Annotated in this window: 108 protein-coding genes, 4 tRNA genes and 4 pseudogenes (1 of these 116 only partly in view); 54 read left to right on the forward strand and 62 right to left on the reverse strand. The window is 69.2% G+C overall.

Annotated features, from left to right (window positions below):
* Nucleotides 1-235: 235 nt before the first annotated feature.
* Nucleotides 236-634 (forward strand): annotated as a pseudogene (locus AB0H84_RS14860) (winged helix-turn-helix domain-containing protein); the annotation flags it as partial.
* A 335-nt stretch (nt 635-969) separates the two neighbouring features.
* Here the strand turns inward: AB0H84_RS14860 and AB0H84_RS14865 are convergent.
* From AB0H84_RS14865 to AB0H84_RS14875, 3 genes are all read right to left on the reverse strand, one after another.
* Nucleotides 970-1,128, reverse strand: a complete 159-nt coding sequence (locus AB0H84_RS14865) for a hypothetical protein (protein ID WP_357603511.1) — start codon at nt 1,126-1,128, stop codon at nt 970-972.
* Between the two features lie 167 nt (nt 1,129-1,295).
* Nucleotides 1,296-2,480: a cytochrome P450 gene (locus AB0H84_RS14870; protein ID WP_357603513.1), complete on the reverse strand. Its 1,185-nt coding sequence runs from the start codon at nt 2,478-2,480 to the stop codon at nt 1,296-1,298.
* Nucleotides 2,481-2,485: 5 nt separating this feature from the next.
* Nucleotides 2,486-3,898, reverse strand: a complete 1,413-nt coding sequence (locus AB0H84_RS14875; RefSeq protein WP_357603515.1) for a glutamate decarboxylase — start codon at nt 3,896-3,898, stop codon at nt 2,486-2,488.
* Nucleotides 3,899-4,473: 575 nt separating this feature from the next.
* Between AB0H84_RS14875 and AB0H84_RS14880 the strand changes: the two genes are divergently transcribed.
* The 3 genes from AB0H84_RS14880 to AB0H84_RS14890 all read left to right on the forward strand — a co-directional run bounded on the left by AB0H84_RS14880 (nt 4,474) and on the right by AB0H84_RS14890 (nt 6,251).
* A complete protein-coding gene (locus AB0H84_RS14880; RefSeq protein WP_357603517.1) occupies nt 4,474-4,623 on the forward strand; it encodes a hypothetical protein in 150 nt (49 codons plus the stop codon).
* 71 nt (nt 4,624-4,694) lie between these two features.
* The gene (locus AB0H84_RS14885) at nt 4,695-5,045 is read left to right on the forward strand and encodes an integrase core domain-containing protein (protein ID WP_357603519.1); all 351 of its coding nucleotides are present in this window, start codon (nt 4,695-4,697) and stop codon (nt 5,043-5,045) included.
* Between the two features lie 342 nt (nt 5,046-5,387).
* Nucleotides 5,388-6,251 carry a HAMP domain-containing sensor histidine kinase gene (locus AB0H84_RS14890; protein WP_357603521.1) on the forward strand — a complete coding sequence of 288 codons (864 nt, stop codon included), beginning with the start codon at nt 5,388-5,390 and terminating at the stop codon, nt 6,249-6,251.
* A gap of 64 nt (nt 6,252-6,315) precedes the next feature.
* On the opposite strand, the gene AB0H84_RS14895 is transcribed toward AB0H84_RS14890, so the two are convergent.
* On the reverse strand, nt 6,316-7,638 hold the full coding sequence (locus AB0H84_RS14895; protein ID WP_357603523.1) for a DUF5994 family protein: 1,323 nt from the start codon (nt 7,636-7,638) through the stop codon (nt 6,316-6,318).
* 298 nt (nt 7,639-7,936) lie between these two features.
* Between AB0H84_RS14895 and AB0H84_RS14900 the strand changes: the two genes are divergently transcribed.
* Nucleotides 7,937-8,842, forward strand: coding sequence for an STAS domain-containing protein (locus AB0H84_RS14900; RefSeq protein WP_357603525.1), 906 nt, complete (start codon nt 7,937-7,939; stop codon nt 8,840-8,842).
* 97 nt (nt 8,843-8,939) lie between these two features.
* Here AB0H84_RS14900 and AB0H84_RS14905 read toward each other — a convergent pair whose 3' ends face one another.
* From AB0H84_RS14905 to AB0H84_RS14915, 3 genes are all read right to left on the reverse strand, one after another.
* Nucleotides 8,940-9,818: a universal stress protein gene (locus tag AB0H84_RS14905; protein WP_357603527.1), complete on the reverse strand. Its 879-nt coding sequence runs from the start codon at nt 9,816-9,818 to the stop codon at nt 8,940-8,942.
* A 111-nt stretch (nt 9,819-9,929) separates the two neighbouring features.
* Nucleotides 9,930-10,190 carry a hypothetical protein gene (locus AB0H84_RS14910; protein WP_319707569.1) on the reverse strand — a complete coding sequence of 87 codons (261 nt, stop codon included), beginning with the start codon at nt 10,188-10,190 and terminating at the stop codon, nt 9,930-9,932.
* A 180-nt stretch (nt 10,191-10,370) separates the two neighbouring features.
* On the reverse strand, nt 10,371-11,375 hold the full coding sequence (locus AB0H84_RS14915) for a tyrosine-type recombinase/integrase (protein ID WP_357603529.1): 1,005 nt from the start codon (nt 11,373-11,375) through the stop codon (nt 10,371-10,373).
* A 206-nt stretch (nt 11,376-11,581) separates the two neighbouring features.
* Here AB0H84_RS14915 and AB0H84_RS14920 point away from each other — a divergent pair, with 206 nt between their 5' ends.
* From AB0H84_RS14920 to AB0H84_RS14935, 4 genes and pseudogenes are all read left to right on the forward strand, one after another.
* Nucleotides 11,582-12,037 (forward strand): DUF5994 family protein, encoded by a 456-nt coding sequence (locus tag AB0H84_RS14920; protein WP_357603531.1) that lies wholly within the window; start codon nt 11,582-11,584, stop codon nt 12,035-12,037.
* A 209-nt stretch (nt 12,038-12,246) separates the two neighbouring features.
* Nucleotides 12,247-12,585 carry an STAS domain-containing protein gene (locus AB0H84_RS14925; protein WP_357603533.1) on the forward strand — a complete coding sequence of 113 codons (339 nt, stop codon included), beginning with the start codon at nt 12,247-12,249 and terminating at the stop codon, nt 12,583-12,585.
* The gene (locus AB0H84_RS14930; RefSeq protein ID WP_357603535.1) at nt 12,582-13,610 is read left to right on the forward strand and encodes an acyl-CoA desaturase; all 1,029 of its coding nucleotides are present in this window, start codon (nt 12,582-12,584) and stop codon (nt 13,608-13,610) included. The genes AB0H84_RS14925 and AB0H84_RS14930 overlap by 4 nt, the downstream gene beginning before the upstream one ends.
* A 490-nt stretch (nt 13,611-14,100) precedes the next feature.
* Nucleotides 14,101-14,994: pseudogene (locus AB0H84_RS14935) on the forward strand (IS5 family transposase).
* On the opposite strand, the gene AB0H84_RS14940 reads toward AB0H84_RS14935, so the two are convergent.
* Nucleotides 14,980-15,678 (reverse strand): hypothetical protein, encoded by a 699-nt coding sequence (locus AB0H84_RS14940; protein ID WP_357603537.1) that lies wholly within the window; start codon nt 15,676-15,678, stop codon nt 14,980-14,982. The pseudogene AB0H84_RS14935 and the gene AB0H84_RS14940 overlap by 15 nt on opposite strands.
* Nucleotides 15,679-16,146: 468 nt before the next feature.
* Here AB0H84_RS14940 and AB0H84_RS14945 point away from each other — a divergent pair, with 468 nt between their 5' ends.
* The 3 genes from AB0H84_RS14945 (at nt 16,147) to AB0H84_RS14955 (ending at nt 23,210) form a co-directional block, all read left to right on the forward strand.
* The gene (locus AB0H84_RS14945) at nt 16,147-16,419 is read left to right on the forward strand and encodes a hypothetical protein (RefSeq protein ID WP_357603539.1); all 273 of its coding nucleotides are present in this window, start codon (nt 16,147-16,149) and stop codon (nt 16,417-16,419) included.
* A gap of 355 nt (nt 16,420-16,774) precedes the next feature.
* Entirely contained in the window at nt 16,775-18,973 is a 2,199-nt protein-coding gene (locus tag AB0H84_RS14950; protein ID WP_357603541.1) for a hypothetical protein, read from the forward strand.
* Nucleotides 18,974-19,070: 97 nt separating this feature from the next.
* Entirely contained in the window at nt 19,071-23,210 is a 4,140-nt protein-coding gene (locus tag AB0H84_RS14955; RefSeq protein WP_357603745.1) for a PKD domain-containing protein, read from the forward strand.
* Nucleotides 23,211-23,507: 297 nt separating this feature from the next.
* Here the strand turns inward: AB0H84_RS14955 and AB0H84_RS14960 are convergent.
* Nucleotides 23,508-23,759 (reverse strand): annotated as a pseudogene (locus AB0H84_RS14960) (SulP family inorganic anion transporter); the annotation flags it as partial.
* Between the two features lie 62 nt (nt 23,760-23,821).
* On the opposite strand from AB0H84_RS14960, the gene AB0H84_RS14965 reads away from it, so the two are divergent.
* Nucleotides 23,822-24,181, forward strand: coding sequence for a hypothetical protein (locus AB0H84_RS14965; protein ID WP_357603542.1), 360 nt, complete (start codon nt 23,822-23,824; stop codon nt 24,179-24,181).
* Nucleotides 24,182-24,198: 17 nt separating this feature from the next.
* Here AB0H84_RS14965 and AB0H84_RS14970 read toward each other — a convergent pair whose 3' ends face one another.
* The gene (locus AB0H84_RS14970) at nt 24,199-25,374 is read right to left on the reverse strand and encodes a HEAT repeat domain-containing protein (RefSeq protein WP_357603544.1); all 1,176 of its coding nucleotides are present in this window, start codon (nt 25,372-25,374) and stop codon (nt 24,199-24,201) included.
* A gap of 154 nt (nt 25,375-25,528) precedes the next feature.
* Between AB0H84_RS14970 and AB0H84_RS14975 the strand changes: the two genes are divergently transcribed.
* Together AB0H84_RS14975 and AB0H84_RS14980 are read left to right on the forward strand one after the other, a co-directional pair.
* Nucleotides 25,529-26,008 carry a hypothetical protein gene (locus AB0H84_RS14975; protein ID WP_357603546.1) on the forward strand — a complete coding sequence of 160 codons (480 nt, stop codon included), beginning with the start codon at nt 25,529-25,531 and terminating at the stop codon, nt 26,006-26,008.
* Complete coding sequence (locus AB0H84_RS14980; RefSeq protein WP_357603548.1) at nt 25,995-26,306, forward strand: hypothetical protein; 312 nt, start codon at nt 25,995-25,997, stop codon at nt 26,304-26,306. The genes AB0H84_RS14975 and AB0H84_RS14980 overlap by 14 nt, the downstream gene beginning before the upstream one ends.
* A gap of 127 nt (nt 26,307-26,433) precedes the next feature.
* On the opposite strand, the gene AB0H84_RS14985 is transcribed toward AB0H84_RS14980, so the two are convergent.
* Nucleotides 26,434-27,390: a helix-turn-helix domain-containing protein gene (locus AB0H84_RS14985; RefSeq protein WP_357603550.1), complete on the reverse strand. Its 957-nt coding sequence runs from the start codon at nt 27,388-27,390 to the stop codon at nt 26,434-26,436.
* An 82-nt stretch (nt 27,391-27,472) separates the two neighbouring features.
* Here AB0H84_RS14985 and AB0H84_RS14990 point away from each other — a divergent pair, with 82 nt between their 5' ends.
* The 8 genes from AB0H84_RS14990 (at nt 27,473) to AB0H84_RS15025 (ending at nt 35,282) form a co-directional block, all read left to right on the forward strand.
* Complete coding sequence (locus AB0H84_RS14990) at nt 27,473-27,913, forward strand: hypothetical protein (protein WP_357603552.1); 441 nt, start codon at nt 27,473-27,475, stop codon at nt 27,911-27,913.
* A gap of 328 nt (nt 27,914-28,241) precedes the next feature.
* Entirely contained in the window at nt 28,242-28,439 is a 198-nt protein-coding gene (locus AB0H84_RS14995; RefSeq protein WP_357603554.1) for a hypothetical protein, read from the forward strand.
* A gap of 80 nt (nt 28,440-28,519) precedes the next feature.
* Nucleotides 28,520-29,515: an MvdC/MvdD family ATP grasp protein gene (locus tag AB0H84_RS15000; protein ID WP_357603556.1), complete on the forward strand. Its 996-nt coding sequence runs from the start codon at nt 28,520-28,522 to the stop codon at nt 29,513-29,515.
* On the forward strand, nt 29,505-30,536 hold the full coding sequence (locus tag AB0H84_RS15005; RefSeq protein ID WP_357603558.1) for a TIGR04500 family putative peptide maturation system protein: 1,032 nt from the start codon (nt 29,505-29,507) through the stop codon (nt 30,534-30,536). The genes AB0H84_RS15000 and AB0H84_RS15005 overlap by 11 nt, the downstream gene beginning before the upstream one ends.
* Before the next feature lie 314 nt (nt 30,537-30,850).
* Nucleotides 30,851-31,045 carry a hypothetical protein gene (locus AB0H84_RS15010; RefSeq protein ID WP_357603560.1) on the forward strand — a complete coding sequence of 65 codons (195 nt, stop codon included), beginning with the start codon at nt 30,851-30,853 and terminating at the stop codon, nt 31,043-31,045.
* A 76-nt stretch (nt 31,046-31,121) separates the two neighbouring features.
* Nucleotides 31,122-32,114, forward strand: a complete 993-nt coding sequence (locus AB0H84_RS15015; RefSeq protein WP_357603562.1) for an MvdC/MvdD family ATP grasp protein — start codon at nt 31,122-31,124, stop codon at nt 32,112-32,114.
* A complete protein-coding gene (locus AB0H84_RS15020) occupies nt 32,104-33,138 on the forward strand; it encodes a TIGR04500 family putative peptide maturation system protein (protein WP_357603564.1) in 1,035 nt (344 codons plus the stop codon). Before AB0H84_RS15015 ends, AB0H84_RS15020 begins: the two co-directional genes overlap by 11 nt.
* Nucleotides 33,135-35,282 carry a peptidase domain-containing ABC transporter gene (locus tag AB0H84_RS15025; protein ID WP_357603566.1) on the forward strand — a complete coding sequence of 716 codons (2,148 nt, stop codon included), beginning with the start codon at nt 33,135-33,137 and terminating at the stop codon, nt 35,280-35,282. Before AB0H84_RS15020 ends, AB0H84_RS15025 begins: the two co-directional genes overlap by 4 nt.
* A gap of 9 nt (nt 35,283-35,291) precedes the next feature.
* On the opposite strand, the gene AB0H84_RS15030 is transcribed toward AB0H84_RS15025, so the two are convergent.
* The 6 genes from AB0H84_RS15030 to AB0H84_RS15055 all read right to left on the reverse strand — a co-directional run bounded on the left by AB0H84_RS15030 (nt 35,292) and on the right by AB0H84_RS15055 (nt 41,225).
* Complete coding sequence (locus AB0H84_RS15030) at nt 35,292-38,645, reverse strand: BTAD domain-containing putative transcriptional regulator (RefSeq protein ID WP_357603568.1); 3,354 nt, start codon at nt 38,643-38,645, stop codon at nt 35,292-35,294.
* A 263-nt stretch (nt 38,646-38,908) separates the two neighbouring features.
* Nucleotides 38,909-39,070 carry a hypothetical protein gene (locus AB0H84_RS15035; RefSeq protein WP_357603570.1) on the reverse strand — a complete coding sequence of 54 codons (162 nt, stop codon included), beginning with the start codon at nt 39,068-39,070 and terminating at the stop codon, nt 38,909-38,911.
* A gap of 94 nt (nt 39,071-39,164) precedes the next feature.
* Nucleotides 39,165-39,836 carry a hypothetical protein gene (locus AB0H84_RS15040; protein WP_357603572.1) on the reverse strand — a complete coding sequence of 224 codons (672 nt, stop codon included), beginning with the start codon at nt 39,834-39,836 and terminating at the stop codon, nt 39,165-39,167.
* A gap of 163 nt (nt 39,837-39,999) precedes the next feature.
* On the reverse strand, nt 40,000-40,701 hold the full coding sequence (locus AB0H84_RS15045; protein WP_357603574.1) for an NUDIX domain-containing protein: 702 nt from the start codon (nt 40,699-40,701) through the stop codon (nt 40,000-40,002).
* Complete coding sequence (locus AB0H84_RS15050) at nt 40,698-40,874, reverse strand: hypothetical protein (protein WP_357603576.1); 177 nt, start codon at nt 40,872-40,874, stop codon at nt 40,698-40,700. The genes AB0H84_RS15045 and AB0H84_RS15050 overlap by 4 nt, the downstream gene beginning before the upstream one ends.
* Before the next feature lie 45 nt (nt 40,875-40,919).
* On the reverse strand, nt 40,920-41,225 hold the full coding sequence (locus AB0H84_RS15055) for a hypothetical protein (protein WP_357603578.1): 306 nt from the start codon (nt 41,223-41,225) through the stop codon (nt 40,920-40,922).
* A 107-nt stretch (nt 41,226-41,332) separates the two neighbouring features.
* Here AB0H84_RS15055 and AB0H84_RS15060 point away from each other — a divergent pair, with 107 nt between their 5' ends.
* Nucleotides 41,333-42,079 carry a DeoR/GlpR family DNA-binding transcription regulator gene (locus AB0H84_RS15060; protein WP_357603580.1) on the forward strand — a complete coding sequence of 249 codons (747 nt, stop codon included), beginning with the start codon at nt 41,333-41,335 and terminating at the stop codon, nt 42,077-42,079.
* Between the two features lie 230 nt (nt 42,080-42,309).
* On the opposite strand, the gene AB0H84_RS15065 is transcribed toward AB0H84_RS15060, so the two are convergent.
* A complete protein-coding gene (locus AB0H84_RS15065) occupies nt 42,310-43,329 on the reverse strand; it encodes a nitrilase family protein (protein ID WP_357603582.1) in 1,020 nt (339 codons plus the stop codon).
* 95 nt (nt 43,330-43,424) lie between these two features.
* On the opposite strand from AB0H84_RS15065, the gene AB0H84_RS15070 reads away from it, so the two are divergent.
* The 6 genes and pseudogenes from AB0H84_RS15070 (at nt 43,425) to AB0H84_RS15095 (ending at nt 48,578) form a co-directional block, all read left to right on the forward strand.
* A complete protein-coding gene (locus AB0H84_RS15070) occupies nt 43,425-44,321 on the forward strand; it encodes a LysR family transcriptional regulator (protein ID WP_357603584.1) in 897 nt (298 codons plus the stop codon).
* A 54-nt stretch (nt 44,322-44,375) separates the two neighbouring features.
* A complete protein-coding gene (locus AB0H84_RS15075; protein ID WP_357603586.1) occupies nt 44,376-44,741 on the forward strand; it encodes a hypothetical protein in 366 nt (121 codons plus the stop codon).
* A gap of 148 nt (nt 44,742-44,889) precedes the next feature.
* Nucleotides 44,890-46,233: an NAD(P)-binding domain-containing protein gene (locus AB0H84_RS15080; protein ID WP_357603588.1), complete on the forward strand. Its 1,344-nt coding sequence runs from the start codon at nt 44,890-44,892 to the stop codon at nt 46,231-46,233.
* A 99-nt stretch (nt 46,234-46,332) separates the two neighbouring features.
* Nucleotides 46,333-47,075, forward strand: a pseudogene (locus AB0H84_RS15085) (polyketide synthase).
* A gap of 168 nt (nt 47,076-47,243) precedes the next feature.
* Nucleotides 47,244-48,026 (forward strand): GNAT family N-acetyltransferase, encoded by a 783-nt coding sequence (locus tag AB0H84_RS15090; protein WP_357603590.1) that lies wholly within the window; start codon nt 47,244-47,246, stop codon nt 48,024-48,026.
* 303 nt (nt 48,027-48,329) lie between these two features.
* Complete coding sequence (locus AB0H84_RS15095) at nt 48,330-48,578, forward strand: hypothetical protein (protein ID WP_357603747.1); 249 nt, start codon at nt 48,330-48,332, stop codon at nt 48,576-48,578.
* Nucleotides 48,579-49,003: 425 nt separating this feature from the next.
* On the opposite strand, the gene AB0H84_RS15100 is transcribed toward AB0H84_RS15095, so the two are convergent.
* The 4 genes from AB0H84_RS15100 to AB0H84_RS15115 form a co-directional block, all read right to left on the reverse strand.
* The gene (locus tag AB0H84_RS15100; protein ID WP_357603591.1) at nt 49,004-49,357 is read right to left on the reverse strand and encodes a hypothetical protein; all 354 of its coding nucleotides are present in this window, start codon (nt 49,355-49,357) and stop codon (nt 49,004-49,006) included.
* A 314-nt stretch (nt 49,358-49,671) separates the two neighbouring features.
* Complete coding sequence (locus AB0H84_RS15105; protein WP_357603593.1) at nt 49,672-50,343, reverse strand: hypothetical protein; 672 nt, start codon at nt 50,341-50,343, stop codon at nt 49,672-49,674.
* A 498-nt stretch (nt 50,344-50,841) separates the two neighbouring features.
* Complete coding sequence (locus tag AB0H84_RS15110) at nt 50,842-51,015, reverse strand: hypothetical protein (protein WP_357603595.1); 174 nt, start codon at nt 51,013-51,015, stop codon at nt 50,842-50,844.
* Nucleotides 51,016-51,575: 560 nt separating this feature from the next.
* Nucleotides 51,576-52,496, reverse strand: a complete 921-nt coding sequence (locus AB0H84_RS15115) for an EamA family transporter (protein ID WP_357603597.1) — start codon at nt 52,494-52,496, stop codon at nt 51,576-51,578.
* Between the two features lie 354 nt (nt 52,497-52,850).
* Here AB0H84_RS15115 and AB0H84_RS15120 point away from each other — a divergent pair, with 354 nt between their 5' ends.
* A complete protein-coding gene (locus AB0H84_RS15120) occupies nt 52,851-53,084 on the forward strand; it encodes a hypothetical protein (RefSeq protein ID WP_357603599.1) in 234 nt (77 codons plus the stop codon).
* Between the two features lie 173 nt (nt 53,085-53,257).
* On the opposite strand, the gene AB0H84_RS15125 is transcribed toward AB0H84_RS15120, so the two are convergent.
* Nucleotides 53,258-54,148, reverse strand: coding sequence for an NAD-dependent epimerase/dehydratase family protein (locus tag AB0H84_RS15125; RefSeq protein WP_357603601.1), 891 nt, complete (start codon nt 54,146-54,148; stop codon nt 53,258-53,260).
* A gap of 141 nt (nt 54,149-54,289) precedes the next feature.
* Here AB0H84_RS15125 and AB0H84_RS15130 point away from each other — a divergent pair, with 141 nt between their 5' ends.
* Nucleotides 54,290-55,183, forward strand: coding sequence for a LysR substrate-binding domain-containing protein (locus tag AB0H84_RS15130; protein ID WP_357603603.1), 894 nt, complete (start codon nt 54,290-54,292; stop codon nt 55,181-55,183).
* Nucleotides 55,184-55,216: 33 nt separating this feature from the next.
* On the opposite strand, the gene AB0H84_RS15135 is transcribed toward AB0H84_RS15130, so the two are convergent.
* A complete protein-coding gene (locus AB0H84_RS15135) occupies nt 55,217-55,399 on the reverse strand; it encodes a helix-turn-helix transcriptional regulator (protein WP_357603749.1) in 183 nt (60 codons plus the stop codon).
* A 318-nt stretch (nt 55,400-55,717) separates the two neighbouring features.
* On the opposite strand from AB0H84_RS15135, the gene AB0H84_RS15140 reads away from it, so the two are divergent.
* A complete protein-coding gene (locus tag AB0H84_RS15140; RefSeq protein ID WP_357603605.1) occupies nt 55,718-56,779 on the forward strand; it encodes an integrase core domain-containing protein in 1,062 nt (353 codons plus the stop codon).
* A 557-nt stretch (nt 56,780-57,336) separates the two neighbouring features.
* On the opposite strand, the gene AB0H84_RS15145 is transcribed toward AB0H84_RS15140, so the two are convergent.
* Nucleotides 57,337-57,409 (reverse strand) — tRNA-Lys (locus AB0H84_RS15145).
* A gap of 49 nt (nt 57,410-57,458) precedes the next feature.
* Entirely contained in the window at nt 57,459-58,613 is a 1,155-nt protein-coding gene (locus AB0H84_RS15150) for an acyl-CoA dehydrogenase family protein (RefSeq protein WP_357603606.1), read from the reverse strand.
* A 91-nt stretch (nt 58,614-58,704) separates the two neighbouring features.
* Here AB0H84_RS15150 and AB0H84_RS15155 point away from each other — a divergent pair, with 91 nt between their 5' ends.
* Entirely contained in the window at nt 58,705-58,998 is a 294-nt protein-coding gene (locus AB0H84_RS15155; protein WP_357603608.1) for a PspC domain-containing protein, read from the forward strand.
* Here the strand turns inward: AB0H84_RS15155 and AB0H84_RS15160 are convergent, their stop codons facing one another.
* Nucleotides 58,999-60,261 (reverse strand): MFS transporter, encoded by a 1,263-nt coding sequence (locus AB0H84_RS15160; protein WP_357603610.1) that lies wholly within the window; start codon nt 60,259-60,261, stop codon nt 58,999-59,001.
* A gap of 110 nt (nt 60,262-60,371) precedes the next feature.
* On the reverse strand, nt 60,372-60,713 hold the full coding sequence (locus AB0H84_RS15165; protein WP_357603612.1) for a metallopeptidase family protein: 342 nt from the start codon (nt 60,711-60,713) through the stop codon (nt 60,372-60,374).
* A gap of 42 nt (nt 60,714-60,755) precedes the next feature.
* Here AB0H84_RS15165 and AB0H84_RS15170 point away from each other — a divergent pair, with 42 nt between their 5' ends.
* The 5 genes from AB0H84_RS15170 to AB0H84_RS15190 all read left to right on the forward strand — a co-directional run bounded on the left by AB0H84_RS15170 (nt 60,756) and on the right by AB0H84_RS15190 (nt 64,233).
* Entirely contained in the window at nt 60,756-62,315 is a 1,560-nt protein-coding gene (locus tag AB0H84_RS15170) for a metallophosphoesterase (protein ID WP_357603614.1), read from the forward strand.
* A tRNA-Glu gene (locus AB0H84_RS15175) sits at nt 62,316-62,388 on the forward strand.
* Nucleotides 62,389-62,487: 99 nt separating this feature from the next.
* Nucleotides 62,488-62,562, forward strand: a tRNA-Asp gene (locus AB0H84_RS15180).
* 5 nt (nt 62,563-62,567) lie between these two features.
* Nucleotides 62,568-62,644, forward strand: a tRNA-Phe gene (locus AB0H84_RS15185).
* Nucleotides 62,645-63,348: 704 nt separating this feature from the next.
* Nucleotides 63,349-64,233 carry an aminoglycoside phosphotransferase family protein gene (locus tag AB0H84_RS15190; protein WP_357603616.1) on the forward strand — a complete coding sequence of 295 codons (885 nt, stop codon included), beginning with the start codon at nt 63,349-63,351 and terminating at the stop codon, nt 64,231-64,233.
* 62 nt (nt 64,234-64,295) lie between these two features.
* On the opposite strand, the gene AB0H84_RS15195 is transcribed toward AB0H84_RS15190, so the two are convergent.
* On the reverse strand, nt 64,296-67,181 hold the full coding sequence (locus AB0H84_RS15195; protein WP_357603618.1) for an RICIN domain-containing protein: 2,886 nt from the start codon (nt 67,179-67,181) through the stop codon (nt 64,296-64,298).
* Between the two features lie 152 nt (nt 67,182-67,333).
* Nucleotides 67,334-68,791, reverse strand: coding sequence for an arabinofuranosidase catalytic domain-containing protein (locus AB0H84_RS15200; protein ID WP_357603620.1), 1,458 nt, complete (start codon nt 68,789-68,791; stop codon nt 67,334-67,336).
* A 434-nt stretch (nt 68,792-69,225) separates the two neighbouring features.
* Between AB0H84_RS15200 and AB0H84_RS15205 the strand changes: the two genes are divergently transcribed.
* Nucleotides 69,226-69,867 carry a GNAT family N-acetyltransferase gene (locus AB0H84_RS15205; RefSeq protein ID WP_357603622.1) on the forward strand — a complete coding sequence of 214 codons (642 nt, stop codon included), beginning with the start codon at nt 69,226-69,228 and terminating at the stop codon, nt 69,865-69,867.
* A gap of 108 nt (nt 69,868-69,975) precedes the next feature.
* Here AB0H84_RS15205 and AB0H84_RS15210 read toward each other — a convergent pair whose 3' ends face one another.
* From AB0H84_RS15210 to AB0H84_RS15220, 3 genes are all read right to left on the reverse strand, one after another.
* Nucleotides 69,976-70,950 carry an ankyrin repeat domain-containing protein gene (locus AB0H84_RS15210; RefSeq protein WP_357603624.1) on the reverse strand — a complete coding sequence of 325 codons (975 nt, stop codon included), beginning with the start codon at nt 70,948-70,950 and terminating at the stop codon, nt 69,976-69,978.
* Nucleotides 70,951-71,049: 99 nt separating this feature from the next.
* The gene (locus AB0H84_RS15215) at nt 71,050-72,318 is read right to left on the reverse strand and encodes a hypothetical protein (RefSeq protein WP_357603626.1); all 1,269 of its coding nucleotides are present in this window, start codon (nt 72,316-72,318) and stop codon (nt 71,050-71,052) included.
* A complete protein-coding gene (locus AB0H84_RS15220; protein ID WP_357603628.1) occupies nt 72,315-73,427 on the reverse strand; it encodes a TOMM precursor leader peptide-binding protein in 1,113 nt (370 codons plus the stop codon). The genes AB0H84_RS15215 and AB0H84_RS15220 overlap by 4 nt, the downstream gene beginning before the upstream one ends.
* Nucleotides 73,428-73,775: 348 nt before the next feature.
* Between AB0H84_RS15220 and AB0H84_RS15225 the strand changes: the two genes are divergently transcribed.
* Nucleotides 73,776-74,630 carry a hypothetical protein gene (locus AB0H84_RS15225; protein ID WP_357603630.1) on the forward strand — a complete coding sequence of 285 codons (855 nt, stop codon included), beginning with the start codon at nt 73,776-73,778 and terminating at the stop codon, nt 74,628-74,630.
* On the opposite strand, the gene AB0H84_RS15230 is transcribed toward AB0H84_RS15225, so the two are convergent.
* The 3 genes from AB0H84_RS15230 to AB0H84_RS15240 form a co-directional block, all read right to left on the reverse strand.
* Nucleotides 74,606-74,863, reverse strand: a complete 258-nt coding sequence (locus AB0H84_RS15230) for a hypothetical protein (protein WP_357603632.1) — start codon at nt 74,861-74,863, stop codon at nt 74,606-74,608. The two genes, AB0H84_RS15225 and AB0H84_RS15230, sit on opposite strands and share 25 nt — an antisense overlap.
* A gap of 26 nt (nt 74,864-74,889) precedes the next feature.
* Nucleotides 74,890-75,219 carry a hypothetical protein gene (locus AB0H84_RS15235; protein WP_357603634.1) on the reverse strand — a complete coding sequence of 110 codons (330 nt, stop codon included), beginning with the start codon at nt 75,217-75,219 and terminating at the stop codon, nt 74,890-74,892.
* A 171-nt stretch (nt 75,220-75,390) separates the two neighbouring features.
* Nucleotides 75,391-76,212, reverse strand: coding sequence for an isocitrate lyase/phosphoenolpyruvate mutase family protein (locus AB0H84_RS15240; protein WP_357603636.1), 822 nt, complete (start codon nt 76,210-76,212; stop codon nt 75,391-75,393).
* A 171-nt stretch (nt 76,213-76,383) separates the two neighbouring features.
* On the opposite strand from AB0H84_RS15240, the gene AB0H84_RS15245 reads away from it, so the two are divergent.
* Nucleotides 76,384-77,373 carry a DUF5937 family protein gene (locus AB0H84_RS15245; protein WP_357603638.1) on the forward strand — a complete coding sequence of 330 codons (990 nt, stop codon included), beginning with the start codon at nt 76,384-76,386 and terminating at the stop codon, nt 77,371-77,373.
* 85 nt (nt 77,374-77,458) lie between these two features.
* On the opposite strand, the gene AB0H84_RS15250 is transcribed toward AB0H84_RS15245, so the two are convergent.
* From AB0H84_RS15250 to AB0H84_RS15290, 9 genes are all read right to left on the reverse strand, one after another.
* Nucleotides 77,459-78,679, reverse strand: coding sequence for a cytochrome P450 (locus AB0H84_RS15250; RefSeq protein WP_357603640.1), 1,221 nt, complete (start codon nt 78,677-78,679; stop codon nt 77,459-77,461).
* Complete coding sequence (locus AB0H84_RS15255) at nt 78,583-79,908, reverse strand: cytochrome P450 (RefSeq protein ID WP_357603642.1); 1,326 nt, start codon at nt 79,906-79,908, stop codon at nt 78,583-78,585. The genes AB0H84_RS15250 and AB0H84_RS15255 overlap by 97 nt, the downstream gene beginning before the upstream one ends.
* Nucleotides 79,905-80,483: an ATP/GTP-binding protein gene (locus tag AB0H84_RS15260; RefSeq protein WP_357603644.1), complete on the reverse strand. Its 579-nt coding sequence runs from the start codon at nt 80,481-80,483 to the stop codon at nt 79,905-79,907. The genes AB0H84_RS15255 and AB0H84_RS15260 overlap by 4 nt, the downstream gene beginning before the upstream one ends.
* Complete coding sequence (locus AB0H84_RS15265) at nt 80,464-80,814, reverse strand: DUF742 domain-containing protein (RefSeq protein ID WP_357603646.1); 351 nt, start codon at nt 80,812-80,814, stop codon at nt 80,464-80,466. Before AB0H84_RS15265 ends, AB0H84_RS15260 begins: the two co-directional genes overlap by 20 nt.
* Complete coding sequence (locus AB0H84_RS15270) at nt 80,811-81,266, reverse strand: roadblock/LC7 domain-containing protein (RefSeq protein WP_357603648.1); 456 nt, start codon at nt 81,264-81,266, stop codon at nt 80,811-80,813. The genes AB0H84_RS15265 and AB0H84_RS15270 overlap by 4 nt, the downstream gene beginning before the upstream one ends.
* A gap of 7 nt (nt 81,267-81,273) precedes the next feature.
* A complete protein-coding gene (locus AB0H84_RS15275) occupies nt 81,274-82,800 on the reverse strand; it encodes a hypothetical protein (protein WP_357603650.1) in 1,527 nt (508 codons plus the stop codon).
* A 257-nt stretch (nt 82,801-83,057) separates the two neighbouring features.
* On the reverse strand, nt 83,058-85,097 hold the full coding sequence (locus AB0H84_RS15280) for a cellulose binding domain-containing protein (RefSeq protein WP_357603652.1): 2,040 nt from the start codon (nt 85,095-85,097) through the stop codon (nt 83,058-83,060).
* Between the two features lie 115 nt (nt 85,098-85,212).
* The gene (locus tag AB0H84_RS15285; protein ID WP_357603654.1) at nt 85,213-85,929 is read right to left on the reverse strand and encodes a hypothetical protein; all 717 of its coding nucleotides are present in this window, start codon (nt 85,927-85,929) and stop codon (nt 85,213-85,215) included.
* Nucleotides 85,930-86,064: 135 nt separating this feature from the next.
* Nucleotides 86,065-86,544: a hypothetical protein gene (locus tag AB0H84_RS15290; RefSeq protein ID WP_357603656.1), complete on the reverse strand. Its 480-nt coding sequence runs from the start codon at nt 86,542-86,544 to the stop codon at nt 86,065-86,067.
* 280 nt (nt 86,545-86,824) lie between these two features.
* Between AB0H84_RS15290 and AB0H84_RS15295 the strand changes: the two genes are divergently transcribed.
* The gene (locus AB0H84_RS15295; RefSeq protein ID WP_357603658.1) at nt 86,825-87,289 is read left to right on the forward strand and encodes an anthrone oxygenase family protein; all 465 of its coding nucleotides are present in this window, start codon (nt 86,825-86,827) and stop codon (nt 87,287-87,289) included.
* A gap of 33 nt (nt 87,290-87,322) precedes the next feature.
* Here AB0H84_RS15295 and lpdA read toward each other — a convergent pair whose 3' ends face one another.
* Complete coding sequence (gene lpdA, locus AB0H84_RS15300; protein ID WP_357603659.1) at nt 87,323-88,702, reverse strand: dihydrolipoyl dehydrogenase; 1,380 nt, start codon at nt 88,700-88,702, stop codon at nt 87,323-87,325.
* Between the two features lie 20 nt (nt 88,703-88,722).
* Nucleotides 88,723-89,097 (reverse strand): tautomerase family protein, encoded by a 375-nt coding sequence (locus tag AB0H84_RS15305; protein WP_357603661.1) that lies wholly within the window; start codon nt 89,095-89,097, stop codon nt 88,723-88,725.
* A gap of 18 nt (nt 89,098-89,115) precedes the next feature.
* Here AB0H84_RS15305 and AB0H84_RS15310 point away from each other — a divergent pair, with 18 nt between their 5' ends.
* From AB0H84_RS15310 to AB0H84_RS15320, 3 genes are read left to right on the forward strand one after another with little or no spacing between them, the layout of a single operon-like run.
* A complete protein-coding gene (locus tag AB0H84_RS15310; protein ID WP_357603663.1) occupies nt 89,116-89,766 on the forward strand; it encodes a response regulator transcription factor in 651 nt (216 codons plus the stop codon).
* Between the two features lie 6 nt (nt 89,767-89,772).
* Nucleotides 89,773-90,825 (forward strand): quinone-dependent dihydroorotate dehydrogenase, encoded by a 1,053-nt coding sequence (locus AB0H84_RS15315; protein WP_357603665.1) that lies wholly within the window; start codon nt 89,773-89,775, stop codon nt 90,823-90,825.
* A gap of 10 nt (nt 90,826-90,835) precedes the next feature.
* Nucleotides 90,836-91,390 carry a GNAT family N-acetyltransferase gene (locus AB0H84_RS15320; RefSeq protein WP_357603667.1) on the forward strand — a complete coding sequence of 185 codons (555 nt, stop codon included), beginning with the start codon at nt 90,836-90,838 and terminating at the stop codon, nt 91,388-91,390.
* 1 nt (nt 91,391) lies between these two features.
* Here AB0H84_RS15320 and AB0H84_RS15325 read toward each other — a convergent pair whose 3' ends face one another.
* The 4 genes from AB0H84_RS15325 to AB0H84_RS15340 form a co-directional block, all read right to left on the reverse strand.
* The gene (locus AB0H84_RS15325) at nt 91,392-92,984 is read right to left on the reverse strand and encodes a beta-N-acetylhexosaminidase (protein WP_357603669.1); all 1,593 of its coding nucleotides are present in this window, start codon (nt 92,982-92,984) and stop codon (nt 91,392-91,394) included.
* A complete protein-coding gene (locus AB0H84_RS15330; protein ID WP_357603671.1) occupies nt 92,981-93,823 on the reverse strand; it encodes an N-acetylmuramoyl-L-alanine amidase in 843 nt (280 codons plus the stop codon). The genes AB0H84_RS15325 and AB0H84_RS15330 overlap by 4 nt, the downstream gene beginning before the upstream one ends.
* 92 nt (nt 93,824-93,915) lie before the next feature.
* Entirely contained in the window at nt 93,916-94,164 is a 249-nt protein-coding gene (locus AB0H84_RS15335; protein WP_357603673.1) for a hypothetical protein, read from the reverse strand.
* Nucleotides 94,165-94,284: 120 nt separating this feature from the next.
* Nucleotides 94,285-95,334: a LacI family DNA-binding transcriptional regulator gene (locus AB0H84_RS15340; RefSeq protein WP_357603674.1), complete on the reverse strand. Its 1,050-nt coding sequence runs from the start codon at nt 95,332-95,334 to the stop codon at nt 94,285-94,287.
* Nucleotides 95,335-95,489: 155 nt separating this feature from the next.
* Here AB0H84_RS15340 and AB0H84_RS15345 point away from each other — a divergent pair, with 155 nt between their 5' ends.
* On the forward strand, nt 95,490-96,140 hold the full coding sequence (locus AB0H84_RS15345; protein WP_357603675.1) for a TetR/AcrR family transcriptional regulator: 651 nt from the start codon (nt 95,490-95,492) through the stop codon (nt 96,138-96,140).
* A 122-nt stretch (nt 96,141-96,262) separates the two neighbouring features.
* Here AB0H84_RS15345 and bldC read toward each other — a convergent pair whose 3' ends face one another.
* Nucleotides 96,263-96,466 (reverse strand): developmental transcriptional regulator BldC, encoded by a 204-nt coding sequence (gene bldC, locus AB0H84_RS15350; protein WP_013133571.1) that lies wholly within the window; start codon nt 96,464-96,466, stop codon nt 96,263-96,265.
* A gap of 322 nt (nt 96,467-96,788) precedes the next feature.
* Nucleotides 96,789-97,652, reverse strand: coding sequence for a hypothetical protein (locus AB0H84_RS15355; RefSeq protein ID WP_357603677.1), 864 nt, complete (start codon nt 97,650-97,652; stop codon nt 96,789-96,791).
* Nucleotides 97,653-97,758: 106 nt separating this feature from the next.
* Between AB0H84_RS15355 and AB0H84_RS15360 the strand changes: the two genes are divergently transcribed.
* Together AB0H84_RS15360 and AB0H84_RS15365 are read left to right on the forward strand one after the other, a co-directional pair.
* Entirely contained in the window at nt 97,759-98,838 is a 1,080-nt protein-coding gene (locus AB0H84_RS15360; RefSeq protein WP_357603678.1) for a Glu/Leu/Phe/Val dehydrogenase dimerization domain-containing protein, read from the forward strand.
* 150 nt (nt 98,839-98,988) lie between these two features.
* Nucleotides 98,989-99,216 carry a DUF3073 domain-containing protein gene (locus AB0H84_RS15365; RefSeq protein WP_345001228.1) on the forward strand — a complete coding sequence of 76 codons (228 nt, stop codon included), beginning with the start codon at nt 98,989-98,991 and terminating at the stop codon, nt 99,214-99,216.
* A gap of 164 nt (nt 99,217-99,380) precedes the next feature.
* On the opposite strand, the gene purM is transcribed toward AB0H84_RS15365, so the two are convergent.
* Both purM and purF read right to left on the reverse strand, forming a co-directional pair.
* Nucleotides 99,381-100,406, reverse strand: a complete 1,026-nt coding sequence (purM, locus tag AB0H84_RS15370; protein WP_357603680.1) for a phosphoribosylformylglycinamidine cyclo-ligase — start codon at nt 100,404-100,406, stop codon at nt 99,381-99,383.
* A complete protein-coding gene (gene purF, locus AB0H84_RS15375; RefSeq protein WP_357603682.1) occupies nt 100,403-101,839 on the reverse strand; it encodes an amidophosphoribosyltransferase in 1,437 nt (478 codons plus the stop codon). The genes purM and purF overlap by 4 nt, the downstream gene beginning before the upstream one ends.
* 227 nt (nt 101,840-102,066) lie before the next feature.
* Between purF and AB0H84_RS15380 the strand changes: the two genes are divergently transcribed.
* Complete coding sequence (locus tag AB0H84_RS15380; protein ID WP_357603684.1) at nt 102,067-103,146, forward strand: DUF4190 domain-containing protein; 1,080 nt, start codon at nt 102,067-102,069, stop codon at nt 103,144-103,146.
* Here the strand turns inward: AB0H84_RS15380 and AB0H84_RS15385 are convergent.
* Nucleotides 103,143-103,580 carry a sterol carrier family protein gene (locus AB0H84_RS15385; RefSeq protein WP_357603686.1) on the reverse strand — a complete coding sequence of 146 codons (438 nt, stop codon included), beginning with the start codon at nt 103,578-103,580 and terminating at the stop codon, nt 103,143-103,145. The two genes, AB0H84_RS15380 and AB0H84_RS15385, sit on opposite strands and share 4 nt — an antisense overlap.
* Before the next feature lie 115 nt (nt 103,581-103,695).
* On the opposite strand from AB0H84_RS15385, the gene AB0H84_RS15390 reads away from it, so the two are divergent.
* A complete protein-coding gene (locus AB0H84_RS15390) occupies nt 103,696-105,759 on the forward strand; it encodes a PhoX family phosphatase (protein ID WP_357603688.1) in 2,064 nt (687 codons plus the stop codon).
* A gap of 35 nt (nt 105,760-105,794) precedes the next feature.
* Nucleotides 105,795-107,669, forward strand: a complete 1,875-nt coding sequence (locus tag AB0H84_RS15395; protein ID WP_357603690.1) for an ABC transporter ATP-binding protein — start codon at nt 105,795-105,797, stop codon at nt 107,667-107,669.
* Here the strand turns inward: AB0H84_RS15395 and AB0H84_RS15400 are convergent.
* Nucleotides 107,636-109,063: an MFS transporter gene (locus tag AB0H84_RS15400; protein WP_357603691.1), complete on the reverse strand. Its 1,428-nt coding sequence runs from the start codon at nt 109,061-109,063 to the stop codon at nt 107,636-107,638. The two genes, AB0H84_RS15395 and AB0H84_RS15400, sit on opposite strands and share 34 nt — an antisense overlap.
* 72 nt (nt 109,064-109,135) lie before the next feature.
* Between AB0H84_RS15400 and AB0H84_RS15405 the strand changes: the two genes are divergently transcribed.
* Together AB0H84_RS15405 and AB0H84_RS15410 are read left to right on the forward strand one after the other, a co-directional pair.
* Nucleotides 109,136-109,774: a TetR family transcriptional regulator gene (locus AB0H84_RS15405; RefSeq protein WP_357603751.1), complete on the forward strand. Its 639-nt coding sequence runs from the start codon at nt 109,136-109,138 to the stop codon at nt 109,772-109,774.
* A gap of 10 nt (nt 109,775-109,784) precedes the next feature.
* Nucleotides 109,785-110,534 (forward strand): methylenetetrahydrofolate reductase, encoded by a 750-nt coding sequence (locus tag AB0H84_RS15410; RefSeq protein ID WP_357603692.1) that lies wholly within the window; start codon nt 109,785-109,787, stop codon nt 110,532-110,534.
* Here the strand turns inward: AB0H84_RS15410 and AB0H84_RS15415 are convergent.
* The 5 genes in view from AB0H84_RS15415 to AB0H84_RS15435 are tightly spaced (at most 34 nt apart) and all read right to left on the reverse strand, a layout consistent with a single transcriptional unit that may run on beyond the window.
* Nucleotides 110,527-110,847, reverse strand: coding sequence for a type II toxin-antitoxin system PemK/MazF family toxin (locus AB0H84_RS15415; RefSeq protein WP_357603693.1), 321 nt, complete (start codon nt 110,845-110,847; stop codon nt 110,527-110,529). The two genes, AB0H84_RS15410 and AB0H84_RS15415, sit on opposite strands and share 8 nt — an antisense overlap.
* Nucleotides 110,844-111,068, reverse strand: coding sequence for a hypothetical protein (locus AB0H84_RS15420; protein WP_357603695.1), 225 nt, complete (start codon nt 111,066-111,068; stop codon nt 110,844-110,846). Before AB0H84_RS15420 ends, AB0H84_RS15415 begins: the two co-directional genes overlap by 4 nt.
* A gap of 29 nt (nt 111,069-111,097) precedes the next feature.
* Nucleotides 111,098-112,531, reverse strand: a complete 1,434-nt coding sequence (locus AB0H84_RS15425) for an MFS transporter (protein ID WP_357603697.1) — start codon at nt 112,529-112,531, stop codon at nt 111,098-111,100.
* A 34-nt stretch (nt 112,532-112,565) separates the two neighbouring features.
* Nucleotides 112,566-113,228 (reverse strand): Crp/Fnr family transcriptional regulator, encoded by a 663-nt coding sequence (locus AB0H84_RS15430; RefSeq protein ID WP_357603699.1) that lies wholly within the window; start codon nt 113,226-113,228, stop codon nt 112,566-112,568.
* Between the two features lie 33 nt (nt 113,229-113,261).
* Nucleotides 113,262-113,285: the final stretch of an adenylate/guanylate cyclase domain-containing protein gene (locus AB0H84_RS15435; RefSeq protein ID WP_357603701.1), read on the reverse strand. The gene runs 1,989 nt beyond the window's last position; the window shows 24 of its 2,013 coding nt (coding positions 1,990-2,013); its start codon lies off the right edge, out of view; its stop codon occupies nt 113,262-113,264.

Here is a 113,285-nt window from a genome sequence, read left to right on the forward strand (position 1 = left end):
CATGCGCTTCGGCGAGTGACTCCACCTACGAACTCGGCGTCACTCCCGAGGCATACGAGTCCGCCTGGACATGCGGGGCGTCGCTTCGCCGGAGCGGCGGAGTGAGGCGGGTCGCCGCCGAGCCGGTGGCCCAGGCCTCGCTGGAAGGGGTGTTGCGCCAGGTGCAGTCCACCTTCGGGATGAGCTCGGTGGCACTGCTGGAGCATCATGGCCAGGCCGAGCGTGAGCTGGCACGGGCGCCGACGACTACCTCACCGCACCCTTCGGCATGGACGAGCTGCTGGCCCGCGTCCGCGCGGCACTGCGTCGCGCCACCCCCGCCATCGGCGACCCAACCATCCACACCGACGCCTTCACCGTCGACCTGGCCGCCAAGAAGGTCACCGTCACCGTCCACCGGGAGATCCGGCTCACGCCCACCGAATGGCACATCCTGGAGATCCTGGTCCGCAACGCCGGCAAGCTCGTCGACCAGCGGCGGCTCCTGCAGGAAGTCTGGGGACCGGCCTACCGGACCGAAACCAACTACCTGCGCGTCTACCTCGCCCAGCTACGCCGCAAACTCGAACCGGACCCCGCCTACCCGCGCTACCTGATCATCGAACCCGGCCTGGGCTACAGATTCGAACCCTGACGACGCTGGACGGAGGCGACTCACCCGTCGCAGCCCTCGGGGGCCGCGCAACGGCCTTCATACCGCCACCAGTCCATCCACCAGCTGCCCAGCCAGCACGACAGCGGGTCCCGGTGCCGGTAGCAATGGCGATGCCGCCTGCGAGCAGCGGCTACGGCCCGAGGCTGAGAAGAAGCAGCTGCTCGGCCGCCGCGTCAAAGGCCTGTACGCACCCGCTGACCCGTTCCGGCTGCGGCTGCACGACCTGCCGCTGTGTCTGGCCTTCTTCGCGCTGGTTGGCCGGCTGCTGCAGCGCCGCCCACAGCTGAAAGCCTGAAACCCGCCGCTGCGCCCGCTTAGGGCGTCGACCCCAGCTCGCGCACTTGCGCGGGCCGCAGCAGCCGCCATCCGCTCTGCGCGGCCTGGAGCATGACCTGGATGACGGTGTTCTGGCTGGTGAACAAGACGGTCCAGGCGTCGTCGCGCAGACGGTCGTGCTCGCGGCGGCTCGCCACTACCGACCGGACCGCTGATCCGGAAAGCCAAGAACTGATCCCGCACACACTTTGATGTAGACCTCAACGCCATGTGACCCTGTCGGCGTACTTGATGTCCCGGCTCACCACATCACGGACCGCTAACAAGCGAAGAAGTCGCAGGTCGCTACCGCCGATTTCGGCACTCAGCTTCCACGAGCCGGATCGCCGATGCGGACATGCAGGTTCGTCAGCACGCGGAATTTCCAGCCGTGCAGGTTGTGCGGCTGTTCGGGGTCCAGGGAGAGCCGTGGGTGTTGCTCGAGTAGCACGTCCAGCAGGGCCGTGATGATGGCACCGACGACTGGAGCGGCGAGGCATGCGTGGCGGGAGTATCCCAGGCCCAGGTTGGGGAAGGGGTCACGGTTGATGTCGAAGGTGTCTGGGTCGGTGAAGATGCTCTCGTCCCGGCCTGCCGAGGCGATGGCCGCCATGACGGTCGCTCCGGCGGGGATGATCTGTCCGGCGAGGAGCACGTCTTTGGCCGCGCGGCGGCTGAGCGCGCCGTTTGGTGATAGCCAGCGCAGCGTTTCGTGGACGGCCTTGCGGATGAGGCGCGGGTCATCGCGGATGGCCTGCATTTGCGTGGGGTGCTGGAGCAGCGCGAGCAGCGTGAGCCCGGCGCCGGCCGCCGGTTCCAGGAACGCCGAGAGGATCTCGATGAAGGTGGGCATGATGTTCTCGGCGGATCGGACGGTGTCGGCCGGGCAGCCGCTGTGGAGCAGCTGTGACAGGACCGAGTTGTCGGGTTGGTCTGTGGTTTGCCGGGCGAAGGGCTCGATCGCCTGGCGGATCTCGGTGGCGGTGGCCATCGCCTGATCGTGTACGGCCGGGTCCGCCGTGAAGTTGCTCATTCCGGCGCTGAGGTTGCGGGCCCAGCGTATGAGCGTGTCGGTGTCCACGTCCGGCAGGCCGATGAAATGGGCGAGGGCGGTGCTCGCGGCGGGTTCGAAGTAGCTGGACATCAGGTCGTCCTGGCTACTGAGCTTGGTGGCGTACGGTCGTGCGGCCTCGCGGGTGACTGTGGTGGCCCGTTCGATGCGTTCGTGGGCGAATCGCGTGTCAACGGCGGCTCGCAGATCGGCGTGGGCGTCGCCCTCGACCTTGAGTACGGACCGTTCGCCGAATATCTGCGTGGCCAGCGAGGGGAAAGCGCTGGTGTACGACTCGTAGGCACTGAGGACCTGACGCACGTCATCCCAGCGGGTGACCATCCACAGGTCGAGCTTCGGCAGCAGGACGACCGGCGCTTCGCGGCGGAGCCTGGCGAAGATCGGATAGGGGTCCCTGCCGAGCTGGTCGAAGGTGATGGACGCGGCGAAGTCGTTCATCGACGTCACGCTCCCATCGGCACACCCGGCTGCTCGGCGGCCGCATCGTCGCCGCCGCGGCGAGGGCGCGGAACCGGATTGTCGCGCAGGTACTCGACCTCGGTGCGCACGTTCGCCAGCAGTTTGGCGGCGATGTCCTGGCTGAAGCCGTTGCGGATGACGAAGCGGATGACGGCTATGTGCTCCAGGCCGGGCGGCAGGTAGTACGTCGGGGCCTGCCAGCCGTGCATCTTCAGCCGGGCGGCCAGGTCGAAGACGGTGAAACCGTCGTAGCCGGGGGCGGTCCGCACGGCGAGCACCGGCAGTTCCGAGCCGTCGGCGATGAGCGAGAGCTCGGGGAGTTTCGCGATCTCCTCACCGAGGTAGGTCGCCACGTCCCGGCAGGTCTGCTGGACGGCCCGGTAGCCCTCGAAGCCGAGCCGAAGGAAGTTGTAGTACTGCGCGACGACCGGGGCGCCGGAGCGGGAGAAGTTGAGCGTAAAGGTGTCGATGTTGCCGCCGAGCAGGTCGCAGGAGAGCACCAGGTCCTGCGGCAGTGCGTCCGGCTCCTGCCAGACGATCCAGCCGACGCCGGGGTACACCAGACCGAACTTGTGCCCCGAGGTGTTGATCGACTGCACCCGGGGAAGCCGGAAATCCCACACCCTGTCGGGTTCCAGGAACGGGGTGATGAAGCCGCCCACGGCCGCGTCCACGTGCAGCGGTATTCTCAGCCCGCGCTCGGCCTCCAGCCGGTCCAGCTCGGCCGACATCTGCTCGATCGGGTCGTACTTGCCGCATTGCGTGGAGCCGAGCACACCGATGACCCCGATGGTGTTCTCGTCACAGAACTCGCCGAGCCGGGCCGGGTTCAAGGTGAAGGCCGGCTCCTCGATCGGTATCCAGCGCGGCTCCACGTCCCAGTACTGGCAGAACTTCGGCCAGCAGGTGTGGACGGCAGTGCCCATCACGAGGTTGGGGTTGGCGGTGGACAGTCCGGCCGCCCGGCGCCGCTCGCGCCACTGGAACTTCATCGCCAGCGCCCCGAGCATGGCCGCCTCACTGGAGCCGCCTGTGGAACAGCCGACGCTGGAACCGTTCGGGTCGCCCCACAGATGATCGAGCATGTTGACGCAGCGCGCCTCGATGTCGGCCGTCTGCGGGTACTGGTCGTGGTCGACGAGGTTGCGGTCGAGGGTTTCGGCGATGAGTTCGCGGGCCTGGGGCTCCATCCAGGTCGTGCAGAAGGTGGCCAGGTTGAGCCGGGCGTTGCCGTCGAGCAGGAGTTCGTCGCGGATGAGCGCCTGGGCCGCTGTGGGATTCATCGGGCTGGTCGGCATCTTGAACCGGGGCACGCCGCCTTCCGGAACCAGCCCGTTGTAAAGGGGATTGACATCGAGTGATTCTTGCCACCGGTCGGATTCGACTCGTCTGAGCATGAGCTTGCCCCCTCGAAAGAGCTTTACGCCACGTCAAACACCCACGGTAGGCAATTGTTTACTATGAGTCAATATTGCGGCCGCGCTGACGTCCCCCGTTGGGTGGTGTTGCTGGCTCGCTCGCAGAGGTCGAAGGACGTGGAGATCCTTGTCTTGCGTCACCGGCTCGCGGTGTCGCGTCGGCAGGTGGCAAGGTCGCGGCCGGTGTGGGCGGATCGTGCGGTGATCAGCGCGCTGGCGCGTCTACGGTCTCCAGCGGGTCGTCGGCGGTTGTCCGTGACGCCGGGCACGCTGTTGCGTCGGCACACGGATTTGGTACGGCGGCGCTGGACGTTCAAGCGTCGTAGCCAGGGTCGGTCTCCCACCCGCGCCACCATCTGGACCTTGGCCCTTCGTCTGGCTCGGGAGAATCCGCTGTGGGGTTACCGGCGGACCGCCGGGGAACTCGGCGCCCTGGGCTGCCGGGTGGGGCTTCCGCTGTGTGGCTGATCTTGAGCAAGGCCGGCCTTGACCCAGCGCCGCGACGCGCGGTACCAACCTGGGGTCAGTTCCTGCGCGCTCAAGATGCGGGGATCTTGGCGTGCGACTTCTTCCACTGCGACACCATGCTGGTCAAACGCCTGTATTGCCTGGTCGTCATGGAGATCAGCACCCGCGGGGTGCACCTCCTCGGCGTCACCGGCATCCGACCGGGCCGTGGGTTGCACAGCAGGCCGGGGACCTGATGATCGAGTTGGGGGACAGGGCGGAGGGGTTCAGATTCCTCATCCGCGTTCGGGATACGAAGTTCACCGCCATGTTCGACGAAGTCTTCACGGCCGCAGACATCCGCGTCCTCAAGACGCCACCTCGGGTTCCGCGGGCCAACGCGTTCGCCGAACGCTGGATCGGCGGCCTGCGCCGAGAACTCCTCGATCGGATCCTCATCGTTAACGCCCGCCATTTACAGCGTGTGCTGGCTGCGTACGAGGCCCACTTCAATGAGCATCGCGCGTATCGCTTCCTGGGCCAGGCCGCTCCGCTGGGAGCCCTTCCCGACTCGGTCGAGGACGATATCGAGGTCATCCGGCGTGACCGCCTCGGCGGCCTGATCCACGAATACGCGCAGGCCGCATGGGGCGGCCGAGTTCTTGGCACCCACAGGTAGGCGCGCCTGGGGCTCGAACTCGGAACCTACGGATTAAAGTCCGAAGTTTTTATATCGAACCCTGTCTCAACGTATCCGATTGTGTCGCTCAGCGCGCTGATGTCGGTTTCAAAATATCCCAGGATATCGCATGGTGTTATGCCGTATCAGATGCCGACGAGCATCCAACGAGCAACCAGGGCTGCGGGCCATCACCCCGTCTCCACGCTACGAGGGGGCGCGTAGCACCGCAGCTAGACTGGTTGTCGGGGGCTTGCTCGGGGGGAACAAGCGATGGGTACGTCAACGCTGCGTTGGGGGCTGGACCGGGCGGGTTCTTGGGCCGGTGGTCTTGGGAAGCGCTTGCGCAACCGGGTGGGGTTGCTGGCTGCCATGGTGGCTGGCCGGATAACGGTCCGGATGCTGCGGCGGGTGGGCAGTATCTCCGGTGATCTCGCTAAGATCAACATCAGCGATGAGTACGGCCAGATCGTCCAGCAGCGTGACCTGGCGCAGGTGACGCAACTGGTCGAGAACATCAACGTGAGTTTGGACATGCTGGACCGTGAGCGGCGGTTCGCCTCCACCATTGCCCACGAGATCCGCTCCCCACTGGCCGGGATACGCGTCGCGGCGGAAGAGGCGCTTGCCGATCCTGACCGGGTCGACTACTCCGGGGTGTTCGAAGGGGTGCTACGCGGGGTGGATCGGGTGGAGGCGCTGGCCACTGATCTGCTGTTGATCGCTCGCAGTCGCGCCGCCGAAATAGAGTGGGAACAGATCGACCTGTGCGAGCTGGTCAGGCGGGAAGTCGCTGCCCGGACCGACCCCGTCCCGGTTGAAGTGATCTGCACTTCCGGTGTGCTGGTAAAGGCGATGCCCACTCAGATCTGCGAGATCGTTACCAACCTGCTGGACAACGCCCAGCGCTACGCCAGAAACCAGGTGCAGGTCCACGTCGACCGCAGCGACCGCATGGCGCGACTGACGGTCTGCGATGACGGCCCCGGCGTGCCGGAGAAAGACAGGAAACGCGTCTTCGACCGGATGTACCGGCTCAAGGCCATCTCTCAGCGTGGCAGTACCAGCACCGGCCTCGGCCTGGCCATCACCTGGGAAATCGTCAGAGCCCACCACGGGACCGTATGGGTCGAGCCGGCCACTATCGGCGGGGCTTGCTTCACCGTTCAACTGCCCCTCGCGGTCCCCTCGGGACCCGAAAGCTGAGGCAGCTGGTGGCTGTCCCAAGGGAACCGGCGCGCCATGTCCGAGCGGGCGGCGGCGTCCAGTATCAGTGCCCCTGATCAGCGCTTCGCCGGGCGACGGGTCGGCCGGCCAGCGGGGACGTTCGTCGGGTGTAAGAGACGAGATGGTCGATTTCGGTGAAGCCGGCGTCGAACGGTGCCCAGGTCGGTTCCGGATCGCCCGCCGCGTACAGGGTGATCTCCGACGCTCCATGTTTGCGCAGGAGGCCGTCGGCCTCCTGGAGGAGCGCCCGTTCGAGCGTCTCGTCGGCGTGGCCGGCGTCCGCCCCGAACCACCACAGGACGCCGAGGCCGTCCGTCGGCTCTTGGGCGACGAGTTGGGCGGAGCAGTCGTCATTTCGTGCCTTGAGCCACCATCCCGGCGGACCTTTGCTGCAGACCACCTCGACCAACGAGCATGCCGTGGCATCGAGGTCACGTGGTGTGGTGCGGCGTAGGTATCGCCAGGAGTTTCGTCCGGCGAACCCGGCGCGCTCGAGTGCTTTCGTGGTGACGGGTCGGCGGCCTGTCGGCAGGGCGGCGAGCCCGAGGCCGAGCGCGGCAGTGAAGGCGTGGATGATGTCTCTGCCGCCGAGCTCGCGCAGGGCGTGGGAGACGAGGGCCTCGACGACGTCCAGGATCTCCCGTCCGTGCAACCACAGGATCTGCCCAGCGCCGTCGTTGTGATGCACCGCGCAGGACACTGCGCCTATGACCCGGTCGTCCTGATCCACCAGCACGTCGGTTCTCGAGTGTTCGAGATCGGCCCAAAGGGCCGGGTCGCGCTGAGACAACCCGGACACGGCTTCGTCGAGCTTCTCGGGCGTGCACGCAGGCTGGCCGGGCAGGCGGTCGGCGTCGATCAGCGCGAGCACGGCGTCTGCGTCGGAGTCGCGGTAGCGGCGCATCCTCGTGCTCGGTATGCCGCCGTGGGCGGCCGAGCGGCAGTGGGCGAGGATCCCGTTCGCGGACAACGTGTTGCCTGTACGTGCGGCGGTTCTCATCGCGGCGGTGGCGATGGGTCCGGTGGTGTCGGGTGGGATGACCAGGAGCAGGAAGCCGTCCTGGTTGCCGCGGATCACTCTGATCGTGTTGGGTACCGCCGGGATGCCGCTGACGCGCAGGAACCGGCCGTCGACAAGCAGGTGGGCAGGGATGCCGTCCCATGCGGCCGTGTCGAGCCGGACCCGGAGGATGGGACCGAGCCGGTCCTGGAGGACGCGGATGAGGGCGGGCAGTTCGCGCTGGAGGTCGGTGGAGTGGGGCCACCAGGCGCCGTCGAGCGTTCCGTCCCGGGTCAGCGTCGGCTCCAGGAACACCCGGGCCGGCTGGAGAGCGAGGGGCGTGACTGGTGGATGGTGGTTCGGCATCTGGCGTGCCGCCTGTCTCCGGCGTGAAAGGCCGGCTGTGCCTGAGGTGACGTCGACGCGGCTGCCGACATGCGGAATGTCCCAGGTGAGTCCACCATACGCCGCCCAATCCATATCTCACGTATCGCGGTACCCGTGCAGCCTGAGCGACAGGCTTTTGCATTAAGCATGAAGTAATTTCGAGATCTGGCGGTACAATAAAAGTACCGAGGATTTTTTGAGCGTTGGCATTCAGGTCGGCGTCGCCCCCGGCGATAGACGATCAGCCCTTCGAGAGGGCCCGGACAGGCCAACGATCATGAACCTCGCACTGCTTACAAATCCCGCACCGCTGAACGCTGTTGCCGACACGCGCCCCGCTATCGACTCCGCGGTCCGGCTCCGGCTTGATCCCATCTCTTACCGGCGGGACACCACAGCTGGAGTGTGGTGGCCCCACTCCCGCGACGCCGCCGCCGAACTGCCCGATCTCATTGCCTCGGTCGACCAGCGACTGAGCCGGATCACGCAGTGCGTCGGCCTGCGCGCCGATGCCTGGGACGACATCCCTTACCGTATCCCCGCCCGTGGCCGGGAGGTCAGGGTGGACTGCTTGCGTGGGGCCGATCCGCACCTGATCGTCCTGACCGTCACGGGGACCGAACCCGTCACGCTGTTGGTTGTTCCGCCCGACGCGGGACCCCACCAGGCGGCGCACTTGCTCAGCGCGTACCGGCCCGCCGAGCCCGTCGCTGGCACGCCGGAGGCCGACGCCTCGGCCGGCTGGGAGAACGAGGGCGGATTCGTCATCGAACAGGATCCACAAGACGTACCCCGCGGGCAGCGAACCGGTCAAGCCGACCGGAAGCCACGCGCGCCTCTCCTCCGATCGGAGGATGGCGTGACCGTCACCGACGCCTTCCCGCTCGGCAGAGCCGACCCAACGGCGCCGACCACTGTCCGCCTCACCGGCGAGATCGACATCTGCACCAGCCCGGCGCTGCGCTCGCGTCTGCTGGGCACCCTGAAGTGCAGCACGAGCCTGCTCATCCTCGATCTGTCCGCGGTGTCATTCTGCGATGCCGCCGGCCTGGCCGTCCTGGTCGGCACCCAGCGCAGCGCCCGAACCATGGGCATCACCCTGGCCCTGGCCGCGCCCCGCCCAGCCATGTCCAAACTGCTGCACATCACCGGCCTGGACCGCAGCCTGCCGATGATGGTGTGAAGCGTGGCTTCTCTGCCATCGGGTGAAGAGGCCCGGCACTCAGAGGTTCGGAAGGCGGTCCGGAGGCCGGCGTGACCTCTGGCAGAGTCAGGACGGATCAGTTCGGGAACGGGATCACGGCCACCGGGCAGTGAACTTCGGATAGCGCAGCCTGGGTAACCACTCCCAACAGGGCGCCAGACCTCACACCGGGCCCGTGTCCTCCCAGCACGAGCAATGACGCGCCCTTGGCGGCTTCGACGATCGCCCGCGGGGGACGCTCGTCCACAAAGTCGGTCGTCACCGGCACATCTGGGTACTGGGAGGTCGCTACCGACATCACCTGCTGAAAGCGGGCCTCGGCTCCAGCGCGCATCGTCGCGGCGTCCACAAAGGGAAGTTGATCAGGCCCTGGCAGAGCTCCGGGATCCCACCAGCCGCAAATGGCCCTCACTGTCCCGCCACGCAATGCGGCCTCCTCCAGGGCGAAAGCGAACGCCGCCTGGCTGGCGGGCGAGCCGTCGATGCCGACCACGACCCGTACGCTGCCCTGAGGTGCCGGTTCCTCCGGCCGTACCACAATGACGGGCCTGACGCTGTAAGCGGGGACCTGCACGGCTGCTGACCCCACCCGCAGGTCCTCGAAGCCTCCCACCCCTCGGGAACCCAACACCACGAGCGCGGCCTCGTGTGCCGCATCCAACAACACCGCCGAGACCGGACCCTTGGCCAGCAACGGCCGGACCTCGACACGGGCGTCGAATCCGCGCGCGTGGTCGACACCGTTGTGCACCACGTTGGCGGCGATATTCTCGAGGTGCGCCAGCACCTGCTTGCTGCTGGGGCGCAAAGGGTATGGCCACTGCCAGGCGTGACAGACCAGCAGGGGAAGTCGACGCAGCCGCGCCTCTTCGACCGCCCAGCGCAACGCCTGCTCGCTTCCCGGCGATTCATCGTAGCCGACCAGGATGGACCGCCTGTTGCCCTGATCGCTCATCCTGCCTCCCACAAGGGAACCTCAGCCGGACGACGCTCGGGCTCCGGTGAGAGGTTCGCCGAGGACACCGTCCGGCTGGCCAATGTCAGGGCGTGTCGTGGCAGCCCACCGCTACAGGTACTGGCCCGCCTCGGCGCTGGCTGTCTTCGACACACGCGCCGACACCACGTTGGCGAGGTTGACGACTACGCCGTTCACGTCGGTCTCACGGCCATACCTCGCCCGCATCAACACCAGGCTGCGCCGCTCGTCCATAGCACGAGCGATCGCCGCCACCGCCTCCGGCTCTCCGTCGAAGTCCCCACTCATCACGGAGACGTCTTCGCCGCTCATCAGGTGGAATCGAATGATCAGTGCGACATTCTCAGGCACAGCCGGCTCCTTTCGCCAGAATCTGCAAGGGACCCCTGCCCAGCGTCGAACGCTGTAGGCGGCTGCCCTCCACATTCGCCTGCTGTGAGGCGGACGCGGTGCCCTCCGATCAAGCTGGGATACGGAGTGACGATCACGTCACCCGCTCCGAACCGGTTTGTTGCTCTGGGGTGGCTCCGGTCAGTGGTCGGTGATGAGAGCGTCCAGGGCGGCGGCCTTGTCAGCTTCGGTGGGCAGCGCGTAGCGGCGGGTGGTGTCCAACGAGCTGTGCCCCAGCAACTCGGCGACCAGAATGGGGTCCTTGCCGTCGCGGATGAGCTGGGTGGCGAAGGTGTGGCGCAGGACGTGCGGGCTGAAGGGCTCGGTGGGGTCGTCGCCCAGGCCGATGGCGTCGCCGAGGCCGGTGATGATCTCGCGGGCTGCGCGGTCGCTCAGGCGCCCGCCGCGGTGGTTGAGGAACACCGCGGTGTGGGTGCCGGCTCCCTTCCAGCCGGTGCGAGTTGCCAGCCAGTCGGCCAGGGCCTGGCGCAGGTCGGGGTGGACGGGCAGCAGGCGGATCTTGCCGGCGTCGCGGCCTTTTCCGCGGATGCGCAGTTCGCCTTTGCGGGCTGAGAGGCGTACGTCGGTCAGGTCGAGGCCGACGACTTCGGAGATGCGCAAGCCCGCGTAGTAAGGCAGCAGGGCGATGGCCTTGTCGCGCAGGGTTGCGGTGAGCTGGACGTGGCGGAGGTAGCGGCGGGCGCGCCGGGCGTCCAGGGCGCGCGGTGCGGTGCGGCGGGGGTCGCGTTCGCGGCGGGCCTTGGGCTTGACGAGGCCGCGACGGGCGTAGAAGTCGTCGATGGCTGACAGGTAGGTGTCGATGGTGTTGGGGGCGCGGCGGCCGTTTTTGAGGTGGCGGCGGAAGTCGCGTACCGCGCCCGTGGCTGCGACCGGGTCGCTGAGCGGGTCGCCGTCCAGCGCTCCGGCGTCGGCCTGGTCGGCCAGCCAGGCCAGGTAGCCGCGCAGCCGGGAGGCGTACTTGGTCCTGGTGGAGTCGGCCAGCGGGGCGCGCTCGAGCGCGGCGGTGTAGTCGGCCAGGACGGCGGCATGGGGGACGGGAAGCGGGACGGCCCGCGACCGGCTTGCGTCTCCGGAAGCTGCTCCGGCCGGTTGCGTGAGCTCTGAGGGCGAGTTTCCAGAAGTCACCCGCCCAGTCTACTTCCGGAATTATGGAATTCCGGAGGTAGGAGGTAGAGTGAAGGTACCGAGGTCTTTTCGAGCGTTGGCATTCAGGTCGGCGTCGCCCCCGGCGAACCACCACCGGCTCCTTCGAAGGGGCCCGGACAGGTCAGGCGACCATGACGCCGACACTTCTTTCTCAACCCGCACCGCTCAGCTCCACCTCGTCCGCGATGCCTCGGGTCGATTCCGCGCTACGGCTCGGTCTCCACCCGGTGCTGGATCGGCGAGCCGTGGTTGACGGGGCCTGGTGGCCCCACTCCCGCGACGCGGCCGCCGAACTACCCGGCCTCATCGCCGCCGTGGACCGGCTGCTTGATCGAGTCACGCTCCGCATCGGCCTGCATCGCGACGCGTGGCAGAGCATCCCGCACCGCATCCCGGCATGCGGGCGTCAGGTACGCATCGGCTGGTTCCGCCACACCGACCCGCGCCTGATCACTCTCATCTTCGCGACCGGCGAGCCGGTCGTCCTGCTGGTCGTCCCGCCGGACACCGCCGCCGGAGCTGCCGAGGCCACGCTCAAGCTCACCGCGCAGGACAGCGCCGGCTTGAGCATCGACGACATTCTCACCGTCGCGCGCTTGCCGCCCAACCCCGCTGCGCCCCTGCGCGCGGACGGCCGCTGACGGCACGGGCTGCTGCGAGAAGGAGGGTGGGTCGGTCATCGGCCAAGAGGTGCCCTCCTCCACCAGACGGCCCTCAGCACCGGCGTGACCCGCGTGCCGCCTGCCGACCGGATCGAACGGTTCCAGGACCGCCCGTTCTGGCGGCGGACCGGCTCTCCGGTCGGCAGGCATCTCATCCCATTTCAGCTTCTTCAAAAGGGAGACCTTCCATGACCGTCATCGACACCGCGCCACTCGGCATCGCGCCCCTCGGCGTGGCCAGCCCGTCGAAGCCGACCACCGTTCATCTGTCCGGTGAGATCGACATCTTCACCAGCGCAGCGCTTCGCCGGCGCCTGCTGAACACGCTGCACTACAGCACGAGCCTGCTCATCATCGACCTGTCGCAGGTGTCCTTCTGTGACGCCGGCGGCTTGGCCGTCCTGGTAGGCATCCAACGCCGCGCCCGGACGATGGGCATCACCTTGGCCCTGAGGGCGCCCCGCCCGTTCATGTCCCGGCTCCTGCACGTCACCGGCCTGGACCGCGGCCTGCCGATGGTGGCGTGAGCGAGGTGCGCGCCCAGGCCTCAGCTGCACCATACGACGGGCGATCTCCGTTCCCGCACGCCCAGCAGCGCCTCGGTGTCCATGCCGGGCAGGTGGCGCTGACCGCCACGATCGTCATCGCGCCGTTCATCGCGCTGGGCGCCGGAATCTGGCTGGCGTGGGGACGTGGGGTCACCCTCACCGACCTGCTGCTGGCCGCCGTCTTCTACGTCGCGACCGGGCTGGGGGTGACGGTCGGCTTCCACCGGCTGCTGACCCACCGCTCCTTCACCGCCCGCCCCTGGCTACGCGTTATCCTGGCCGTGGCCGGGTCGATGAGCTTCCAGGGCAAGCTGATCGACTGGGTGGCCATCCACCGCCGCCACCACGCCTTCACCGACCAGCCGGGCGACCCGCACTCCCCCTACCGCTACGGCACCGGTCCCGGCGGACAACTGCGCGGCCTTGCCCATGCCCACCTGGGCTGGCTGTTTTCCAGCGAACCCACCTCGGCCACACGGTATGCCCCCGACCTGCTGCGCAACGATCCGGCCATGCTGCGTATCTCGCGCGCCTTCCCCGCCTTGTGCGCCGCCTCCCTGCTCCTGCCGTTCGCGGCGGGCTGGGCGATCAGCGGCAGCCTCTACGGTGGGCTGACCGCGTTCATCTGGGCCGGCCTGGTCCGCATCGCGCTGCTGCAGCACGTGACCTGGAGCGTCAACTCCCTGTGCCATGTGATCGGCGAGCGGCCGCACAAAACCCGCCGCCACGACCGCTCCACCGACCTGTGGCCGCTGGCCCTGCTGTCCTTCGGGGAAAGCTGGCACAACGGCCACCACAGCCAGCCCAACTGCGCCCGGCACGGCCGCAGCGGACGCCAGATCGACCCCTCAGCCGCACTCATCAGCCTGTTCGAACGCCTGAACTGGGCCACCGACGTGCACTGGCAACCCCCCGACGTCCTCGGCCACCATCGCACGGTGGCCGGCAAACACACGCTGCGCACCAGCACCCCGCGCCCTGGCGAGACCAGCGACCTCGCATAATCACTTGCACGATCAACGGTCGTGTAGTGAGGTGCGCCGTTCAGCTGTTCCGGTGCGATGATCGGTTGGGGGAGCGGGCGCGCAAGATCTCGACGCCTTGTTGGTGTCGCTCATCGGCAGCAGCCGTACGACGGCGAACAGGCTCGTGAGCGCCAGGTAGGGCAGTCGCAGCAGCAGGTCGGATGGGGTGGGAGGTAGTAGGGCGCCCGGGGCTCGAACCCGGAACCTACGGATTAAAAGTCGACAGACATTATGCCAGCCCATGCCGAATTGTTTCTCAATGTATCATGCTGTCCCCAAATGTCGTCGCTAAAAATGTCCAAGAATTCCGTCCGGCGGTATGCCGTATCAGGTACCGAAGAGCATCCGACGAGCAACCGTGGGGTAGTTGGCATTCCTAGACTGTTTCTATTTTGCGTTCGATTTGCGAGCTGACGCCTAGGGAGTGTCTGACAAATGATCATCGCTCACGCTTGAATGGTTGATCGTGGTGCGACGTGGCGAGTTGACCGATAAGGCGTGGGCGCGGATTGAGCCGCTGCTGCCGGTAACCGACGGGCGGGGGCGTCCCTGGCGCGGTCATCGGGAAGTGATCAATGGAATCCTGTGGCGGCTGCGCACCGGCGCGCCGTGGCGGGACGTCCCCCGAGCGGTACGGGCCCTGGCAGACGTGCTACGAACGGTTCAAACGCTGGGACGAAGACGGCACCTGGGCCCGGCTGCTGGAGGAGATGCAGGTCAAGGACGACTCCATCGGGCAGGTCGAGTTCACCGTGAGCATCGACTCCACCATCGCCCGTGCCCACCAGCACGCGGCGGGAGCGCGTAAAAGGGGGACGACGGCAGGACGATCGATACGAAGCAATCGCAAAACCGGCAGGCGCTCGGACGATCCCGCGGTGGATTGACCACCAAGCTGCATCTGCTCGTCGAGGCCCGCGGGCTGCCACTGGTCCTACACCTGACCGGCGGCAACATCGTCGACTGCACCGCGTTCGCAGCCGTGCTGGCTAAGTTCCGGCTGCGCCGCTCGGCTGGCGGCCGACCCCGCACTCGCCCGGCCATCTTGATCGGCGATAAGGGGTACTCCACCCGCACGATCCGGCTCGACCTGCGCCGACGTGGCATCAAGGCGGTGATCCCCGAACGCCGCGACCAGATCGCCAACCGCAAACGCAAGGGCAGCTCCCGTGGCCGCCCACACGCCTTCGACACCCTCACCTACAAGCAGCGCAACCTGGTCGAGCGGTGCATCGGCAAGCTGAAGCAATGGCGCGCCATCGCCACCCGCTTCGACAAGCTTGCCAATCGCTACCTGGCCGGTGTCACCATCGCCTCGCTCATGCTCTGGCTCGGGCACGCCGAATTGTCAGACACTCCCTAGGGGCATCGGTGCTGATGGTGTCAAGGGAGTCGCCCGTCGCGCCGAACCGGTGATTGCCCCGTAGCCGGGAACGCTGCGGCCTCGAGCCAGACGGCCCGTTGCTACACGCCATTTGCAGGTCATTAGCTGACGTTGCGCTGTCCGCCGGCCCGCAGCGGGGTGACGGTGCCAGCGGTAGCCCGGGCTATGCGCACCCGGCGCCAAGCCGTGGGTCCAGGTGATCAGATCGTCCTCACTGCCGCCGCATCCATGAATGAAGGCCATGACCACCTTGAGGGTGGGCAGGCGTGGCGGCTTATTGGCGTCGAGGGCCTCGCACAAGGTGCTGGCCCCGACGGTCTTGCCCGCGTTGCGGGCGATCTCGCGGAAGGACGGCTCGCCCGCCCATACGTGGAATTCTCGCATCACCGCGAGGAACTCCTCCTTTGAGGAGGCGCGCATCTGGTCCGGCTGGAGGTCATATCCAGGGAGATCTGCCCGCAGCCGGTGCACTCGATTGTTTTCGAACCAGGGCTGTATACCGGATTCCCCGTGGCGCCACATCTCCCAATAGCGACGGGCCTGCTGTGTGATCGAACGGTCAGTTTCGAGAGCCTTGAAGATGCGCTCGTAGAACTGCCAAGGGCTTCTCTTCCCCTCTCCGCTCAGGGTCGGGGGATAGAAGGTCCATGGGTGCAGTGGCACGCTCGGCCAGAATTTCGAGAGACATATTCTGGCGCTTCACTGCGCAGTGATAAGTTTGCCGAGTTCAACGCTCGGATAGATCGAGCGGGCCATCAGCGGGCCTTGTGCGGCTGAAGCTTGCGGGAACCGAAGCGCCGCTCCGGTGATCGCTGGCCGTCCTGCGATGAGCAAGGAAGTCCGGGAGCTGGTTCTACGCCTGGCACGCGAGAACCCGAGGTGGGTATCGGCGGGTCCACAGCGAACTGGTCAGCCTCGGCGTGCAGGTCAGTGAGGCGACCGTGCGACGAATCCTGCGTTCACGCCGACACCGGCCGGCGCCACGAAACTTCGACACCACTTGGCGGACGTTTCTACGGCTGCCAGCGAAAGGGCTGCTCGCCTGCGACTTCTTCCACGTTGACACGATCTTCCTGAAGCGCCTGTACGTGTTGTTCGTGATGGAGGTGGCCCTACAGCGGTTACATCGCGGTGAGCTCCGCCGTGGCCACGCTGGGGCCCGTCGCCTTCTTCCTGGCCCGGCTCGCCTCGGCCGTGGGCGACAACGACGCCGCCACGGGGCACCTCACCACGCTGGCCGGCCTCACGGCCCAGAACGAGCTCACCTGGTGGTGCGAGCGCGCCGCGGTCATGGCGGGAGCGCTGCCCGCGCAATCGGACGATCCCGCCCCGGGACGTGTCGTCCCGGGACCCAAGGGAGGGCCGAAGACCTCGTTCCTGTGCGAGCCCCCGATGACGTCCTGATACAAGCCGGACCGAGTCTTCCCAAGCGGATCAGGCGGTCCACAAGGACACTGCGCCACTCTTACGGACATTGCAGCCAATCACGTGCTAAGGGGTGAGCAACCTCAGAAGGGTGGCTGAACCCTGCACCCTAAGTCCGTGCGGGTGCCATGTGGAAGCGGAGACGCTCCACCGCCCTGCGGGCCTCATTCCGGCCGGGAGTGAACCGCCTGGCCGGAGACCGCGGTTCCCGAGGAGGGGCTCGTCCTTCTCCCGGAGAACCGGCCGGTCGTGGCGCACTCTGCCCCAGGGATGTGCGCACCCTCCTCGTCCCGTGCCGCGCCCGGTGCGTGGCAGCAGCTTCGGAGAGTCTTCCTTGACCTGGTCACTCGGCCGCGCACTCGCAAGGCGGATAACGTTTGCCGCACTTGCCGCGCTGCTCGGTTCCCTCGCCCTGCCCCCGTCCGCGCTCGCCGCGCCCGCGTCGTCACCATCCCCGACGGGTGAAGCGGCACCCACCGCGTCCAAAGCCAGGATCATCGATCTCGGCCCCCTCAACACCAACATGGGCTACGTCACAGCGATAAACAACAAGAGCGAGGTCGCGGCGGCCGTCTGGGGGCCCACCGACGGGCCCGCCGGAGTCGGCGGCAGAGCCGTCCTGTTCAGCGGAGGATCCGTCGTCGACATCCACGCGAGCCTCGGCGCCGGCGTCCCCAACAGCCACGCCACGGACGTCAACGACGACGGCACCGTGGTCGGCACCATCGACGGCAACGCGTCCTTCCTCTTCAAGGATGGCAAGGCCACCCGCATCGAGCCGGCCCTGGCCAAGGCCGTCAACAACAAGGGGCAGGTGGTGGGCTCCAACTGGATCCGCGACTCCGACGGCTCCGTCCTGAGACTCTCGGCGTTCAAAGATCAGGTGGTGGAAGCCACCTCGCTGAACGAGCGCGGGCAGGTGGTCGGCGGCGCGGACATGAACCCCGACAAGAATGACAAAATGTACCGCGCCTTTCGCACCAGGCCCGGCCAGCCCATCGACGTCACCCGGGACCGCCTGGAGTACAAGGACTCCACCGTGGCCTTCGACATCAACGACCGCGGTCAGGTCGCCGGCTACGGGACGGAAGAGAACGGCGGTTACGTCCCCCTCATCTGGGATGAGAACGGCAGAGTTCAGCCGATCGACACGCCTCACGGCGGCATGGTGAACGCGATCAACAACGCCGGCACCGGCGTGGGACGGATGTACGACAAGCAAGGCTGGCTCCGTGCCGGCCTATTCGAGAACGGCGTTGGAATCTACCTGCACACCCTGGTGCCGGAGGCGGGCTGGAACCTGAAGTGGGCCATTGACATCAACGACCTCGGCCAGATCGCCGGCATCGGCGTACCCCCGGGGGAGACCCTCGACCACGCCTTCCTGCTCGACCTGGGGGACGCCGATCCCGTCATCCACTCGCTCACCTTCGCGACGCAGATCTACCCGTCCGAGGAGTGGGTCGAGGTGCCGGAGCAGGAGACGATCGACGGCAACCGGGTCCGCGTCTCCATCTCGATCTTCAACCCCGGCGACCGCCCCGCGTCCACCCGGCTTCGCCTGGTCGAGGAGGTGTCCGGAAAGACTTTGCCCGGCGGGGAGATCGACGAAATCCTCGCCCCTCGAGAAACCATCACAGAAGAGGTGATCTGGGACACCGCGGGCTTCGCCTGGCACAAGGGTGAGGTCCATTCGACGCGTAAAGTGACCGCGACGCTCGTCGCCGGTACCTTCGTCCACAGCAAACGCACCGAATCCTACGAGGTCCGGCCCAAACCCGTGGCCCTGGTGCACGGCTACATGAGTGACGCACAGAAGGCATGGGGCACGTATCCGGCGCTCATGAAGAGAGTGAGCCCGCTGCTGGAGGGGTACGCGGTCGGCGACGGGAGAATCCCCGGCGAACTCCACACCGGTAACACGTCGAACCCCTTCCAACGCACCGGGACCCTCAGGGATAACGCTGTCCAGGAGGCGGTCTACATCGAGGCCCTGCGCCGGGGGACGGGCGCGTTCCACGTCGACGTCGTCGCCCACTCCATGGGCGGATTGATCACCCGGCAGTACATCCAGACCGAGATGCCCGACTCGCCGGACGGCAAGCCGGTGGTGAGCCGGATGATCCAGCTCGGCACCCCCCAACAGGGGGTCGCCCTGCGCGGACAGGCTCTTGGACCTGGCGTTGTTCAACCTTCGCATCCCCGGTATGCCGGCCACGCGGCAGCTGAGCGTGCCGTACGTGGACGAGGTCTTCAACAGCAAGGTCACCGACCTCAAGGGCGTCACGGCCTCCAACCTCGTGGGCGTGGGCCGACCCGTGCCCTGCTACCTCCCCTGGCAGGACGGCGAGGACGGCGACCGGGTCGTCCCGGAATCGAGCGCCCAGTTCACCTACACCGACATCCCCTACACCCGGACCGCTCACACGGACATGACGGAATCGTGGGAGGACTTCCGCGGCTACGTCGTCCCGCGGCTCTCGTCGACGCTGGTGAACACCGGCAATCCGGGTGGTGTGGAGTCGCTGCGTGAGACCGCCGCCGCGCGGTCCGGGAAGGAGGCCGCGGCCGGTGCCGACGCGGCTTCGACGTTCGCCGCGCCCTCGGTCACGGTGGAGGCCGGCAAGACGATGAGCGTGCCGCTGGAGGTTCCGGCGGGCACGTGGTTCGGGGTCACCGGAGCGCTGCCGCCGACCGTCGGGCTGCTGCTGCGCGACCCGTCCGGGAAGCCGGCCGCACAGTACGCAGCCGGCAGCGAGGACGCCAGGCAGCCCATCCAGGGGCTGAGCGTTTCCAGACCGACCGCGGGCCAGTGGAAGCTGGAAATCACGAACACGGCCGCCGGGCCGGCCGAGGTGGCCCTGGGCGCCTGGGTCGTCGGCAACCCCGTGACGGTGACGGCGAAGGCCGAGCAGGTTTCCGACGACGGCCGTGCGCGGGTGACGGCCACCATCACCGACGACGGGAAGCCGGTTACCGGGGCGGACGTGCGGGTCGTGCTGATCGCCGATGACGCCGGCAGCCACGAGGTGACCTTGAAGGACGACGGCGCAAGCGGTGACGGACAGAGCGGTGACGGTGTGTACGGCGCCACGACCGACCCGCTCTCGGACGGCGTCTATAGCGTCGGCGTCAGAGCCGGCACCCCCGCGGGCACGCGCACCGCACAGGACGCCGTCAACATCCAGAAGGTCGACACGCGCGAGTTCGAGCTGGAGCTGTCGGCGCAGCCGGGCGGCTCGGTGACCGCGTCGCCGGCGCAGGACACCTACCGGGCCGGGACTGTGGTGACGGTGACCGCCACCGCCGACGCCGGGCGCATCCCACTGGGATGGATCGTCGACGGGCGGGAGCAGCCCGCCGGGGCGCTGAAGGTGACCATGGACCGCGCGCACACGGTGGTGGCCAAGTTCGGCTCCTACACGGCGACCGAGATCGGGGCGCTGCCCGGCGGCGACCCCGCCACAACCGAGGCGGTAGCGCTCAACGACCGCGGCCAGGTCGCCGCCACGGCCAAGGACAAGGACAAGCGGAGCCGGGCCGTGCTCTGGCAGGCCGGCGCTGTCACCGACCTGGGAGGCCTGCCCTGCACTGACAGTCCCGGTCTGCCATGCGAGGCCGGCGCAACGGGCATCAACGAGGCCGGTGACGTCTCAGGCTGGTCTTTCACGTCGGTGGACGGCGCAAACAAGCGGCACGCGGTGGTCTTCCGGGAAGGTTCGGCCACGGACCTGCACCCGGCGTCCAGTCCCTCGGCCAACAGCGGTGCCTCGGACCTGAACGACAACGGGCAGGTGTTCGGCCAGGTGGAAGGAGCGCAGGGGATCAGTTTCCACGTGATGTGGGACCGGGGCAGCATGAAGCGGCTGCCCGCCACGCCGGAGTATTCGACGTACGTTCCCGACCCCCAAGGCGATCGCATCAACAACAAGGGCGCCGTAGCCGGTGCCTACACCAGGGAGTGGGACGGCCTGGGCAAGCCCAAGATTTGGGGGCCGGCCGTCTACCAGAACGGGGTGACCACGCCGCTTGAGCTCCCGGCGTGCAAGCTCACTGGCGGTGCCGCCCACGACGTCAACTCCACCGGCATGGTCGTCGGCGAGGGGGTGTGCAACACGGGCGAGGAGGTCACCAGGCACGCCTACGCCTGGAAGGACGGCCGGCGCACGGACCTCGGCGAGGGCAGAGCCCTGGCCGTCAACGACCACGGCCTGGTCGCCGGTTTCGTCGGCCGGGCGACCACCGACACATCCCTCAGCGACAGGCCGGCCCTGTGGCTGGAGGGCCGGGCGTACAAGCTGGAGGACCTGCTTCCCCGGCCGAGGTGCGACGTGAAGCCCGTGCCCTGCATGGCCGTGACGTCGCTGCTGGACGTCAACTCCTCCGGCCAGATCCTGGCGCGCGGCTTCGTCGACGATGGAGCCGGTCGGCAGGAGCGGTCCTTCCTGCTGACCCCGTCCACCGCCCGCGCGGACCTTGAGGTGACGCACACGGTCTCGTCGGCCGAGCCCGGCCCGGGTGCGACCGTCACATGGACCAGCACCGTGACCAACAAGGGTCCTGGCACCGCGACCGGCGTCCGGCTGGACGTGCTCGTCCCTTCGGCCGCGGGAACGGCGGCGTGCGAGACCTCGCGGGGCCTGTGCACCGCGCTCAAGGGCGGGGGCGGGTTCCGCAACACCGTCAAGGTCCTGGAGCGGGGCTGGAGCGCCACCGTCACGGTGACCGCCACCATCCCCTCCGGCACCGCCGAAGGGACGGAACTCGCGACGCGGGCCGCCGCCTCCAGCCTCGCGGTCACCGACCCCGAGCCCGGCAATGACCAGGCCGAGGCCACGGCCACGGTCCGGCACGCGCTGAACCGCTCTGGAATCGACTTCGCCGATCCCGTCCGGGTGGGCGCGACCAGCTACCCGGTGGAGGTGACGTTGACCAACCGCGGCAGCGAGTCCATGCCCGTCACGGCCGTCGCCACCGAGGGCCCCTTCGGGCAGACGAACGACTGCCCGGTGCGGCTTGAGCCGGGGCACAAGTGCACGATGCGGGTGACCTTCGCCCCGACCCAAGTGGGAGCGGCGAGCGGGAAGCTCACCGTCACCACGGACGGCGACCAGCCGGCGTATGTGGTGTCCCTGTCCGGCATCGGCATCGAGTCCAACAATGTTCCCGTCGTCCAGACCCCGGACACCACGACCCCGCTGCGGGGTGAGGTGGGCAAGCCGTTCACCCTGAGCGTGCCGTTCACCGACGCAGACACCACCGACACTCATACCGCGGTGGTGGAGTGGGGCGACGGATCCGTCGTCGAGGCCCAGGTGACCCCGAAGGCCGGTGGGGGCGGCGGCACCGTCACCGCGACCAAGACCTTCGACGAACCGTTCGTGGGCATCGCGGTGATCGGAGTCATCGACAGTAAGGGAGACAGAACCGACAGCGGCGGTATCGACTACGTCATCGAGGACAAGCCGGCCGCCAACACCGCGCCGGTGGTGACGGCGGGCGGAGATGTGGAGCTGACGGTGGACGAGAAGCTCCACCGGGTGGTGTCCTTCTCCGACCCCGATTCCACCTCCTGGACGGCGACGGTGGACTACGGCGACGGCGCGGGCCCGGTGCCGGTGACCCCGGCCGGGCAGAACATCACCCTGGAGCACCAGTGGGCCACGGCCGGGACTTACCCGGTCACGGTGACGGTGCGCGACGACGGCGGCCTGCAGACCTCGGCGGCCTTGACCGCCACGGTCGTCCCGGCGCAGACGCCGAACCAGGCGCCTGAGGTGAAACTGCCCGAGTCCGGCCAGATCACGGAGGGGGCCACCTGGAAGGCGTCGGGGTCGCTCACCGATCCCGACTCTGAGGCGTGGTCGGCGACCGTGGACTACGGCGACGGCGCCGGACCGCAGGCTCTGCCCTTGGACGGCAAGCGGCTCAAGCTGGAGCACGTGTTCGCCGACGACGGCGAGCGCACGGTCACGGTGACGGTCACCGACGACAAGGGCGCCACCGGCACCGCGAGGCTGAAGGTCAAGGCCGCCAACGCCGCCCCCGAGATGCGACTGGAGGAACCGGCCGCAGGAACCGTGGTCGCGGTGGGCGCCCCGCTCGCGCTGAAGGCGTCCTTCACCGACCTGGGCATCGACGACACCCACACGGCCACCTGGACCATCGGCGGCCAGACGGTGGACGCGGCGGTGGCCGAGCACGAGGGCAAGGGCACGGTCACCCGCACGCACACCTTCACCAAGGCCGGGCGTTACCCGGTCACGGTGACGGTCACCGACGACGACGGCGGCACCACCACGGTGGACACCGTCGGGGGTGAGAAGGCGTACGTGATCGTGTACGACCCGGCCGGCTCGCTGGTGGGCGCCGGGGTGGTGGCCTCACCGAGCGGCTCCTGCACGCTGAGCTCCGCCTGTGGCAAGGCGGGCGCGGCGGCGTTCGCCGTCGCGGCCGGCTACCCGCGCAAGGGCACCGCACCCATCGGCGAGCTGAGCTACCAGGCCCCGGGGTTCCATCTGCGTGACACCGCCTACACGGTGCTCGCGGCCGCGGACGGCAAAGCGACCCTGCGCGGCAACGGCCGGGTCAACGGCGCCACGGATGTCACGTTCGAGATCACGGCCGTCGACTCGGGCAGGCCGTTCGACCGCACCGACCAGCTCAGGCTGAGGGTGTGGCGCAAGAACGGCGAACTGGTCTACGACAACCAGCGCATCGGCCCGCCGCCGACCGTGACCGGTATCATCCGGATCAGCGGCCGGAACTGACAGTCCCGCGGGCTTCCGCCCATCCGGTGGAAGCCCGCGGACACCCGTCCCGTCCGCCATCGCGGCCTCCGGCCCGCGAAACCACGAAGACCCCGACGGTCAACCGCCGGGGTCTTCGTGATGTGGCGAGGGTCGCGTACGGCGCCGTCGCCCATGCGAGAAACGGACGGTAACGGGGCCGATGGTGGCGCTGTGGTCGCGGTCGACGGCGGGCCGCTTGAGTCCGATCAGGGGTTGCGGGTGGCGACGTCGTGCGCGAGCAGGAAGCCGTACCAGGAGGACAGGGTGGCCAGCTTGCGGGATCTGCGACACCCAGGGGCCGAAGACGATGCACAAGACCATGAGCATGACGCCGGCGGTGAAGGTGGACAGCCGGGTGCGGGCGCCGTTCTTGACGTTGATCATGGTCTGGCCGATCATGGCGCAGCCGCCCATGCCGCCGAAGAAGCCGGTGACGATGTTGGCGATGCCCTGGCCGATGGACTCGCGGGTCTTGGAGGAGCGGGTGTCGGTGAGGTCGTCGACCAGTTTGGCGGTCATCAGCGACTTGTGGGTGCCGAAACTCGGCCGTTGGGGTTGACCTGGGGTCCGGCGTTTCTGTTCTGGCGGGCATGACGCTGTTCATGTTGCGGTTGCTTTATCTGATCTTCGTTCGGCTCGCGGGTTGGCTGGTGCTGTTGGGGCGCTCGCAGAGGTCGAAGGAGACGGAGATTCTGGCCTTGCGTCATCAGCTCGCGATGTTGCGTCGGCAGGTGGCCAGGCCTCAGCTGGCGTGGGCGGATCGAGCGATGATCAGCGCGCTGGCGCGGCTGCTGTCTCTGGAAGGTCGTCGGCGGTTGTTCGTGACGCCGGGCACGCTGCTGCGCTGGCACGCCGATCTGGTGCGGCGGCGCTGGATCTTCAAGCGGCGAAGCCAGGGTCGGCCCCGCACCCGCGGCACCATCCGGGCCTTGGTACTTCGTGCGGCCTGAAAGAATCCGCTGTGGGGTTACCAGTCCCAGGGATGCCGGTTCCTGATGGTGGTCTTCAGGTCATAGAGGTATTTCCGGCGCTGTTCCGGGTCCCAGCCCTCCCGGTCGAGCAGCCCTGTCCAGTCGCCCTCGTGCAGCAACCTGCAAAGCACGTCGTACGTCTCCTCCCACAGGGCGCCCGGCCACGCGCCGGCGTCCAGATAGGCGCGATCGACGTGCGGGTCGGCCAGTTCGGCGCGCAGCAGCCGCAGTGCCTCCTCGTCGAGCACGCCGGCTCCCGTGCACAGGGCCATGGCCCGCAGGTCGGGGTGGGAATCGGCGTAGTGGGCGCGCACGACGTCAAGGGCGCCTTCCAGCGGGACGAGCGTCGTGACTCCGGCCAGCCCGGCCCGCCGGATCCCCGGGTCGGAGTCGCTGGCGGCCTCGGTGAACAGCGTGAGGAGCAGCTGGCCGTTCTCCCGCGCCCAGTCGTCCTCGGTGATCGGCCGCGTGATGCTCTTCAAGGTCGGTGAACGCCAGTCGTACCGGGCGGCCAGCAGGTCCAGGGCGGTGGATCGCACCTGCTCGTCCGGGTCGGCGTGGGCCGCCTTGAGCAGGACCTCCCGATAGCGGGACAGGAGTTCGCCGATGATGACGAACCCCGCCTCTTCCACCGCGGTCTGCCGGACCTGCGGGTCGGGGTCATCGACGGCCAGGGCGAGCAGGTCCTCGATCCCTCGCGGCTGCGTGCTTGCGTGGTTCAGCTGCCTGATTCCCCGGACGGCGGCGGATCGTACGGCGGGGTCCTCGTGCCGCAGCATGCCGGCCAGCAGCGGGAGCCGTTCCAGGTCGGCGCTGTAGAGGCCGAGCCCGCGCAGGGCCGCGGCCAGGATCCGAGGGTCCTGGCCTTCCGCGGCGCACAGCCGTTCCAGCACTTCCCCGGTGGCGAGACGGTCCTCGTACGGCATGTGCAGGTTGCAGTGGGCCATCATGCCCAAGCCCAGCAGCACCTCCTCCGGGTCGTCTTCGCCGCACAACCGGAGCATGTGCCCGTAGGCGACCGCGTACGCCTCCGGGAAGCCACTGCTCGGCAGTTCCTTCAACACCTGAACCCGCTCCGGGCTGCCGTGCGGGTGCCGCCGGGCCCGCTGGAGCACCTCCACGGCCTCGGGCTCGTACACCGCGATCCAGCGCGCCCGATACTTTCCGTCCATGTACTCACCTCCGCTCCTTGAATACCGGGGCGAGCTTGATGAGATCTTGCAGCCATCTACATGGCGGCGCTCTCGACACCGGCATCTTGACGCAACCGCTACACAAGACCAAGTACATCCGGCCCGGCCACGCTGGAGAAATAGCATTCCGTTCGTGAGGGATGGGTTCAACGAGGTCTACACGAACCCGAGGCGCGTCAGACCCTCGAACCTGGTGGGCGTGGGTGAACTCGTGCCCTGCATCTCCCCGGTGAGGGCCCGGAGCTACGACGGCGATCTGATCGTCCCGGCGTGGAGCGCGCGATACTATCCCGATTCCCCCACGACCGGCACGGTCCACATGTCGATGACCGACTCGGAGTCCGACTTCAAGATCTACGTCAAGCCGCGGCTGGCCGACCCCGGTTACTGGGATGCGCCCGAGCCCGTCGCCCCTGGGAACGTGGCTGCGGACGCCGCAACCTCGAAAACCACCGCAACAGATGACGGTGTGGACGCAAGTTCGATGTTCGCCACGCCGTCGGCCGATGGAGAGCCGGGGAAGACCGCGAGCGTGCCGGTGGACGTCTCGGAGGGCACCGCGTTCGGTGTCACAGGGGTGCTGCCGCCGACGGTGGGGGTTGCTGCTGCGTAATCCGGCCGGGCAGCCTGCCGCGCAGTACGCGCCGAACAGCGAGGAAGCCAAGCAGTCGTCGGTCCAGGGGTTGAGCGTTATCAACGCGCAGGCCTGCCAGTGGAAGCTGGAGATCACCAACGCCGGCGCCGAGCCCGTTACGGCCGAGCTGGCGCCTGGCATCGCCGGCAACCCGGTGACGGTGGTGGCCAAGGCAGAGCAGCCGTCGGAGCACGGCCGGATCGAGGTGACGGGCACTGTCACCGACGGCGGCCAGCCGATCGGCGGAGTGCCGGTGCGTCACCATATTTCTGGATAGATCGCCTTAAGGTGCCGGTTGGGTGGGGCGTCGAGATTTCGCCGGTGTGGGCGGCGGAATGTCTTGGGACGGAAAACAACGTACCGGCTCGCCGCGCAGGACCGGCGCGACCGCTCCTGGCGCGGGATCACGGGGTGCGGCGGAAAGCGCGGCGGTACAGCACGGGCGGGATGCCGCGGCGGGCTGTGAAGTGGTGGCGCAGGGTGTCGGCGGCGCCGAACCCGGCCCTGACGGCTATGGCGTCCACGCCCAGATCGGTGGTCTCCAGCAGTTCCTCGGCGAGCCGGAGCCTGCGGTCGAGCAACCAGCGGTGCGGGGTGGTGCCCGTCAGTGCCTTGAACCGCCTGGCGAACGTGCGCGGCGACATGGCCGCCCGCGCCGCGAGCGCCTCCACGGTCAGTGGCTGGTCGAGGTGCTCCTGGATCCAGTCGAGCAGCTCCGACAGCTCGTACGGCGTACGTGGCGACGGCATGGGCGCCTCCACGTACTGGGCCTGCCCGCCGGCCCGATGGGCGGGTACGACGAGCCGCCTGGCCAGGGCGTTGGCCGTGGCGGCGCCGTGCTCCAGCCGGACAAGGTGCAGGCAGGCGTCAATCCCCGCCGCGGCGCCGGCGCTGCTGAGCACCGGGCCGTCCTCGACGTACAGGATGCCGGGTTCGACGCTGATTTTGGGGTGGCGGTGGGCCAGCAGTTCGGTGAACTGCCAGTGGGTGGTGGCCCGGCGGCCGTCGAGCAGCCCGGCGGCGGCCGGTAGGAACGCGCCCGTGCAGATCGTGAGTACGCGGGCGCCGCGCCCGACAGCCTCCCGCAGGGCCGACAGCAGGGGTGCGGGGACGGGGCCGTCCAGCTGCGGCCAGGCGGGGACGGCCACGAGGTCGGCGTCGGCCAGGCGCTCCAGCCCGTGCTCGACCTGGACGGCGAATCCGGAGGTGGTCCGGATCGTGCCCGGTCGCGCCGCACAGACCGCGAAGTCGTAGCCGGGCAGGCCGTCCTCGGCGCGGTCCAGGCCGAACACCTGGCAGACGATCCCGAGCTCGAACGCGGCGGCCATGTCGCCGACCACGGCCACGACCTTGCGCATCATGAGCACAGTTTGGCAGGAAATTCCCGCACCATGACAATGCTGCCACTGTTGCCGCAGGCCGGGCCCTGGCGAGACTGGAACCATGACATCCGCCATGCATTCCCGCCTTCCGACGGGACAGTCCTTCGCCGAGGAGTTGAAGGAGGACTTCGCCGGCTGGGCGCGAGCGACCGGCATAGACGTGGAGCTCTGGGCGTTGCCGGACGAACCCCTGCCGCCTGACGTCCAGAAACTGCTCAGGGAGACGATCGACGTGGTGTTTGCCGCGATCGCGGAACACGCGCGCGCACGGACCGTGTCCATCGCCCTCATCGTGGCCAGGAGCGGTGTGCGCCTGACCATCGGTGACGACGGCCCCGGTATGCCGGTCGGGGACTTGCGGCACCGGCTGTCACCCGTGCGTGCAGCGATGGCCGCGCTCGGCGGCGGGCTGACCGTCACCAACGTGGTGCGCCGCGGCACGACGGTGACCGGCGGCATCCCGTGCCGGCCCGGCTCCTGCTCGCGCGGGGCCTCGCGGTGACCCGGGAGACGTGCTCGCCGCCCTGCGGCAGGCTCACGGCCACGGTGGCCAGGCTCCGTGCGTGGTAGGCGCCGGCCACCGCAGTTCCGGCAGGTGGCGGGCACGATCGCGACGGCCGGCCCTCAACGTCGACGACCGCCCGTACGCACCCGGGTACGCCGAAGCGTACGACCGGGTCACCCGGGCCTGCCGGTGACCGTCTGCCGGCGCATCGGCTGAACCGGCCGCACAAGGGAATTCAAGGGGCTAAAGAGAAGCCCAAACGGCGGACGCGAGACTGAGTGCGGGCCGTAAGGCGCGGCCTGTGTAACCACTAGGGGGAAATGTCGTGCGTGGCATTCTCAAGATCGAAGACCTTCCCGCAGGTGTTTCCGAGCTCTCAGGCCCGGCCCTCGACACCGTCGCGGGGATCGACATCGTGCTCGACGACGGCTCCGTGATCCAGGCGTCCATGGAGCCGGGGTCGGGCTGGTGGTCCTCCTCCATCAACAACGGCAAGAAGACGGACATCATCGACGGCAAGTGAGGTCATGACCACACAGGGGAGCCGGCGTCCACGGACGCCGGCTCCCCTGCTTGCCGGTTTAGGAGCGCACATCCGTGTTGATGATCATCAGTAGCCGTCACGACGCCTCGGTCGCCGCCATCCTGCCCAAGCTGCGGGATCGCGGCGTGCCGCTGTTGTGGTGGGACGAGGCGGACTACCCGCAGAACAGCGTCCTGACCACCGGCTATCACGACGGCCGGTGGCGGCAGACATTGACTTACCAGGGCGAGCAGCACGACCTGTCGAAGGTCACCGTCGCCTGGTACCGCCGTCCCGGCAGGCCGTCCGCGCCCGCCGTACAGGATCCCTCGCAGCGGACGTTCGCCGAGTACGTGGCCGGGATCGCGCTGACCGGCGCGTACGACCTCATGACAGGCGCGCTGTGGATGCCGGCCCGGCCCGCGCATGTCCTGGCGGTCGACAACAAACTGCTGCACCTGCACCACGCCGTCCGGCTCGGGCTCACCGTGACCGACACCGTGGTCACGAACGATCCCGGCGAACTCGTCCCGGCCTGGCACCGGGCGGGCGGCCGGCTCGTCACCAAGTCACTCGAGTACCGGACCTTCACCGTCGACGGTGAGTACGGTCACCTCTACACGACCACGGTGCCGCGGCGGCGGCTGTCCGGCCGGCACCGGTTGCGCCACGCGCCATCGATGTTGCAGCCCAACGTGCCCAAGGCGTACGAGCTGCGGGTGACCGTGGTCGGCGAGCAGGTGTTCGCCGCGCGCATCGACTCGCAGGCGTCCCGGCTGACCGCCGTCGACTGGCGACACTACGACGACCCCAACGTCGGCTACTCGGCCTACGACCTGCCAGTGCCGGTCGGGGAGCGCTGTGTCCGCCTGGTCGCGGAACTCGGGCTGAGCTTCGGTGCCCTGGACTTCATTGTGACGCCGGACGGCCAGTACGTCTTCCTGGAACTCAACGTCAACGGGCAGTGGGCCTTCGTCGAGACGCTCACCGGCCTGCCGATCGGCGACGCGATCGCCGACTGGCTCACCGACGCCACCGCCCGAACAGCCCATGAGGAACCCATCGATGTCCACTGACCGGACGACCTCCCCTCCCGCCTTCGCGACCGATCTCGCGGAGGCGGTGGAAATGCTGCGCCGCCTGCCTAAGGACCTGGCCGACGAGGCGCGGCGAACCGTACGGGGCTGGGGAGAGCAGCGGCCCTGGCTGTGCGCCGAGCTTGTGGTCGACGAGCCGCCGGGCACGACCAGGGCCGGCTATGACCTGCTCCTGGAACATCCGGAGGGCGGCACGGTCGCACTGTCGGCCGACGTAGACGACGGCATGCCCTGGCTGATCGACCACTCCACCCACTGGGCGGCGGGAAACGTGCTCCGGGTCAATGGGCACGACCTGCCGATCACCGCCGCGCTGTCCACCATCCGCGCTCTCGGCGCTCGTGACCAGCGGGTGCACGAACAGCTGGTGAACCACTGCCTCCTGCTCGCCGAGGTGGCGGACGACGACGAGCCCCTGACCGCCGATGAGACGCAGCGGACGGCCGACGAGTTCCGCCGGCGCCGCGGGCTCGGCACCCGGGAACAGACCCTGGACTGGCTCGCCGCGGCCGGCATGACCGAGGAGGTGTTCCGCGGGCACATCGAGTCGCAGGCACGCATCGGGCGGGTCCGCGAACGCTTCGCGGGCGAACCCGCCCGGCGTTACCTCGCCGAGCACCCCGAGGAGTTCACGCTGCGGCGGGCCGCATGGGTGACCGGGGCGCGCCCGGACGTGCTGCGCGTTCTCGCCGACGGCCCGGTGACCGGGTTCGTGGAGCGGGTGGCCGCGGCGATGCGCTTCACCGAGGGCGCGCGGCTCCGCCTGGAGGCATGTACGGTGCTCTCCTCGCAGCTGCCCCCACATCTGCGGGCCCTGCCCGCCCAGACGGCCGTCGGGCCGGTCCCCGTGGAGGGTGCTCATCTGACCGGCGTGGTCTACGAGGTCGTCCCGCCGGATCCGGACGATCCGGAGGTGCTCGACGCGGCGCGGGACGCCGCGTTCCAGGCGTGGCTGGATGAGCGGCGCCGCTCGGCGGAGATCAGGTGGTTTTGGCTGTGAGCAGGCGGGTGTCGCTGCGGATGCAACTGACCCGCAGCGAGTGCGGCGCGGCCTGCCTGGCCGTACAACCACGTCAACGTCGCCTTCCATGACCGGGGCGGGCATTTCATCTTGTGGGAGATCCCCGGGGAGTGGGTGGATGATTTGCGCCGCACGTTCAAGGGCCGGCGTTGGCTGCTCACACCGTCAGGTGGAGCAGGTCGTTCAAGCGGGTTCAAGGGGCTCCAAGGTGCTCAAGAGAAGCCCAAGCGGCGCACGCGAGACTGCGTGTGGGCCGTAAGGCGTGGCCTGTGCAACTAGAAGGGGGTAATGCCGTGAGTGGCATTCTCAAGATCGAAGACCTTCCCGCGGGTGTTTCCGAGCTCTCGGGCGCGGACCTTGACACCGTCGCGGGGATCGACATCGTGCTCGACGACGGCTCCGTGATCACGGCGGGCATGGAGCCGGGGACGGGCACCTGCACGTCGTCGTACAACAACGGCAAGAACCTGGACGTCTGGCAGAGCTGACCGTCGTGACAGTGGCGGGAAGCCGGCGTCCGTGGACGCCGGCTTCCCCGCGTGACGGCGAAGGAGCACCAAGACTGTGTTATTGATCATTAGCAGCCATCGCGACGATTCGGTCCACGCCGTCCTGCCCAAGCTGCGCGAGCGCGGCGTGCCGGCGCTGTGGTGGGACGAGGCGGACTACCCGGAAGCCTCGACCCTGACCACCAGCTACCTCGACGGCCGTTGGCGGCAGACGCTGACGTACCGGGGCGAGGAACACGATCTGTCACAAGTGACGGCGGTCTGGCACCGCCGCCCCGACCGGCCGTCGGCCCCGGCCGTACGGGACCCATCGCAGCGCGAGTTCGCCGAGCACGTGTCCGGGCACGCGCTCGCTGGCGCGTACGACCTGATGACGCGAGCGCGGTGGATGCCGGCCCGCCCGGCGCACCTCCAGGCGATCGACAACAAGCTGCTGCACCTGTACCGAGCCGTTCAGCTCGGCTTCACCGTGGTGGACACGGTGGTGACGAACGACCCGGCCGAGCTCGCCCCGGCCTGGACCAGGGCCGGCGGCCGGCTCATCACCAAGGCTCTGAGCTTCCGGACGTTCACTCTCGACGGAGAGTACGGCCACCTCTACACCGCGCCGGTGCCGCGCCGGCGGCTGTCCGGCCGGCACCGGATGCGTCACTCGGCGTCGATGTTGCAGCCCTACGTGCCCAAGGCGTACGAGCTGCGCGTCACCGTCGTCGGCAAGCATGTCTTCGCCGCGCGCATCAACTCCCAGGCCTCGCGGCTGACCGCCGTCGACTGGCGGCACTACGGTGATCCCAAGGTGGGTTACTCGGCCTACGATCTCCCGGCGGAGGTCGAGGAGCGGTGCGTCCACCTGGTCGCGGGGCTCGGCCTGAGTTTCGGCGCTCTGGACTTCATCGTGACGCCGGACGGCCGGTACGTCTTCCTGGAGCTCAACGTCGACGGGCAGTGGGCCTTCATCGAGACGCTGACCGGCCTGCCCATCGCTGACGCCATCGCCGGCTGGCTCACCACCCCGACCGGTTATGAGGAACCCATCGATGTCCACTGAGCAGATCACGCCCTCCTCCGGAACCCGCGCCGCCTTCGCGACGGAACTCGCCGAAGCGGTGGCGCTGTTGCGTCAGCTGCCGAAGGACCTGCCCGACGAGGCGGAGCGACGCGTACGGGACTGGTCGGAGGAGCGGCCGTGGCTGAGCACCCAGCTCGTGATCGACCAGCCGCCGGGGTCCACCAGAGCCGGCTACGACCTGCTCCTGGAGCACCCCACCGGCGGCACGGTCGCGCTGTCGGCCGAGGTGGACGACGGCATCCCCTGGCTGGTCGACCACTCCACGCACTGGGCGGCAGGGCAGGTCCTCCGCGTCGACGGGCACGACCTGTCGATCGCCACCGCGTTGTCCACCATCCGCGCCTTCGGCGCCCGCGACCGGCAGGTCCACGAGCGGCTGGTGGACCACTGCATCCTGCTCGGGGAGATGGAAAGCGGTGCCGAGCCGCTCACCGCCGAGGAGACGCAGCGGGCGGCCGACGAGTTCCGCCGACGTCGCGGGCTCGACACACGGGAGCGGACATTGACCTGGCTGGCCGAGGCCGGCCTGTCGGAGGAGGCGTTCTCGCATCACGTCAGGGCGCAGGCTTACGTCGCACGGGTCCGCGATCGATTCGCGGGCGAGCCCGCCCGGCGTCGTCTGGCCGAGCACCCCGAGGAGTTCACGCTGCGGAGTGCCGCGTGGACGACCGGGGCGCGGCCGGATGTGGTGGGCGAGCTCGCCGACGGCCCGGTGGACGGATTCCTGGATCGGGCCGCCGCGGCGGTGCGCTCCGGGCAGGTGCGTCTGGAGGCGCGCACGGCCCTCACCCCGCGGCTGCCCCAGCCGATGCGCGCGGTGCCGGCCGGGCAGGCGGTGGGGCCGGTTCCGGTCGAGGGCGGATACCTGGCCGGCGTCGTGTACGAGGTGCTCCCGCCGGATCCGGACGACCCGGAGGTGCTCGACGCGGCGCGGGACGCCGCGTTCCAGGCGTGGCTGGACGAGCGGCGCCGCTCGGCGGACATCAGGTGGTTCTGGCTGTGACCAGGCGGGTGCCGCTGCGGATGCAACTGACCCGCAGCGAGTGCGGCGCGGCCTGCCTGGCCATGGTGCTCAGCGCGCTGGGCCGTCGCACCGGTCTCACCGAGATGCGCGAGCACCTCGCCGAGGGTGTGGACGGGGTCAGCCTGCGGGAGATGATCCAGGCCGGCTCCCGGCTCGGGCTGAGGCTGCGCGCCTGCCACGCCCCGCTGGACACCGTCGCGCAGCTGCCCGCACCGTTCATCGCGCTCTGGAATGACAACCATTTCGTGGTGGTCGAGCGCGTGACGGCCCGCGGCATCACCGTGCTCGACCCGGCCCGTGGCCGGCGCCGGCTGCCGCACCAGCAGTTCGATGCCGGATACTCCGGCACGGTGCTGCTCGCCGACGCTCCCGCCGGGCTCGCGCCCGCCGTCGCACCCGCGCGGGCCTGGCCCGTGCTGCGCCCGCTGCTGACCCCGGTGCTGACGAACCGCAAGCTGATCGCCGCCGTGCTGCTGGCCTCGCTGGCGGCGCAGGCCCTCGGCCTGGCTGTGCCGGCGTTCACCAAGCTCGTGGTGGACCGGCCGTTGCAGATCGACGTGACGGCACTCGCGGCGGCGGCCTGCTGCGTCGTCGTCACGCACGCGCTGATCGCGTGGGTACGCGCCCGGATACTGATCGCGTTGCAGACGTCGGTGGCCGCGGAGGTCATGCGCGGGCTCGTCGGTCACACGCTGGCCCTGCCGTACCACTTCTTCCAGAGCAGGTCCAAAGGCGACCTGCTGAGCCGGCTGGGCGGCGTGGCGGTGCTGCGCGACCTGCTCACCGAGCAGTCGCTGGCCTTCCTGTTCGACCTGCTGACCGCGGTGTCGTACCTCACGCTGCTGTTCGTGGCCGCGCCCTGGCTCGCGCTGCTGACGCTCGCGACGGCTCTCGCCCAGGCCGCCGTCGTGCTGGGCACGGCGCGTCGCGGGCGGCATCTGGCCCTGGCCGCCGTGCACAGCGGTGCTGCCACCCAGGCCGCTCTGGTGGACACCCTCGCGGGCATCGAGGCGATCAAGGCCACCGGAGGGGAACCCGCCGCAGTCAGCCGCTGGCGTGAACAGCACGACGAGGAGCTGACCACGGGTGCGGCCCGCAACCGGCACGTGGCCGGGGTGCAGGCCGTGAGCAACGCGCTGGGGATGGCGCTCGACCTGGGGCTGCTCGTGGCCGTGTTCGCGACCGCCGGGCAGGGTGCGTCGCTGGGCGACCAGCTTGCCCTCGTGACGCTGGCGACCGCCGCGATCTCGCCGCTGACCTCGTTGCTCGGCATCGCCTACCAGCTCCAGCTCGCCGGCGCCCACGTCGGGCGGATCGCCGACCTGATGAGCGCGACGCCGGAACGCGCGGGCGGGACCCGGCCGGCGGGCGGGCTGCGCGGCGGCGTCTCCGTCTCCGGCCTGACCTCCGGCTACGACTCCCGCGCCCCGGTGCTGCGCGACATCTCGCTGCACATCCCGCCGGGCGCGCGGGTCGCGATCGTCGGCGCGTCGGGGTCCGGCAAGACGACGCTCGGCCGGGCGCTGGTCGGGCTGGTGGAGCCCGCGGCCGGACAGATCCGGTTCGACGGGATCCCGCTGGAGGAGATCGACCTGCGCTGGCTGCGCGGGCAGGTGGGAGTCGTCACCCAGCAGCCGCACCTGTTCGCCGGCACGATCCGGGAAAATATCGCCGGTTTCGCCCCGATGAGCGGACAGGCCGTCGAGGAGGCCGCCCGCTTGGCCGAGATCCACGACGAGATCGTCCGGTTGCCGCAGGGCTACGACACCGACGTCGGCGAGGGCGGGGGACGCCTGTCCGGCGGGCAGCGCCAGCGGATCGCGCTGGCCCGCGCGATGGCCCGCCGGCCCAGGATCCTGCTGCTCGACGAGCCGACCGCCAGCCTGGACGGCGTCACGGAGGAACGCATCCGCCGCAACCTCCTGCACCTGGGACAGACCCAGATCGTCATCGCGCACCGGCTGTCGACGATCCGGGACGCCGACCTGATCGTTGTCTTGGACAGAGGCCGCCTGGTCGAGGCCGGCACCCACGACCGGCTCATGACGTACGGCGGCCACTACGCCGGCCTGGTGCGCTACCAGCACAGCACGGCGGGGGAGGTCCACTCATCAGCCGGGTGAGGACCGCTGTCAGGATGCCGCCGACGGCACCGGGACCGGCTCGTCGAGCAGGAGGCACGTCTCTCTCGCCCGCTTGCTCCACCAGGTGAGCCCATTCTGAGCCGTGAGCCCGGCCAGCGTGGTGAGGTGCCCCATGGCGGCGTCGTAGTCGCCCACGGCCGAGGCGAGCCGGGCCAGGAAGTAGTCCACGGGCCCCAGCGTGACCACGGCGGAGCCGACCGCGATGGTGCCGCTGTAGGGCAGCAGCTCGGTGTAGGTCTCGCGGCAGGCGCGGACGTCCCCGACCGCCGCCTGGGCCGCGCCCTGGAGGCAGGTCATGGTGAGCCACGACCAGTCCCGCACCCGCTCGGGCCAGCCGCCCGCCACCAGCCTGCGCGCCTCGGCGGCCCGGCCCTGCCGGCACAGCAGCAGGACCCGCATGTCGTGGCCGGCGGAGGGATGGATGCCCGCGATCTCCTCGACGAGTGGCCCGGCCTCGGCCAGGGTGCCCCGGTGGTAGTGCAGGATGAGCCGCCCGGCGGTCACCACCGCTTCGCCGTGCCACACGCCCAGCCGGCCGGCCTGCCGCGCGGCCTCGCGGTACCGGGCCTCGGCGTCGTCGAACGCGCCGGCCAGGACGAGCCGGTTAGCCCGCCAGAGCGTGTGCTGGAAGCGCGGCCAGGGCAGCGGCAGCCGCTCCAGCAGAGCGTCGCAGTGGGCGGCGGCGCGGTCCGCGCCCGCCACATCGAACGCCTCCAGCCGGTGGTGGCTGAAGATCATGTGCGCGAGCAGCTCGAAGCCCGGTTCCCCGGCCCGTACGGCCGCGTCGAGCATCTCGGCGGCGATCTCGAGCGGTTCGGGAGCGTGGGCGGGCAGCGCGGGCAGCGACAGGTAACGCGCGTTGAGCATCCGCACCAGCAGGCGGGGATCGCCCAGCCGGCGGGCCATCTCGACCGCTTCGAGGGCCATGGCGTCGCGTCGCGGGTCGTCGGTCGCATTGTACAGCTCCTCGGCCAGGCCGCCGAGCAGGCGGGCCCGCTCGGGCCGATCGCCTGGGGGCACTGCGCGCAGGGCGGCCTCGAAGCGGTGCACGAGCCGCAGGTCCACCGCCTCGTACGGGTCGCGCAGCGTCCAGATGGCGGGTGCGTCGAGCGCTGTCAGTGCCCGCGCGGTGGCCTCGGGGCCGGCGTCGGCGCGGTCGGCGGCGCGGATGGCTTGGGTCCTGGCGTGCCGGGCGCCGATCGCGTCGCCGGAGTCCAGCAGCGCCCTGATCTGTTTGAGCACTAGTTCCAGGTGGTTGAGCGGGTCGCCGGTGGAGGCGCCGTGGGCGTTGATCGCCCGGCTCCACCACATAGCGGCTTCCTCGTAGGCCAGGCGCAGACCGGCCTGTTCGGCGGCCGCCCGTGCCCAGCGCACCGTCTCGCGGTAGGCGGCGGGGCCGGCCTCGACCGCGTGGTGGGCGATGGCGGCGACGTCGATACCGGGCCGGGTGGACAGGCAAGCAGCCGCGCGGCGGTGCACGGCCGCCTTGCGCAGGGGTGGGAGGTCGTGCACGAGGGTTTCGCGGACGAGGTCGTGCGCGAAGGCCATCCGGCCGTCGCGCGGGACGACCAGCCCGGCCCGGACCGCCTGGTCCAGCAGGTTACAGACCTCCTGTTCGCCAGAGACCTCGGCTCTCCCGCGACGGGGAGCGGCTTCTGCGCGGCAGATCTCGGCTACCACCGTGGGGTCGAAGTCGAGGCCGAGCACCGCCGCGACACCGAGCACCTCGCCCGGCCGCCGCCCAAGCGCGCCGACCCGCTGACGGACCGCGGTGGCGACCGCGTCGGGCACAGCGTCTAGCGGGCGGCCCTGGGCGAGCAGCCGGACGCTTTCCCGGACGAAGAACGGGTTCCCGCCGGTACGGTCCGCCAGCCGCCTGGCGGTGACCTCATCCACCGTCGTGTTCATGCCCGCCGCGACGGCCCGCACGGCGTCCGCGTCGAGACCGTCCAGATGGACGCGCCGCAGATCGTAGCGGACGAGGCGGGTCAGCAGTTCGTCCACGGGCAGCCCGGTGCCATCGGCACATGAATCGTCCCGGTCGCGGAAGGCCGCCACGATTTTGAGAGGCGCCTTCGCCACCGGCCTCCTCGTCAGCATGATCAGCTCTTTGAGCAGTTCGAGCGAGGCCGGGTCGGCCCAGTGCAGGTCGTCCAGAACGACGATCACGGGCTGGGTCCGCGCCGCCGCCAGCAGCCAGTCAGCGATGACCTGGTTACGGCGCAGCAGCGCGGCGTCGGTCGGGCCCGCGGGCTGCTCGTCGTCAAGGAGACCGGCCAGTGCCGCCCGGTCGGCGGGCGGGTGATGGCGGACGAGTGTGTTCAGCACCTGTAGCCACGGCCACAGCGGGGGCGCCTCCCGCAGATCGAGGCAGCCGCCCCACAACACAAGGTGGCCGAGGTCGGTGCAGTGCTCGCGGAACGCCTCCAGCAGGAAGGTCTTGCCGATGCCCGGCTCACCGGTCACCGCGGCGACGGCCACACCGCCCTCGTCGAGCAGCTCCCGCAGAGCCGCGAACTGCCGCTTCCTGCCGGGCACGGCCCGTCGCCGCTCGGACGGGGCCGCCGCAGACAGCACCGCGGCGGCGCGTACGGGGTCCAGGGAATCCACCTGCCGGAGGATGTCCTCTTCCAAGGCCCGTAGCTCCGGACCGGGGTCGAGCCCGAGCTGCTCAGCGAGCCGCTCCTTCACCCGGCGGAGCACGGCCAGCGCGTCGGCCTGCCGCCCGGTGCGGTAGAGCGCCAGGGCCAGCAGGCACGACAGCCGCTCGCGCAGCGGGTGCTCAAGTGTCTCCGCCTCCAACCCTCCGATCACGAGCTGGGGACGGCCCAGGTCGAGCAGCGCCTCGGCCCGGCGCTCAACGGCGATCAGCCGCAGCTCGCACAACCGGTTGACCTCGGCGATCGCCCACGTCCGGTCGGCGAACTCCTCGTAGGGGATGCCGCGCCACAACCGCAGCGCCCTGTCCAGGTAGTCGAGCCTGTCCTCGGACGGCTGCATCTCGGCCCGCTCCACCAGCCCGGCGAACTCGATCGCGTCCACGTCCCCGGTGGCGAGCAGATAGCCGGGCTGCCGCGCGACGAGCAGCCGTGGCGGCACGCCGCGAGGCCGCCCGGGCTCCATGACGCGGCGCAGATTACTGATGTACGACTGCAGCGTGGGAAGGGCGGCGGCCGGTGGCGATCCGTCGTACACATCCTCGATGAGCGCGTCCGTGGAGACCACGGCGCCCCGTGCCAGCAGGAGCCGGGCCAGCACCGCACGCTGGCGCCGTCCGCGCAGCTCCACCCGCCCCCGACCATCGTCGTACGCCTCCAGCCCTCCGAGCACCCGAAACCTCACAGACGGCGCTCCCATTGCCGATCTTCCCCCTTGATGTCAGTTCAGGCGCGGCGCCAGGAGGGACGTGACCGGCCGGCTGTTCCGCCCTGTACACTTCCTGCCCCGTCGTCCCGCTTTGCGTAGGTCGCGACCTGTCGTCCTGGTGCCGATATATGCATGATCAGCATGCTGCCGCTCATATCCTGAGTAGAGGCAGGCTCAACGACCTGCAGGTCGTGCGAGACATGTTCCGGACTTCTACTCACCGATACCCGTACGAACGATCAGGCAAATTCAAGATGATCGGCGAGGCGGCGGAGGATGACTGCGCACCGGCCGCGGAGGCGGGCAAGAACCCGCCGGCGCGAGCGCGGCCGGATCATGCGGAACCGTGCGGCCTCGGCTCGCCGCTCCGCCTGGTCCGCGTCGGCGATCTTCTCATACATGTAATCCACGGAGGGCTCCTCAAGGTCTTTCGGGAAATGCGTGCTAGAAGAGGAAGGTGGGCGGGTTGAATCGCTTGGCGCTGCGGCGCAGGAGTCAGCGTTCGGGAGCCTTCTCGTCTGCCTGTGACGTCCGGCGCAGCAACCTCCTGTCGACAACTCCGCGCAGACTGGTCGGCACGGGGCTGTAGTTCTCAGGTGTGTGTTCGAACGCCTGCGGAGGCAGGGAGGCGCTGACGGTGACGCCCTCGCCGAGCACGCTGTTGACGCCGAGACCGCCGCCCAGCCCGTCGAGTTCGCCCCGGCTCGTCAGCAGGCGCGTCTCCAGCGCCTCGCGAGCTTTCACCGTCATGCCACCGCCGTCATCACTGATCACCAAGCGCAGCCCGGTGTGGGACGTGGTAAGAGCAACGCTGACGGTACGGGCCTGCGCGTGACGTTCGATCTCCAGCAGGACCTCGGTAATCACACGATGGACGATGGTGCTAAGACGACCGGCGAGGTGCATTTTCGGCAGCGCCCATACCTCCACCGTGATCCCGGTCCGCCCCGACCATTCCGCCAGGTGCTCCTCCAGCACTTGTGAGTAGGAGGACGGGACGTCCGAGCCAGGCTGATATCGGGACACGTCTTTCTTCTTTCTGACTACGTACGGCGGACAGACGTGCGCGGCCGGCAGATCAGAAGATTCGATGAGGACAGGGTGGCTCAGCACCGGCTCGCCCTCGGCCACGTTGACCTGGCTGCCGGCGGCGAGATACCGGCCCACCGCGGCTCTCTGCCACCGCCCGTACTCGGGCGGTGGCAGAGATGATTCCGATTCTGTGGCGGAGGCTCCGTGACACGAACCAGAGGCCCGGGCAGATCCCGTTGATCCGGCTGGGCCGCGGCCGCGCACGCCGCCCCGACTGCTGGTGATAATGCGTGATCTTTCACGGTCTTTCAAGAAGTGAACGAGCGCTGGCCCCGCCGGCCGATGCCGGGGCGAAGGGGCCGTCCAGGGCGGCCCACTGCAGCAGCATGATCGTTTTGGCGTCGGCGATCCCGCCGGTGCGGACCAGGTCGAGGGCATCATTGAAGGGCAACTCGACGACCTCGATGTCCTCGTCCTCGGCCGCCACCCCGCCACCGGCGCCCTGCCGAGTGTGCACGCTGTACGGCGCGGCGTAGAAGTGCACGCGTTCGGTGACGGAGCCCGGGCTCATGTAGACGTCGAAGACGTGCCGTACCGGTCCGATGACGTGGCCCGTCTCCTCGGCGGCCTCGCGGCGAATGGCCTCCTCCGGGCTCTCGTCGTCGAGCAGCCCCGCCGCCGTCTCCAGCAACATGCCGTCCGGGTGCCCGTTGACGTAAGCCGGGTAGCGGAACTGGCGGGTCAGCAGGACAGTCCCCCGGCCGACGTCGTACAGCAGCACCGTGGCGCCGTTGCCGCGGTCGTAGGTCTCCCGCTGCTGCGTGCTCCGGCGGCCGTCGGCGTGCTGGTAGTCGAGGGTCGTCCTCCGCAGCACTGCCCAGTCGCACGACAACACCCGCACCTCGCGGATGCGTACGCGCGGATTCCCCATGAGGTCCAGGCCGGCGAGGTTTAAGCCGGTACGTCCGCGGGCGTCCGGCTCGTCGATGCCCGCGGTCATGACCGGACCGGTTCCGGGCGGAGGGTGTGCGGCAGCGACCAGCGGCCGGTCACCGCGCACGTCGGCGTGCCCGCGCCGAGCCCTGGTCCGCCCGCCGTGTGGACAGTACGGGTGAGCGACGCGGCGCCGATCATGTGGGACCTGGCCGGTTGGTCGATGATGGGTGAGCTCATGATCTCCTCGTTGCCGTGTGCTCAGGGTGTCGAAGAGAGAAAGCGCTAGGCGGCCTGGTAGCCGGGGATGTCCTCGACCCGGTGGTAGACGGGCAGGCCACGCTCGGTGGCGATCCGTACGTCCTCATCGGCGCCGGTGGACTCGCCCGGCAGCCGCAGGACCGCGTCGCAGTGCCGCAGCAGGCGCTCCGCGGTGGGATACATGATCTGCTCGGCCACCGGGTCGGCCGGCCCTTGACCACCCGCGCCCCGTAGCACGGGCAGGGCCACCCATTCCCCGATCATGGGCACGTGCCCGCTGCGGAAAATCGGCCATGCGGCCTCCTCCAGCCTGGCCAGGTTGTCCGCCATCAGCTGGGGATCATCGTTTGTGCCTGAACGATAGGGTCCAGCGATAAGAATCATCACGTTGTGGAACTATAATAGGAAATAACCGGAAAGAACAAGGGGAAACGTGCATGCTGGCCGCCCAACGCCGTGACCTGCTCCTGGAACGCCTCAACCGGGACGGCCGGATCATCGCCAAGGATCTCGCCGTCGAACTCGGCATGTCCGAGGACAGCATCCGCCGCGACCTGCGCGAACTCGCTGCGGCGGGCCTGTGTCAGCGGGTGTACGGCGGCGCGCTGCCCGTCTCTCCCGCGATCGCCGACTACGCCACCCGTGAGCACGTGGAGGTGACCGGCAAACAGCGCGTGGCCGCTGCCGCGGCGGCGCTGATCGAACCGGGCAGCACCGTGATCCTCGACGGCGGCACCACCGCCCTCGCGGTCGTCCGCGCGCTCCCGCTCGACCTGCGCGCCGCCGTCATCACCCACAGCCCTACCGTGGCCAGCGCGCTGGGCGAGCACCAGGACGTGGAGGTCTACCTCATCGGCGGGCGGCTGTTCAAGCACTCCATGGTCGCCTGCGGCGCGGCCGCGGTCGAGGCCGCCCGCGGCCTGCACGCCGACCTCTTCCTGCTCGGCGTGACCGGCGTGCATCCCGAGGTGGGGCTGACCACGGATGACGTGGATGAGGCCGCGATGAAGCGCGCCCTGGCCCGCCAGGCGGCTGACACCTACGTGCTGGCCAGCACGGAGAAGATCGGCGCAGCCTCTCGTTTCACTGTTCTGCCCTTGGCGGACGTCGCCGGGATCGTCACCGACGCGGGTGGCGAGAACGCCACCATACGCTCGCTCAGCACGCCCATCATCCATGCCTGATGGTGTAACCTCGTGCACGATTATGCGTGTTTGCCTGTGTGGCCACGATCAGCGACCGTTGGGTCCTGCCGCCGCCGATCAGCGCAGAGGCTCCAAGTCGTCCTCATCCTCGTCGTTGTCCACCGCGTTGAGGGCCTTTTCACGGCCCTAGAGACATCCCAGAACGGGTGCACTCCGAAACGGGTGCGAGGCGAAGCGGCTCACCGTCGAGGTCTGAAGGTTCGGGCGCGTCAATCATCGAGGGGACGGCGAAGCGGCACCGGGTCGGTGGCGAAGCGCGCGGCACGCGGCGCGCGTTCGTCCCCGAAGCGACGGGTGAGGATGTCGTACAACTCCGGGCGCCGTCCCTGCATCCAGCGCCGGCCCGTCGACAGCGGCAGCAGGGTGAGGTCGAGGTCGGCGACGACCAGGTCGTCGCCCGCCTTCCAGGTCTCGGCGAGGATGCGGCCGTAAGGGTCGATGATCATGGCGTTCCCGGTGCGGATCTCGCCGTCGTCCTCCCCGACGCCGTTGCTGAACACGACGAACAGCCCGTTGTCGTGTGCCCGGGCGGGCAGCCAGCGCATCAGCCACTCGCGCCCGCTGGGGCCGCGCAGCGCGGCCTCGATCGCCTGCGGGTCCTGGTGCCGGCCGCGCCAGAGCGGCACGGGGATCGGCCGCATCCCGTGCGGGCTGCGGGAGTCGGTGCCGCCGGTCTGGTGGGGCGCGAGCAGCACCGAGGCACCCATCAGCGCCGTGGCTCTGACGTTCTCGACCAGGTTGTTGTCCCAGCAGATGAGGACACCCATGCGCACGCCCCAGGGCGTGTCGAAGACGGTGTAGGCATCGCCGCTGTCGATGGCCGGATGCTCGAAGGCGTGCAGCTTGCGGTGCCGGTGCACCCGCCCGTCCGGCATGCAGACGGCGTAGCTGTTGAACAGCCGGCCCTCTTCGCCGATCTCCAGGAAGCCCACGCCCGCGGCAACCCCCCGCGCGAGTGCCAGTTCGCGGACCGCGGCGACGGACGGGCCGTCCACCGGCTCGGCCAGCGTCCGCAGCCGCTCAGCCGGATGCCTGCGCAGATGCCAGTACCCGAGCAGGCACATCTCAGGAAAGGCCACCACCTGCGCCCCCTGCTCCGCCGCGGCCCGCAGATGCTGCTCAACCTGGGCCAGGTTGTACGCCTTGTCGTCAGGCCGAGGCTCGAACTGCACGCTCGCGCAGCGCAAGGCCGCCGCGGAACCGCCGCTCACGTCGTCGCTCTGTCTCATGATGACCTCCCATGCTTGCTCTCGGGGCACCAGCAGACCGCACGCGCCATCCATGCGTCCAATGAATCATTTGCCGTATTCGATAGATTCAATGAATGGATCTCGGCCGGCTCCGCGCCTTCCTCGCCGTCAGCGAGTGCCGTCACTACGGCCGCGCCGCCAGCCGGCTCAACATCACCCAGCCGACGCTCACCAAGCAGATCCAGACCCTGGAGGCGCAGGTGGGCGGCCGGCTGTTCGACCGTGGACGGCATGGCGCCACGCCGACCCGGCTGGGCGCCGTGCTGCTGCCCGAGGCGCAGTCCCTCGTCCGGCACGCCGACGCGCTCACCCAGCGAATGACGAGGATGGCACACGGAGAGATCGGCACCCTGGCGGTCGGCTTCGGACTGTCGAGCATCGACCTCGCTCCCCGCCTGGTCGCCGCTTTCCGGCAGCGCCGCCCCGGCGCGCACGTCACCCTCGATGACATGTCCTCCCAGCGGCAGCTCGACGAGATCAAGGCGGGCCGGCTCGATGTCGGTTTCGTCCGCCCGCCCCTCGAAGCCGGCTGGGAGCATCTGCCCGTGGGCACCGACCGCCTCGCCCTCGCCCATACCGACGAGCCTCCGCCACGGCCCGCAGACCTTCCCGGATGGGCCGCCCGCCATGACTTCCTGCAACTGGCGCAGGCGAAAGGGCCCGGGCTGGCAGGGCAGATCCGCCGCTTCCGCGACGCCACCGGGATCCGTCCCACCGTCGTCCAGGAGGCGCACGACCTGCAGACCGTCCTGGCGCTGGTGGCGGCGGGGGCGGGCGCCGCGTTCGTGCCGGCCAGCGCCGCCCGCATAGCGCCGTCACCGGTCACGATCACGCCGATCGGGCATCCGGCCGCGGCGTGGCAGATCTCGGCAGTGTGGAACCGTGAGCAACTGCACGCTCTGATGGCCGGGTTTCTCATGCTGATCCGCGAACAGCGGCCGGCGAACAGCCGTGACGCATGGATGGAATAGCACGCCGGCGCTGAGCGCCGCCCGGCCGGCCCCATCCAGCGCAGCCCGGAGACCGTGACGACGCCGGCACCGAGCGCCGAGCCGACCGCGTGGACCAGCAGGAACGCGGCCACGTTGACCGTGACCGCCAGGGCCGGGGCGTCACCCGCCCGCTGCAGGAACAGGGCCTGCCAGCCCACCGCCATAGACGACGTCGGCGCGTTCGCCGCCCTGGCCTTCGCCGGCCCGGGGACGTATATGGGCGAGGCGGTGGAGATCACCGGCGACTGGCGGACCTCCTCGCAGATCGCCGAGGCGCTGAGCGCGGCGGCCGGACGCCCTGCCGGCCTCACCCCGCACGCCCTTCCCGGAATCGGCCGGCCGGCTTCCGCCATTTCTGCACCAGATTTCCCAAGCGCTCCAAGCGATTCAACAGCGTGACCGCTCAGTCTGGCAGCGCCCGGACCGATCGCCCCACGCACACGGCACGCGCACGCACGGCCGACCCTTCACCCCGGCGCCACGCGCGATTGCATCCCGGACGTGCCGCTGTCCTTCACCGCACGGACTCCTGGACGGAAGTGGCATCATGCCGATCGGAAATCAGCAGCTAGACTCCCCGCCGCGGGGCCCGGACGTCGCGATCATCGGCGCCGGGATCGGCGGCCTGGCGGTGGCGAAGGCTCTCGACGACGCGGGCGTCGCCTGGGAGTGCTTCGAACGCCGGAGCGCGGTCGGTGGCCTGTGGTCGCAGAACCCTGAGCTGGAGGATGGGCCCGCCTACTGGGCGCTGCACGTCAACTCCTCCGCCGCGTTCATGGCGATGTCCAGCCTCCCGATCCCGCCGGACTTTCCCGAGTTCCCCTCACGCGAGCAGATTGGCCACTACCTGGCTCATTACGCCGACCACTTCAGCCTGTCGCCGCGCGTGCGCCTGGACACCGAGGTCACCAGGGTGACGCAGGAGCCGTCCGGCGGCTGGATCGTGGAGACCTCCGGCGGCGGGCGCGGGCGCTACGGGTCGGTCGTGGTCGCGACCGGCCACTTCAGCCAGCCGATCATGCCTGACATTCCTGATTTCTTCGGAGGCGAGGTGCTCCACGCGCACGACTACGTCTCCCCGGAGCGCTTCGCCGGGCGCGACGTGCTCGTCGTCGGCCTCGGCGCGAGCGGCGCGGACATCGCCTGCGAGGTGTCCAGGACCGCCGCCCGCACCGCCGTCTCGGTGCGCGGCGGCGTCCACATCGTGCCCAAGCACCTGTTCGGCCGCCCCTTCGACACCTTTCCTGTGCGCGCCCGCCCGCGATGGCTGCGCTGGCAGGTGATGCGGCTCGCGGTGCACCTGTCCCGGGGGCCGCAGGAACGGTACGGCATCGCCAGGCCCACGCGGCCCCTCGGCAACGCCGCCGTCACGGTCACCAGCGACCTGCTCACCCGCCTCGCCCACGGCGACCTCGCGGTACGGCCGGCGCTGAAAGGCTTCAAGGAGGACGCGGTCGTGTTCGCGGACGGATCGGTCGAGCCATACGACACCATCATCCTCTGCACCGGATACCGCCCGTCGTTCTCCTTCCTCGATCCGGCGATCACGCCGCCGAGCGACGGGCTGGACCTGTTCCGGCGGGTGTTCCATCCGGCCGCGACGGACCTGGCGTTCGTCGGACTGGTCCAGATCCTCGGGGCCGCGCCCGCCACCCTCGAACGGCAGGCGCGGCTCGTCGCCGCCAAGCTGTCCGGCCGCTACGCCCTGCCCGGCGCGGACGGCATCGCCCGCGAGCTCGTACGGGACCGGGCACGGGCCGCCCGCATGTTCGGCGACGACCGACGGGCCGGGATGCTGCTCGACCCCGTGACGTACCGCTCGCTCATCGAGCGCGAGTTGCGCGCCGGCCTGCGCAGGGCCCGCAGGAACGGCTCGGTGGGCCGTGCGTGAAAGTGCCCGTGATCAGCACTGAGCAGCGACAGATCCGCATCAGGCAACGACCGAGAGGCCTTCCGGCATGACACCGTCCGAGCCATCGCGGTGATCGGCATGGCCTGCCGCCTGCCCGGCGCCCCCTCGCCCCAGGAGCTGTGGGAACTGCTCAGGCGTGGCGGCAACGCGATCATCGAGGTTCCCGCCGACCGGTTCCCCGTCGAGGAGGTCTACCACCCGGTCCCCGGCCCCCAGGGCAAGCTGTCCTCCAGGTACGGCGGTTTCATCACCGGGATCGACGAGTTCGACGCGGAGTTCTTCGGCACCTCGCCCCGCGAGGCCGCCGCCATGGACCCGCAGCACCGCATGATGATGGAGGCGTTCGAGGACGCCGGCCTCACGCTCGACCAGATGCCCGGCCTGACCGGTGCGGTTTCACCGGCGTCATCACCAGCGACTACTGGGACCGGCAGTCGGGCGCCCCCGGCGGGCTGGACGTCCACACGGTCACGGGCAGCACCCGAGGCGGCAACGCCGGCCGCATCTCCTACGCGCTCAACCTGTCGGGAATGAGCGCGGCCCTCGACGCGGCCTGCTCCTCGTCGCTGGTCGCCATCCACCTCGCGGTGCAGTCGTTGCGGGCCGGTTCCTGCGACCTGGCCTTCGCTGGCGGCGCCAACCTCATCCTCGCGCCCGACCACGCCATCGGGTTCTCGCAAGGCTCGATGATGGCTCCCGACGGCCAGTGCAAGGCCTTCGACGCCCGCGCCGACGGCTACGTGCGCAGCGAGGGCGCGGGGGTCGTCGTACTGAAGACGATCACGCAGGCGCTGGCCGAGGCGTCCCGACCGCATGCCTAGGCTTGCGGTCTATTGGGCGAGGCTCCGCGGGGTGGCGGCGCAGGTGACTCGAATTCCCAGAAGCCCGCTCCTGACATGTCCGCGCCGGTCTCCGGCCGGCGCGGCGCATTCGCGCATACGTTGGCCCAGCGCTGAAGCGTAATGGGAAGCCCCTGTACGCTCGGCGAGATGAAGATCGTGTCGCTTGGGTTTCGCACGGATGTGATGTTGCTGAAGTTGGGTGGATCAGTAGTCACCGACCACGGAACACACCTCGTGGTGCGGACCCCGGCGAACCCCGGCTTTTACTGGGGGAACTTCCTCCTCTTCGACTCACCGCCCCGGACAGGTGACGCGGCCCGGTGGTCGGCGTTGTTCACCGCAGAGTTCCCGGCGGCGAAGCACCGGGCATTCGGGGTGGACGGTGTCATCGGCCTGGCGGGGGACACCGCGGAGCACGAAGCCCTCGGGGTGACCGTCGAACTCAGTACCGTACTGACAGCCGACAGGCTCGTGCCACCTGCCGCAACCCCTCAAGCCGACATCCGCGCCCTGTCCAGTGACGATGACTGGCACCAAGCCGTGGAGTTGGATCTCGCCTGCTACGACCGGTTGGACGATGACATCCGACGCTTCGCCGAGCGGCGGGTCACGGGCTACCGTCATCTGTGCGAGGCCGGTCATGGAAGCTGGATCGGCGCCTACGTGGAAGGACGCCTGCGTGCCGGAGCCGGCTTGTTCGCCGTCGGCGCGGGACTGGCACGGTTCCAGAACGTCGAGACCCACCCCGGCTTCCGCCGCCGGGGTCTCGCTTCCGCCGTCCTTTACCATGCCGCCCAGCACGCAGTACCCGACCGGGGCATCCACACACTCGTCATCGCCGCAGACCCCGACGACCACGCCATCCGCCTCTACCGTGCGCTCGGCTTCGCCGACACCGAGCAACAGGCCCAGCTCTACAGGGCAGGCTGACCGGAAACTCGCAACCGCATGTTCGTCAGGTGATCCCTCAGCGCACACGGGTGATCTTGGTCCAGTCAAGAGCATGAACAGCTCTGGCGTCGTCTCATATAGGGTGTCCGTGATCTGTACGGTCAGCGGGGGCTATCCGTACCCTCCGAGGGCTGTGACCGGACTGCTCACGGGCTACGTCGGCTGCTCGACCGACGCCCAGGACCTCACCGCCCAGGAGGAGATCCTGATCGGCTTCGGCGTCCACGAACAAGGATCTACCTCGACCACGGACTCACCGGCACCCACCGCAACCGGCCCGGCCTGGACCAGGCCCTCCCATCCGTCCGCAGTGGCGACACCCTCGTCGTTCCCAAGCTCGACCGCCTCGACCGCTCCGCGACGCCGCGACATCGGCGACTCCCGAGGTCGAGCGCGAGGCGGTTGCGCAACTGGACCGCCATCAGGGAGTCGAGGCCCAGCCGGTGCGGGCACTGCGCGGGATCAACCTGGTCGCGGGGGAACTGGACGAGGTCGACGACCTGGGCGCACAGATGGCCCGCGACCAGGTAGGCGGCTATCTCGTCGTCCTGCCCGCCGAGCAGGTCCCGCGTCAGGAGCGCCGTGTCGGCCTCCCGCGCGGAGTCCGCCACGAGGTCGCGGAACAGGGAGGACGAGCGCAGGGCCGGGAAGCAGTGCGTCCATCTGACGGGGTCGAAGGACATGACGCCGGCCTGAGCGGGGGTTCGAGAGTCAGCAGGGCGTCGGGCAGCGCGGACCCGGTGAGACCGCGTTCGTCCAGGGTGCTTTTCGGATAGCGGCTGATCACCGTGGCGATCAGATACCGGCGCGCCTCACCCTCGTAGCCGGCGGCGTCGTGGGCGTGCGCGCCGTTGTGTACCACTTGACCGACGACGCGGTCACCGAACTACGGCCGCAGATCATTCACCAGCGCCACAACGTCGCCGTGATCGACCACGTTCGTCCACACCAGCCCGTCACCACCCGGCCAGGGCGCACAGCGCTTCGCAGGCGACCACCGAGCCGAGCGAGTGCACCACCACCTGCGTGTCCGGTCCGAGCAGCGCCGTCACCCGATCCCGGGCCGCCTGCCGCAGCTGCGCGTCGGCCCGATACCGGCGCACTTGCTTCAAGTCGAACACCAGTGTCCGTAAGGCCAGGTCAGGGAAGAACCGCGACGCCGACAACGCCCGCAGCGTCGCCTGCATCGACTGCGGCGTTCGCGCCAGTGTGTCCCCGTCCAGTAGCGCCACCTGCCGTTCGACCTCCGCCGCCGCTTGCCACCAGGCCAGCAGTTCGCGGGCGATCTGCGTGATGGGTCGGTCGCGCACGGCGGGGCCGGGCGGCGGCGCGCACGCCGTCGGTCACGGCGACCGGCCCGCCGACCGTGCGGCCCTGGGCGCGCGGCCTTCAGGCCCTCCAGGGGGCGCTCGATGGGGTCCCTTCAGGTCTTTGGACCCGTGGTCGACCTCCATGTCCAGCGCATGCATGGCACGAGGCAACACTTCCGTGGCCTCCGTGGAGGCAGCCTGGACTCTTTCGTCCAGCACCCGTCCGACCCAGGTGAACAGTTGGATCGAGGGTCGGTGAGAACGCGACGGTCCTCGGCTCCAGTGGTATGTGGACCGTCGCCTTCGAAGATCTTCTAGCGGCCGTTGACCTTGGTAACCGTTGTCGCCGTCAGGTGCTGCCTGTAAAACATCGCGGTCGCATCGCCGGTCCCGACGCTGCTTCCCCGGACGTAGCATTTCAAGTACACCGAACCAGGGCTCTTGAAGGTGAGCGTCCTGGTAAAGGCCCCATTCCACTGCTGGCCTGCGGCCAACTCAGCGTATGGCCCAGGCACGCCGAGTGGGACATCAGGAAGGGTGGTCACCAGGCAATCCACATCGAACGGCACCGGGTCTCCCAATCGCTGCTTGACCTGCAGGTCCGCATTGACGACGTAGGAGCCCACAGGCAGGTTGTTGAGCACCGCGATCGTCTTCCGCGTGATGTCGTGCTCGGTGATCGGGTATTCGACGGAGTCGCCCCAGGCATCGTAGGCCTCGGCCCCGGGGCCAGGCGGACCCGCGGGGCCCTGTGGCCCGACGGCGTTCCACGCAACGGTCTTTTCTCCTTCACCGCAGATGGCAGAGGGGGACGGGGAGGGTGAAGGGGTCGGAGCGAGACGCAGGACGTTGTCCTTGTCGGCGCAGGCGACGATTTCCCCATCCTCCACCGCGGCGGCCACAGCCGCGACCCCTCCGCTGCCGACAAGCAATCCAGCCACCACTCCCGCCGACAGCAAGGCACTGCTTCTCGCTCTGCCGATCATATGTATGTCTCCTCATCTTGAGCATGACCAGCACGGTCCTGCTTCCTGTTTCGGATTCACTGGTCCCGAATTCCGCCACCGATTCAGCAGGGACTTGTGACGTGCTTGAGGTCTTGTCGTCAACTGTTGAGACCTTGAGCGTGTAGATCGTGGCGTAAGCGGTGCCGGCTGACGGATCCAGTTCGGCGCCCGCTGTGATGAGCCGCGGGACCGACAACCTCTCGAGACACTCACGCAGGATGAGGGCTGCGGAACCAGCAGCACCTTGAGCTGGTTGATCGTCTGCGTGCGTGCCTTGACGGTGGAGTCCTTGACCAGCTTGAACACGCGCAGTATCTCTGCTGGGTCATCGGCGCTCTTGAGGATGGTGGTCGCATACTCGGGAAAGGGCCCGTGCTGCATTCTCGGCATCAAGGACGTCGCTCGTGCCACAGCGGCGCCGCACCGCACGGTCTGGCTGTACACCTCGAACAGAGGGAGAAGAGGGTGGCCCGCTGTTTATGGGGTGAGCGGGGACGGCGGCTGAGGGCGGTGGGTGTGGGGCTGGTCGCGGCCGGCGGTACGCCGCGCGAGGTAGGCCGTCCGCAGTGCGAGTGTGACGAAGCCGATCTGCAGGGTCGCGAGCAGGGCCAGGGATATCGGCTTGACCACTGTGGCCGGGGCAGGCAACACGAAGGCGTTCCGTTCCGGGGAAAGGCAGCTTCGGGGGAAGCTGCCATGGCTTGGTAAAACCCGGACAGACGTGCCTGCCCATGCCTCGCGTTTGGCGTTCATTTATGGGCTGAGAGGCAAACGAGGGCCGCAGAAGGGCGGAAACTCCGGTTATGCGCCCAACGCGGCTGAAGAGCGACTAGTGGGTGTCGCAACCTCGATCCAGGGCGGAACTCTGGGTCGGAACCTATGGACCAACAGTTCCCGACTTCACGCCGACGTCTGTCCAGTCGGTTGTGTCTGTTGGGGTGTCCGTACGGTCAGGTTGCAGAAGGCGTTGCGGACGTCAGCGAGGGCTTGGCGGTCGCGGCCGAAGGTAGAGCTTATTGGCGAGGAGGATCGCCCAGCGGTTGTGTGGGGGGCGATCCAGAGGGCGGTGCCGTTATAGCCGAAATGGGTAAATGCGCTCGGCGTCCCGCCCACCTGTCGCCGAGCCCTCCGCCGCACGACGGAGAGATCCCCATCCCCGCGGGCATGCGGCGGCTTTTGTGCTCTGACGACCTTTCTGAAGATCTCAAACGTCAGTCGCGCCTGGCCGTCCGGGTCGAGCCCAGGGATGCCACCACGATGCAGACGATCGCCGTCCACTGCTGCAGGTGCAGTACCTCACCGAGCAGCAGCACGCCGACCACCGCCGCCGCCGCGGGCTCCAGGCTCATCAGGATGCCGAACACGTGCTTGGGCATGCGCCGCAGCGCCCGCAGCTCCAGCGAGTACGGGATCACCGACGACAGCAGCCCCACCCCCAGCCCGATCAGCAACAACTGCGGCTGCGCCAGGTCCGTGCCGCCGGTCGTGATCCCCACGGGCGCGATCACCACGGCCGACACCATCATCGCGAACGACAATCCGGTCGTCCCGGGGAAGCGCCGTCCGGCCGCGGCCGACAGAAGGATGTACGCCGCCCAGCACGCCCCCGCCACCAGGGCGAACCCGATGCCGATCCACCAGCCCGCAGACGCGGGCTGCCCCCAGGGCGCGAACAGTGCGACGCCCAGACCGGCCAGCACGACCCACACCAGGTCCAGCCTGCGCCGCGAGGCCGCGACGGCCACCCCGAGCGGCCCGAGGAACTCGATCGCCACCGCGACGCCCATCGGCAGCCGCGACAGCGCCTCATAGAACGACAGGTTCATCAGGGCAAGGGTCACGCCGAAACCGAGCCCTACCGCCCAGTCGCCCCACGACAGCCCCTTCAGCTTGGGCCTGGCCACCGCGGCCAGGATCAGCGCGCCCGCCGCGATGCGCAGGAACACCACCGCGCTCGGCGGCAGTGCCGTGAACAGCTCCTTGGCGAAACCGGCGCCGAGCTGCACGGAGAGAATACCGAGCACGACGAGCATCGAGGGCGGGATCGAGTCGGCGGCCTGTCGCAGCAGGCGTCCGGGCGCGGGCATAGCCCTGCCGCGATCACAAGGCTCATCCAGAGCGAAGTCGGTCATGAGGCTCCTCCGTCAAGACAATCGACCGAGCGTACGGGGCTCGGATGACATTTCCGGATTTGGGGTGGTATTACTGGATGCTTGATCAGCTAATCGGATCATGGGATCAATGACCTCGCTCGCCCCATCCGTGAACCTCGTCCGGCCGCCACTCGCGGTCTCCGTGGCCTCGTTCGTGAGCAGCTTCGACCGGTTCGCCCTCAGCCCCATGCTCGTGCTGATCAGCGTCGGCCTCCGGGGTCCCGCTCGCGGCGGCCAGCACCAGGAACGGACCCAGCGGCAGCGCGGCGCCGCCGGCCAGCACTGTGCGCAGCCCGCCGGTCAGCGCCGCTGTTTTGGGACTACCCGTCGAACGTGGATCTCTATCCGAAGGCGCGCGCGAGCTACTTCCGGGGCGGCCAAGTGTCGCTGCTGGCCGTCTGGGGCGCCAACGACGGCATCTTCGGCCCTGGCGGCGCCAGGGCGTTCCCGCGGGATCTGCCGGAGGCGGAGGTGCGTCTGCTGGACTGCGGGTATTTCGCGCTGAAGAGCCACCTGGACGTGATCGCCGGGTACAAGCGCGGCTTCCTCGGCAAGGTACTCGGTTGACGCGCGAACGTTCCTCCCGGCACGCTCGCCGGCAGGTAGCGGCGTGGCGGGCGTCCCTCCCGGGTGACGGGCGACAGCCGCTTGGACGCCCGATGGAACTCTCCTCTGATGCCGGCCCCGAGGGCTCCTCGCTCCATGCGACGAGCCCGCGGTGAGAACCGGGATGTGATGCGTCAGGAGGTCGCGGCGAGCCGGTTCGCGACCAGGTCCTCGAGGATCGTCGGCTGCTCCGGGGTCCAGCCGAGGATCCGCCGTGCGGCGTCCCCGCCGGCCTGCTGGTCGAGCAGCAGCGCCTCGCCGAGCAGCCCGAGGCGCTCGAGCGTCCGGGCCACCGGCTCGGGAGCGACCCGGCCGGACAGGCCGATCGCCCGGCTCACGGCTTCGGTGATCTCGCGGACGGTGGGGTTCACGCCACTGGCCCCGATGAAGTACGAGCCGGCGGGCGCGCTCTCCAGCGCCCGTACGTAGAGCGCGGCGAGGTCGTCCACGTGCACCGTGCCCCAGTGCTGCTCCCCATGGCCGATCATGGTGAGGGCCGGCGCGTCTCCCTGGGTCCTCGGCCCCGAGGCCACCAGGTTCAGCAGCCCGCCGCCACGGCCGTAGACCACGGCGGGAGCCACCACCGCGCCGCGCACACCCGGGGTGGAGAGCACGCGCTCAACGATCGGCACCCGCCAGGCCGTCAGGCGGGGCGGGTTCATCGGGGTCGACTCGGTGATCGCGGCGCCGCTTCCGTGCACCCAGAGTCCGCTGGTGTGGACGTAGGGCCGGTCGGTGCCCTTGAGAGCGGCGAGGATATGCGTGGCCGCGGCGTCGTCGATCCGCGCACTGCTGTCGTCACCCGGAGCGGCCAGGTGGATCACGCCATCAGCGGCGTCGGCGAGCCGGTGCACCGCATCGGCGTCGGCCAGGTCGCCGAGGACGGGGACCGCCCCTCTGGCTCGTACGGCCTCCGCCTTGCCTTGGTCGCGGATCAGGGCGGTGACCTGGTGCCCCTCGGCCACCAGCCGATCGAGAACCGCCGAGCCTAGGTAGCCGGTCCCGCCGGTGAGAAATACGCGCATGAGTCGTCCTTCGTCGAGGAGTTGTGGATGGCGGCCTGGAAGCCGGTGGCCGCGTTGGCCACTGTCACCGATGGCCGCTTATCGTGTCCAACGAAGAATCTCGATGCTCATATCGCTGACACCGATAGATGGAGGAGGCGCATGGACCAGCGCAGGCTGGAGTACTTCATCGCGGTGGCGGAGGAGATGAACTTCACCCGTGCCTCCCAGCGGCTCCACGTGACGCAGTCAACGCTGTCCGCGGGGATCAAGGCGCTGGAGAGCGAGTTGAGGGTCGAGCTGGTGACCCGCTCGACCCGATCGGTGCAGCTCACCGAGGCAGGGTCGGCGTTCCTCCCCGAGGCCAGAGCGGCCTTGGAGGCGCTCGATCGCGCCCGCGCCACCGTCGAGCCGGTCTCCGCCGGCCTGCGCGGCAGTCTCACGGTCGGCATGCTCACCAGCATGACCATCGTGGACGTTCCCGCATTGGCGGGTGACTTCCATCGCCGGCACCCAGGAGTGCGGCTCCGCGTCGCGATGTCCCAGCGCGGCACGGCGGGGCTGGTCGAGGACATCAAGGAGAGCCGTACAGACGTGGCCTTCGTCGGCAAACACCTCCTGGACGAGCACCTCAACGTCACGCCGATCAAGGATTACGAGCTCCAGCTGCTCGTCGCCGAGGACCACCCACTGGCCCGGCGTGACGCCGTGCGCCTCTCCGACCTCGCGGGTGAGCCGTTCATCGAGATGCCGATCGGCTTCTGCCAGCGGGAGCTGGTGGACGAAGCGTTCGCCCGCGCGGAGCTGACGCGGCAGGTGCTGGTCGAGGTCTCTGACATCACCACGATTCCCCAGTACGTGACCCGTGGGCTCGGCGTGGCGTTCCAGCCCAAGGCGTTCCCCGTACACCCCGGTGTGCGGGCGGTGGCACTGGAGGGGACGGAACTGTCCTGGACGCTCTGCGTGATCAGATCGGCGAGGCGCAAACCGACCAGGGCTCTGCACGCCTTCATGGACCTGCTCCCGCGGCACATCCATCACGAGCGTGCCTTCTGATGAGGAATTGATCCGCGATGGCGACGGAAACGGTCAGCCGTCGTGTGCGAGGACCAGCCGGGTCAGCTCCACGCGCGAGTTGACGTCCAGCTTGGAGTAGGCGTGGCGCAGGGGGGTGTTGACGGTGTGCGGGGACAGGAACAACTGCTCGGCCGCCTGCCGGTTGGTAGCGCCCTGCGCGAGCAGTCGGACCACCTGCAGTTCCGAAGCCGTCAGGCTCTCCCAGCCACGGGCGGCGCTGGTCGCCCGCCCGCACCATGACTCGCCTGACCTGTATCGCCTGAAGCTGGACTGGGCCGATCGGGCCGTTCTCGCGGCGCTGGCCCGATGGTTGCCGGCGGTGCTGCGCGCTCATCGTCTGGTCACCCCGGCGACGTTGCTGCGAAGGCAGCGATCGAGGAGCTCGCGGCGGCAGGACTGCACCCATCGCCCCATGATCGAGTTCATAGATGCCTGTACCGCTTCATAACTCATCGCGTGGTGCTTGGTCTGCGGCTTTGACCTCCAGAGGCCCCACGGGCAAGATCGCGGTCCGTGTCGGTTCGTCTGCTGTATCTGACCTTGATTCGGGTGTTCGGCTGGTTGGCGTTGCTGGGGCGTGGTCAGGCGTCCAAGGATGTCGAGATCATGGTGCTCCGGCATGAGGTTGCCGTGTTGAAGCGTCAGGTCGTTCGGCCGAGGCCGGACTGGGCCGATCGGGCGTTCTTGGCGGCGTTGGCCCGCTTCCTGCCGTCGCTGCTGCGAACACGTCGGCTCGTAACCCCCGGCACCCTCCTGGCCTGGCATCGTCGTTTGATCAAACGCTCGTGGACCTACCCACACCGCGCCGGCCGTCCCGGAACAAGCAAAGAGGTTCGGGATCTGGTTCTCCGCCTGGCGCGCGAGAACCCGAGGTGGGGGTACCGGCGGGTACATGGTGAGCTGGTTCGGCTCGGCGTGCAGGTGGGTGAAGCGACCGTGCGGCGGATCCTACGTTCACGCCGGCACCGGCCGGTGCCACGAAGCTTCGACACCTCTTGGCGGACGTTTCTGCGGCTGCAAGCGAAAGGATTGCTCGCCTGCGACTTCTTCCACGTCGACACGGTCTTCTTGAAGCGCCTGTACGTGTTGTTCGTGATGGAGGTGGAAACGCGACGCGTGCACATCCTGGGCGTTACCGCTCACCCAACAGGCGCCTGGACGGCTCAGCAGGCGAGAAATCTGTTCATGGATCTCGGGCACCGAGCCAGGTCATTTCGGTTCCTCATCCGTGACCGGGACGCCAAGTTCACCGTCGCCTTCGACGAGATCTTCACCAGCCTGGGCGTCACGGTGATCACGACTCCGCCACGGACGCCTCGAGCCAACTGCTACGCCGAACGCTGGGTCCGAACCGTACGTGCCGAGTGCACCGACCGGATGCTGATCTACGACGAATGTCATCTGCGATCGGTTCTGGGCGAGTACGCCGAGCACTATAACGCGCATCGCCCGCACCAGTCCCGTCAACAACGCCCACCTGAACAAGGCGAGGACGTCGTGGTGCCGCTGGAGGGCCGGGTTCAGCGGCGAAAGGTGCTCAGCGGTGCCATCAACGAGTACCACCGTGCCGCCTGACCAACCCGAAGAAACACCAGCTCAGACCACGTGCACGAGTTTTGAAGCGGTACACGGTGAGGGCGATGGCCGCCAATGCGATACGAGGGAACACGTGCGATCCGTTCCGGTGAGGAGATCAGAACGGAGCCACTGTGGAGGCAAGGGGCCTGTACATCCCGCAGGACAGCGCCCCTCATGACGTGCCTTGATCAACATTTGCCCTGCAGCTCACCACGACGCCCGGCGTCCCTCTTGCCGCGCTGCTGCTTGACGAGAATCCGTTAGCCAGAGGGAACCCTGAAGCGCCCCGGCTTCGATGGAGAGCTCGGTGACCAGCGTTTTGCGCGGCTTGCCAAAAGGGGGATGCTCGGCCGGATGAAGTCTTCCGCCTTGGTCTTCTCTTGACCTTCCGAGTGGTCTGCCCAGACGTTGGGTGCCTGAACGATCTACCGGCCCCGGTCACATGTGCCCAATCCGTGCCCGCGAGCAGCCGACGAGCAACCATCCGCGCGTCTCGGCCTCGCGCAAGGCACCTCGGGACCGCGAAATTGCAGGTCAGATGGGGTGTAGGGTAGTAGGGCGCCCGGGGCTCGAACCCGGAACCTACGGATTAAAAGTCCGCAGCTCTGCCAATTGAGCTAACGCCCCTCGCACCAGCAAGGGTACAGAGATTACCGCCCTGTCCGCGACGCCTACATCACCGGTAAGCGGCCAGACCCGTCAGCGCCTCCCCAAGCACCAGCGTATGAATCTCTTGAGTGCCCTCGTACGTCAGCACAGACTCCAAGTTGTTCATGTGCCTGATCACAGGGTACTCCAGCGTGATCCCGTTCCCGCCCAGGATGGAGCGGGCCTGGCGGGCGATGTCGAGGGCGGCGCGTACGTTGGCCAGCTTGCCGAAGCTGATCTGCCGGGGCTCCAGCTGCCCCGCGTCCTTCAGGGAGCCCAGGTGGAGCGCGGTGAGCCCGGCCTGGGCGAGGCCGACGTACATCCAGGCGAGCTTCTCCTGGGTCAGCTGGAACGCCCCGATCGGCTTGTCGAACTGGACGCGCGTCTTCGCGTACTCCACCGCCGCCTCCAGGCAGGAGCGGGCGGCGCCCACGACGCCCCAGACGATGCCGAAGCGGGCCTCCGAGAGGCAGGAGAGAGGGCCGCGGAGGCCGGTGACGCCGGGGAGGGCGGCGGAGGCGGGCAGGCGGACGTCGTCGAAGTAGAGGGACGAGGTGACCGAGGCCCTAAGGGACAGCTTCTTGTGGATCTCAGGGGCGGAGAAGCCGGGGGTGGAGGTCGGTACGACGAAGCCGCGGATGCCCTCGTCGGTCTGCGCCCACACCACGGCCACGTCCGCGATGGAACCGTTGGTGATCCACATCTTGGAGCCGTTCAGGATCCAGTCGGATCCGTCTTTCTTGGCATAAGTACGCATGTTCGCCGGGTCAGAGCCGTGGTCCGGCTCCGTCAGCCCGAAGCAGCCGATCGCCGTCCCGGCGGACATCCGGGGGAGCCACTCTTCCTTCTGCTCGTCCGAGCCATATCGCCAGATGGGGAACATGGCCAGCGAACCCTGGACGGATACGAAGGAGCGCAGGCCCGAGTCGCCGGCCTCCAGCTCGCGGCAGGCCACCCCGTACGACACCGCGTCCGTGCCCGCGCAGCCGTACCCCTCCAGGTGCATCCCCAGCAGGCCGAGCGAGCCGAGCTCGGGCGCGAGCTCGCGCGCCGGGAAGACCGCCTTCTCGAACCAGTCGCCCACGTTCGGCAGGATGCGGTCGGAGACGAACGACTTGACCGTGTCGCGGATCAGCCGCTGGTCGGCGTTGAGCCGGTCGTCCAGGCGAAGCAGATCGTTCATCGCGGGTCCCTTCCTCACATAGGGGGCTACCAGGGTTCTACCAGGGGGAATCCTGATGTGCGAACACCGGGCGCACGGGCAGTCTTGAGACATGAGCGAATACGGCGAATACAACGTCAAGAAGCTGCGTCGGACTCACAAAGGCAGGATCGTCGCGGGCGTCTGCTCCGGCATCGGCGAGTACGTCGGGATCGACGCCAACCTGGTGCGCATCGCGCTGGCGATCGTGACGCTCTTCGGCGGTCTGGGCGTCGGCGTGTACGCGATCGGCTGGCTCCTGCTGCCCGACGAGGACAGCGACACCTCCATCGTACAGGACCTGATCAACAAGCAGCAGGACCGCAGCAGAACGGACTGGAGCGGCGAGCAGAAGCCGATGCCGTGATCAGGCCGCGGCGGGCACCCGTTCCCGGGACTCGGTCCAGATCAGGGCGAGCACGGCCGCGCAGATGACCCCGGCCACCCCGGCCACCGCGACCACCGGCTCCGGACCGAGTCTCTCCGCCGCGAACCCACCGACCAAGATCCCGATCCCCTGTACGGCCATCAGCCCCGACTGCGCGAGGCCGAACGCCTGGGCGCGACGTTCGGCCGGAACGTGCTGGACAAAGGCGGCATTGGCCGCGAGCTGGTACGCCCCGCCGATCCCCGACAGAACCCAGGCGGCCAGCACCACGGCGAGCGGCGGCCGGAGCGCCGTCACAGCAAGGGGCGCGCAACTCAGCATGGCCATCCACCCCATGAGCCGCATCCGCCGCTCAGGACCCACGAACCTGCTGAAAAGGAACGCGCCCACCACCGTCCCGGTCGGCATCGCCGCCATCAGCAGCCCGGTGATCACGGGAACCGGTAGCGTGCCCGTGGCGAGCCTGGCCGCGTACGGGACGGCGATGCCCTCAGGCAGGATGTAGAAGCCGCACAACCACGCGAACAGGATGAGCGTCCGCAACTGCGGTGACCCGAACACCAGCCGGGCTCCGGCCATGGTCATGCTCCACATGGACGGTTTCGTACTGTCGCGGTTGGCGGCGGGGCGGCGGCGGACCCCTGAGATCAGGATCAACGCGGAGCCGAGGAACGTCGCGGCGTCCAGAGCGAGCGCCCGGTAGGGGCCCATGGTGGCGATGGCGGCTCCGCCTGCGGCGAAACCGAGCATCTGGACGGCCTGGTTCGTCATGTTCTGGAGGGCCGAGCCGATGACGTACCGGTCGCCTTCGAGCACTTCGGGCAGCAGCGCGGCCCGCGCGGCCGAGAACGGCGCGCTGAGCAGCACCACCAGGAACACCAGCGCGCACAGCGCCCAGAACGGCACGCCGGGCACCGCCATCGCGCCCACCAGCGCGGCCCTGATCAGGTCGCAGGTGAGCATGACGCCCCGGCGCGCGAACCGGTCCGCCAGACCGGCCAGCAGCGGCCCGCCGACGATCGACGGGAGATACGTCAGGGCGTACACGGCAGCCGTGGCGAGCGGCGAGCGCGTGCGATCGTAGACGAGTACGGCGAGTGCCACCTGGGCAAGTTGGTCGCCGATGAGCGAAAGGCCCTGGCCGTACCAGAGCGCCCTGAACTCCCTGATGGCGATGACTTCTCGGTATGTGGCCTGGTCCTCGGCACGGCGATGCCGTCCCTGCGGCCGTCGTGCCCGCATGGCCCCCATTGGACTCCGCTGTGCCTGACTTACGGTGCTCGGTGTGTTACCTAAGGTGCCCGATCATTATGGCAAGCCGCAACCCAAAGCAGCGAACCAAAAGCAAAGGGTTACCAACCCAGCTCGTGAAGTCTGGCGTCGTCGATGCCGAAGTGATGCCCGACCTCGTGCACGACCGTGATGCGCACTTCGCGGACGACGGCCTCCTCGGTATCGCAGATCTGGCATATCGGATTGCGGTAGATCTCGATGCGGTCGGGCAGGACTGCTGAGTACCAGTCGCCGCGTTCGGTGAGGGGGACACCGGTGTACAAGCCGAGCAGGTGGGGCTCCGGCGGGTCATCGACGACCGTCACGACGACATTGCTCATGGCACGGGTGAGGTCAGAGGGAATCGTGTCCAACGCCTCGGACACGAGCTCTTCGAATCTCTCCCGCGAAACCTCGATCACGCTTGCCATTCTGCCTCGCCGCCCGGGTAAGCAAGAAAGCGTATGAAGTTCGTTCACAGATCAAAGGCAGTCATCAACTCCAGAACGGCGAAGGCGGCGGCGGTCCTCCTCGTCGCCGCCGTGGGTGCCTGGCTGGGCATCTTTCTCAGCGGCACCGTACGTGCGCAGGTCGGTCCCGTGGAGACCGGAATGTCGCTCCGCCCGGCCTGGAACGGCGAGACGGTCGTGGACGCCAGCCCGCTCGGCACGCTCACGTTCCACACGCACGACGCGCCGCTGCGGCTGCGCATCACGCTCGAGAACATCGACCAGGAGCGCGCCAAAGCCCTCATAGAGGACCCGCGTCTGGCCGACCGCCTGCCCGGCCTCATCGAGAGCGATCTCCTGGACGGCGTGCGCGCGCTTGTGATCCGCTCGCTGCTGTGCGCGGGGGCGGGGGCCCTCATCGCGGTGCTGATGGTCTTCAGACGCCCCCGTGTGGCCTTCCTGGGCCTCCTGGCGGCCGCCGTGGGGCTGGCGGGCACCGGAGCCCTCGCCGCGCTCACGTTCCGTCCCAACTCGCTCGTGGAGCCCCGCTACTCGGGGCTCATCGCCGCCGCGCCCTCACTGGTGGGCAGCGCCGAGTCGATCGTCTCCCGCTTCGAGTCGTACAGGTCGCAACTCACCAAGCTGGTCACGAACGTCTCGAAGCTCTACGACACGGTGTCCACCCTGCCGCTGTACGACACCAACCCCAAGACCATCCGAGTCCTCCATATCTCAGATATCCACATCAATCCCATCGCCTGGAACGTGGTCCGCTCCCTCAAGGACCAGTTCGGCGTGGACATGATCGTCGACACGGGCGACATTTCCGACCACGGCACCAAGGCCGAGAACAAGTTCGTCGACGAGATCGGCCGCCTGGGGGTCCCGTACGTGTACGTACGCGGCAACCACGACTCGATGACCACCCAGAAAGCGGTCGAGAAGCAGAAGAACTCCATAGTTCTCGACAACAAGACCGAGACGGTGGGGGGCCTGAAGATCTACGGCCTGGGCGATCCCCGCTTCACTCCGGACAAATCCGTAGCGGTTCCCTCAGACCCTGCCGCGCTCGGCCAGTTCGCCCGCTCGCACCTTCCCGATGTGGACCGGCCGGACCTGATCGCCGTACACGACCCGGACGTCGGCGTGGGCTTCTCCGGCGCGACGCCCTTGATCCTCGCCGGACACACCCACGACCGCAGGACGAACCTGCTCCCATCGGGCACCCGCCTGCTCGTCCAGGGCTCGACCGGCGGCGCCGGCCTGCGCGCGCTCGAACACCCCCAGCCCACGCCCGTACAGGCGTCGGTCCTGTACTTCGACAGGGAGACCAAGCGCATGCAGGCATGGGACGACATCACGCTGGGCGGTCTGGGGGAGCAGTCGGTCTACATCCAGCGTCACGTGGAGCCCGACCCACAACGTATGATTTCCCCGGAGCCAACGATCGCCCCGTCGCCAACGGGATCGATCACTGGCACGCAGACGCCGACCAACGGTCCGCCGCTTTGGCATCAAGGGCAATCGTCCCCTATGCTTCAGAGGTCTCCGACGGAAGGCGACAGGGAATCCTGAGCCCCCATCGTCTAGCGGCCTAGGACACCGCCCTTTCAAGGCGGCGGCACGGGTTCGAATCCCGTTGGGGGCACTGCGAGCACTTGGCGCACCGGAAAGCGGCTGGTCGAAGACCACCGAAGACCTGGTAAGCTAAGCGAGCGCAAACAGCAAGAAACAGCAAGACAAGCAAGGTCCTGTAGAGCAGTTTGGAGTGCTCGCCACCCTGTCAAGGTGGAGGTCGCGGGTTCAAGTCCCGTCAGGACCGCTCTGGGTCAGGTAGCTCAGTTGGTACGAGCGTCCGCCTGAAAAGCGGAAGGTCGGCAGTTCGACCCTGCCCCTGACCACCAGCCTTGAACAGCTAAGATGCCCCGAAGCGAAGATCGCTCCGGGGCGTTTTTGTTGTTCTGACGACAGTAGTCATGGAAGTCACCTCTGCGAGGCTGCAGAATCCCTTTCTGTGAGCCGGACGGACAACACGATGCCGCTGCGAATACAGGAGCAGGACGGCCGTCGCTACAGGCATGACGCGGGCGGGTCCTATGAGGGCATCGGCAGAGACGCGAACATCGCCGAACGGAAAGCTCGGCAGCGCGTTCGCCTGATCCTGCTACGGGGCGAGGAACCGGAGCCTACGAGGCACCGCCACAGCGAGAAGTGGCTCTACTAGGGAACATGCAGAAGCGCTCCAGGAGGCCCTGGAGCGCTTCGCTGTGTGGCGTGATCACGTCAGCTCAGTGCTTCGCCTAGCTTGCCGAGGGCTCTGCGCTTCTGCCGACTGCCCATCAAGATCATCAGAATGGCAGGTGGCCGGATGAGACTTTTCTCTACGTCTTCAAGCCGCCGCCCGCTGGGCGGCGGGCGGCGGGGCGGTCCGGGCGGGCGTGCGGCCTCTCCGGGCCGGTCCCGCCCGGCCGCCCCGCCGCACAATCGGCGCAGGCGCTATGACGTAAGCAGGCCGACTACCCACGGCGCTCCGGCTTGCAAAAGGCCGACCAAGCTGGAACGACTGGCGGCACCAGCGTCTCCGGCGTGACGAGCCTAGGATTGCGCGATGAACCTCAACAGCATGCCGGCGGCCGAGGTGCCGGTCTCCCCGAGCCTGGTGCGCCAACTGCTGACTGACCAGCACTCCGACCTCGCCGGACTCGGTATCAAAGTGCTGGCCAACGGCTGGGACAACTTGGTCTGCCGGCTCGGCGACGCCTACCTGGTGCGCCTTCCCCGGCGCGCCCTGGCCGCCCAACTTGTGGTGAACGAACAGCGCTGGCTGCCGAGCCTGGCTGGTCATCTGCCACTGCCCGTTCCGGCGCCGGTGCGCATCGGGCGGCCGAGCCGCGGGTATCCCTGGGACTGGAGCGTGGTGCCGTACCTGCCCGGGGATATCGCGGCCCGCACGCCGCCGGCTGATCCGGGCGAGGCGGCTTTGGCCCTCGGTGGTTTCCTCGCCGCCCTGCACTCGCCAGCGCCGACGGACGCCCCCGTCAATCCTTCGCGTGGGATCCCGCTCTCCGGCCGGACGGCCGGAGTGATGGCCCAACTGTCGCACCTGGATGACCCGGCCGTACGGGCCGCTGCGCTGCTGGTATGGGAGTGCGCCATCGCCGCGCCCGAGTGGGACGGCCCGCCGGTGTGGCTGCACGGTGACCTGCATCCCGCGAACATACTGGTCGACCACGGACGGGTCGGCGCTGTGATCGACTTCGGCGACATCACCGCCGGGGACCCCGCCACCGACCTGGCCGTGGCCTGGATGGTCCTGCCCGCATCACGGCGAGAGGACTTCCGGAGGGCGTACGGTCGCGCGGACGACGGCACATGGGCTCGGGCGCGGGGGTGGGCGCTGGCCCTGGCTCTTGTCTTCCTGACCCACTCCGCCGACAACCCGCTGATGGCCGGGATCGGCCGCCGCACCTTGAACGCAGTGCTGGAGCAGTAGGGCGCGGGAGATCCCTCACGGTGATGAGGGAGGCTCCAGGACCGCGCCGACGCGTCTCCCCGTCACACGGTGGTGAGCTGCCATTCCTGGTTGGTGCCGCCGTTCTCGGGCCATTGAATGATCCGGGTGCCGTCGGCAGTGGAGCCGGCTTCGACATCCGCGCATAATCCATTACCGATGTTGACGAGCCGGTAGTAGCCGCTTGTGGCCGCGGGGACGAGTTTCCACCGCTGATTGGTGCCGTTGTTGTCGGTCATCTGGACGAGGGCGGTGCCCTGGTCGGCGTTCGGGCTGCTGAGGACCTTGCCGCTGCTGACACTGGTCAGCCGGAACGAGCCGTCGGAGTTCTGCGACATCCGCCACTGCTGGTTCGTTCCGCCGGTCCAGGGCCACTGGACGATGGCGGCGCCGTCGGCGGTTGAGCCGCCGTAGACGTCCAGCACCTTGCCGCTGTTGCGGTTGACCAGCCGGACGACGCCGGTGGAGGGGCCGCCGGCGCCCAGCTCGACGGTGATCTGGGTCGTCGTACCCGGGGTCAGTGACACCTGCCGGGCGTGGCTGCCCAAAGGTGAAGGGGCGACCTGTGCGCTGCTGGTCAGGGACGCGATCCCGCGACGGCAGATGAGCGTCACGGTCTGGCTGACGTCGGAGATGACGGTGGCGGTCACGGTGCGGGCGCTGATGTCCCAGGTGAGCGACTCGATCCGGATGCGGTTGCGGCCGCGCACGCCGGTGATCGTGCCCTTGGAGAACTGATCCGGCAGCGCGGGCAGCAACTCCAGGATGCCGGGCCTGGTGTAGATCAACGCCTCGGCGAGGATCGCGGGCAGCGAATTGGCGGCGTCGGCGTTGTAGATCGCCAGGTTCGGGTTGTGCGAGGTCATCAGCGACCGGAAGACCATGTTGTTGCCCAGGATCTTCCGCAGGTTGCTGTACACGCCGGCGCCGTCCTTGAGCCGGGCTCGGGCGAGGCAGCGGTGGATGGCGCCGTGGGCCTCCCCCGCCTCGTCCCCTCGCAGATCCAGAGCGCGGCTCGCGTAGCGGACCAGGTCGGGCTTGTCCTCGGGGTTGATCTCGTGCAGCGGCCAGACCGGGTACATGTGCTGCACGTGACGGTGGTTGTACCGGTCGGTCAGGCTGGGCCACGACCATTCCGCGAGCGCCCCGTCACTGTTGATCCGATAATCGGGCATCTTGGCCAGCAAGGCGGTCCAGCGTTGCACGCCTTGGCCTGGCCCCTGCTCGATGCCGAGGAAGTCAGCGGCCTCGATGGCGGCCCGTAGCGCGTGCTTGCCCGCGGCGATCTCGCCGGTCGCGTTGATCGACAACTGCCTGCCCGTGTTGCCCGGGCTGTTCTCCATGGAGAAGCACGGCACGAAGATGACCTTGCCGTTGGCGTCGGTGCGGGTGAGGAAATCCTCGTAGAACGACGCGAGCTCGATCAGGACCGGAGCGAGCTTGGTGCGATAGAAGGTGGCGTCACCGGTGACCTGGTAGTACTCGAGCAGCGGATAGAGCAGCCAGTCGGCGCCGCCGATCCAGGCGTGTCCGGGGAACCCGCCGTCGAAATGCAGCATCTTGCCGTACTCGCCGTCGGTCCGGGAGGGAGCGAGCAGGCCGCGGGCGCCGTAGAGGTTTCTGGCGTTGGTACGCCAGTCGTTGATCTGGCCGAGGATCAGGTTGAAATAGCCGTCCATGGCTTCGGTGAGGGACAGGATATTGCCGCCGGCGACCTGGAAGTTGACGTTGGCGTCGGTGGTGAAGTCGCCGGCCCAGGCCGCGTCCCAGGCTCCCGTCCACAGGCCGGTCAGCCGCGGCGGCAGGACGCCGCTGGAGGAGAGGAACAGGTAACGGCCGGAGTCGTACATCCGCTCCAGCAACGCCAGGTTGATGACGTTGCGGCTGGAATTCTGCCGCGCGATCAATTCACTGGTCGGCAGTTGACGGTCGGCGGCGCTGACGTTCAGGTCGAGGCGTGAACGGTCGTACAGGGGGCTGTGCAGGGCGGTATGCCGGGGGAGCAAAGTCGCGTAATCGGCGCTCAGCGCGGCTAACGCCGTGTGCAGTGGTTTGGCGTCCCACGCGGAGGACGACTCGTAGCGATCCAGTTTGGTCAGCAGCACGAGTTTGGTCGCCGCGGCCACGACGATGGCCGACCCGCTCACCCGTACGGAACCGCCGGACACGACCACCCGGGTGACGCCCTCATAGCCGAAAGCCCCCTGCCCGGCGGGATATCTGCCCCGCAGGTTCAGGTAGCCGTCGCCGTTGGCGACCGTGGCCAGGGTGGTGAAGCCGACCGACCCCGGCACGCCGCTCAGGCCCGTGTTCACGCTCAGCGTGGCGTCGATCGTCCGGCCCGGCGCGGGAGTGAGCTCGTGAACGATGACCCTGTCGGCTCGGGAAGCGAAAGCCCGGCGCGTCCACGTGCCGTAACCGTCGGTCCACGTCGAGGTGACCTCACCGGTTCGGAAATCGGTGATCCGGGCGTAGTCGTTGACCGTCGTCACCGCTGGGGCGCTGATCTGCAGCTCATAACCCGGATGGAAGGTCTGCGTCCAGCGCAGCGACCAGCCGGAGGTGAAGTCGCCGGTGGCACCGTTGAAGTCGCCTGCAAGCGCTTTGTCCCTGACCCCGGCCAACCGGCCCGACAGCACCGGTGGAGTCAGGTTACGGGTGCCGTTGGGCAGCACGAACCGATGATGCGTGAAGATCACCTTCTCCAGAGCGGGTGCGCCGTGGAGCATGGCCCCGTACTCACCGTTGCCGGTCAGGAAGGCATCGGTCCAACTCGCCGCAGGGGCCGTGTCATAGATGCCGCGCTGCGGCAGTTGCGGCGGCACGGCGGCATCCGCTCGGTCAGAGAGGATCGCCGAAGGAAGCGCGGCAGCGCCGATGCCCGCCGCCGTGGTGGCGATGAAGCGTCGACGGTTCAGCGGCATATTCATTGAAGCTCCTAGTGGCGAGGTCCGGGCGATGGCTGCGGCCGAGTGCCATCTGTGCCGCCAGGGCTGTCCATCGCCGTGGTACGGCCGCCGTTCGACGGGACGCCCTGATGCCAGGACATAGGTTCGAAGGCTGCCTCACAAGATGGTCAGAGTCAGCTGCGCAGGGCCCATCGCTGGTTGGCCTGTCCGTTGCAGGACCACAGGATGAGTTTCGTGCCGTTGGCGGTACCGGCCGCGTTGGCGTCGAGGCACAGCCCGGACTGCACGCCGGTGATGGTGCCGTTGGTGTTGACGTTCCACTGCTGGTTGGCCTGGCCGTTGCAGTCCCAGATGACCGCCTGAGTGCCGTTGGCGGTGCCCTGCCCGTAGGCGTCCAGGCACTTGTTGCCGTACACCTGCAGGCTCTTGCCCGATGTGTAGGTGAACCGCTGGTTGGTGCCGCTCCCGCAATCCCAGATCTGCGCCTGGGTGCCGTTGGTGGTGCTGGAGTTGGGCACGTCGACGCATCGGCCAGATTGGCCGCCCACGATCTGGACGTTCTGCTGGGGGTCGCCGCCGGCCGCCGGTGCGTAGCCGGCGGCGGCGATGTTGGCCTGTACGGCATTCTCGGTGGCCTCCGTGGGATAGCCGGAGGTCAACACGCCCTCGTAGAAGGTGCCGCGGCCGGAGACGCTGTTGTCGCCGCCGATGCCGAGCAGGATGGCGCCTTCCTTCTTCATCGGGTGGTAGCCGTTGGGGCGTCGTCCGTCGAAATAGGTCGTCAGGCCACCCGACTGCGCGTTGCCGCCCCGGATCGCCCAGTGGTTCGGCTCGCCCTTGACGATGGCGGTGACGAAGCGGTGGTTGATGGGCGCGAGGTTGTTGTAGCCCGCGTTCACCCCGGAGAACAGTCCCCACTCCAGATCGGCCATGATCCAGGGGCCGGCTCCAGCCCCGTAGCCCCACTGTTTGTCGGCGCCGAAGTAGACGGTCTCCATGATGGCGGGGGCGTCGGCCTGGCCGTCTGTCTGTGCGTTGCCGTAGTCGAAGCAGCACCATTGGTTGTAGTGCGTGCCGTCGACGACGGCGTAGATGCCCTCGGGCTGGTCGCCGGTGGCGACGCCGTTGGTGCTGTTGTTACGGTAGCCGGTGCCGGGAGCGATGTAGACGCCGTATGCCTTCTGGCCGCCGATGGTGATCGGGGCCGCCTTGGCGTCGGCGAGGTTGTCCCATCCGCCAGGACCGGGGCCGGGCCAGTGGCCGGGAGGCGCCTGGGTGAGGCGGTTGTTGCGGCCGGACTGGTCGTAGAGAACGGTGATGAGGCAGGTCGTGTCGGCGCAGAACGAGTCCTGGGCGGCAGCGTTGACGACCCCGCCCGCGCTCAGGACGCCGATGTCGCGAGTGGTGTTGTCCGAGGCGCGCCTGACCTGGTACAGCGGGCCGTTGTAGGTGCCGTACAGCGCACGGGTCGTGCTGTGCGCCGCCACACACGGCGTACCGCCTGCGGCGTAGATGTCACACGGCTGCGACGCCGCAGCCCGGGCTGTACCACCGCCGGCCAGACAGGCGGTGGCGAGCAGGGCGCTCGCCCCGGCCGCAAGCGCCCGTCTCAGGCTCCCGGAAAGGATCATGTCTTCTTCCCTCGATCAGGAATCACGATCGGACAGCGCCGATACGGCAAGCCCGGCATGGCTGGTTGTTAGCGCTAACATGAATTCGTGTCCGACATCGATTCGCCGTTGACAGTGGTGTGGAGTCAAATCAACGAAGGTCCCGGGGTCAAGGACGTGGATCAAATTTCTCGGCCGCCCAGGTGCCGTCGGCGCGCTGCCTGGCTCTTACCGTGACGCGTTCACGCCGTTGCGATGAGACGTCGTGAAACTTTCACCACCCGCGTCCGCCGGGTGGTGAACCGCCATGCGTCGGCTGTAGGCGGGAGTGTCGGCGGTTCTCGGCCGGACTGAAGGCACCTCTTCAAGGGCGAAGCACTGACACGCCGATGACAATCCTGCCCTCGGCAGTAGTTCAGTTGCGTGGCGTGGACGGAGTCGTCATGATGCGGCCCGTGCTCTCTGACCTGTGGCCCCAATACGGCCTGACCATCTTCACCCCCCGACTCGAACTCCGCCTGCCGCGCGAGGAAGAACTGGCGGCACTCGCACAGCTGGCAGGCAAAGGCGTCCACCGGGCAGACGAGCGCCCGTTCTTGACTCCGTGGACCGACGGCGGCCCCGAGGATCGCGCACGCTCTGTGCTCCAAGGACACTGGAGCCAGCTCGCAGAGTGGAGCGTGGCAGCCTGGCAGCTCGGACTCGGGGTCTTCCTCCATGGCCAACCGCTTGGCGTGGTCACGCTTCGAGCACGCGATTTCCTGGTCGTTCGGGAGGTCACAACCTCGTCGTGGCTGGGCATCGAACACCAAGCCAAGGGTTACGGAACCGAGGCTCGGGTCGGCCTGCTCGCCCTGGCCTTCGATCACCTCGACGCCCGTGCTGCGCGCACGGAGGTGTTCCAGGACAATCACGCCTCTCAGGGCGTGTCCCGCAAGCTCGGTTACGAGCACGACGGCGTCTCGGTGGACGCCCGCGGTGACGAGGCCCTCGTGTCCGATCGTCTACGGCTCACCAGGCAGAAGTGGACCCAGCAGAGCCGGCACCCCGTGAGAGTTGACGGCATGGCAGCGTGTCGCTCGATGTTCGGCCTCTGACACCAGCGGACGGGGCCGACAGATTCTGGCTGGAACGGCAGCCGTCACAGCGCGAGGGCGGCGTCCTCCGATGGTCCTTCGTCGTGGGCATCGAGTCTTGCGTGGCATCTACTCCATATGCCAGGCCGAGTAGTCCCGCTCGGGCAGTCGCAGCCAGATGCCGGGTGGGCCGGTGATCGGCAGGGCGTCGGCCGGGCGCAGGTCTGCACTGGCGCAGCAGAAGGCTACAGGGCGGTCACGGTAGAGGTAGGCGGCAAGAATCTCCTCGGCAAGGGCGTCAGGGGAGATGGTGTAGGCGCTGTGCGGCTCCCAGCCTGAGATCGCTCCGTCTCGGGCGACGTAGCCGCCCCTGCCGCCCTTGGGATTGGCGTACATGCTGTAGCAGACCGTGCCCGGCGAGACGCGCTTGACGATGCCGGGAGTGGACAAGGTGTATCCCCAAGGTTGGGTGATGACGCAGCCGCCGGGCACGTCGGTGATGCCGACGATCATGTCGGCGTCCGGGACGTTGTACGGGGCCTCGTAAAGGGCGTCGATGTCCACGTCGTCGGCAGGTGTGGCTTCCAGGCGTGCTGTCGCCTCGGCTGCGCTGACGTCGGCTACGCAGGCCAGGCTCAGGCCGTCGTAGTAGAAGTCTCCCAGCGCCGGGATCAGACGTCTGGCTTCCGCCGCGGCGGCGGCCTCGGCCTCGGAGAGACCGATCTCCGGTGAGGGGACGGGGAAGGAGTCGGGTGTGGGGCCGGCCAGGCTGAGGCGGCCGGGGGACCAGCCGTTCATCATCGGCCGCCACGGGTCGGCTCCGGCGGCGACGAGGGCTTGGGCGTTGTCCGAGCGGCCGGCGAAGACGGCCGTCCAGAGCGCGGTACGGCCTCGATGCTCGGCGTCGACGTCGTCGACGTGCATGGCCAGCTCCGCGACCACCTCAGGCGATCCCCGCTCGGCCGCGATGTGCAGCGGCTTGTCAAAGATGCGCACGCCGGAGTTGGGATCGGCGCCCGCGGCGAGCCGGTCGCGGATCAGGTCGAGGTCCGTCCACCCGTCATGGCCGACTACCCACCATCCGAGATCGTCTGTAGCAGCCATGACACTCCTTGGACGACACAGGGACACGGTGTTCCTGATCATGACCTACGGGGCTGACAATTTTGGTTGGCACCTGGCGGGGCACCGGCTGACGTCGCCCTACGAGGAGTGCGTGGCGGAGGCTGTGCTGCGCCGGCGGAACCAGTGCCGGTGGCCCCGGATGAAGGTCACCACGAAGAGGACCTGGATGGCGCCCTCGATGAGCAGCAGGAGCGCGGAGTCCAGCGCCAGGAGCACCGGGCCGCCGTTGTAGCCGTCGGCGATGGTGTGGAGGGCACGCACCAGCGCCGCGATCGCGATCGGTACGCCGAACAGGGCGAAGAAGCCGAGGCTGATGGTGGCGCCGAGGGCGAGGAAGACGGAGTAGATGCGGGTCGCCCGCCGCTCATGGGGGGCCAGCTCGGTCGTCGGGTCGTCGACAGGAGCGGGACGGCGGCGCAGGACTGCGACGGTTCTCGCGACAAGATATCTGGCGTAGGCGAGACCGTCGTCGAACAGGTTCCGGGTCCGCAGCAGATCGCGGAGGACGTAGTACAGGTCGGTGCGCATGTAGACCTGGAGCTGGAACGGAAGGGCCATGAGGACGCAGACGACGAGTGCCTGAAGTACGGCCTTCACCGGCTGTGGCATGGCCACGTGGGCGACCAGCAGGGTCAGGGAGGCCATGAGGAACAGATCCCAGGCGATCCCCGCCAGATACACCCGATAGCGGGATCGCCGCGGCAGGCCCCACACCGCCGTGACGTCGGTCTGCACCACCAGGTTGTGGAGGCGGGTGCCGAAACCGATCCGCCCCGGAACGCCGAGTGACCGGGCCGCCGTCAGGTGCATGAGCTCGTGCATGCTGATGCTCATCGACATCATCACCGTGTTGACCAGCACCGTCAGGCCGACGTAGTCGCCCCAGAAGAAGTCCGTGTAGTTCGGCAGCAGATCGGGTCGCATGGCGAGGGTGACCAGTGCCGCGCCCATGACCAGCAGCCAGGCGATTTTCATCGGCCGGCTGAAGAGCCAGGCCACATGCCGCTCGGTCAGCCGGCTGAAATGGCTGCGCGGAGCGTTCGCCATCGGATCCGGCAGCGGCTGTCCGTTGACGGAATGGACGAATCCCAGGTCCGCCAGGGCTTCCACGAGCTCCGCGACGTCGAGCTCCACCTCCTGCTCGGTCGCTATCCGCTCCTCGGTGGCGCTTATGGAGAGCCCTGTGCCCAGGAGACGGATCGCGTCGCCGTAGACCGACGGCAGCTCGATGAACTCCCCGATCTCCGACCGGCCGACGACCACGACTTCCGGGTCGTCGTCGTCCGGGCGGACGATCAGTGGGTGGAAGTCGACGTGGCTGCCGGCGGTGAGCGGTGCGGCACTCACGACGTTACGGTCCCGCAGGCCGGGCAGTCGTCGTCGTGCGGAACGTCGATGTAATAGGAGTGGTCCCACATGGCGTAGTTCCAGTGGAAGACCCGGCCGCGCGCCTGGGTGGGCAGGCCGCCGAGGTGATACAGGACTTCCAGCGCGCAGAGGTGCCCGCTGATGTTGGCGCTGGCCGCGACCACGGCGTTCGGGCGCTCCTCGGTGAGTGAGCGGCCGTGGGCGTGGATCTCGCGACGGTTCTCCTGACGCTGCAGGCACGCCCAGCACCCGGTCTCGCCTGGGATCAGGGATCCGACGACGGCCATCGGCCCCGTGTAGAAGCTGACGAACCATGGCGTGCCGGTGCGCAGCGCCGCCTCGTTGGTCCAGAACATGATGTCCGGGTGCGGCTTGTCCGCGCAGAGGACGAATACGTCGCAGTCCTCCATCAGGGCGGCGATGTCATTGGCCGCGCCTGCCTTGACGGTGCTGCCGGTCACCGTGACGAGACTGTTCATGGCGCGTAGCCGGTCCACCGCGCTGTCGACCTTGGGGCGGTCGATGTCCTGCTCGGTGTACAGGAGCTGGCGCGTGAGGTTCGGCTCCTCGACAGTGTCGAAGTCGGCGATGTGCAGAGCTCCGATGCCGCTGGAGACCAGTCCGGCCGCCACCGCGGAGCCCGTGCCGCCGATGCCGAGCAGGCATGCCTTGGCAGCTTTGATCTTGGACTGGATGTCGTACGGAGAGCTGCGCGGAGTGGAGTCGATCCACGCGAAGAAGTTTCTGGCCGGTTCGTACCTCGCCGCCTCACGAGGGGTGAGGTTGCTGGGAAGCGGCGCGCCGGCGTCTTCGACGAACCCGCTGTCGATCAGCCCTTCGATGACCTCGCGGACACTCTCGTCATCGAAATCCGGGTGTGTCTCGGCGAAAGCGGCACATATTTGATCGATCGTCTTGGTGCCGTCCATAAGGACGATCAGCTGAGCGATCGCGCCGTCCTCATTGTCCTGGATCTCGGAGGAAATGCCCTGCTGCATGAGACCTATGACGATGCGACCGTCCGGCAAGGCCACGGGCTGATGGACACTCTTGATGCGGGGGAAGTGCACGAGAACCTTCCAGGTCACGCCGAGAACACAGACGGCCGGCCAGGTCCTGCCTGACCGGCCGGGTTTGTCAAGATCAGCCGAACTGGCGGAGCATGGTGGTCTCCACCTTCTCCAGCCGCTTGATCTTGAGGTCGATCTTCTTCGTGGGCTTCTTGTCCTCGGTTGCCTGGCTCGACTTCTCCATGGTGCCTCCCCGATGGAACGAAGGGCGGTGCGCGACGAGTTGCGCGCACCATGATCAGGGATCATAGCCACCCGGTTTCGCCGACGTAAGCCCCGATCTCCACCTTTCGCAGCAAACCGTGTGATCAGGCCACAAGGTCGGCGGACCGTGAACCACTGAGCGCCTTCGCCCGTTCCAGGTGCATGAGAGGCATCTGGCTCCTCGCCGCGCTGATGGCGCTCGCCGCCTGCGGGACGGCCCCGGCCGCAACCGCGCCTTCGACTCGGTACGAGGCCGACCTGACCGTGCTGTCGAACCCACAGCACGGCCCCCAGCTCTGCGCTTTCGTCGCTGAGTCCCTGCCGCCCCAGTGCGACGGCCCTGACATCATCGGCTGGGACTGGAACGCGGTGCAGCACTCCGCCCAGAACGGCGTACGCTGGGGCGAATACCACGTGGTGGGTACGTGGGACGGGAAGAGCCTGACGCTCACCGAGCCACCGCGCTCCGCCCAGCGCGGTGACGCACCCGCTGACCCATCCCGCTTGAGCACACCGTGCCCGAAGCCTGTGCGCGGCTGGCGCCCGGTCGACTCCGCGAAGGCCACTGACAGGTCGATGGAGGCGGCGCTCGCCAGGGCCCGGACACTTCCCGGGTATGCGGGCAGCTGGCTGGACCAGAGCTACCTGGAAGAGATCGACGGCTACGATCCCCAAGACCGCCGTGACGTGGAGCGGTACGCCAACGATCCCCAGCGGCTCGTGCTGAACCTGAGGTTCACCGGCGACCCGGCCGCCCGCGAGTCCGCGATCCGCGAGGTGTGGGGTGGCGCGCTCTGTCTGAGCCGCGCTGAGCGCACGGAGGCGGAGCTTCGTGCACTCCAGGAGCGGGCGAGTAAGGAGATCGAGGGCGCTCAATCGGCCTCGGTGGACGAGCGGGCGGGCCGGGTGGAGATCGGGGTCTGGGTCGTCACACCAGAGCTGCAGCAGGAGATCGACGAGAAGTACGGGACGGGCCTGGTGGTCCTCGATGGCTACCTCAAGCCCGTGGGCTCGTGATCGAGCCGGCCTCCCCATGCGGGAGCGCCGCCGGGGCGGCGGGATCGGATGTCCGAGCCCGCAGCGGCACCGAGCCGGTCGGCGATCTCGGCGTGGGTGAGGGACCGCGGTCCGGTGAGCGTGTGGATCGCGCCGTCGGGCCCGTCGGGGGTCAGCACGTCCGCGGCCACGTCGGCGATGTCACGGGCGCTCACGAAGGAGACGGCGGTGCTCCGTTCCTCGTAGGACGACATGGCAGGCCGTCCTGCAGGGGCCGGGGTCACGGCGCGGTTCCTTCGGCGATCCACCGGGCGAAGACCTCGACGTGCTCGGCGGGCCAGGCGCCGTCGCAGGGCATGGTGCCCTGGCGAAGCCGGTGCAGGATGGCGTCGGCGTGCTTGGTGACGTCGTCATGCGACCACAGGTCGAAGGCGAAGGTCATCGACCTGCGGTCCATCTCGCGGAACAGCGGTTTGATGTGCTCCGCGAAGCTGACCGGCTCGTCCGGGGCCGGGAGCCGTACCTGCGCGGGTTGTTCGGGTGGCGCCAGGGCGGAGACGCGGGAGCCGGGCCTGGCCTCGCAGACCCACCACCACCGGGGCACCGGCATGTGCGGTGGCGGTGTCGCGCCGGGCTGGGAGTTCTCCAGCGCGATCCTTGAGCCCCATTCGATGTAGCCGGCGAAGGCGGCCCGGAATTCGGCGTCGGTGGGCCTGACACCCGTGACGCAGATGGACCGGCCGGCTCTCGGTGCGCTTACAGGCCGTCCACCTGCTGCCGATCACTGACGGAACAGGCCGTTGACTTCGCTGAAGTCCAGTGAGCCCTCCAGCGCGGTGAAAGTTCCCGTGCCGAGCAGCTCCGCGGCGGCTCGGCGAGCCGCGGTGTAAGCGGCCTGGGCCAGCCCGGTGCCCACGCTGATCCTGCGTACCCCGGCCTGTGCGAGCTCGGCGACGCTCGGGCCCCCGGCGACGGCCATCGCGTTGACCGGCAGCGGCGACTCGGCGCAGAGAGTCTCCAGCACGTCCAGGTCGAGCAGGCCGGGAACGAAGATGCCGTCGGCCCCCGCCTCGGCGTACGCCGCCGCCCGCGCCAGGACCTCGCCCAGCCGGCCATCGGGAGCGCCGATCCCGAAGAGGAAGACGTCGGTGCGCGCGTTGACGAACAGCTCGGGCAGGCCCACCTCGGCCGCGGCCTCCCGGGCGGCCCGCAGCCGGGCGCTCTGCTCGGCGACGTCGAACAGCGGGCCGCCGGCGGCCGTGGAGTCCTCCAGGTTGACGCCGACCGCACCGGCCTCGACCACTGCCCGCACGGTCGCGGCCACCTCCGCCGGGGCCGGTCCGTACCCGCTCTCCACGTCGACCGTCACCGGCAGGTCGACAGCGTCCACGATGCGCCGCGCCGCCTGCGCCATCTCGTCCCGGCTGAGCTGTTGCCCGTCCCCGCGGCCCAGTGACCACGACACGCCACCGCTGGTGGTGGCGATCGCCGTGGCGCCGGCCGCGGCGATCATCGCGGCACTGGCGGCGTCCCAGGCATTCGGCAGCACCAGCACGGATTCAGCGCTCAAGGTGCGGAACAGCCGGGCCTTCCTCTGGGTCACGGCAGCAATGGAGGGGGAGCTGTCAACAGACATGTGGATGACCGCCTTCGCGCGTTGTTCTGCTTCTGGGCGCCGCGCATCTCGGGCGCCTTGCTCCGGGATGCTGCCGGGCAGGGCAGCGAGGGTCCACTCATTAAGCTGAGACCGAATCCTGGAAGCAGTGGAGGCGGCATGAAGGCGCGGCTGACCTTTTCGGTGGACGATCTGGCGGAGACCCGGTTCGTCGTCTCGCCGATGTGGGAGGTCGTCACCAGCTTCAGAGCGCTGGCCGCCGCCGCGGTGCTGGGCCCGCACCGCGCCTGGGCCGACCAGGTACGCCCCCGGCTCGCCGCCGCGGGACTCGATCGGGGCTGGCTGGCCGACATGATCCCGCCCATCGGCCATTTCCCCGACTTCCTCAACCCCGGACCGGCGACCGCGTCCCCGGGACTTGCCGACGAGCTGGCCGCCATCGAGGCCACCGGCCCCGAGCAGGTGCGGCGGGACCTCGACCGCCTGGCCGCCGAGCGCGAAGGCCGGCTGTCCCCCCGACTGCGGAGCCTGCACCAGGCCCCTCAGACCTGCCTGCCGCGGATCGTCGCGGAGATCGAGGCCTACTGGGGGCTCGCGATAGCGCCCTACTGGGCCAGGATCAGCTCGCTGCTGGAGGCGGATATCTTCCACCGGGGGCGCCAGGTAGCCGAGCAAGGTACGGCCCAGGCACTCGACGAGCTGCACCACACGGTACGTTGGGCCGACGGCAGCCTCCACCTGGTAGAGCGGCACTGCGCCATCACCAGGATCGACACCGGAGCCGGGCTGCTCCTGGTGCCGTCGGCCTTCGCCTGGCCACGAGTGCTGACCCGGTCCGTCGCGGCCGAACCACCGCAGCTGGCCTACCCAGCGCGCGGGATCGGCACGTTGTGGGAGCGCCGGACACATGCCCAGGTGGACGCCCTCGCCGCCGTGATCGGCCGGTCCCGGGCGCTGATCCTGGTCGAGCTGGACTCACCCGCCTCGACCACCGAGCTCGCCCAGCGGTCGGGCCTCAGCGCGGCTGGCGTGTCGCAACATCTCACCGCGCTGAGGGCCGCCGGTCTGACCAGCACCCACCGGGCGGGCCGCTCGGTGCTCTACGCCCGCACCGGGCTCGCCGACGCCCTGCTCACCGCGCAGACGTGACGGCGACGCTGACAGCGACGTCGCGCCCGAAACCCGGTGGATCATGGAGTTTCACCCGGGCAGCCTCACGGCAGTGGCGTGCGGGTCAGCGGTGCAGCAGGAGCGGCAGGCGGCTCCAGCCGTGCGCGATGAAGGACGGGACGTGCGGCAGCTCGCTCTCCTCCACGGCCAGCCGCAGGTCCGGGAAGCGGGCGAAGAGCGCGGGCAGCGCGGCGAGCGCCTCCTGGCGGGCGAGCGGAGCACCGATGCAGCGGTGCACGCCGATGCCGAAGGCCAGGTGCTCGTCGCGCTCCTTGGTCGGGTCGAACCGGTCGGCGTCCGGCCCGTGCTGGTCGGGGTCGTGCCCGGCCGCCAGGTAGCTGGTGATGATCGCGTCGCCCGCCTCGATCCGTACGCCGCCGATCTCGATCGGCTCGATGGCGAACCGCAGCGGCAGGTTGGCGATCGACGGCGCCCAGCGGAGCGTCTCCTCGATCACCGCCTCCCAGGAGATCTCTCCCGCCAGCACGCCCCGGAGGTGGTCCGGATGGGTGAGCAGGGCGTGCACGGCGTTGCCGATCAGGTTGACGGTGGTCTCGTGCCCGGCCGCGATGAGGAGCAGCAGGGTGTCGCGCAGCTCGTCGTCGCTGAGCGAGTCGCCGCTGTCGCGGACGTTGATCAGCTCAGTGGTCAGGTCGTCGCCCGGGTGCTCGCGCTTGTAGGCGACCAGGGCGGGCAGCACGGTGCCGATCTGGGCCGCGGTGGCCGCCGCCTCCTCCGGCGTGGCGGTGGTGTCCATGATGGCCTCCATCATCTGGGCCATCTCCACCCGCATGTGGTCGGGAACGCCGAACAGCTCGCAGATCACCCGCATCGGCAGCGGGTGGGCGTAGGCGCCGCGCAGGTCGACGACCTGGCCGGGCGGCTGCGCGGCCATGGCGTCCAGCAGCTCCGCGACGATGCCCTCGACGATCGGCTGCATCGCCCTGGTACGGCGCGCGGTGAAGCTCGGGGCGATCAGCTTGCGCAGCCGCCGGTGCTCCTCGCCGTAGGCGCTGAGCATGTTCGACACGCCGATCCAGGTCAGGATCCAGGTCCAGCCGGGCTCGGTGAGCGCCTGGGGCAGCAGCCGCCAGTGCCGCTTGTCCTTGCTCACCATCGGATCGAGGATGAGCTGCTTGAGCAGGTCGTGCCGGGTGACCGCCCAGGCCGGGATGCCCCCCGCGAGCTCTACGAGGACCAGGGGGCCGAGGTCACGTAACCGGCGGACCTCCCCGGGGAGGTCGGCTCCGAAGGGATCAAGGACGACGGGGGCTGCACTGCCCAAGGGGACTCTCCTGGCTGATCAGGACGGATGGGGGTGAAGCGCACAGGCAGGTGCGCCAGCGCGCGGTGGAACGGGCCGGGCCGCCACAGCAGTTCGTCGCGCGGCACGGTCAGTTCGAGGTCGCACAGGTGCGAGGTCAGGCGCTCGATCGCGGTCATCGCGATGAGCACGGCCGGGTCGCTCGCCGGGCAGCGGTGCGGCCCGGCGCCGAAGCCCAGGTACGCGCCGCCGTCGGAACGCAGCTCCTCGGGCACGCCGGTCGGCTCGGTGTTGGCCGCGGCGTAGGAGACGAGGACCAGCTCGGCCGGCTGGATCCAGGTGCCGTGGAAGTGCACGGGCTGGCGCACGAAGTACGGGCCGTAGTTCGACATGGCGGGCTCGGCGCGCAGGGCCTCCATCAAGGCGTCGTACGTGCTGAGCGCGCCGTTGGTGAGCGAGCTGTAGTAGCGGTCGTCGCTGACCATCCGGGAGATCGTGTTGGAGATCAGGTTGGCCGTGGGCTCGTAGCTGGCGGCCATCACGAGCACGATGGTCTCCGCCAGCTCGTCGGTCCGCAGCCCGGCCGGGTGGTCGATGAACCAGGAGGTCAGGTCGTCGCCCCGCTCGGCGTACTTGGCCTGGATCAGCTCGCCGATGTAGCGGCTGAAGGCGTCGCTGCCCCGCGCGCCCGTCTCGCCGTCCGCCTCCATCATGTCCGAGAGGGCCTGGGTCAGGCCGGCGCTGTCGGAGTCGGGCCGCCCGAAGAGCAGGTTGAAGACGCGCGACGGGATGAGCCGGGCGAAGTCGGCGACCAGGTCGGCCTCGCCGCTCGCGGCGAACTGGCTTATGAGCGAGTCGGACACCTCGCTCACCATCTGGCGCAGCCTGTGCGGCTGGACCAGCTGGAAGCAGTCGGAGATCACCTTCCGGTAGCGGGCGTGCTCGGCCCCGTCGGAGAAGAGCGCGTTGGGCCGGTGGCCGAGCATGGCGATCATCCCCGCGGCCTCCGGAGTGTCGGGGAGCCGCGTCTGCCAGGTGCTGGGGTTCTTGCTCCAGACGCCGCCGGCGTTGGTGAGCACGTCCAGGGCGGCCTGGTAGCCGATCACCAGGTGGGCCTCGATGCCCGGGGCGATCTCCACGGGCGCGACCGCGCCGTGCCGCCGGCGCAGCTCCGCGTAGACCGCCTGCGGGTCCCTGGCGTACTCGGGTCCGTACAGGCGTCCGGCGTCGGGCAGGTAGCGCAGGGTCATGACAGCACCAGCTCTCGGATGTGCTCCACCAGCGCGATCAGCGAGGCGCGGGCGGAGGCGGGGTCGCGGGCGTCGCACACCACCAGCGGCGTGCGCGGGTCGAGGTCGAGCGCCTTGCGTACGGTCTCCAGCGGGTACTCCGGCGAGTCGGGGAAGTGGTTGACGGCGACCGCGTAGCGGATGCCGGCGTTCTCCACCAGGTCGAGGACGGCGAAGCTGTCGTCGATGCGGCGCGTGTCCGCCAGCACCAGCACCCCCAGCGCACCCCGGACCAGCTCGTTCCACAGGACCTGGAACCGGGTCTGCCCCGGCGCCCCGAACAGGTAGAGCACCACGCCCGGCAGGGTCAGGCGGCCGAAGTCGATCGCGGTGGTCGTGGTCGTCTTCTCGTTCACGCCGCTGAGGTCGTCGACCAGCGTGCCCGCCTGGGTGAGCACCTCCTCGGTGTTGAGGGGCTTGATCTCCGAGAGCGCGCCCACGATGGTCGTCTTGCCCACGCCGAACGGCCCGGCGATGACCAGCTTGACCGGGATGTGTTCGGTACTGATACGGCTGTCAGAGAGCCCGGAGACCACTGAGTACCAACTCCAAGATTTCGATGTCGGGCAGGTCGGCGGCCGGCGGATCGCGGGTCAGCAGCGTTCCGCCGCCGACCAGCCCGGCGACCAGCAACCGCACCACGCAGTACGGCAGGCCGAGGTGCGCGGCGCACTCGTACACCGACAGCGGCCCGTCCTGCAGCAGGGCCAGCAGGTGCGACCCCGGAGGATCCAGCCCGTTGGTGGCGGCGTCGGGCGCGATGTAGACCAACGTCGTGCGCTCGACGCTGATGTGCTCGGGCACGGTCAACCGCGCGGCGGCCATGTAGTCCGGGACGACGCGCCGCCGCTGCCGTCCGGAGGTCATGTCCGTGCGCCCGGCACCCTGGGCGCGCTGGCCTCGTCGAAGGCCTTGATCAGTTTCTGCACCTGGAGCTGCACCTCGTAGGCCAGCGAACCGATGTTGACCGCCCCGGTGGCGGCGACGACGATGGCGGCGCGGTCGCCGGCCGGGGCGATGTAGTAGTAGCCGCTGCCGGCCGAGATGACGATGTCCACCACCTCGCCGTCGGCGCCGTTGCTCAGCCCGTCGCACAGGGCGCGGGCGGCCCCCAGCACGGAGCTCGTCATGGCGGCGGCGCGCTCGCCGCTCTCCGTGGTCACGTCGGCCGAGCCGCCGAGGATGAGCCCGTCACGGCTCAGCACCACGCCGCGGGCGACACCGGGCAGTGCCAGCAGGGGTGACAGGACCCAGGACACGTCGAGGGACAACGGGCGACCCTTGGTCTGCACGCGGCCTGAAGCGCTGTGAGTGTCCATGGAGCGGTCAATTCCCTTCGGTGATGTCGTGCTGCTCGGTCGGGAGCGCTTCCCGGCGGCCCGCCTCGGCTCCGACCTGGAAGTCTCCCCACCGCTTCTGGGCCTCTTCCGGGGTGGTGAGCACCCTGGCGCCGGAGGCGTCCGCTCCGCGGCTGGGCCTCGGGCCGGAGGCGGGACGCGACGACTGGCGGCGGCGCTGCGGCAGCGGGGCCAGGTCCTCCGCCGGCGGTTGCTCGGTCGCCGGCGCGGGCCGGGGCCGTGCGGAAGAGGCGACGGTCTCCGTACGGGAGGCTGTCACGGACTCCGCCTGGACGGCTGCGGAGAGGGTCGGGAGGGCGGCGGCGGGCTCCGGCCGGACGGCCGCGACGGCGGTCGGTACGGGGGCGCGGACCGGCTCCGGAGCCAGCACCGACGGACGGCTGTCCTCCGGCATCTCCACCAGCAGGGCGGTGGGGATGTTCAGCACGGCCTGGACGCCGCCGAAGGCGCTCTTCTTGACCGTGACCTGCATGCCGTAGTGCGCCACCTGGCGGCCGATCGCGGCCCAGCCGGTGTGGGGCGGGTTGCCCAGGTCGACCAGGCGGACCGGGTGGGTGCCGCTCAGCAGGCGGGTCGCGCGGGCGTACTGGTCCTCGTTGAGCCCGACACCGGCGTCGTCGATGACGATGGCCGCGCCGTTGTTGGTCTCGTGCACGGCGATGGTCACCTTGAGCGTGCCGTGGGAGTGGTGGACCGCGTTGGCCAGCAGCTCGGCGGTGATGAACAGGATCGACTCCGCGGCGCGGGCGGCCACCCCGATCCGGCGGCGCAGGTGGTTGGCCGGGCCCTCGATGCGCTGCTCGAAGTTCTCCACCCGGGAGACGGCGCCCACCACCAGGTCCACCAGGTAGGTGTCGTCACGCGACAGGCCCGGCGTGGCGCCGCAGGCGATGCCGGTGACCTGCACGCGACGGATGATCAGTTCGTTGTACATGTCGAGCCCCAGCACCTCGCGCAGCAGCGCCGTGTGCTCGTCGCCGCTGTAGCGCTGCTGCACGCCCGCGAGCAGGTCCTGGGCCCGCAGCGCCTGCGTCTGCACGCGGGACATCGCGCCCCTGACGACCGCCTGGGCCGCCTCGTCGATGCGCTCGCCCTCCTCGCGGACGCCGCGGATGAGCGCGTCCAGGATGGCGCGGTGCTGCCTGTCGATGTCCGTGCCGGCGAGCGCCGGGTTCTGCACGCCGGGCACGATCACGTGCGGGGCGCGCAGGTGGGAGAGCAGGGCGGGGATCCGCTTCGAGATCAGGTGCTCGTTCTCGGCGCGCACCAGGTCGTGCTGGGCGCGCGCCTCCCGCAGCAGCTCCGCGCTCTCCTGGGCCTGGCGCTCCGCCTGCACCAGCCGCTGGTTCCTGGCACTGGTCTCGCGCGTCAGGTGCTCCTGCGCCTGACGGGCCTGAGCCAGGCGGCCACGGGCCTGGGCGAGATCGCGGCGTACGCGCATGTGGAGGATGAGGACGCCCACGAGGGCAAGGGCGAGAACTGCGACGACGATCACTGTGGGGAGGCTGAGGGAGTCTGGCGGCATGACAGTCCTGGGTTCGGGGGGAGCCGGCGGGGAGATGTCGACCGCCGAAGCGACATGGGCATCCTCGGTCTCAATGGAACGACGGCCAAACGGGAAACCCAGTATTCCCGTTTAGTCACGATAGTCAACCGTGCGTAAGCTCATCGTCGCGCTCAGCCGCGAATTTTGTCTGATTTGCCGGTATTTCCAGGCCGCCCGGAGGTGCGGGCCCCCGGGCGGCGCGGTGGTCACTGCGTCGTGCAGACGGTGCCGTTGAGGGTGAAGACGGCGGGCAGGACGTTCGGTCCGCTGTAGTTGCCGACGAAACCGATCGTGGTCGACGCCCCCGTGGCGAGGGAGCCGTTGCCGGAGTCGTTGACGACCTTGACGTCCGACCCGTTCTGCGTCCAGACGGCGCTCCAGCCGCTGCCCAGGCTCTGCCACGTCCTCGGCCAGCTGAAGTTCAGGGTCCAGCCGCTGACCGGGGCGCCGTTGTTGGTGATGTCGATGGCGCCGACGTAGCCGCTGGCCCAGTCGGTCTGGACGGTGAGCCGTACCGAGCAGGAGCTGGAGGCCGGCGTGCCGGTGGTGAACGTCAGCGGCGGTGAGGCCCAGGAGAGGCCGCCGCCGCTGTCGCGTGCGATCACGTTGACCGTGTACCGCGTGCCCGGGTTGAGGTTGTGCACCGTGAACGAGGTCCCGGTGGTCTCGCCGAGCTGCTCGCTGATGGCTCCGTTCTGCCGGTAGAGCTCGTACTTGACGATCGGGCGCGAGCCCGGGGAGGCGGCGGGCCAGGAGATGGTGGCGGCCTTCTCCGTCACCTGGGAGGCCGTGGGCTGCCCCGGCGCGCCCGGGCGGCCGGTCTGCGGGGTGGCGGGGTGCAGGATGAGCGTGGTCAGGGAGAGCGGCGGCAGCGTCTGGCTCGCCGCGCTGCCGGTGCTGGAGGTGGTGATGGCGGTGGCGCCGTTGGTGTGGGTCAGTACGGTGGGCGCACCCGAGGCGGGGCTGTAGCCCGAGTAGTCGATCGCGACGGGGTACGACGTGTCCGACGAGGAGTTGATCAGCATGACCGCCAGGTCGCCGTTGGGCCGGCGGGCGGCATGCGCGCTGACCTTCGCCTGGTCGGTCGCGGCCCGGACGAACTGGTCACCCGGGCGGGCGAACTTGCTCACCATCTGGAGCGCGTAGTACGGCGCGAAGGGCGTGTTGAGCGCCGGCTCGCAGACGCTGCCGTCGGACGTGCACACCCCGCTGGACAGCAGGCCGAAGTCGCCGTAGTCGGTGTGCCCCTCGACCTGGGTGACGGCGCCGATCCCGTTGTGGACGTTCCACCAGTCGACCGTGAAAACCCCATTGGCCAGCAGCGTCGCGTACGAGTCGGCGGCGGCCAGCGCGCCGGGCTGGGTGGTCGAGCCGTTGCTGCTGGACCCGGTGTTGAACTCGGTCATGGCGATGCCGATCCGCTCCGAGCCCGGCCCGGCGTACTTCGCGATCTGCTGGCGGGTGAGCTGGACTATGTCGGGCACGTGCCCGGCCTTGTCCAGGGCGCCCGGATACCAGTGCACGATCACGAAGTCGATCTTCGGGCCGGCGGTCGACAGGACGACCTTGTTCCAGGTGCCGCTGTCGCCGTCGGCGACGATGCCGTCCGGCCAGTTGGCGGCCGTCGTCAGCACCGCGCCGATCTTGATGGTCGGGTCGACCGCCTTCATGGCGTCCGCGTAGGCCACGACGTTGCGGGCGTACTCGGCCGGGCTCTTGTCGGCGTGGTTGTCGGCCTCCCAGGCTGAGCCGTAGTGGCCGTTGCCGTAGTTCTCGTTGCCGATCTCCCAGAACTTGATCCCGTAGCCCTTGGTGACGTTCGCCTGGCGAACCCAGGCCGCGGCCTCGTCGGCGGTGCCGGTGCCGTAGTTGGCGGTCACCATCGCCTGCGCTCCGGTACGTCGTACGCCGCGCATGAAGGTGTCGAAGTCGGTGTTGGGGGCCACGTAGCCGCCTGGGGCGGTGTGGTCGGCCCAGTGGTAGATGTCGGAGTAGGAGCCGCCCGGGTAACGCAGCATTTTCACGCCCGCGTCCTTGAGCAGGTCGGCGGTCTCGTCAGTGCCGAGATTGGTGTCCCAGATCGCGTGGTTGGAGCCGATTCCGGTCTCCGGGACGGTGGCGAGCGCGGCGCGCGCGTTGACGGTCACCGCTACGGGGGTGACGTCATCGGCGTACGCCGCTGGGGCGTTCAAAGCGGTCAGCGTCAGCAGGAAGGCGGACGCGGCTCGTAACAACGTTCGGGGCATCGGCGTACCTCGCCATGTCAGCGTTGATCACTCGACGCCTCCTCCTGACCAGGAGGCACGCTGATCATGAGGCGGGCTCGCCGAGCCCGTCAACCAACGATGAAACTTTCAGGGACTAGTTGTACTTGTAGAGCCTGGTGGCGACCCGCCGGTTGTGGTTGTACACCGAGGCGCGGTACATGCTGACGGCCAGGTCACCGTGGTCGGCCTTGCCGCAGGTGTTCACCCCGGCCAGCTGGTGGATCTCGAAGCGCGCGGTCGGGTCCCCGGCGAGGAAGTACTGGGCGCGGGCCTGGTACTTGTCGGCGCCCGTGTCGCAGACGAAGACGAACGTCTTCTGCTCGCCGAAGCACATGGTCGCGGCGCCCTTGGTCGAGGTGCAGGTCTTGGATCGGGACCGGGCCTCGGCGGGCGTGACCCGCGTTTCCCGCTTTACCGGATATTTCGTCATATCGCGTACGGTTTTCCACCGGCCGACCTTGACCCGATGATTCCCCTCATAAAGCGCCGCCCGGAACGTCACGATTTTTCCGATTTCTCGATTTCCTCGGACCTCGCCCCCTCGTCCCAGGTTGTGGATGACGTACTTGGTGCCGAGGTAGCCGTTGAGGTAGTACTCCACGGCTGGATGGAAGTTGTCGTTGGCCGTGTCCTCGATCGTGATGCCCGGCCGATCGCTCCCTTCCGGCCCCACGCAGGCCTCCGCGCCCTTCAGCCGAAGGCACACCGGCTCCTTCTCGACGGCGGCCGGCCTGGTGACGGCGGGCGTCGTCGTGGCCACCGCCGGAGCGGCCGGCCGGGGCGCCGCTTCGGCCGCCGCCCCGCTGAACATGGTGCCAATCATCGCGGCCGCCGCCACGAATATCCGGCCTGATGTCACTAGAACCTCACCAGCCTTACACGTCATCGCTTGTGAGGGTGTGACGTGGAAAATGCGGGAAAGGTTCCGAAATTCCACAAAGGGCGTTCAGTCGTCGTTCACCTGGTGCCGGGACGTCAGGGTGGCGACCGTGAGGAGCAGCGCGCTCTGGGCGAGCATGCCGGGCGCGAGTGGCGGCGCCTGGCCGACGGACTTGGTGAGCGCGTACCACCATTGGGTGAGCGGCGAGAGGGTGTCCCACGTGGGGTCGGCCGCGCCCGCGCCGTGGTTGACGGACACGTGCATGAAGACGCCGTACGCGGAGGCGAGCAGGACGACCAGCGCGATCGCGCGTACCACGGTGGTCGTGCGAGGCGAGTCGCGCAGGGCGAGCAGCGCGAGCGCGAACCCGAGCAGCGCCAGGGCCGCCCACGGGATCAGCTGCACCGGGCTCTGCCAGTGGCGTTCGAAGGCGAGCTCGAGAGCGGCGCCCATGATGCCGATCGCGGCCAGCCCCAGCAGGCCGAGGCGCACCAGGGCGGGGCGGACGGTCGTCTTCGGCGAGGTCGTCGTAGAGGTCGAGGCCATGCGGGGATCACCATCCGGTACGAGCGGATCTCCGGTCGTCTCAAAGATCTCCAGGCTCCTTCAGAGGTTTCTGTGCGAAACCTGAAGATCTGGTGAGAAAGCGCTAAACCCCCTCGGCCGGCGGCGAACCGCCTCGAACGCCTACACCGGCTCCACCGCGTTCTCCCTGGCAGGATACGTGGGAGGCGTTCGTCCGAGCCCCGGCGGGGTGCTTGATCCCCGGCGGCCACCGCCGGCAAACCGCGTGGAAGAGATGTCGCCCGCGGAGGATCATAGGCGCATGGACCTACTCGCGGGCATCGCGGCGATCCTCGCCCTCGTGCTCAACGGCCTGATGGCCGGGCTCTACTTCGCGTTCTCCACGGCGGTGTCGCCCGCGCTCGACGCCATCGACAAGGACCAGGCGGCCGCCGCCATGCGCAGCGTCAACACGAAGATCCTCAACCCGAGGTTCCTGCCCACGTTCACGCTGTCGCCGGTCGTCGCGCTGGCCGCCGGGATCCTGCTGCTGGTGGACGGGGCCGGCGTGCCGGGCACGCTGGCCGTCGCGGCCGCGGTGGCCGGCTTCGTGGGCTCCATCATGGTGACGGCCGTGGTCAACGTGCCGCTGAACAACGCGCTGGACGCGGGCAGCGTGGACTGGCCCGGCTACTCGCCCCGCTGGACCCGCTGGAACAGCGTGCGCGCCTGGTCCTGCGCCCTCGCCGTGGCCCTCCTCGGCACGGCCCTCTACCTCTGGAAGTGACCGGTACGGTCGCGCCGTACCGATCACCGAGGGTCACATGTTGATCATGTGGCCGGCGAGGCCGTGGATCGCCTCCTTGACCGCCTCCCCGAGCGTGGGGTGCGCGTGGACGTTGCGCGCGACCTCGTGCACCGTCAGGTCCCACTGCTGGGCCAGCGTCAGCTCCGGCAGCAGCTCGGTGACCTCGGGCCCGATCAGGTGGGCGCCGAGCAGCTCGCCGTGCGTGTCGTCGCTGATGATCTTGACGAAGCCGGCCGTGTCGCCCAGGCCGTGCGCCTTGCCGTTCGCCATGAACGGGAACTTCGCCACCTTCACGTCGTAGCCCAGGTCGCGCGCCTGCGCCTCGGTGTAGCCGAAGCTCGCCACCTGCGGCTGGCAGTACGTCGCCCGCGGGATCATCACGTAGTCGAGCTCCATGGTCTCCGCGCCGGCGATGGTCTCGGCCGCGATGACACCCATGGACTCCGCGGCGTGCGCCAGCATCAGCTTGGCAGTCACGTCGCCGATGGCGAAGATGTGCGGCACGCTCGTACGGCAGCGCCCGTCCACCGCGATGGCGCCCCGGTCGGTCAGCGCCACGCCGGTCTTCTCCAGGCCGTAGCCGTCGACGCGCGGCTGGAACCCGATGGCCTGCAGCACCTTGTCGGCCTCGAGCACCTGCGTCTGGTCGCCCCTGGTGACGGTGACCTTGACGGAGGCGCCGGTGTCCTCGATGGCGTCCACGCGGGTCGAGGTCAGCACCTCGATGCCGAGCCGCTTGTAGCGCTTGGCCAGCTCGGCTGAGACCTCCTCGTCCTCCAGCGGCACCATCCGGTCGAGGAACTCCACGATCGTCACCTTGACGCCGTAGTTGTGCAGCACGTACGCGAACTCCACGCCGATCGCGCCGGCGCCCGCGATGATGATGCTGCCGGGCAACTCCTCGGAGAGGATCTGCTCCTCGTACGTCACCACGCGCTCCGACAGCTGCGTGCCGGGGATCAGGCGAGTGGTCGCCCCCGCCGCGATGATGCAGTTGGAGAACGTGATCGTCTCGCCGTTCACCTGGATCGTGTTGGCGTCCAGGAACGTGCCGCGGCCGTCGTACTCCGTGATGGCGTTCTTCTTCATCAGGAAATGAACGCCCTTGACCCGCCCGTCGGCCACCTTGCGGCTGCGCTGGAAGGCCGCCCCGTAGTCGAAGCTGACCTGGCCGCTGATGCCGAACGTCTTGGCCTCGTTGTTGAAGATGTGGGCCAGCTCGGCGTTGCGCAGCAGCGCCTTGGACGGGATGCAGCCCACGTTCAGGCAGACGCCACCCCAGTACTTCTCCTCGACGACCGCGGTGCGCAGTCCGAGCTGGGCGGCGCGGACCGCGGCCGTGTACCCTCCCGGACCCGCGCCGAGGACGACGACGTCATAGTGAGTGCTCATGAGTCGGACCATACCGTCAGCTAGACATCGACCTTGTACGAGAGGGTCAGCTCGTCGGCGGGCACCCCGCGGATGCCCCAGTTCGTCTTGGGCATCTCGATGATGGTGATCTCCACGTCCTCGGGGTCGTAGCCGGACCTGGCGTAGATCTCCTTGATCAGCGCCCGCTTGGCGTCGTCGCTGCGCCCGGTGAAGCAGATCACCTCGATGATGAGGTAATTCTCACTGCGCCCCGGGCAGACGAAGTCCTCCTCGTCCAGCAGCAGGAAGCGGTGGAACCGCTTCTCCGGCGGCAGGCCCCACGCGCTCACCAGGCACGACTGCACCAGATCGGAGATCTCCCGCTGCCGCCCGGCCCACACGTCCCTGCGCCCGTACACCTTCACTTGTGCCATGTCGGCAATATAGAGGTCGTGATCCGCATACTCCTGGCCGACGACGAGGCCATGATCCGCGCCGGCGTCGGGGCGATACTCGCGTCCGACCCTTCGCTGGAGGTGGTGGCCGAGGCGGGCGACGGCAGGCAGGCCGTCGATCTGGCCATCAGCCACCGCCCCGACGTGGCGCTGCTCGACATCCGCATGCCCAGGCTCGACGGGCTGGCGGCGGCGGCGGAGCTGCGCAGGGTCGCGCCGCGGACGGCCGTGGTGATGCTGACCACGTTCGGGGAGGACGACTACATCGCCAAGGCGCTCGACGTGGGGGCGAGCGGGTTCCTGCTCAAGTCGGGCGACCCGCGCGAGCTGATCGCCGGGATCCACGCGGTGGCCGAGGGCGCGGCGTACCTGTCGCCGAAGGTCGCCCAGCGGGTGATCGCGCAGCTCTCCGGCGGCAGGATGGCCAAAGGCGCCAGGGCCCGCGACCGCATCGAGACACTCACCGAGCGCGAGCGCGAGGTGCTCGCCCTGCTCGGCGCGGGCATGTCCAACGCCGAGATCGCCCGTCAGCTGCACATCGTCGAAGGCACGGTGAAGGCGTACGTGAGCGCCATCCTCACCGGACTCGACGTGCGCAACCGGGTGCAGGCCGCGATCATCGCCCACGAGGCCGGGTTGGTAGCCTGACCCGTGATGTATCGCCTCGTGTTCACGCAGGTCTTGCGGCGTTTCGACGCCGAGGCCGTGCACCATCTCACCGTGAGCGCCTTCGCGCTCCTCGCCCGGCTGCCCGTGCTCAAGCGGCTGCTCCACCGGGCGCTCGCGCCGCACGACCCGGCCCTGCGGGTCTCCGCGTTCGGCGTGCACTTCCCCGGCCCGCTCGGGCTGGCCGCCGGGTTCGACAAGGACGCCGCGTGCGCCGAGGCCGTCGCCGCGCTCGGGTTCGGCCATGTCGAGGTCGGCACGATCACCGCGCACGCCCAGCCGGGAAATCCGCGCCCGCGCCTGTTCAGGCTGGTCAGGGAGCGCGCGCTGATCAACCGGATGGGCTTCAACAACGCCGGGGCCGTGGCCGCCGCCCGCAGGCTGCGCCGCGCCCGAGGCGTCCCCGTCGTGATCGGGGTGAACATCGGCAAGACCAAGGTGGTGCCCGAGTCCGGGGCCGTGGCCGACTACGTGGCCAGCGCCAAGGAGCTCGCCCCGCTGGCCGACTACCTCGTGGTCAACGTCAGCTCGCCCAACACGCCGGGGCTGCGCGACCTCCAGGCGGTCTCGCTGCTGCGCCCGCTGCTCACCGCGGTCAAGCAGGTCGCGGACGCCACGCCCCGCCGCACGCCGCTGCTGGTGAAGATCGCGCCCGACCTCGCCGACGAGGACGTCGACGCGGTCGCCGACCTGGCGGTGGAGCTGGGCCTCGACGGGATCATCGCCACCAACACCACGATCAGGCACGGCGGCGAGACGGGCGGGCTGTCGGGCCGCCCGCTCAAGGGCCGCTCGCTGGAGGTGCTCAGGCGCCTGCGCGCCAAGGTCGGCGACCGCCTCACGCTGGTGTCGGTGGGCGGCGTGGAGGACGTGGACGACGTCTGGGAGCGGCTGCTGGCCGGGGCCACCCTGGTCCAGGGCTACACGGGCTGGATCTACGGCGGCCCGCTCTGGGCCTCGCGCATCCACCGCCAGCTCTCCAGGCGCGTACGCCGCCACGGCCTGAAGTCCATTGCCGAGGCCATAGGCCGAACGGCCTAATCTAGTACGGGTGATCGAAGACGTACCCCTTTCGGACGGCGTCATCCTGCGTCCGGCCGTCGAGCAGGACGCCGAGGCCCTCCTGCACGCCTACACCCGCAACCGCGACCACCTGAAGCCATGGGAGCCCCGCAGGCCGGCGGACTTCTTCACCCTGCCGGGCCAGGCCCTGCGGCTCAAGGACCTGCTGGAGCAGCAGGCGCAGGGCCGCTCGGTGGCCTGGGTGCTGGCGGACGGCGACAGGATCGTGGGCCGCATGACGCTCAGCGGCATCGTCCGCGGCCCCTGGCTGAGCGCCGACCTCGGCTACTGGGTGGACGGCGACTACACGGGCCGCGGCCTGGCCACCGGGGCCGTGCGAGAGGTGTGCCGCATCGCCGACCAGGAGCTGGGGCTGCACAGGATCGCGGCGGGCACCCTGCTCGACAACGTGGCCTCGCAGAACGTGCTGCTCAAGGCCGGGTTCGAGCCGTACGGCACCGCGGAGCGCTACCTCGCGATCGACGGCAGGTGGCAGGACCACCGCCTCTTCCAGCGCATACTCAACGACCGCCCGGCCCCCTGAGTCACAGGCTCGGCCGGGTCGACTCCGCGTCGTGGGTCATGGCGTCGATGCGGGCCATCACGGCGGAGACGTTCACCACGCCCGGCCGGTGCGGGCGCCGCCGCTGCCACGGGTGCGGCCCCGCGAGCGGCCGGTACTCCACCCCGATCGCGTCCAGCCGGCCCAGGTGCTCCTCCAGCCGCCCCATGAAGCCGTCAGAGGACGACCCCGCCCAGGCCACCTCCGCCAGCGCGCAGGCCCTCGGCCACAGCCGGTAGTCGACCGTACGGGCGTCCGGCACGCGCTCGGTCCAGAGCTGCGCCTGCACGCCCACGACCCGCGCGCGCTCCTCGTCCGTCCACGAGTCCGGCGCGGCGTCGAAAGCGGCCACGTCCGCGACGGTGATCGCCTCCCCGATGGCCATCGGCTCGTCGGCGGAGGCGGACTCCGCGTAGTCGAAGTACAGCGGGAACACCGGGGTCGCCACCACGTCGTGCCCCGCCGCGGCGGCCCGGCGGCCCACGCCCATGCCGCGCCACGGCATCACCAGCGTGTCCTGGCGCAGCCCGCCGCTGACGAACGCCTCGTCCCACACCACGGCCCGCGCGCCCCGCTCGGCCAGTGCGTCCGCGAGCCGCCGCAGGAACCAGGCCTGCAGCTCGTTGACGGAGCCCAGCCCGAGCGAGTCGCGGTACGCGGAGATCTCCGCCGACCCGGTCCAGTGGTCCAGCACGACCTCGTCGCCGCCGATGTGCACGTAGGGCGTCTCGCCCAGCGCCCCGATCAGCTCGTCGAAGACCGTGGTGAGGAACTCGACGGTCGGCGGCAGCGGCGACAGGATCGCGGGGGAGATGCCCCACCGGTCGAGCACGTCGTACGGCTCCCCGGTGGCCCCGAGCGCCGGGTACGCCGCCAGGATCGCCGACGCGTGCCCCGGCACGTCGATCTCGGGCACGATCGTGACGCACCGCGCGCGGGCGTAGGCGCCGATCTCGGCCAGGTCGTCGAGCGTGTAGTAGCCGCCGTGGGGGATGTCGTCGTAGGCCACCGGCTCCCGGTGGAAGGTGGTCATCGTGCGCGGGCGGTGCGAGGAGACCTCGTGCAGCAGCGGGTACGCCCTGCTCTCCACCCGCCACCCCTGGTCGTCCACCAGATGGAGATGGAGGCGGTTGAGCTTGTGCATCGCCATCAGGTCGATCAGGCGGAGTATTTCCCGCTTGGGGAAGAAATGCCGGGCCACGTCCAGGTGCAGCCCGCGCCAGGCGAACCGCGGCGCGTCCTCGATCCGCACCCCGGGCACCGGCCACGAGGCTCCGGTGGAGAAGCGGTAGGAGGCGTCAGGGAGCAGCTGGTGCAGCGACTGCGCCGCGTAGAAGGCCCCGGCGCGGCCGCCGGCCACGATCTCCACGCCCCGCGAGCCGGCCGTCAGCCGGTACGCCTCCTCGCCCAGCCCGGGATCCCGCCGTACGTCGATCTCACCGGAGTCGCCGGGGCGCAGGTCCAGCCCGGGGAGCGCGAGACGTACGGCGTCGAGCAGGTCGCCGGACACGGTCGCGCCCGAGGTCAGCTCGAAGGAGCCGGAGAGATCAGTCAGCAGCTCTGGGCGAGGGATCATGCCTTGAGATACTGCTGCAATCCGTTCGCCAGCGCCACCGCGACCTTCTGCCGGAACTTCGGATCCGTCATCTTGGCCGCGTCCCCGGCGTTGCGCATGTTGCCGCACTCGATGAAGATCTTCGGCACCGTCGACAGGTTGAGCCCGCCGAGGTCGTTGCGGTAGTCGAGCGCGTTGCGGCCGATGTAGTTGGAGTACGGGATGCCGGTGCCCTTGGCGTAGGCGTTCCGTACGTCGATCCCGAGCCTGCTCGAGGCGCCCACGACCTTGTCCACCGGACCGTCGATCTTCTTGGGCATGATGACGTGGAAGCCGTGGTTGCCCGGGGCGGCCCCGTCACCGTGGATGGAGATCGCCGCGTCGGCCCCGGCCTTGTTGCCGATCGCGGCCCGCTGGGTGATGCAGGGGCCGACGCCGTCGTTGCCGGTCCTGGTCAGCTTGACCTTCGCCCCGCGGTCCTCGAGGACCTTGACCAGCCGCTGCGAGACGTCCCACGTGAAGGCGGCCTCGGTGTAGCCGCTGTTGGTCTCGGTGCCGGTCGTGTCGCAGGGCTTCCACTTGGTCAGCACGTTGACCTTGCGGTTGACGGCCTTCGGGTCGCGGTAGTTGCCGCCGTTGTGGCCGGGGTCGATCACGACGACCTTGCCCTCGAGCGGCTTGGCGCCGGGCGGGGCCTGCTTGGCGGCGGTCTGAGTGGCGGGAGCCTGGGTGGCGGGAGCCTGCTCCGCGACGGTCGCGGGAGCGGCCTGACCTGCCGCGGCGCCACCGGAGCCGGTGCCGCCACACGCGGAGGCGATCAGGCCGCAAACGGCGAGTGCTGAAGCTTGCAGAGCACGCATGACATCCAAGTTACGGCAAGGCCGGAGCTGCATCCCGCTTTATGCCGACTCCGGCGGGTGGTGTGCCGTACGTCCTCCGCGAGCGCCCGCGCTCACCAGACGTGCTCGCCGACCTCCTGCCGCTCCAGCAGGGCGGCCAGCTCCCGCGCGTCCTCGGCGTCGAGCCCGAGGACGACGCGGGGCCGGCCCCATGGGTGGTCGAGGGAGTGGGCGACGTAGCTGGCGACCGACTCCGCGGCGCCCTCGCCGGCCCGGCCCCTTCCCTCCCGCCAGTGCCCCCAGGCGCGCTCGAGCTCGGCCGCCGCGCGCTGGGCGCAAGACACCAGTTCCGGATCACGCATGACTGTTCCCCCGGATCAGATCGTGACCGGAGTGAATCCGGCCACAATTAGCATGACCCTGACGAGTAAACAGCCGCGCGGCCACGGCTCCGCGCGGCTTGACCCAGCTTTGATCCTCTTTTAGACAGGCCCCGTGCTCCGTCGCACGATGAGTTCAGGGTGGATCTCCCGCAGGCGGGACACCTTGGCGGGGTCCCCGATCCGGTCGCTCAGCAGCGCCGCCGCCGACCTGCCCATGGACCTGCGGGCCTGGTCGATGGAGGTGAGCGAGACATGATGGGAGGCCGCCAGGTGCGTGTTGTCGTAGCCGACCACCGAGAGGTCTTGCGGGACGCGCAGGCCCAGTTCGCTCGCGGCTGAGAGCACGCCGAGCGCCACCACGTCATTGGCGGCGAAGATCGCCGTGGGCCTGGGGTCGCGGGTCAGCAGCGCCAGCGCCGCCTCCTTGCCGCTCTCCTCGGTCGAGTCCGCGGCCTCGACCATGATGTACGGCGCCAGCGAGTGCCTGCGCATCGCCACGAGGTAACCCTCGCAGCGCGACGATCGGCGGCCCTCGATGTGCGCGATGCGCTTGTGTCCCAGCCCGACCAGGTGATCGATGGCCAGGCGGGCGCCGAGCTGATCGTCGTCGACCACGATGTCGACGCCGTCGAGCTCGATGTCACGTTCCCCTACGACGACGGTCGGGGTGTAGGCGGTGGCCTCGATCAGCGTCTCGCTGGTCGGCGCGATGCCCAGGAGGACCAGCCCGTCCACCCGGAGCTCGAGGAAGGCCTCGACGGCCTCGTCCTCGAAAGCCGGGTCCCACTGGCTGTTCCCGATGAGCATGCGCAGCCCGTCGCCGTGCAGGCTCTCCTGCAGGCCGTCGAGGAACTCGGCGTAGAACGGATTGTGCAGGTCGGCGACGAGCGCGCCCACCAGATGAGTGCGGCCTTCCACCAGGCTCCGCGCGACCGCGTTCGGCCGGTAGCCGAGCTCGCGGGCGGCCTGCAGCACGGCCTGGCGCCGGTGCTCGCTCACGTGCGGGGATCCGCGCAGCACGAGAGAGACCAGCGATTTCGAGACGCCGGCTCGTTCGGCGACGTTGCGGATGGTAGGTCTGGGCCGAGGCAGTGCGTCTACCTCTCTGAGCTCAGTAATGGTTGACGTGTTGACGGGCGGTCCTGACATGTGTCTCCCCCGCGATGCGGATATGGGCACCTGTCTGACCAAACGATCGAGTTAGCCGCAGGGTACGGCCTCCGTCACTGATTGACTCAGGGATCCCGACATTGACCGGATATCCACACGTCAGCTGACGGCACGGCGTCGGCTACTGTGCAGGTGTGACACCCGGGAAGTCAGCCGAGACGGCACGACCCGCGCGGCGCAGGCTCAGCGTCGACCGGCGTCGCGAGGAGCTCATGGCGGCCGCGCTCGAGCTGTTCAGCACCCGCGACGCGGAAGACGTCTCGATCGACGACGTCGCCTCCGCGGCGGGCGCTTCGCGGGCCCTGGTCTACCACTACTTCGGTGGCAAACAGGAGCTCTATGTGGCCGCGCTGAAGAGCGCGGCGGAGCAGCTGGAGTCCCGGCTGCGCCCCCAAGGGGGCGGCAGGCCGCTCGACGAGCTGGCCTCCGGGCTCAGGCGCTACTTCGATTTCGTCGAGGAGCACGCGACCGGGTTCGCCGCGTTGCTGCGTGGGGGTCCCGCCGACAGGGCGGGCGAGGTCGGTGAGATCGTCGACGGTGTCCGCCGGCGCCTCTTCCGCCTCATCCAGAAGCAGATGCAGGTGGATGAGCCGAGCCCGGTGCTCCGCATGACCCTGCGGTCGTGGATCGCCTCCGTGGAGACGGCCGGCCTCGACTGGCTCGAGCGCCGTGACATCGAGCGGCCGATGCTGGAGAAGCTGCTCGTCGATCACATGGTCGCGCTGCTCCGCGTGGCCGCGGCGCACGACGGCGAGGTGGCGGGGTTGCTCGAGCGCTTGAGCTGAGGAAGAAGAATGGCGCCGGGCGGGCGGCGCCACCTCTCCCATGCGACGTTGTCGTCACACTGGTGGACCAGGCCGTCGGCCTGGCTCACCATACCCCCCTGAGGTTCGTGACGACCTCTCATTCACTCCGAGCGCTGCTGCGGAATGCCCGCGAGCAGGGCCCGGACCTCGGTCTCCCGGTAGCGCCGATGACCGCCGAGGGTGCGAATCGACGTCAACTTGCCTGCCTTGGCCCACCGCGTAACGGTCTTGGGGTCGACCCTGAACATGGTCGCGACCTCGGCGGGCGTGAGCAGCGGCTCGGCCTCGGGTGTACGAGCTGACATTTGTGCGGCCTCTCCTCCGTGTGGACCGGCTTAGCGATCCTGTGACTGCCTTTGCGCGTGTCACGGATGTCCCCCTATGGCACAGAGCGTGCGGCTTTTCCGCGCCATATGCGGCATCACCCGATGTGACCATACCGCCACGCAGAGCGATTGGCGAGCCCTTCTTTGACCCAACTGCCCGCCCCCATGGGGATGTCACGCTCGGTGATTCTAGCGACACGGTTCGTGGTATCGCAGTGAAAACGGCAAACTACTCAGTTCGCAGAAGAGAGCAGCCGCGAGACGTGACCTACTCATGCAGGTCAGACGGTCGCATTGGGCCTCAGTTGGCAGATTCCAGCTGTTGCATTGACTTCCACCGGAGGATCACCCTCTGGTACATGGCGTAGGCAAGTTCTTCTTGACCCGTGTCCAGGCCCGTCAGGGCGGCCGACAGCTCGGCCACCGACTGGTCCGCCTGCAGCGCGTCGTCGTCCATGAGGTGCACGAGCCCGCCGTAGTCGAGCTCGACCAGGGAATGGGGATGGAACTCCTCCAGCCACCTGGCGACGTCCTCCACGTCGAAGTTGACCGCGGCGTCGCCCAGGTGCCTGCGCAGCACGCCGAGCGCGCGCGCCGTGCGCCTCCTGGCCTGTGCCATGGAGGTGACGTAGATCAGGTTACGTCCGGTAGTCGTCGTCACGTCCTGCCCAGGAGTGGAGGAGCCGAGCACCAGCCAGCGCTCGTTCCCATCAAACGGCACGAACCACGATGGCGGCACATGCCACGCCGTGGTGCGAATGTGGGTGCGCAACGCGGACGAACCGGCCTGCCGCTTGAACCGGTCGAAGTCGTCGGCGGTCTGCTCGGCGATCGCCTTGGGCACGAGACGGTCCATCAGCTTCACGGGAGCGGTGCCACGCAGCCTTGAGAAGGCCAGCCACGAGCGCAGACGGGTTTGCCAAGGGCATACGTAGAGACGGTCCTCAACGCGCCTCAGATAGGCGTTGGGGCTCTCCTGCGCGGGAACGGGTTGAGGGGGCATGCCGAGGAGGCGCATCACCGACTCGCCGTGCTCCACATTGAGCGCGTTCGCGCGTCGAGGGCGGTCACGGGAGTCGGCGTAGTCGGCCCACACCTTGCGCTCGGACTCGGCGAACGCGGTCAGTGGCTCATAGACGCGGAGGTAGGCGGCATAGGGCAGCACGGAGGCATCGTGTCACGAAGCGAACCTGCGTGCACCGTTGTGGCTTTACTACGCTGAGGCGATCTCCGCCGCGAAGGCGCGGCGGACCGGACAGGGAGTCACCACCGTGACCGACGTCTTCGGCACGTCCCACAAGGACGTCCACGAGCAGGTCGTGTTCTGCGCCGACGAGCAGAGCGGCCTGCGCGCCATCATCGCCATCCACAACACGGCGCTGGGCCCGGCCCTGGGAGGCACGCGGTTCTACCCGTACGAGAGCGAGAGCGCGGCCCTGGCCGACGTGCTCAACCTCGCCAAGGGCATGGCGTACAAGAACGCGCTGGCCGGGCTCGACCTGGGAGGCGGCAAGGCAGTCATCATCGGCGATCCGGCCCGTGACAAGAGCGAGGCGCTGCTGCGCGCGTACGGGCGGTTCGTGCAGTCGCTCGGCGGCCGCTACATCACGGCGTGCGACGTGGGGACCTACAGCGAGGACATGGACGTCGTCGCCCGCGAGTCCCGCTTCGTGACCGGCCGCACCCGTGCGCACGGGGGAGCGGGGGATTCCTCCATCCTCACGGCCTTCGGCGTGTTCCAGGGCATGCGGGCCTCGGCCGAGCGCGTGTACGGCACGCCCTCGCTGCACGGCAGGCGCGTCGGCGTCGAAGGGGTCGGCAAGGTGGGCCACCGCCTGGTCGAGCTCCTGTACGAGGACGGCGCCGAGGTGGTGATCTGCGACGTCGACCCCGAGGCGGTCGAGCGGGTGCGCCGGCGCCGCCCCGAGGTGGACGTGGTGGCCGACGCGGAGGAGCTGACCGCGTCCGACATCGACGTGTTCGCGCCGTGCGCGCTGGGCGGCGTCCTCGACGACGCCACGGTCGCCAGGCTCCGGGCCCGGATCGTCTGCGGGGCCGCCAACAACCAGCTCGCCCATCCGGGCGTCGAGAAGCAGCTCGCCGAGCGCGGCATCCTGTACGCGCCCGACTACGTCGTCAACGCCGGAGGCGTGATCCAGGTCGCGGACGAGATCGAGGGCTTCGACATGGAGAGAGCCAGGTCGAAGGCGACCCAGATCTATGACACGACTCTGAAGATCTTCCGAATAGCGGCCGATGAGGGCGTTCCTCCCGCCGTCGCAGCGGATAGGCTAGCCGAGCGCAGAATGTCGGAAGTCGGGCGTATTCGGGGCATTTGGCTGGGCCGCTGACTCCCCACGCCCATACGACGTACCGAGCTGGGCACAAAACAGGTACGGTAATAGGCGAACGATAGGCTGACGCCCAAAGTGAGCGGCGTCAGTGTGTGGTGCGTTAGCGACGAGGGGTCGGGGACGACCCCACACGAGGGGGTCGAGCCAATGGGGCGCGGCCGAGCAAAGGCCAAGCAGGTCAAGGTTGCTCGCCAGCTGAAGTACAACAGCGGTGGCACGGATCTTGACCGTCTTCGCGACGAACTCGGGGTCGGAGACTCCAGCAGTGACGACGCCGACGACCTCAACGATGAGCTGGCGGATCGCTATGCCGATTACGCCGATGACTATGGCGCCGGAGACGACGACGATGGCCGTCCTTCCGGTCGTCGGTAGCCGTTCTCCTGGTTGATGAGGCGAAAGGCCCGGCGCGAGGCCGCGCCGGATCTTCGCCCATGCTCGTCGGGCCCCACGGGTAACCGTGGGGCTTCGTCACGTGGTCGGTCGTTCTATAACGTGTTGAGCCCCCGCCCGTCCACGGGCCGGGGGCTCAAGCCGTGTTACCGGTAGCGCGCACGTCCGTCGCCGGGAACGATCTCACCCATCACCCAGGCGTCCAGCCCCCGGGCGGCCAGCACCCGGATCGCCTCGTCCGCGGCGTCGGCGGCCACCACGGCCGCCATCCCCACCCCGAGGTTGAACGTGCGGTCCATGTCGGCCTGCGCGATGCCGCCGTGCCCGGCCAGCACGCCGAAGACGGCCGGCGGCGTCCACGAGGAGCGGTCCAGCAGGGCGTCCAGATGCCCCGGCAGCGACCGTGACAGGTTGCCCTCGATGCCCCCGCCCGTGATGTGCGCGTACGCGTGCACGTCAACGGCCCTGGCCAGCTCCAGGCAGTGGAGCGAGTAGATCCGGGTGGGCTCCAGCAGCTCCTCGCCCAGCGGCCGCCCCAGCTCGGGCAGCACGGCGTCGAGGGAGAGCCCGGCCTCGCGCAGCACGTGGCGCACCAGCGAGTAGCCGTTGGAGTGGATCCCCGAGGAGGCCAGGCCCAGCACCGCGTCGCCCGCCTGGACCCGCGAGGCCCCCAGCATGGCGTCGGCCTCGACGACACCCGTGCCGGCCCCTGCCAGGTCGTACTCGTCCGGCCCCATGGCCCCGGGGTGCTCGGCCGTCTCACCGCCCACCAGAGCGGCTCCCGCCAGCCGGCAGCCCTCGGCCACCCCGCCGACGATCTCGGCGACGCGCTCGGGCACCACCTTGCCGCAGGCGATGTAGTCAGTCATGAACAGCGGCTCGGCCCCGCAGACCACCAGGTCGTCGAGGACCATGCCGACCAGGTCGATGCCGATCGTGTCGTGCTTGCCGTACCGCTGGGCGATCATGACCTTGGTGCCGACGCCGTCGGTGGAGGTGGCGAGCAGCGGCCGCCGGTAGCCCAGCAGCGCCGAGGCGTCGAACAGCCCGGCGAACCCGCTGGCGTCGTCGACGACCTCGGGCCGGCGCGAGGCCGCCACCTTCTCCTTCATCAGGTCGACGGCGCGCTCGCCCGCCGCGATGTCCACGCCCGCGGCCTCGTAGGTACTCACGCTTTGCTCTCCAGCACGAACTTGCCCACGTTGTCCTGATCGATGGGAATGGGGTAGGAGCCGTTGAAGCAGGCCATGCAGAGCCGCTCCGCGGGGATGGTGGTGGCCTTGGTCAGGCCCTCCAGGGAGATGTAGCCGAGCGAGTCGGCGCCGAGCGAGGCCCGGATCTCCTCCACCGTCAGGGACCCCGCGATCAGCTCCGCCCTGGTGGCGAAGTCGATGCCGTAGAAGCACGGCCAGGCCACGGGCGGCGAGGAGATGCGTACGTGCACCTCCTTGGCCCCGGCCTCGCGCAGCATGCGGACGATGGCGCGCTGCGTGTTGCCGCGCACGATCGAGTCGTCCACGACCACCAGCCGCTTGCCCTCGACCACCTCGCGCAGCGGGTTGAGCTTCAGCCGGATGCCGAGCTGGCGGATGGTCTGCGACGGCTGGATGAACGTGCGGCCCACATAGGAGTTCTTCACCAGGCCCTGGCCGTACGGGATCCCGCTCTCCTCGGCGTAGCCCACGGCGGCCGGGGTGCCGGACTCCGGCGTGGGGATGACCAGGTCGGCCTCCACCGGGTGCTCGCGGGCCAGCACGCGGCCGACCTCGACCCGGGTGACCTGCACGCCGCGCCCCGCGATGGTGGTGTCGGGGCGGGCGAGGTAGACGTACTCGAAGAGGCAGCCCTTGGGCTCGGCCAGGGCGAACCTGCGCGACCTGACGCCGCGCTCGTCGATGGTGAGCAGCTCGCCCGGCTCGATCTCGCGGACGAACGTGGCGCCCACGATGTCGAGGGCGGCCGTCTCGGAGGCCACCACCCAGCCCCGCTCCAGCCGGCCGAGGACCAGCGGGCGGATGCCCTGCGGGTCGCGGGCCGCGTAGAGCGTCTTCTCGTCCATGAACACGAGCGAGTAGGCGCCCTTGACCTCCGGGAGCAGCTCCGCCGCGGTGTCCTCGATGGAACGCGTGCGGTCCTGCGCGAGCAGCGAGGTGAGGACCTCGGTGTCGGTCGTCGCGCGGATGGAGCCCGGAGCCAGGCGCTCGGCCAGCTCAGGGGTGTTGATCAGGTTGCCGTTGTGGGCGAGCGCGAGCCCGCCGACCTCGGTGGAGCTCAGCGTGGGCTGCGCGTTCTCCCACACGCTCGACCCGGTGGTGGAGTAGCGGCAGTGGCCGATGGCCAGGTGGCCGCGGAGGGTGCTCAGCACCGACTCGTCGAAGACCTGGGCGACCAGGCCCATGTCCTTGTAGATGAGAATGCGGCTGCCCTCGCTGACCGCGATGCCCGCGGACTCCTGGCCGCGGTGCTGCAACGCGTACAGCCCGTAGTAGGTGAGTTTGGAAACTTCCTCGCCCGGAGCCCAGACGCCGAAGACGCCACAGGCGTCCTTGGGAGCGCGGTCATGGGGGTCCAGGTCATGGCCGAGCCGGCCGTCGCCCTTCAGCACATGCCTCAGTCTAGGTCGGAGGCTTCTGTGCTCGCACACCCGGGGGCGCCAACGGAGGCTGCGGCGTCGGCGCGGATACCAGGTCCGCGGGGCCCGGCCGCCGCCTGCCGGTTTGGCGGATGGAGACGGAAGTATGGACGGCCTTTTACCGTGTCGCCGGGTTTAGCCGATGCTCTCCGCGAAAGGGTGAAGTATCCCGCATGCACACCCGTCGGGGAGACGCAGACGTGACCACATCTGGGGACCCGAACGAGCCCCGCTCGGGTCAGGACCCGCGCGAAGGCCGTCCGGAAGAGGAAGAGCCCGGCCGGCCCGCGCCCGATTGGTGGCGCGAGGGGGAGCCTGCCGAGGAGGGCGAAGAGCGCCCCGGCCAGGGGGAGGAGCCGATCGCCCCCGCACCGCCCGTGGTGCCGCCGCCCGACGTGCCGCCGACGCACGAGCCGAGGCCGGGCGGCGAGCCGAGCCATCCCGACCTGCCCACCTCGCCCGAGACCCCGCCGCCCGTCGGGAGCGACGCGGAGGTGACCCAGGCGTACCCGATCCCCGGGGCCACCCCGCCGTACCCCGGCTGGGGCGGCGCTCCCGGAGAGGGGGAACCGCCGGGCAGGCCGACGCCCTCGCGGTACGAGGGCGAGCAGCCGTCCTTCACACCGCCGGGAGAAGGACCCCCGCCGGGAGAAGGACCGCCGCAACGTGAAGGGGCGCCGCAGCCCGAAGGACCGCCGCAGCCCGAAGGACCGCCGCAGCGCGAAGGACCGTCGCAGCGCGAAGGGGCGCCGTCCGACGAGACCCCGCCTTGGGGGATCACCCCTCCGGCAGGAGGCCCGCCGCCCGGGCAGGGAGTGCCCGGCGGTGCGCCGTACCCCGGCGGGTACGGCGCTCCCCAGGGGCAGGAGCCGGCCGTCCCGGGTACCACGCCCTCCAGCCCGTACGGCGGTCCGCCCGGCTACGGCCCGCCACCCGCGGGAGCCCCCTACGGCGTGCCGTACCAGCAGGCCCGGCCCGGCAGCGGCCTGGCCACCGCGTCGCTGGTGCTCGGCGTGGCCAGCCCGTTCCTGGTGTTCGTCTGCTTCACCGGCCTGATCACCGCCATCCTGTCGATCGTCTTCGGCTGCGTGGCGCTCGCCAAGCGCGCGGGCAAGGGCCGTGCCGTCGCCGGCATCGTGATCAGCGCGTTCTCGCTCGTCCTCTTCGCGATCGTGGCCATCTGGTTCTGGAACGTGGTCCAGGAGTGCGCCCACCTGCCGGGCCAGCTCGCCGACAGGTGCTTCGAGCAGAAGTTTCCCTGGATGAGCGGCAGCCGCTAGAGCGGCAGATGCGCCGACAGGTCCGCCCGCGCCCCGCTGGCCGCGACCAGGCCATTGGCCATGGCATCGGCCCAGGTCAGGCGGCCAAGGGCGAGCTCGATCCAGGTGCGCCCGTCCATCTCGACCACGTTCGGCGGCGTGCCCCGGGTGTGGCGGGGGCCTTCGACGGCCTGGACGGCGGCGTACGGCGGGACGCGTACCTCGACGGTCCGGCCCGGCGCGGCCGTCGCCAGCCGGTCGAGCAGGTGGCGGACCGCCTGCCTGGCCGCGTCGCGCTCGGGCTGGACCCCGCGGTCGTAGGCGGCCAGCACGGCGGCCACGAGCGCGTCGGGCAGCGTGGAGGCGGGGCCGTCGTAGGGCGGCTCGTCCAGGGCGACGAGCTGGCCGTCGAGTGCGGATCTCAGCTTCTCAGGGTCCGGTTTGCGTGGTGGCACCCCACCATTGTCTCCCTGGAAGCGTTCATCAAGACGGAGGTCGTCGTTCACCTCAGGTTTCGCCGGCGACCGTAACCTCCCCGGCGGTACAACCGCGCACATTGATGGAGGACCTGTGGCGAACCCCAACGCGGGCGGACGGCCGCTGCTGCCGTTGCTCTCGACCCCGCACAAAGGCGGTCGCTCCGCGCTGACCTGTCAGTTCCGCTGCGGCAACGCGTGCGCGCATGACGTGGCCAACACCACCGCCAACGGCTACTTCGGCGATGTGGTGAAGGAGGCGCTGTCGCGGCGCGGTGTGCTGCGCGCCGGCGCGCTCGGCGCGCTCGTGGCCGGCGCCGGCATCGCGGGGGCGGCGCCGGCCATGGCCGACGAGCCGGAGGCGGCGGCCGAGGTCCAGGGCCGACCGGCCGGCGACCTCCGTTTCACCCCGGTGGCCCCCAACACCGACGACGCCCTTACCATCCCCGACGGCTACCGCTCGTCCGTGGTCGTGCGCTGGGGTGACCCCGTGCTGCCCGACGCGCCCGCCTTCGACTTCGACAACCAGAGCGCCGACGCGCAGAACAAGCAGTTCGGCTACAACAACGACTACGTCACGCTCTTCCCGATGGGCCGCGACCGCGCCCTGCTCTGGGTGAACCACGAGTACACCGACGAGAGCCTGATGTTCCGCGGTTACACCGGCGGCGCCGCCGCGACCGAGGAGCAGATCAAGATCGCATTGGCCGCGCACGGCGGCTCGGTCGTGGAGATCGAGCGGGCGAACGGCACGGGCGAGTGGAAGCTGGTCACCAAGGGCCGCCGCCGCTACAACCGCCGCATCACCGCTCAGACCCCCATGGCCTTCTCCGGCCCCGCGGCCGGCAGCGACCTGCTCAAGACGGCCGCCGACCCCGAGGGCCGCAAGCCCGTCGGCATGCTGAACAACTGCTCGGGCGGCACCACCCCGTGGGGGACCGTGCTGACCGCCGAGGAGAACTTCGACCAGTACTTCGTCAACGGCGACAAGGTGCCCGCGGAGCAGAAGCCGTACATCTCCCGCTACACGATCACCACCGGGACGCCGTCGAGCAGCCGCAGGTTCGACCGGGTGGAGGAGCGCTTCGACCTGGCCAAGCACCCGAACGAGGCCAACCGGTTCGGCTGGATCGTGGAGATCGACCCGTTCGACCCCGACTCCACGCCGATCAAGCGGACCGCGCTCGGCCGGTTCAAGCACGAGGCCGCCAACACGACGCTGGCGCGCGACGGCCGCCTGGTCGTGTACATGGGTGACGACTCGCGCTTCGAGTACATCTACAAGTTCGTCTCGAAGAACCGCTACATCCCGGGATTCGACCGGCACAACCGCGCGCTGCTGGACGAGGGCACCCTGTACGTGGCCAAATTCACCGGCGACAGCCCCGCCTCCGAGATCGACGGGAGCGGCAAGCTGCCCTCCGACGGCCAGTTCGACGGCTCGGGCGAGTGGATCCCGCTGGTCTCCGGCGACAGGTCGTTCGTGGACGGCATGACCGCCGCCGAGGTCCTGGTCCACACCCGCGTGGCCGCCGACAAGGTGGGCGCGACCAAGATGGACCGCCCGGAGGACATGGAGCGCAACCCGGTCACCGGCGGCGTGTACGTGGCGCTGACCAACAACTCCAACCGCACCGCGGCCCAGGTGGACGAGGCCAACCCGCGTCCCTCCAACAAGCACGGCCACATCCTGGAGATCGTCGAGAGGCGCAATGACGCGGGCGAGAAGACGTTCGCCTGGTCGCTCCCGCTGGTCTGCGGCGACCCGAACGACCCCACCACCTACTTCGCCGGCTACGACAAGACCAAGGTCTCGCCGATCTCCTGCCCGGACAACGTGACGTTCGACAGGGACGGCAACCTGTGGATCGCCACGGACGGCAACCAGCTCGGCAGCAACGACGGCATGTTCGTGATGCCCGTGCGGGGCAAGGAGCGCGGCCACCTGCGCCAGTTCCTCACCGTCCCGGTCGGGGCGGAGACCTGCGGCCCGCTGGTCACCCAGGACCAGCGCAGCGTGTTCGTGGCGGTGCAGCACCCGGGCGAGACCGACGGCGCCAGCCCGGACAGGCCCTCCAGCCGCTGGCCCGACGGCGCCCAGCCGCGCCCGGCGGTCGCCGTGGTCTGGCACGGCCAGGGCAGGAAGGTCGGCAGTTGACCTCAAGTTAACTTGAGGCAATACCGTTCCATGCCATGAGCATGGAGATGACCGCCTGGCACCAGCTGTATTCGATGAACAACCAGAAGGAGCGTCGCCCTGTCACCAGGGCGACGCTCCGTCGTATTGGCGGCTTCGCCCGGCCGCACCGCCGCAGGATCACGCTGTTCCTGCTGCTCAGCGTGGTGATGGCGGGCCTGGCGGTGGGGTCACCGTTACTCGCGGGCCGGGTGGTGGACGCCATCTTCCGCGGCGAGGCGCTGGACGTGGTCGTCGTGGTGGCGCTGGCGATCGCCGGCCTGGCGATCGCCGAGGCGGGGCTCGGGCTGCTGAACCGGTGGCTCTCGGCGAGCCTGGGCGAGGACCTGATCCTCGACCTGCGTACGGCCGTCTTCGACCACGTGCAGAAGATGCCGATCGCGTTCTTCATGCGGACGCGCACCGGAGCGCTGGTCAGCCGCCTGAACAACGACGTGATCGGGGCGCAGCGGGCCTTCACCGACACCCTGTCCGGTGTGGCGGGCAACATCGTGACGCTCGTCCTGACGCTGATCGCGATGATCGGCATCTCCTGGCAGATCACGCTGCTCGCGCTCCTGCTGCTCCCGGTGTTCGTGCTGCCGGCCCGGCGGATGGGCACGAGGATCGCGCGGCTCCGTCGCGAGGCGGCCGACCACAACGCGGCCATGGGCACGCAGATGACCGAGCGCTTCTCGGCGCCGGGCGCGACGCTGGTGAAGCTGTTCGGCCGCCCCGCGCACGAGTCGGCCGAGTTCGCGAGCCGGGCCGGGCGGGTGCGCGACATCGGCGTGCGCACCGCCATGAGCCAGTCGGCCTTCGTCACCGCGCTGACGCTGGTCTCCGCGCTGGCCCTGGCGCTGGTGTACGGGCTCGGCGGCTTCTACGCGCTGCGCGACCAGCTCGCGCCCGGCGCGCTCGTGTCGATGGCCATGCTGCTCACCCGCCTGTACGCGCCCCTGACCGCGCTGGCCAGCGCCCGCGTGGACGTGATGAGCGCGGTCGTCAGCTTCGAGCGCGTCTTCGAGGTTCTCGACCTCGAGCCGCTCATCAAGGAGCGGCCCGGCGCCCGCGAGGTGCCGGAAGGCCCGGTGTCGGTCGAGTTCGACGATGTGCGCTTCGCCTACCCCTCGGCCGACAAGGTCTCGCTCGCCTCGCTGGAGGAGGTCGCCACGCTCGACTCGCGCGGCGGTGTCGAGGTGCTGCACGGCGTCTCGTTCAAGGCCGAGCCGGGCCAGATGGTGGCCCTGGTGGGCTCCTCCGGCGCGGGCAAGTCCACGGTCGCGCAGCTCCTGCCCCGGCTGTACGACGTCGACTCGGGCTCGGTGCGGCTCGGCGGCGTGGACGTACGCGACCTGACCGCCGACTCGATCCGCGACACGCTCGGCATGGTCACCCAGGACGGCCACCTCTTCCACGACACGATCAGGGCGAACCTGCTGCTCGCCAGGCCCGAGGCGAGCGAGGACGAGATCTGGGACGCCCTCGGCAGGGCCAGGCTGGCCACCCTGATCGAGTCGCTGCCCGACGGGCTCGACACGGTCGTGGGCGAGCGCGGCTACCGCCTGTCGGGCGGCGAGCGCCAGCGGCTGACGATTGCCCGGCTGCTGCTGGCCAGGCCCAGGGTGGTCATCCTGGACGAGGCCACGGCGGCGCTCGACTCCACCTCCGAGGCGGCCGTGCAGGCGGCGCTCGGGGAGGCGCTCGAAGGCAGGACCGCCGTGGTGATCGCGCACCGGCTCTCCACGATCCGCGCCGCCGACCTCATCCTGGTGATCGAGGACGGGCGCGTGGTCGAGCGCGGCACGCACACCGACCTGCTCGCCGCCGGGGGCCGTTACGAGGAGCTGTACCGCACTCAGTTCGACGAACCCACGGTGGCGGTGGCCTGAGTGACCTGAGGCTCGTCCTGGCGCTCCTCGGAACGGCGGGGGGCGCGCAGGGAGTAGAGCGCGACCGGGATCGCGATCAGCACCACGGCGGCCGCGATGACCAGGGTGAACTGGTACGCGTCCAGGAAGGCGTGCAGCGGCGGCAGGTCGCTGCCGCTCTGCCTGGAGCTCAGGATCGCGCCCAGCACGGTGACGCCGAGCAGCCCGAACACCTCACGCGACACGTTCAGCACGCCCGAGGCCACGCCGGACCTGCCCTTGGGCATGCCGCCCAGGATCGCGGCCGTCAGGGGCACCAGCATGCCGCCGCCCAGCCCGTACAGCAGGAACCAGGGCGCCACGTCCGTGTAGTCGGCGTCGGCGCCCACGCCGGAGAGCAGGTAGATCGCCGTCCCCATGAGCGCCATCCCGAGCGCCACCGTGCGCCCGATGCCGATCCGCGCGCTGATCCGCTGCGACAGCATCGCGATCACGGCCATGACCAGGGCCATCGGCACGAACGCGGCGCCCGCCTGGGTGGGGGAGAAGCCGAGTACGTTCTGCAGCCAGAGGGCGCTGAAGAAGTAGATCCCGAAGACGCCGAACGACCAGACGCCCATCGTGAGCAGGCCGCCGGTGAACACCTTGGCCTTGAACAGCGACACCGCGATCATCGGCTCGGCGGCCCGCGCCTCGACCAGCACGAACGCCACGGCCGCCGCCGCGAACACGCCGAACGCGGCCAGGATCTCGGGGGAGGTCCAGCCGGCGCCCTCGCCTTCGATGAGCGCGTAGGTCAGGGCGAACAGAGCGAGCGCCGAGGTGGCCAGGCCCGGCACGTCGATGCGGTGCCGTACGCGGGTGAAGGCGGGCCTGACCGCCCACATCCCCAGGCCGAAGGTCACCACCCCGATCGGGACGTTGATCAGGTAGATCCAGCCCCAGTGCAGGTGCTGGCTGATGAAGCCGCCCGTGATGGGCCCGAGCGCCATGGAGAGCGCGCCGGCGGCGCTCCAGATGCCCACGGCCCTCCCGCGCTCGCCCGGGTCGGGGAAGATCTGGGTGATCAGGGTCAGCGCGGTGGGCGTGAGCAGCGCCGCCCCGACGCCCTGCGCCGCCCGCGCCGCGATCAGTGCCGTGCCCGAGCCGGCCAGCCCGGCGGCCAGCGAGGAGAGCGTGAAGACCGCCAGCCCGCTGAGGAACACCCTGCGGGCCCCGAACACGTCCGCGAGCCGCCCGCCGACCAGCATGAGCCCGGCGAAGACCAGGATGTACGAGCTCACGATCCACTCAAGCCCCGAGATCGTCAGCCCGAGCTCCCGCTGGATCGTCGGCAACGCGACGTTGCCCACGTTGTTGTCCAAGTAGGTCATGAACGTGCCCAAGGTCACCGCGACCAATGCCCACCATCTCACGACAATCTCCTCCTGTACGCCGTACTTGTACGTCGTATAGTGAACTTGTACGGCGTATAGTTGTCAACCGTGATGGGAAAATTGACCGCACAGGCGATCGCGGAACGGGCTCTGGAGATCGGCGACGCCGAGGGGCTCGACGCCGTGACGATCCGGCGCCTGGCCACGGAGCTGGGCGTGACCCCGATGGCCCTCTACTGGCACTACAAGAACAAGGAGCAGCTGATCTTCGGCATGGCCGACCACCTGATCGGCAGCTTCGCGCCCAAGCGGGCCGACGACCGCCCGTGGCAGGAGCAGTTCCGCGACCTGATCGAGGGGCTGATCAGGACGCTGCGCACGCATCGCTGCGCCAAGAGCGTGCTCGAGCAGATCGACGCCGTCGAGGTGCCGAACTTCCTGGCCGTCTGGGACCAGGCGCTCGGCCTGGCCCGCAGGGCCGGGTTCGGCATCGACGAGAGCTGCCTGATCAGCAAGTACATTCTGCAGAGCGCCATCGCCATCGCCGACGCCCCCGTGCACGTCAAGACCGTCGACCCGGCCGCGGTCCGGGCCAAGATGGCAAGCCTGCAGTCACTGCCCGAGGGGACGTACCCGTACCTGGTGGAGATGGCCTCCCCGCTGATCAAGGGGACGGAGCCGAGGCTGTACGACACGTTCGGCGTCGATCTCGTCCTCAGCGGCATAGAGGCGCTGGCGGCCAGACGTTAGGGTCGTGCTCGTGACCTTCGAGCTGATCTGCGAGATAGAACCCCCCACCAAGCCCGACCTGAAGCACGTCAGGCATCAGATCGGCACGATGAGCAAGATCGCCCACTCGTTCCTCATCCCCGACAACCACATCGGCCGCGCCACGGTGTCGAGCGTGGCGGTGGCCCACGAGGTCCAGGCCATGGGCGGGCGCGGCATCGCCTGCCTCAACTCGCGCGACCGCAACCTGCTCGGCTTCCGGCGCGACCTGCTGACGGCGGCGGCGTACGGGGTGGAGCAGTTCCTCTTCGTCTACGGCGACAAGCCGACGAGCGGCAACCGCACCAGCGACCTCACCGTGCGCTCGATGATCGAGGAGGCCCGCCAGTTCTCCCCGGGCGTCCGCCTGGGCGCGGCGGCCTCGATGCGCTCGCTGCCCGCCTGGAAGCGCGCGGCCGACTTCCTGTTCCTCCAGGTCGGCTTCTCGCTGGAGGCGCAGCTGCGCTGGCGCGACGCCCACCCGGTGGACGTGCCGGTCTACGCGGGCGTCATGGTCCTGGCCAGCGAGCGCCACGCCCGCATGCTGGCCACCGCGATCCCCGACATCGACCTGCCGGAGGAGCTGATCGCGAAGGTGGCCGGGGACCGCATGGCTGGGGTGGAGGCGGCCTGCGAGCAGGTGCTCGCGATCCGCGACTCCGGCGCCTTCGACGGCGTCCACCTCATCCCGGTCTCCCGCTACCGCGACGTGGAGTCCAGGCTCGCCGCCGCGCTCAGATGAGCCCGAGCTTGAGCATCAGGGCGCGATCGAGCTCCGCTGTCTCTTCTGCTTCGAGCGCGCCTATGAAGTCGCCGAGTCTCGATGGTGACACGGTGTAGATCTGGTCGGTCAGCACACGTGACTTCTTGCCGTTGAACTCGACTTCGGGGCGATAGATCGCCGGCCCGGCACCTGTCGAGGTCAGAGCGACGGTGATGCTGCTGGTGGCGAAGCGGTCCGACTGGATGATCACTGCGTAGCGGCGGCCCTGTTGCTTATGGTCGCGAGCTCCAGGGAGCGCCTTGAGCTGGTAGATCGCGCCTCGGAATATCACTCTGCAACGCCCATGAAGCGTTCAATCGCCAGCATCTCGGCCTGATCGACAGGGTCGTTCCGCAGCCGCTCCGCATCCGCCGCGGCCTGTTCGAGCAGCATCTCCTTGTAGGTGTGAAGGATGGCGTAGCGGACGGCTTCGGAGCGGGTTCCCTTCTCTCCCGCCAGCGCGCGAAGGGCCGTCTCCATTGCCTCATCGGTGCGTACGTTGAGAGTTCCCATATCCGAAGCGTATTACAATTTGTAATACGTCAGCGAGGGCGCGACCGGGCCAGGGCGGCCAAAAGCGCGCCCGTGAGGGCCACCGCGAAGAGCACCGCGTACGCGTGCCGGAACCCGTCCATCAGCTGACCGACGGCGACGGGCGAGAGCGTGGAGAGCGTGCCCGCGTACACCTGGGCGCGCAGTTCGGGCCCCACGGACGCGGTCAGGACGCTGAGCGACAGGCCCACGCTGATCACGATGCCGACGTTCATGATCATGACGCGGAAGCCGTTGACCACCCCCAGGCTCCCGCTGGGCAGCGCCCGCATGACCTGGGTGGTGTTGCCGGTCAGGAACGTCCCGCTGCCGCAGCCGGCCACGAACAGGCCGATCCCGATCACCCAGTACGGCGTGGCCGGATCGGCCGTCAGCGTCAGCGTGCCGAGCCCCAGAGCGCTCAGCGACGCCCCGCCGATGGACAGCGCGTACGGCGACACCCTCCGCCCCAGCGCTCCCGTGATCGGCGAGGCCAGCCCGATCCCGACGGGCACGGGCAGCACGCTCAGCCCCGCCGCGAACGCGTCCACCCCGCGCGCCGCCTGGAAGTACAGCGCCACCACCAGGATCAGCGCCGACCGCGCCAGGGCGTTGCAGAACGAGGCCAGGTTCGCGTACGCCAGCAGCCGTCCCCCGAAGAGCCGTAAGTCCAGCACCGGGTTGGACGAGCGCCGCTCGGCCCACACGATCAGCGGCAGCAGCAGCGCGAACACGGCGAACCCCGCCACGACCATGGGGCCGCCCGAGTTCGCCCCCGACAGGGCCAGCAGCACCGCCGACAGCGCCGCGAACACCAGCACGTTGCCCAGCGCGTCCACCGGCTCCTTCGGCCGCCTGGGCATCGGGCGTAAGATCGCCGCGCCCACGCCCAGCGCGAGCAGTCCGGCGGGCACGTTCACCCAGAAGATCCACTGCCAGCCCGCCGTCTCCGCGATCAGGCCGCCCAACGTGGGCCCGGCCAGCTGCGCCACCGAGAGCGTGCCGATGTAGACCCCCATGCCCTGGCTGAGCCGGTCGGGCGGGAACGCGTCGGTGATGATGACCGTGCCGTTCGCCAGGATCATCGCCGCCCCGATCGCCTGCAGCACGCGCATCGCGATGAGGAACCACACACCCGGCGACAGCCCGGCCAGCAGCGAGGCCACCGTGAACAGCGCGAACCCCGTCAGATACACCTCGCGCCTGCCCAGCAGGTCCGCCACCCGGCCGAAGAACACCAGCGAGGCGGTGTTGACCAGCAGGAACGCCAGCAGGATCCAGCCCGACTCCAGCGCGCCGGCGTGGAAGTGCCGCACGACCGCCGGGAGCGCGACGTTGAGCGTGCTGCCGGCGATGCCGATGAGGACGAGCCCCAGGCTGGTGACCGCGCACACGCGCCAGGCGTAGCGCAGGCGGCTGTCGTCGCGGGAGGTGGCGGCTACCATGCCCGCCACTATGACGTACGGCGTACGTAGATCGTCATCGGGCCCGCCTGCGCAGTCCCTCGAGGTCGTGGATCACCACGCGCCGCCGCCCGGTCTCGATGAGGCCCCGGTCGCGCAGCGTGCGCAGCGCCTTGCTGACGGCCTCGCGGGAGGCGCCCGTCCAGCCGGCCAGCTCGTCCTGTGACAGGGGCAGCGCCACGCGCACCCCGCTGTTGGTCTTCTCGCCGTACCGGTCGGCCAGCTCCAGCAGGCGCGTCGCGACCCGGCCCGTGGTGTCGAACGCGCCGTACTCGATGCGCTTCCTGTCCGCGTCCCGCAGCTTGGCGGTGACGAGCTGCATCAGCAGGACGGCGATGCGTCCGTGGGACTCCAGGAACGCCGAGAAGTCCCGCAGCACGATCCCCGAGATCGGCTCCAGCGCGGTCACCGTGGCCGAGCGCGGCGACCCGTCGATGGCCGACATCTCGCCGAGCAGCGCGCCAGGGCCGCGTACGGCCAGCACCACCTCGGTGCCGGCGCTCGTGTGCGACGAGCACTTGACCCGGCCCTCCAGCAGCACGAGGACCCAGTCGGACGTGTCGCCCTCGTTGATCACGGTCGTGCCGCGATCCCACCGCCGCGGGCGGCCGGCCGCGCGCAGGGCCGCGACCTCCTCGTCGGTGAGCAGGGAAAGGAACTCGCCGGGCTCAGGCTGCATGCGCCCGATTATGTCGGTACGAGTGTCGACCTTCTATTGCAAATCAGTCAGAACGTA

Origin of the sequence: Nonomuraea sp. NPDC050786, assembly GCF_040654115.1 — a bacterium.
Lineage (GTDB): Bacteria > Actinomycetota > Actinomycetes > Streptosporangiales > Streptosporangiaceae > Nonomuraea.

Coding starts and splice junctions, on each gene's coding strand:
- AB0H84_RS14875 (WP_357603515.1), bottom strand. CDS start 3,898: ATGCTCAGACGAGTCGAATCCGACCGGTGGCAAGAATCACTCGATGTC.
- AB0H84_RS15210 (WP_357603624.1), bottom strand. CDS start 70,950: ATGGCTGCTACAGACGATCTCGGATGGTGGGTAGTCGGCCATGACGGG.
- AB0H84_RS15150 (WP_357603606.1), bottom strand. CDS start 58,613: ATGAACGATCTGCTTCGCCTGGACGACCGGCTCAACGCCGACCAGCGG.
- AB0H84_RS15325 (WP_357603669.1), bottom strand. CDS start 92,984: ATGATCCCTCGCCCAGAGCTGCTGACTGATCTCTCCGGCTCCTTCGAG.
- AB0H84_RS15430 (WP_357603699.1), bottom strand. CDS start 113,228: ATGCAGCCTGAGCCCGGCGAGTTCCTTTCCCTGCTCACCGACGAGGAG.
- AB0H84_RS15265 (WP_357603646.1), bottom strand. CDS start 80,814: ATGACCTCCGGACGGCAGCGGCGGCGCGTCGTCCCGGACTACATGGCC.
- AB0H84_RS15290 (WP_357603656.1), bottom strand. CDS start 86,544: ATGGCCTCGACCTCTACGACGACCTCGCCGAAGACGACCGTCCGCCCC.
- AB0H84_RS15155 (WP_357603608.1), top strand. CDS start 58,705: ATGAGCGAATACGGCGAATACAACGTCAAGAAGCTGCGTCGGACTCAC.
- AB0H84_RS15045 (WP_357603574.1), bottom strand. CDS start 40,701: ATGACCGCGGGCATCGACGAGCCGGACGCCCGCGGACGTACCGGCTTA.
- AB0H84_RS15090 (WP_357603590.1), top strand. CDS start 47,244: ATGAAGATCGTGTCGCTTGGGTTTCGCACGGATGTGATGTTGCTGAAG.
- AB0H84_RS15115 (WP_357603597.1), bottom strand. CDS start 52,496: ATGACCGACTTCGCTCTGGATGAGCCTTGTGATCGCGGCAGGGCTATG.
- AB0H84_RS15105 (WP_357603593.1), bottom strand. CDS start 50,343: ATGATCGGCAGAGCGAGAAGCAGTGCCTTGCTGTCGGCGGGAGTGGTG.
- AB0H84_RS15065 (WP_357603582.1), bottom strand. CDS start 43,329: ATGAGACAGAGCGACGACGTGAGCGGCGGTTCCGCGGCGGCCTTGCGC.
- AB0H84_RS14895 (WP_357603523.1), bottom strand. CDS start 7,638: ATGCCGAACCACCATCCACCAGTCACGCCCCTCGCTCTCCAGCCGGCC.
- AB0H84_RS15305 (WP_357603661.1), bottom strand. CDS start 89,097: ATGGCACAAGTGAAGGTGTACGGGCGCAGGGACGTGTGGGCCGGGCGG.
- AB0H84_RS15080 (WP_357603588.1), top strand. CDS start 44,890: ATGCCGATCGGAAATCAGCAGCTAGACTCCCCGCCGCGGGGCCCGGAC.
- AB0H84_RS15425 (WP_357603697.1), bottom strand. CDS start 112,531: ATGGTAGCCGCCACCTCCCGCGACGACAGCCGCCTGCGCTACGCCTGG.
- AB0H84_RS15245 (WP_357603638.1), top strand. CDS start 76,384: ATGAAGGCGCGGCTGACCTTTTCGGTGGACGATCTGGCGGAGACCCGG.
- AB0H84_RS15225 (WP_357603630.1), top strand. CDS start 73,776: ATGAGAGGCATCTGGCTCCTCGCCGCGCTGATGGCGCTCGCCGCCTGC.
- AB0H84_RS15200 (WP_357603620.1), bottom strand. CDS start 68,791: ATGATCCTTTCCGGGAGCCTGAGACGGGCGCTTGCGGCCGGGGCGAGC.
- AB0H84_RS15255 (WP_357603642.1), bottom strand. CDS start 79,908: ATGACCCTGCGCTACCTGCCCGACGCCGGACGCCTGTACGGACCCGAG.
- AB0H84_RS15285 (WP_357603654.1), bottom strand. CDS start 85,929: ATGTTCAGCGGGGCGGCGGCCGAAGCGGCGCCCCGGCCGGCCGCTCCG.
- AB0H84_RS14955 (WP_357603745.1), top strand. CDS start 19,071: ATGAGCGTGCCGCTGGAGGTTCCGGCGGGCACGTGGTTCGGGGTCACC.
- AB0H84_RS15130 (WP_357603603.1), top strand. CDS start 54,290: ATGGACCAGCGCAGGCTGGAGTACTTCATCGCGGTGGCGGAGGAGATG.
- AB0H84_RS15190 (WP_357603616.1), top strand. CDS start 63,349: ATGAACCTCAACAGCATGCCGGCGGCCGAGGTGCCGGTCTCCCCGAGC.
- AB0H84_RS15365 (WP_345001228.1), top strand. CDS start 98,989: ATGGGGCGCGGCCGAGCAAAGGCCAAGCAGGTCAAGGTTGCTCGCCAG.
- AB0H84_RS15070 (WP_357603584.1), top strand. CDS start 43,425: ATGGATCTCGGCCGGCTCCGCGCCTTCCTCGCCGTCAGCGAGTGCCGT.
- AB0H84_RS15335 (WP_357603673.1), bottom strand. CDS start 94,164: ATGCGTGATCCGGAACTGGTGTCTTGCGCCCAGCGCGCGGCGGCCGAG.
- AB0H84_RS15020 (WP_357603564.1), top strand. CDS start 32,104: ATGTCCACTGAGCAGATCACGCCCTCCTCCGGAACCCGCGCCGCCTTC.
- AB0H84_RS15055 (WP_357603578.1), bottom strand. CDS start 41,225: ATGGCGGACAACCTGGCCAGGCTGGAGGAGGCCGCATGGCCGATTTTC.
- AB0H84_RS14970 (WP_357603544.1), bottom strand. CDS start 25,374: ATGGACGGAAAGTATCGGGCGCGCTGGATCGCGGTGTACGAGCCCGAG.
- AB0H84_RS15170 (WP_357603614.1), top strand. CDS start 60,756: ATGAAGTTCGTTCACAGATCAAAGGCAGTCATCAACTCCAGAACGGCG.
- AB0H84_RS14990 (WP_357603552.1), top strand. CDS start 27,473: ATGACATCCGCCATGCATTCCCGCCTTCCGACGGGACAGTCCTTCGCC.
- AB0H84_RS15235 (WP_357603634.1), bottom strand. CDS start 75,219: ATGCCGGTGCCCCGGTGGTGGTGGGTCTGCGAGGCCAGGCCCGGCTCC.
- bldC (WP_013133571.1), bottom strand. CDS start 96,466: ATGTCAGCTCGTACACCCGAGGCCGAGCCGCTGCTCACGCCCGCCGAG.
- AB0H84_RS15405 (WP_357603751.1), top strand. CDS start 109,136: ATGGGAAAATTGACCGCACAGGCGATCGCGGAACGGGCTCTGGAGATC.
- AB0H84_RS15060 (WP_357603580.1), top strand. CDS start 41,333: ATGCTGGCCGCCCAACGCCGTGACCTGCTCCTGGAACGCCTCAACCGG.
- AB0H84_RS15270 (WP_357603648.1), bottom strand. CDS start 81,266: ATGGACACTCACAGCGCTTCAGGCCGCGTGCAGACCAAGGGTCGCCCG.
- AB0H84_RS15340 (WP_357603674.1), bottom strand. CDS start 95,334: ATGTCAGGACCGCCCGTCAACACGTCAACCATTACTGAGCTCAGAGAG.
- AB0H84_RS15005 (WP_357603558.1), top strand. CDS start 29,505: ATGTCCACTGACCGGACGACCTCCCCTCCCGCCTTCGCGACCGATCTC.
- AB0H84_RS15280 (WP_357603652.1), bottom strand. CDS start 85,097: ATGCCCCGAACGTTGTTACGAGCCGCGTCCGCCTTCCTGCTGACGCTG.
- AB0H84_RS15295 (WP_357603658.1), top strand. CDS start 86,825: ATGGACCTACTCGCGGGCATCGCGGCGATCCTCGCCCTCGTGCTCAAC.
- AB0H84_RS14905 (WP_357603527.1), bottom strand. CDS start 9,818: ATGAGCGATCAGGGCAACAGGCGGTCCATCCTGGTCGGCTACGATGAA.
- AB0H84_RS14885 (WP_357603519.1), top strand. CDS start 4,695: ATGTTCGACGAAGTCTTCACGGCCGCAGACATCCGCGTCCTCAAGACG.
- lpdA (WP_357603659.1), bottom strand. CDS start 88,702: ATGAGCACTCACTATGACGTCGTCGTCCTCGGCGCGGGTCCGGGAGGG.
- AB0H84_RS15050 (WP_357603576.1), bottom strand. CDS start 40,874: ATGAGCTCACCCATCATCGACCAACCGGCCAGGTCCCACATGATCGGC.
- AB0H84_RS14920 (WP_357603531.1), top strand. CDS start 11,582: ATGCCTCGGGTCGATTCCGCGCTACGGCTCGGTCTCCACCCGGTGCTG.
- AB0H84_RS15000 (WP_357603556.1), top strand. CDS start 28,520: ATGATCATCAGTAGCCGTCACGACGCCTCGGTCGCCGCCATCCTGCCC.
- AB0H84_RS14925 (WP_357603533.1), top strand. CDS start 12,247: ATGACCGTCATCGACACCGCGCCACTCGGCATCGCGCCCCTCGGCGTG.
- AB0H84_RS15420 (WP_357603695.1), bottom strand. CDS start 111,068: ATGGGAACTCTCAACGTACGCACCGATGAGGCAATGGAGACGGCCCTT.
- AB0H84_RS15195 (WP_357603618.1), bottom strand. CDS start 67,181: ATGAATATGCCGCTGAACCGTCGACGCTTCATCGCCACCACGGCGGCG.
- AB0H84_RS15315 (WP_357603665.1), top strand. CDS start 89,773: ATGTATCGCCTCGTGTTCACGCAGGTCTTGCGGCGTTTCGACGCCGAG.
- AB0H84_RS14965 (WP_357603542.1), top strand. CDS start 23,822: ATGACGCTGTTCATGTTGCGGTTGCTTTATCTGATCTTCGTTCGGCTC.
- AB0H84_RS14870 (WP_357603513.1), bottom strand. CDS start 2,480: ATGAACGACTTCGCCGCGTCCATCACCTTCGACCAGCTCGGCAGGGAC.
- AB0H84_RS14985 (WP_357603550.1), bottom strand. CDS start 27,390: ATGATGCGCAAGGTCGTGGCCGTGGTCGGCGACATGGCCGCCGCGTTC.
- AB0H84_RS15035 (WP_357603570.1), bottom strand. CDS start 39,070: ATGTATGAGAAGATCGCCGACGCGGACCAGGCGGAGCGGCGAGCCGAG.
- AB0H84_RS15230 (WP_357603632.1), bottom strand. CDS start 74,863: ATGTCGTCCTACGAGGAACGGAGCACCGCCGTCTCCTTCGTGAGCGCC.
- AB0H84_RS14900 (WP_357603525.1), top strand. CDS start 7,937: ATGAACCTCGCACTGCTTACAAATCCCGCACCGCTGAACGCTGTTGCC.
- AB0H84_RS15395 (WP_357603690.1), top strand. CDS start 105,795: ATGAGCATGGAGATGACCGCCTGGCACCAGCTGTATTCGATGAACAAC.
- AB0H84_RS15125 (WP_357603601.1), bottom strand. CDS start 54,148: ATGCGCGTATTTCTCACCGGCGGGACCGGCTACCTAGGCTCGGCGGTT.
- AB0H84_RS15330 (WP_357603671.1), bottom strand. CDS start 93,823: ATGCGTGCTCTGCAAGCTTCAGCACTCGCCGTTTGCGGCCTGATCGCC.
- AB0H84_RS15160 (WP_357603610.1), bottom strand. CDS start 60,261: ATGCGGGCACGACGGCCGCAGGGACGGCATCGCCGTGCCGAGGACCAG.